Below are 111,097 nucleotides of genomic sequence, written 5' to 3'. Positions count from 1 at the left end.
GAAGAGCACCGACGACCAGACCCCCATCAGCCCGGCGCCGACCGAGGCCTCCAGCAGCCGGCCCGGCTCGCCGCCGGCCCGGAAGAGGTACACCGCCAGGGTCGCCTGCACCACCGGCACGATCAGCGCGGTGGCGATCTCGAACGGGGAGCGGCTGAGCTGCTTGGTGTGCAGCAGCGCCCCCACCCCGATCATGCGGAGCAGACTCACGCGGCCACCGCCTCGACCGGGCGGGCCGGGGTGTCGACCCGGTTGACGATCGCCACGTACGCGTCTTCGAGGGTGGGCTGGCGGGCGGCGACCCGCCCCAGCCGTACGCCGTCGAGTTCGCGCAGCACGTCGGCCTGCACGTCCACCCCCGCGTCGGACTGCACGGTCAGCACCTGCGCCGCGCCGGTGACCGTTACACTCGCCTCGCGTACCCCGGGCAGGGCGTGGATGGCGGCGAGCTGGGCGTCGGTCACCCCGTAGGCCTCGACCTCCAGCACCTGCCGGCCGTCGGCGTGCCGCCGCAGCTCGGCCGGTGTGCCGAGGGCCTGGATGGCGCCGTCGGCGATCACCGCGATCCGGTCGCACAGCTCGTCCGCCTCGGCCATGTAGTGCGTGGTCAGCAGCACGGTGGTGCCGGTGGCGGCCAGGTCGGCGACGGTCTGCCGCAGCTCCCGCGCGGCCACCGGGTCCACCCCGATGGACGGTTCGTCGAGGAAGAGCACCTTCGGCCGGTGCAGCAGGCCCCGGGCGATGTGCAGCCGCTGCCGCATGCCTCGGGAGTAGCCCTCCACCCGTTCGTGCTCCCGGCCGTCGAGGTGGACCAGCGCCAGCAGCTCGGCGATGCGGCGCTTCTGCTCCCGCCCCGGCACCCCGTACAGCTCGGCGAAGTAGCGCAGGTTGTCCAGGGCGGAGAGCCGGTCGTACAGGCCCCGGTCGCCGCCGAAGACGTACCCGATCCGCCGGCGTACCTCCCGGGTCTCGGTGACCACGTCGTGGCCGCAGACCCGGGCGGTGCCGGCGGTGGGGATGAGCAGCGTGTTCAGCAGCTTGATGGTCGTGGTCTTGCCGGCGCCGTTCGGTCCGAGCAGGCCGAACAGCTCCCCGTTGCCGACCGTCAGGTCGACGCCGCGGACCGCCTCCACCTCCCGGCGCTGGGGTCGGAACCATCCCGTTCGGCTGCGGTAGGTGCGGCGCAGCCCGGCCGCCTCGATCGCGTACTCGCTCATGGCGGTGAATCTAGGGACGGCGGGCGGTCCGGCGAAACGAATTCGGCAGCCGCCGAATCCTCAGGCGGACGCGGTGGCCGGGTCCGCGCCGATCAGGGTGACCAGGGCCAGGCCGGCCGGTTCCAGGCCGTACAGGACCCGGCGGCCCACCCGGCGGCGGTGCGCCACCCCGGCGGTGAGCAGTGCGGCGAGGTGCTCGGAGACGGTGCTCGGCGCCAGGCCGAGGGTGGCGGCCAGCCCGGCGGTGGTCGCCGGCCGGGTCAGCGCCCGCAGCACCTGGGCCCGGCCCCGGCCGACGAGCACCGCCAGCCGGTCGGGCCCCGGGGTCTCCGGCGCGGCGGCGCCGGCCGGCCGGTCCGCCAGCAGGACCGCGCCGCGGGCCTGGTAGGAGACCGCGATGATCTCGGGGTGGTCGGTGGAGTGGGTGAGCGCGCCCCGGGAGAAGATCAGCGGGATCAGCAGCAGCCGCTGGTCGACCGCCTTGAAGCTCCGTTCCGATGGCTTGACCAGGCTGAGCACCGGCCGTTCCCAGCGGACCCGCTCGTGCAGGTCGGCGAGGAGCGCGTCCGGGCCGTCGGCGGCGAGGGCCCGGGCGCGGTGCAGCACCTCCTCGTCGAGCGCCGCCCGCATCGCCGGCCACCAGGGCGCGATCGCCGCGTCCCAGTACGCCTGGATGCCCTCGGCCAACCGGTCCAGCGCGGCCTGCCGGTCGGTGACGAAGGGGCGCAGCCAGTCCGGCAGGTCGTCGGGGTCGTGGTAGCGGGGCACCTGCTCGGCGATCACCTCGGCCGGGGTGGCCCGTAGCGCGGCCAGCTCCTCCTCGATGGTCGGGCTGGCGCCGGGCGGCACCGGACCGAGGAAGTCGGGGTACCACGGGCCGGTGCGGGTGTAGAGCCGTGCCGGAGCCGTCGCGGGCTGCTCGGTGAGCACCCGCCAGGCGTGCCGGGCCCAGCCGGTGTATGGCCAGGGCGCCTCGTCCCGGTAGCGCTGCAGGAGGTAGAGGCTGCACTTGGCCTCCCAGAGCGGGCTGGTGGCGATCCGGGTACGGGTCAGCGTGGGCTCGTCCAACTCGATCCGGATCACCCGGGCAGCCTAGCCGCGCACCCGGGCCGCCCGGTCCGTGTGCCCGGGTCGACCCGGGCCGATACTCGGCGGCGGAGTGCCCGCCCGGTCGAGTACGCTTGACGGCACACAGGCGACGACCCGGCCATCACCGGCGAGCCTCCGGAAGAACAGCCGGGAGACCGGCCCAGTAGAACCGGACGGGACCGGCCCGTCACAGCCGGCCAACGAGCGGGCGGTCGCACCTCGGCCGCCAAGCGGGGTGGTACCGCGGGCCCGGCCCGGGGCGCCGGTCACGGCGTACCGGAAAAGGCTCGTCCTCGCAGACCCACACGACGTGAGCTGCTGAGGAGAGCGACCCCCGATGGCCTATCCGTTGCACGACCCGACCGCCGCCGGCGTCCCGGCGAGCCCGGACCTGCCCGCGGTCGAGCGCCGGGTCCTGGAGCACTGGACGGCCGACAAGACCTTCGAGGCGTCGGTCGAGGCCCGCCCCGCCGGTGAGGACGGGAAGAACGAGTTCGTCTTCTACGACGGCCCGCCCTTCGCCAACGGCCTGCCGCACTACGGCCACCTCTTGACCGGGTACGTCAAGGATCTGGTGCCGCGCTACCAGACCATGCGCGGCCGGCACGTCGAGCGCCGGTTCGGCTGGGACTGCCACGGCCTGCCGGCCGAGGTGGTGGCCGAGAAGCAGCTCGGCATCACCACCAAGGCGGAGATCCTCGACCTCGGCGTGGCCCGGTTCAACGAGGCCTGCCGCACCTCGGTGCTGGAGTTCACCCAGGACTGGGAGCGGTACGTCACCCGGCAGGCCCGCTGGGTCGACTTCGCCAACGACTACAAGACGCTCGACCTGGACTACATGGAGAGCGTCATGTGGGCCTTCCGGACCCTGCACGACAAGGGTCTGGTCTACGAGGGCTTCCGGGTGCTGGCGTACTGCTGGCGGTGCGAGACCCCGCTGTCGAACACCGAGACCCGGATGGACGACGTCTACAAGGACCGGCACGACCCGACGCTGACCGTCTGGTTCGAGCTGACCGCGGACGAGTCGGCTCCCGAGCCGGTGCGCGGCCCGGTGCGGCTCGGCGTCTGGACCACCACGCCGTGGACCCTGCCGTCGAACCTGGCGCTCGCCGTCGGCCCCGACATCGAGTACGCCGTGCTGGAGCGCGACGGGCAGCGGCACGTCGTCGGCGCGGCGCGGCTGGGCGCGTACGCCAAGGAGCTGGAGGGGTACGAGGAGGTCGGCACGGTCTACGGCCGGGACCTGGTCGGGCGCCGCTACACCCCGCTCTACGACTTCCTGGTCGACCAGGCCGGCGAGAACGCCTACCAGGTGCTCGGCGCGGAGTTCGTCACCACCGAGGACGGCACCGGGATCGTCCACCTGGCCCCGGCCTTCGGTGAGGACGACCAGAACACCTGCAACGCGGCCGGCATCCCGACCATCGTCACGGTCGACGACCATACCCGGTTCACCGGGCTGGTCCCGCCGTACCAGGGCGAGCAGGTCTTCGACGTGAACAAGCCGGTGATCCGCGAGCTGAAGGAGCGGGGGGTGGTGCTCCGGCAGGACACCTACACCCACTCCTACCCGCACTGCTGGCGCTGCGACACCCCGCTGGTCTACAAGGCGGTCTCCTCCTGGTTCGTCGCGGTCACCCGGTTCAAGGACCGGATGGTCGAGCTGAACCAGCAGATCAACTGGACACCGGGCCACATCAAGGACGGCTCGTTCGGCAAGTGGCTGGCCAACGCCCGGGACTGGTCGATCAGCCGGAACCGGTTCTGGGGCTCGCCGATCCCGGTGTGGAAGTCCGACGACCCGAACTACCCGCGGATGGACGTGTACGGCTCGCTGGCCGACCTGGAGCGCGACTTCGGCGTACGCCTGACCGACCTGCACCGGCCGGCGGTGGACGACCTGGTCCGCCCCAACCCGGACGACCCGACCGGGAAGTCGATGATGCGCCGGGTGCCGGAGGTGCTGGACTGCTGGTTCGAGTCCGGCTCGATGCCGTTCGCCCAGGTGCACTACCCGTTCGAGAACCGCGAGTGGTTCGAGCACCACTACCCGGGTGACTTCATCGTCGAGTACATCGGACAGACCCGCGGCTGGTTCTACACCATGCACGTGCTGGCCACCGCGCTGTTCGACCGGCCGGCGTTCCGCAACTGCCTCAGCCACGGCATCCTGCTCGGCTCCGACGGGCGCAAGATGTCCAAGAGCCTGCGCAACTACCCGGACGTCTACCACGTCTTCGATTCGTACGGGTCGGACGCGATGCGCTGGATGCTGATGTCCTCGCCGGTGCTGCGCGGCGGCGACATGGCGGTGACCGAGACGCTCATCCGGGACGCCGTGCGTCAGGTGCTGCTGCCGCTCTGGAACGTCTGGTACTTCTTCTCGCTGTACGCCAACGCCGACTCCTACACCGCGAAGCGGCGTACCGACTCGACGCACCTGCTCGACCGGTACGTGCTGGCGAAGACGAACGAGCTGGTGTCGACGGTCCAGGGGCAGCTCGACGCGTACGACATCTCGGGCGCCTGCGCCACCGTCCGGTCCTACCTGGACGCGCTGACCAACTGGTACGTGCGCCGCTCCCGGGACCGGTTCTGGGCGGGCGACGCGGACGCGTTCGACACGCTCTGGACGGTGCTGGAGACGCTCTGCCGGGTGGTGGCGCCGATGGCGCCGCTGACCGCCGAGGAGATCTGGCGCGGGCTCACCGGCGAGCGGTCGGTGCACCTGACCGACTGGCCGTCGGCCGAGGAGTTCCCGGTCGACCACGAGCTGGTGGCCGCCATGGACAACGTCCGGGCGGTCGCCTCGGCGGCGCTGTCGCTGCGCAAGGCCAAGGGGCTGCGGGTCCGGCTGCCGCTGTCGAAGCTGACCGTGGCCTCCCCGGTCGCGGCCCAGCTGCGGCCCTTCGCCGACCTGGTCGCCGACGAGGTCAACGTGAAGGCGGTGGAGTTCACCGGCGAGGTGTCCGCCTACTGCCAGCAGGTGCTGACCGTCGTGCCCCGGGCGCTCGGCCCGCGGGTGGGCAAGGCGGTCCAGCAGGTGATCAAGGCGGTCAAGGCGGGGGAGTGGGAGCTGGTCGACGGCGCCCCGGTCGCCGCCGGGATCACCCTGGCCGAGGGCGAGTACGAGCTGCGCCTGGTCGCGGCCGACGCCGAGCACTCCGCGCCGCTGCCCGGCGGCGAGGGCGTGGTCGTGCTGGACACCGAGGTCACCCCGGAGCTGGCCGCCGAGGGGCTGGCCCGCGACGTGGTCCGGGTGGTGCAGCAGGCCCGCCGCGACGCCGACCTGGACGTCTCGGACCGGATCGTGGTGGCCGTCTCCGCCTCGGAGGAGGTCCGCGCGGCGGTCGCCGCGTACACCGAGTTCGTGGCCCGGGAGGTGCTGGCCGACACGGTCGACTTCGCCGAGGGCGTCGACGGCTTCGCCGGCGAGGTCGGCGAGGGCGAGCGGGTGACGGTGGCCGTCCGGCGGGTATGAGTTCCTGACGGCGGGGTCCGGCGGCGTCCGCGCCGCCGGACCACCCGCAGACGGCTGACCACCCGATCCGCCGGATGCGGACCCGTCCGCTACCGTGACAGCGCCTGCTCACGTACGACCGCCGGAGGACCCGTGCCCCTGCTCTACACCATCGGCAAGCTCACCGTGGCGCCCACGCTCCGGTTGGCCTTCCGGCCGCACGTGGAGGGGTTGGAGCACATCCCGGCGACCGGCGGCGCGATCTTCGCGGGCAACCACCTCTCCGTGGCCGACGAGCTGCTGCTCGGCACGGTGGTGCCCCGGCATCTGGCCTTCTGGGCCAAGTCGGAGTACTTCAACGGCACCGGCGTGAAGGGCGTGTTCTCCAAGTTCGTGCTCACCGGGCTGGGCGCCATCCCCGTCGAACGGGCCGGCGGCCGGGCGGCGCTGTCCGCGTTCGACGCCGCCATCCCGGTGCTCAAGGCCGGCGACCTGGTGGCCATCTACCCGGAGGGGACCCGTTCCCCCGACGGGCGGCTCTACCGGGGGCGGACCGGCGCGGCCCGGCTGGCGGTCGCCGCCGGGGTGCCGATCATCCCGGTGGGCGTGACCGGCACCGACAAGGCGCAGCCCATCGGCACCCGGGTGCCCCGGCCGGGCCGGGCGGAGATCAGCATCCGGTTCGGCAAGCCGCTGGACTTCACCGGCCGGTCGGACGACCGGACGTCGCTGCGGGAGATGACCGACGAGATGATGGCCGAGATACAGAAGCTCACCGGCCAGGAGTACGTGCCGCGCTACGCGCCGAAGCGCGCCGAGCCCACCACCGACCCGGCCGCCTGAGGCGTCACGGCGGATCGCTGCCGCGCAGCTGCTCCTGGGCGACCACCGCGTCCAGGTCGCTGAGGCGGGTCAGCTGCTTCATGGTCCGCGCCATCCGCGCGTTCGCCGGGATCCGGCTGCGGTTGCGCGCCAGGAACGCCCAGTGCCCGGCGGTGAACGGGCAGGCGTCCGCGCCGAGCCGCTGACGCGGGTCGTATCGGCAGCCGCCGCAGTAGTCGCTCATCCGGTTGATGTACGTGCCCCCGGCGACGTACGGCCTGGTGGTCATCCGGCCCAGGTCGGCGTACTGGCTCATGCCGGCCACGTTGCCGGTCATCACCCACTCGTAGCCGTCCACGAACCGGGTGCGGTACCACTCGGCCAGCTCCGCCGGGCGCCAGCCGCGCTGGAGGGCGTAGTTGCCGAGCACCATGAGCCGCGGGACGTGGTGCACCCAGGCCCGGTCGCGGACCCCGGTGAGCACGTCGTTGAGGCAGCGTGCGTCGACCGCGTCCGCGTCCAGGTCACGCCACCAGTCCGGCAGGGAGCGGCGGGCGACCGGCTCGTTGCTGTCCCGCCAGCCCTGCTCGAAGTACCAGTAGGTGTGCCAGCTGTAGTCCCGCCAGCCCATCACCTGTCGGACGAAGCTCTCCACCGCGGGCAGCGGCGCGCCCTGCCGCCGGTACGCCTGCTCGGCGCCCCGGACCGCCTCCACCGGGTCCAGCAGGCCCAGGTTGAACGAGGACGACAGCACGCTGTGCGCCAGCCACGGGTCGGTGGAGAGCATGGCGTCCTCGTAGCGGCCGAACGCGGCGAGCCGGTGCCGGAGGAAGTGCCGCAGCCGGGCCGTGGCCTCCCCGTGGGTGGCCGGAAAGCGGCGCGGCCCGTCCCGTCCGGCGAACCGCATGCCCTCCCGCTCCCAGCGGTCCAGGTCGGCCCGGACCTCCGCGTCGATGTCGTCCTCCGTCGGCATCGCCGGGGCGGGCAGGTCGAGCCGGCCGGCCTTCGGCGGCGGCTCGCGGTACTCGGTGTCGAAGCTCCACCGGCCGCCGACCGGGTCGCGGCCGTCCAGCAGCACCCCGTGGTGCTCCCGGGCGAACCGGTAGAACGCCTCCATCCGCAGCGCGCCCCGCCGGCCGTCGGCCCAGTCGGCGAAGTCCGCCAGGCTGGTCACGTAGCCCCGGGCCGGCAGCACGGTGACCCGGTCCAGGTTCCGGACGAACGCCAGCGCCCGCCGCGAGGTGGGGTGGCAGACCTCCAGCGGCTCGCGGACCTGCTTCAGCGCCTGCCCGTACGTCTCGGCGCGCAGGAAGATCGCCTGGTCGCCCAGTTCGGCGGCGCGGTGCCGGAGCGCCGAGAGGATCAGGTGGGCCTTCTGCCGGTGGTAGACCCGGCGCCGGAAGACGGCCTTGGACTCGATGAGGAGAACCGGCTGCTTCCGCTCGTCGAGGAAGTGCGGCCCCAGCTGGTCAGCGAAGAGCCAACGCCGCGACATGTCCCGATTGTCACCCCTCGGACCGATCCGGCCCGGTAGGAAAACGGAACCTTTACGTGTTCGATACGTTGCGAACGGTGACCGACGACTCAGGACTGCTGGGGGGTGACCACCTTCTGCCGCAGGTCGTCCAGGAGCCGGCCACTGTCCTCGACGGACAGCCGGGTGAAGACGCCGGTGGCCAGGCTGCCGTGGTCGACCGAGGTGCACACCACCACCGTGTCGCCGTCGGCCCGGCCGACCGCGCAGCGCTCGTAGCGGCCCCGGACGCCCGTCTCCACCGGCACCGAGGGCTCGAGGGCGTACCGGTCGGTGAGACGCGCCAGCTCGGCCTGCGCGTCGGACTCGGGGCTCAGCCGGAACCCGGTGCCGCCGAAGAGGGTGACCCGCTTGCCGTCGGTCGTGGTGTAGATCCCGGCGAAGGTGTCCTCGGCGAGCAGGTGCGCCTGGCGTACCTGCGTCTTCAGTTCCTCGGCGGCGGCCCGGCTGCGCTGGTCCTGGCGCAGCCGCATCGAGCCGAGCTGGTCGGGCAGGCTCGCGCTCGCCGGGTACTGGGCGGAGAGCGGCTGGGCCCACCAGAGCGGCACGCCGCAGCAGCAGGCGACGCTGAGCAGCAGCACCCACGGCCAGCGGCGCCGGCGGCGGACCGGCACGGCCACGTACCCCTTGGGCGGCTGCCACCCCGGCGGCGCGGTCGCCGGCGGCGGGGTCTTCCCGCGGCGCTGCTTCGGCGGCGACACCGGCGGCGGCGACACCGGCCGGGGGACCACCGGCGGCGGGGCCGGGAGGACCGGTGGGCGGGCGACCGGCGGCGGGCTGAGCGGCGGCGCCGCGGCGACCGGCGGGGCGGGGTGCGCCGGCGGCGGGTGCGGCATGGGGTAGGGCGCCGTGTAGGGGAGCGTCGGCGGCAGCGCCGGGAAGTCGGCCGAGTGCAGGTCCCAACCGGTGGTGTCCACGCCCGCCCACGGGTCGACCGGGACCTGGTGCTCCGGCGAGTCCGCCGGCGGCACCGGCGTGGGCTCGACCGACTCGCCCCAGGCGCGCTTGCGCGGCGGCGGGGGCGGGACCGCGGCGGAGCCGCTCCAGCGGGGCGCGGGCGGCTCGGCCGGGGCCTCGACGCGGGTGGGATTCGGCTGGTTCTCGACCCGGGTGGGATTCGGCCGCTGCTCCACGCGGGTGGGGTCGGGGCGGGGCGCGACCGGCGCGGAGCCGGCGGCGCGGGCGGGACCGGGCACGGCGGCCGAACCGCGCGCGGGATGCGCCGGCGAGACCGGGGTGGGGTCGGAGTCGGTGGCGTCCGAGGGCTCGGGCCGCGCTGGGGCGGCCGCTTCGGCGTCCGGCTTCGCCTGGGCCTCCGGCTCCGCCTGCGGCGCGTGCTCGGCTTCGGTGGTCCGCGCCGCCTGGGCGTCGGGTTCGGCCGGCGGGGTGGGCTCGGGCTGTGTGTCAGGTTCTGCCGGCCGTTCGGGTTCGGCCTGGGCGGCAGGTTCCGGCCGCGCGGCGGGCTTGGCTTCGGCTTGCGCGCCGGGTTCGGCCTGCGCGGCAGGTGTCGGCCGGGCGTCGGACTCGGCCTGGGCGGCGTTTTCGGGCTGCGCGGCGGGCTCGCCCGGCGGGGCGGCCTCCGCCGCTGGGACGGGCTCGGCCGGTTCGGCCGGCGCGGCGGGCTGCGGGTCCGGTGCGGTGGGCCGGGTCTCGGCGTCCGGCGTCGCGGACTCCGGCGCGGACGACGCGTCCGTGCTGGTCGGGTGCGCGGAATCGGCCTGCGGCGGAACGTCGGCCGACGGCCCGGTGACCACCGGCTCCCCGTTCCGGCCGGTGGCCGGGGTGCCCCCGTCGGCCGGCCGGTCCGCCCCCGGCTGCGGCTGCGACATCGCGGCAATCTCCTCTCGCGCCCGTAGCGAGGTTAGTACCGCCCCGCCACCCCCGACGAATCCACGGCGCCGGGCCGCCCCGGCCCCGCCCGTGTCGATCAAGGAGTTTGCGTCGGGATCGTCGCGGATCTCGACGCAAACCTCTTGATCGACGCGCGAGGGAGGCTTCGGCGCTGGTCGGGGTGGGCGGGCGGGGGTAGCGGTGCGGCGTGGTAGGCGGGGGAGCACCGCGTACGCTTGGGCATCATGAGTGCCCCGTCGACGACGCCGCGCCCGGTCGCGGCCAATTCAGTCTGGCCCCGGCTGGAGCCGCTGCTGCCCCAGGTGACCAAGCCCATCCAGTACGTCGGTGGCGAGCTGGGCGCGGTGGTCAAGGACTGGGACACGGCGACCGTCCGGTGGGCGCTGATGTACCCCGACGCGTACGAGGTGGGCCTGCCCAACCAGGGCGTGCAGATCCTCTACGAGGTGCTCAACGAGCTGCCCGACGTGCTCGCCGAGCGGACGTACGCGGTCTGGCCGGACCTGGAGAAGCTGATGCGCGCCCACGGCGTGCCGCAGTTCACCGTCGACGCGCACCGGGCGGTGCGCGACTTCGACGTGTTCGGCGTCTCCTTCTCCACCGAGCTGGGCTACACCAACCTGCTCACCGCGATCGACCTGGCCGGCATCCCGCTGCTCGCCGCCGACCGCACCGAGGCCGACCCGGTGATCGTGGCCGGCGGGCACGCCGCGTTCAACCCGGAGCCGATCGCCGACTTCATCGACGCCGCCGTGCTCGGCGACGGCGAGGAGGCGGTGCTGGAAATCACCGCGATCGTCCGCGACTGGAAGGCCGAGGGCTGCCCGGGCGGCCGGGACGAGCTGCTGCTGCGGCTGGCCCGCACCGAGAGCATCTACGTGCCGCGGTTCTACGACGTGGACTACCTGCCGGACGGCCGGATCCAGCGGGTCGTGCCGAACCGCCCCGACGTGCCGTTCCGGGTGCACAAGCGCACGACCATGGACCTGGACGCGTGGCCGTACCCGAAGAAGCCCCTCGTGCCGCTGGCCGAGACGGTCCACGAGCGCTACGCGGTGGAGATCTTCCGCGGCTGCACCCGGGGCTGCCGATTCTGCCAGGCCGGCATGATCACCCGCCCGGTGCGGGAGCGCTCGATCACCACGGTCGGCCAGATGGTGCAGCAGGGGCTGGAGTTCTCCGGCTTCCACGAGGTGGGTTTGCTGTCGCTGTCGTCGGCCGACCACTCCGAGATCGGCGACATGTGCTCCGGCCTGGCCGAGCAGTACGAGGGCACCAACGTCTCGCTCTCGCTGCCGTCGACCCGGGTGGACGCCTTCAACATCGACCTGGCCCAGGAGCTGTCCCGCAACGGCCGGCGGACCGGCCTGACCTTCGCCCCCGAGGGCGGGTCGGAGCGGATCCGCAAGGTCATCAACAAGATGGTGTCGAAGGACGACCTGATCCGCACCGTGGTCACCGCGTACACCAACGGCTGGCGGCAGGTGAAGCTCTACTTCATGTGCGGCCTCCCCACCGAGACCGACGAGGACGTCCTCGAGATCGCCGACATGGCGCACGAGGTCATCCGGGCCGGCCGGGCGGCGACCGGGTCCAAGGACATCCGCTGCACCGTCTCGATCGGTGGCTTCGTGCCGAAGCCGCACACCCCGTTCCAGTGGGCCGCCATGGAACGGCCGGAGGTCATCGACGGGCGACTCCGGCTGCTCAAGCAGGCCATCAACAGCGACCGCTCGCTGGGCCGGGCGATCGGCTTCCGCTACCACGACGGCGAGCCGTCGCTGATCGAGGGCCTGCTGTCCCGGGGCGACCGCCGGGTCGGCGCGGTGATCCGCAAGGTGTGGGAGAACGGCGGCCGGTTCGACGGCTGGAGCGAGCACTTCTCCTACCGGCGCTGGGTGGACGCGGCGACCGAGGTGCTGCCGGAGTTCGGGGTGGACCTGGACTGGTTCACCACCCGGGAGCGCGACGAGCTGGAGGTTCTGCCCTGGGACCACCTCGACTCGGGCCTGGACAAGGACTGGCTCTGGCAGGACTGGCAGGACTCCCTCACCGAGTATGAGCAGGACGACTGCCGCTGGACGCCCTGCTTCGACTGCGGCGTCTGCCCGGCCATGGACACCGAGATCCAGATCGGACCGACCGGAAAGAAGCTGCTGCCGTTGACCCCGGTCAACGGGCTGAAGCTGCCGACCGGCGCCCAGCAGTAGCACCACTGACGCACACCGGAGCGCGGGATCCCCACGGGGTTCCCGCGCTCCGTCACATTCCGGGACTCCGCGCGTCGATGTCCCGTGACGCGGGGTGGGGGTGCCTCGACTGGCCGTCACTCGATACGCTGCGTCCGTATTGGACCGGCCGTGGGCCGGCAGCGGGGAGGGCAGCAGCATGGGTGACATCAGGCCGCCGGACACCGGCGATCTGCACGTCAGCGTCGAGGACCTGGACGCCGCGGCGGAGTACGTCGAGCGCCTCAAGCAGTACGTCGACGACACCATCGGCTACGAGATGGAACGCATCAAGGAGCGGATGAAGGGCGACAGCAACAACGCCCAGACCGTGCCCAACGGCACGCCGTTCGGCGCGTACGAGGACGCCCGCATGCAGTGGCAGGCGCTGACGAAGTCGACGGCGAACATGGAGGCCCACCTCAAGGCGCTCTCCACCAAGCTGGCCAGCCTGAAGCAGGGCACCGAGGACATCGCCAAGGCGTTCCGCGACACCGAGGCGCGCAACGCCGCCAACGGCAAGGAGATCGAGCGGATGCTGGAGTCCGCCGCCCCGCCGCCGGCCACGGGCCAGCAGCCCACCTACCCGTACACGGCCTGAGGGGGAGACGGTCATGGCTGGAGGAACCTGGGAGCGGTGCGTCCGCGAGGTGACGCTGTCGGCGGACCCGGAGACGGTCGGCTCGGTCGGCGTGGGGTGGAACAGCCTCTCCACCGGGCTGGGCTACCTGCGCGACGCGCTCGTCGGGCGGTCCTTCGTCGGCCCGATCGCGCCCGGCCAGGAGCGCCCGCACAGCGGCGGCCTGCCCGGCCTGCTCGCCGGCTGGAAGGGCAGCGGCGGCGACGCCTACCGCGAGCACCTGGGCGAGATCGGCAAGGAGATCGAGGATCTCATCACCCACGCCAGCAACGTCAGCGGGGCACTGTCGCGGATCGAGGGTGACATCCGCAAGTCGGTGGCCAGCATCCCGATCCCGCTGATGGACGACTTCGGCTGGAACGAGTGGAGCCTGCCCAACGGCACCGAGCTCGACGACGCCCGCGACGGCGAGAGCGCCTCGGGCTTCCTCGCCGCGCTGCGCAAGGACTACCAGAGCAACCCCGCCTCGTACGCCGACGGCGCGTTCCGCGACAAGGCCGACGACCTCGAGGCGACCATGAAGGTCGACGGCAAGGCCGCCGACCAGGAGCGCGGCGGCTGGTGGGACACCAAGTCGCACCTGGACAACTGGTACCGGGACAACCAGCAGGCGGCCAACTCGGCGATGTCGCCGCTGCCCGCCGCGGTGGAGACGGAGCGGCCCAAGCTGATCGTGCCGAACCCGAAGGGCGACGTCGACGACTACCGCCCCGACGACCGCAAGCCGCCGTCCCGCCTGCCCGGCGGCGGCGGCGGTGGCGGTGGCGCGGGTGGCGGCTTCGGTGGCGGCGCGCCCTCCCTCGGCAGCACCGGCGTCGGCGGCGGCGGGGGCTCCTTCGGTGGCGGCGGCGGATCCCTGACGCCCCCGCCCACCACCGGCGGCCCGGACTTCGGCAGCGGTGGCGGTGGCGGCACCTACACCCCGCCGTCCACCGGCGCCGGCTACCCGGGCACCGGGACCGGTGGCCACGACTACGGCAGCGGCCTCGCCGGCGCCGGCGGGCCCAGCACCATCGGCGGCGGCGCCGGCGGTCTCGGTGTCAACTCCGCAGGGCTCGGCGGCGCCGGCGGCGGCTTCGGCGGCGGCGGGGCCGGCCTCGGCTCGGCCGGCGGCATCGGCGGCGGCGGTCTCGGCGCGGCCGGCGGGGTCGGCATGGGCGGCATCCCCGGCATGGTCGGCGGCGGCAACGGCAAGGTGCCCCCGATGACCAGCGCGGCCAGCGCACTGCGCAACGCGACCGGCGCGGGCGCGGGTGGCCTGCGCGGCGGCGCCGGCATGATGGGCGGCGGGATGATGGGCGGCGGGCACGGCGGCGCCGGGCACGGCGGCAGCGGCACCGAGCACTCGTCGTGGTTGACTGAGGACGACGATCCGTGGGGCAGCGGTGACGCCGCGTCCCCGGGCATCCTGCGCTGAGGACGGACGGATGAGGTTGCACGTGGGCGCGCTCCGCCCGGTCGCGGCCGGCCTGGTGGCCGGGCTCATGGTGCTGGGGGTCGCCCAACCGGCGGCCGCCGCGCCGCGACGGGCCGAGCAGTGGTATCTGGACGAGCTGCGGATCGACCAGGTGCACCGGCTCTCCACCGGGCGCGGGGTGACCGTCGCCGTGGTGGACAGCGGTGTCGACGCCACCCACCCGGAGTTGGCCGGCCAGGTGCTCCCCGGCGGCCGCAGTTACGGCGCGCCCGGCGACGGACGCTCCGACTCCGATGGTCACGGCACCCACATGGCCGGCATCATCGCGGCGAAGAACGCAGGCCCGGACGGGGTGACCGGCATCGCGCCCGGCGTGCGGATCCTGCCGATCAAGACGAAGCCGGGCAAGGGGGAGATCAGCGAGGCGGCGTCGGCCCAGGGCATCCGGATGGCCGTCGACGGCGGCGCCAAGGTCGTCAACCTGTCCTACGGCGCCATGGGAGTGGCGTCTGACGACGAGGAGGCCGCGATCAGGTACGCCCTCGACCGGGACGTGGTCGTGGTCGCCGGGGCCGGCAACACCGCCAAGGGGCACAGCGAGGTGATCAATCCGGCGAACGTCCCCGGGGTCATCGCGGTGACCGGCACCACGAAGGGCGGGCGCTTCTGGTCCGGCTCCACCCAGGGGCCCGAGGCCGTGGTGGCCGCCCCCGCCGACGGCATCTACAACGCCGGCCCCGACCACGGCTACGGCTGGGGCGACGGCACCTCGGACGCCACCGCGATCGTCTCCGGCATCGCGGCGCTGATCCGATCGAAGTACCCGGACCTCTCCGCACCCAACGTGATCAACCGGATCATCCGCACCGCCCGGGACGCCGGCCCGCCCGGCCGCGACCCGCAGTACGGCTTCGGCCGCGTCGACCCGGTGGCGGCGCTGACCGCGACGGTGCCGTCGGTCTCGGCGAACCCGCTCCTCGCCCCCGCTGCGGCCAGCCCGGCCCCTCCGCAGGCCGCCGAGGACGACGACTTCGACGTCACCGAGTACGGCGACCGGGGCGGCCCCACCGACCAGCAGGTCATGGTCATCGGCATCGGCATCGCGGTGGTGCTGCTGGTGCTGGTGGCACTGGTGGTCTTCCTGATCTGGAACCGGCGCCGCTACCGCCGCGAGGCGGCCCGGGCGGCCGCGCTACAAAACGAACTGCTCGACCAGGGCGCCGGGGGCGGTTACGGCATCCCACCCGTCCCGGCCGGCTACCACGCCCCGCCGGGTGGCCCGGTCCCGCCGGGGGCCAACCCGTACGCTCCGCCGCCCGGTCACGTTCCGCCGCCGCCGGGGACGTACCCGCCGCAGGGCGGGAACCGGTCCTGAACCATCGGTGGCCGGCCGGGTGACCTGCGCGTCACCGGCCGGCCACGGTCGTCTCCGGCGGGGCGGGGATCCCTCGGCGACCGGTTCCGACCGGTTCGTCCGGCCGCTCGCGCGGCCCCGGCTGCGGGCCGTGCCGGCCGCTGCGCCAGGATGGGACGGACACGCAGGCACAGCCGAGGAGTTCACGATCGCCAGAAAGCCTCAACCCGAGGGCGGCCAGGCGCCGGTCGTCCAGCGGGTCCGGATCCGGTACGCCAAGCGTGGACCGCTGCGGTTCACCTCGCACCGGGACTTCGCCCGGGCCTTCGAGCGCGCGCTGCGCCGGGCCGGCGTACCGATCGCCTTCTCCCAGGGTTTCACCCCGCACCCGAAGATCTCCTACGCCTCCGCCGCGCCCACGGGCGTGGCCAGCGAGGCGGAGTACCTGGAGATCGGCCTGCGCGAGCCGGTCGACCCGGCGCAGCTGCGGGCGGCCCTGGACGCCGCCCTGTCGCCCGGGCTGGACGTGCTGGACGCCGTGGAGGCCACCAGCGGCAGCCTGGCCGACCGGATCGAGGCGTCCCGCTGGCGGATCGAGCTGCCCGAGGTCGACCCGGCCGTGCTGGAGCGGGCGGTGAGCGCGTTCACCGCGGCCGAGGAGATCCAGGTCGAGCGGATGACCAAGCAGGGGCGGCGCACCTTCGACGCCCGCGCCGCCGTCATCGCCATCGATACGCTGCCGCCGTCCGAGACGCCTTCCGGGGCGACGGCCGTACCGTGTGCGATACTCGAACTGGTCGTGCGGCAGGTCACCCCGTCCGTGCGACCCGATGACGTCCTTTCCGGCCTCCGCGTGGTGGCCGACCTGGAGCCGCCGGTCTCCCCGAAGGTGATTCGGCTGGCGCAGGGCACGCTGACCGCGCAGGGCGAGATCGTCGATCCGTTGGACGCGGATCGCGACGGGGCAGCCATCGGAGAACGCTGACCGTCGGTCAGTGTTCTGGCAGGCAGACTTCGGCGGGCGCGCACCTGCGCGCCCGGCGGAAACACCTTTTGCGGCGACCCTGCGTGGCAGCGCTCACCCGCGCCCGGGGCAGCCAGAACTGGAGAACGTCCATGCTCGAGAACGAGCCCGAGGGCGGCGAACGGACCGGCGCAGAGCCGGCCGAGGCAACCGCCACCAGCAGCACCGACAGCACCGCCGAGACCAAGCCGCCGGCCCGCAAGCGGGCCAGCCGGCGCAAGGCTGCGCCGCTGAACCAGCCGGAGCAGGCCGACGCGCCGGTCGAGGCGTCGACCGCGGCGACCGGCAGCGGCGAGTCGCAGCAGGCCGAGGTGTTCGCCCCGATCGCCGGGGAGCAGGAGTCCGCCCCGAAGACCCGGCGGCGGCGCAAGGCGACCCCCGCCAAGGCGGTCGAGGAGCCGGTGGCCGTGGCCGGGGTGGAGGCCGCCTCCGACGAGGTGGTGCCGCCGGTCAAGGTGACCCGTACCCGCCGCCGCAAGAGCACCGCGCCGCCGGCCGAGGCCGCCGCCGACCAGTCGCCGACCGAGGCGCCCGCCGAGGCCGCCGAGCCGCACGCGGTCGCCGCGCCGCAGGCCGACGCCGAGCCGCCCGCCGCCCCGGAGCCCGCCTCGCCCGCCGAGGGCGAGCCCGAGGACCAGGACCAGGACGCGGTCGGCGAGGACGCCGAGGACGAGCCGAGCCCGGATGACCGGCGCGCCGACCAGGCCGGCCTGGCCCGCGCCGGTGGTCCGGAGGACCGGACCGGTGAGGTCTCGCCGGGCGCGGCCGTGCCGGGCCCCGTCGAGGAGCCGGCCGAGGAGCCCGCACCGACCAGCCGCCGGCGCCGGGCCGCGCTCTCCGCGCCGACCGTCCTGTTCATGCCTCCCCAGCCCGAGGAGGCCCCGGTCGTCCGGGTCACCTACCCGGCCGCCGAGGAGCCGGTCGAGGAGCCGGCGGAGACCGGCCGGCGTCGCCGGCGCGGCCGCCGCGAGCTCGAGCCGGTGGAGGTCGAGGTCGAGGTCGAGGAGGAGCCGGCCGTCGAGGCCGACGAGATCGCCGAGGCGGAGGAGGACGAGGACGAGGCGGCCATGCGTCGCCGTCGTCGTCGCGGCCGCCGGGGCCGCGGCCGCGGTCGGGGCGCCGAGGAGGCCGAGGACGAGGAGGCCGAGGAGGCCGTCCGCGCCGAGGCCGCCGAAGCCGAGGCCGAGGAGACCGAGGACGAGGAGGAGGCCGAGGGCGAGGGGCTGACCCGTCGTCGCCGTCGGCGCCGCCGCCGGGGCGCGGGCGAGGCGGAAACCGCCGCCGAGGACGGCGTGCCCACCGTCGTCAAGATCCGCGAGCCGCGCAAGGCCGTCGACGAGGTGCAGGGCGTCTCCGGTTCGACCCGGCTGGAGGCCAAGCGGCAGCGCCGCCGGGACGGCCGCGAGCAGCGGCGTACCCGCCCGCCGATCCTCAGCGAGTCGGAGTTCCTGGCCCGCCGGGAGGCGGTCGACCGGGTGATGGCCGTGCGCCAGCGGGGCGACCGGACCCAGATCGCGGTCCTCGAGGACGGCGTGCTGGTCGAGCACTACGTGACCCGCAACTCGTCCGGCACCATGGCCGGCAACGTCTACCTGGGCAAGGTGCAGAACGTCCTGCCCAGCATGGAGGCGGCCTTCGTCGACATCGGGCGCGGCCGCAACGCCGTGCTCTACGCCGGCGAGGTCAACTGGGACACCACCGGCCTGGAGGGCCGGGCCCGCTCGATCGAGCAGGCGCTCCGGTCCGGCGACTCGGTGCTGGTGCAGGTCACCAAGGACCCGATCGGGCACAAGGGCGCCCGGCTGACCAGCCACATCGCGCTCTCCGGCCGGCACCTGGTCTACGTGCCGCACGGCAACGCCTCCGGCATCAGCCGGAAGCTGCCGGACACCGAGCGCAAGCGGCTGCGGGACATCCTCAAGAAGCTGGTGCCGGACGGCGCCGGCGTGATCGTCCGGACCGCCGCCGAGGGCGCCAGCGAGGACGAGCTGGCCCGGGACGTCAAGCGGCTCCAGGCGCAGTGGGAGGAGATCCAGGCCAAGTCGGCCGAGGGCGGCGCCCCGGTGCTGCTCTACGAGGAGCCCGACCTGGTCATCCGGGTGGTCCGGGACCTGTTCAACGAGGACTTCCGCGAGCTGGTCATCGAGGGCGAGCCGGCGTACGACCTGGTCGAGTCCTACCTGTCGCACGTCTCGCCGGACCTGGTGGCCCGGCTGCGCCGGCACGCCGGCACCACGGACGTCTTCGCCGAGTACCGGATCGACGAGCAGATCCTCAAGGGGCTGGACCGGAAGGTCTTCCTCCCCTCCGGCGGCTCGCTGGTGATCGACCGGACCGAGGCGATGACCGTCATCGACGTGAACACCGGCAAGTACACCGGCTCCGGGGGCAACCTGGAGGAGACGGTCACCCGGAACAACCTGGAGGCGGCCGAGGAGATCGTGCGCCAGCTCCGGCTGCGCGACCTCGGCGGCATCGTGGTGATCGACTTCATCGACATGGTGCTGGAGTCGAACCGGGAGCTGGTGCTGCGCCGGCTCACCGAGTGCCTCGGCCGGGACCGCACCAAGCACCAGGTCACCGAGATCACCTCGCTCGGCCTGGTGCAGATGACCCGCAAGCGGATCGGCGCGGGCCTGCTGGAGGCGTTCAGCGAGACCTGCGAGTGCTGCAAGGGCCGGGGCGTCATCATCCACACCGAGCCGGTGCCGGAGAAGCCGCGCGGCGGCGCGGGGGAGAAGGTCAAGGCGGTCGCCTCGGCCGTCACCGCCCCCGCCACCGAGGAGAAGGGCCGGCGCCGGGGCCGCAAGGCCGCCCCGGAGAAGCCCGCCGCGGAGGCCGCGGAGCAGCCGACCCCGGCCGCGCCGGAGAAGGTCGTCGCCGAGGTGGTCGACAGCGCGGAGGACGACTACTACGACACCCAGGGCTACGACCTGTCCCGGTTCGAGGCCCAGACGGCGGCCGCTCCGGCGGTCGTGGACAGCCAGGAGGGCGACTCGGCCCGGCTGGCCGCCGCGGACGACCCCGACGCCATCGGTGACGGGGAGGCCGAGGAGGGCGCCGAGACCGGCAGCTCCCGGCGGCGGTCCCGGCGCGGCGGCGCCCGGCGGCGTACCCGGCCGTGAGCCGCTGACCTGCACGGCGTTTGACAGGGCCCCTGCCCCGGCAACAGAGTCCGGGGCAGGGGCCCTGCCGTCTCCGTCGACCCCCGCTCGGGACGGCCGGCTCCGGAGGGAGGAGACATGCGTCGTGTGTTCGCGGTCACCGCGCTGACCGGGGTCCTGCTGGCCGGCGCGGGCTGCGCCGACCGGGGCGAGGACCCCTTCGCGGTGGGCTTCGCCTCACCGGCCCCACCGCCCACGGCCGCCACCCCCGCTCCGACGGCCACCGGCGACGCCGGCGTCTGCGCCCGCGCCAAGCAGGCCGGCTCCGCCGCTGTGCAGACGTACGTGTTCAAGCTGGCCGAGATGCTGCGCGCCACCGGGCGCGGCGACCGGAAGGCCGCGGACGCCGCCCGACACGACGCGGAGACCGCTCTCGCCGGCTGGCGGGACGCGCTGCGGGAGCAGTCCGGGCGGGCTGCCGACCCGCGCCTGCGTACGCTGTTGGCGGACCTGGCCACCGAGGTGGGCGGGCTCGGCACCGACGTGCAGGCGATCGACGAGTCGGAGTTCGACCGGCTCCAGCGGCGGCTCGACGAACTCTGTCCGGCCTGACCGGCGGCCCGGTTTGGGCGGCGGGCCGGGTATGGCGTACGCTTGCCTGCGGCGCACTTTGGTGTGCCGAGTTCCCGCGTGCCCGCGCTGCCGGTGTCACGGCTCCCGGCGAGACGCCGTGGGAACTACCGCCAGCAGCCTCAACGACAGGGAGTCCGCCTCCGATGTACGCGATCGTCAAGACCGGCGGCAAGCAGTACAAGGTCGCCGAGGGCGACGTGATCGAGGTCGAGAAGCTCGCCGGTGCCCCCGGCGACGCGGTGAAGCTCACCGCGGTGCTCCTCGTCGACGGTGACGACCTGGTGACCGACGCGACGAAGCTCGCCAAGGTCGCGGTGTCCGGCGAGATCGCCGCGCACACCAAGGGCCCGAAGATCCGGATCCACAAGTTCAAGAACAAGACCGGCTACCACAAGCGCCAGGGTCACCGCCAGCCGCTGACCCAGGTCAAGGTGACCGGCATCTCCAGCGGGAAGTAGGTCGTCCTCCAATGGCTCACAAAAAGGGTGCGTCCAGCTCGCGTAACGGTCGCGACTCCGCGGCCCAGCGGCTCGGCGTGAAGCGCTTCGGTGGTCAGGTCGTCAGCGCGGGTGAGATCCTCATCCGTCAGCGTGGCACCAAGTTCCACCCCGGTGACCTGGTCGGCCGTGGCGGCGACGACACGCTGTTCGCGCTGGCCGCCGGCTCGGTCCAGTTCGGCACCAAGCGCGGTCGCAAGACCGTCAGCATCGTGCCGCAGCAGTAGTTCTCAGGCGTTGCGGGCCGTGGACCTCGTGTCCCGGCCCGCTTCGCTTTTTCAGGTGCGGGGTGTGCCCCGCTGGAAGGATTGGCGTCGTGACGACGTTCGTTGACCGGGTCGTCCTGCACATGCAGGCCGGCGACGGCGGGCACGGCTGTGTCTCGATCCACCGGGAGAAGTTCAAGCCCTTCGGCGGCCCTGACGGCGGCAACGGCGGGCACGGCGGCAGCGTTTCGCTGGTGGTCGACCCGCAGGTGACCACGCTGCTCGACTTCCACTTCCGCCCGCACCTGAAGGCCGAGAACGGCAAGGGCGGTTCGGGCTCGAACCGGGACGGGGCCAACGGCCACGACCTGATCATCAAGGTGCCGAACGGCACCGTGGTGCAGACCCTCGACGGCGAGGTGCTGGCCGACCTGGTCGGCGTGGGCACCACCTTCGAGGCGGCCCGGGGCGGGCGCGGCGGCCGGGGCAACGCCTCGCTCGCGAACGCCCGGCGCAAGGCCCCCGGTTTCGCCGAGCTGGGCGAGCCCGGCGACAAGCTCGACGTGGTGCTGGAGCTGAAGAGCGTCGCCGACGTCGGCCTGGTGGGTTTCCCCTCCGCCGGCAAGTCCTCGCTGATCTCGGTGATCTCCGCCGCCAAGCCGAAGATCGCCGACTACCCGTTCACCACGCTGGTGCCCAACCTGGGCGTCGTCCGGGTGGACAACCACACCTTCACCGTCGCCGACGTGCCGGGGTTGATCCCGGGCGCGGCCACCGGCCGAGGGCTGGGCCTGGAGTTCCTCCGCCACGTCGAGCGCTGCGCCGTGCTGGTGCACGTGGTCGACACCGCGACGCTGGAGCCGGGCCGGGACCCGCTCGCCGACATCGACGCCATTGAGTCCGAGCTGACCCAGTACGGCGGCCTGGCCGACCGTCCCCGCCTGGTCGCGCTGAACAAGGTCGACGTGCCGGACGGGCGGGACCTCGCCGACATCGTCCGGCCCGACCTGGAGGCCCGTGGCTTCCGGGTGTTCGACGTCTCCACCGCCACCCGGGAGGGGCTGCGGGAGCTGACGTACGCGATGGCCGAGCTGGTCGACCAGGCCCGCCGGGCCGCGCCGCCGGCCGAGCCGACCCGGATCGTGATCCGCCCGAAGGCGGTCGACGACGCCGGCTTCACCATCGAGGCGGAGGAGGACGGCTCCTTCACCGTCCGGGGCAACCGTCCGGAGCGCTGGGTCAAGCAGACGAACTTCGACAACGACGAGGCCGTGGGCTTCCTGGCCGACCGGCTGGCCCGCCTCGGCGTGGAGGAGAAGCTGGCGAAGGCCGGCGCCCAGGCGGGCGACCTGGTCCGGATCGGCGACCGGGAGTTCGACTGGCAGCCCACCCTCTACGCCGGCGTCGACTTCGTCCCGGGCAACCGGGGCACCGACGTCCGGCTGGAGGACAAGGTGACCCGCGCCTCCGCCGCCGAGCGGCTGGCCGCCCGCAAGGCGCGCCGGGTGCGCCCGGAGGACGAGGTGGTGGCGGCGGCCCCGCAGGACGACGCCGACGACGAGGACTGGGATTAGTTCCGCTCTATCCGTGTTCGGGACGTTGGCCGGAAACCTCCGCGAAATCCGGTCGACCTACCGTGTCGGAATGCTGATCGAGTCCCGTCCCGCCACCGATCCCGAGATCGCCGCCCTGGTCGCCGCCCAGCAGCGCGAGCTGCGCGAGGCCGACGGCGGCCTGGACGGGCAGGCGACGATCACCCATGACGACATTCGCTACCTGGCGGTGGTCGACGGCGGGCGGGCGGTCGCCTGCGGCGGACTCCAGGCCCTCGACGCCGGCACCGGCGAGCTGAAGCGGATGTACGTCCGGCCGGCGTACCGGGGGCGGGGAATCGCCCGGCAGTTGCTGGCCGCCCTGGAGGAGTTGGCCTTCCGGCAGGGGCACAGCACCGTCTGCCTGGAGACCGGCACCTACCTCCCGGCCGCCATCGGCCTCTACCGGTCCTGCGGCTACCAGCCCATCCCGGTCTACGGCGAGTACGTCGACAACCCGTACAGCGTCTGCTTCGCCAAGCGCCTGCCGGTCGCCGCCTGAGCCACCCTCACGCGCCGGTCTCGGCGTGGGCCGCGGTGACCGGCTTGGACTCGGGGCTGGCGTGCTGGCGCAGCACGATGCTGAGCAGGATCAGCACGCCCACGGCGAGGAACTCGCTCTGCCAGTTCTGCATCGACTGGAACCAGAAGTCGCTGGTGCCGAGGAACTGCACGGCGCTGATCGGGGCGGCCCCGCTCTGCAGCGCCTGCTCCTCGTTGTAGGCGGCCACGCCGCCGAACAGGTGCCCGAGGAACGAGCCGCCGAAGATCATCAGCAGCGCGATGGAGAGGCTGTTGCGGTAGATCACCAGCGGCAGGCCGCCGGCGCGCACCGGCCAGGGGGAGTCCGGGGTCCCGTGCCGCGGGTCGTCCTCGGGCCGGTCCGTCTGGCCCTCCGGCTTCGACTCGGCCGAGCCCTTCTGCACCAGGTACGCGGTGAGCAGCACGTAGCCGCCCATCTGGAGGAACTCCGACTCCCAGTTCTCGAACACCGCCTCGGCGAAGTGCCCGGTGCCCAGGTACGCCCACCAACTCAGCGGCGCGGCGCCGTACTCGGCCAACTCCTCGTTGTGCACCTGCCAGCCGAACACGCTCTGCAACACCAGGAAGATCACGAAAGCGCCGAGCATGGCGACCGTGAGCGCGTTCTCCCGCAACCAGCGTGGCATCGCCGGACCTCCTCGTCCCGCCGGGGTCACTCCCCGTGGTGGTCCTGGTGCCCCCGGCGGTGATCTGGCAAACGCGGGCCCGGTGTGTCGCCGGCGACGCTCCCCGAACGGGTGACGGTGCTGGTCAGGGCCGGTCGAACGGGCTGTCCGGCCGCCCGCCGGTGCCCACCTTGTTGTTGAGCAGCAGGCCCAGGGCGAGCATGCCGAAGCCGAGGAACAGGTGCAGCCAGTTGTCGGCGTCGTTGAACGGCACGAAGTTGGCCGCGGTCTTCCGGTCGATGCCGAAGCCGTACAGCCAGAGGCCCAGGTAGGCCACGCCGCCGCCGGCCAGGAACAGCCGCGCGCCGGCGATCCGACGGGCCAGCACCAGGCCGGCCAGGCCGAAGAGCAGGTGCAGGACGTTGTGCAGGATCGACACCTGGAACAGGCCGATCAGCTTCGCCTCCGAGTGGTGGCCCGCGAACCGCAGGTCGCCGTAGTGGGTGGTGAAGCCGGGGACGAAGCCGAGCACGCCGATCAGCAGGAAGAGGGCGGCCACCGCGAGGGCGACCTTCTGGATCATCGACCGGTGTCGGGCCGCGGCGCGTCCGCGCGCGTCACGTGCCATCGGTGTCACCTCCGTGGAGTTCACCGCCGCCCGGGCGGGTCGACCCTCCATTGTGTGACCGCCGCGGTGCGCTTCCGCAGAGAAATGACGAATCAGGCATGGACCCGGCAACCGGGGGTAGGGAATTCGACACGCCGACAGCAACGTCGGCGTGATCCCCCGAGCACAACCGCTACGAATTCCGAGCGGAAGGAACATCATGACCTACGATCTCTCATCCACGTCCGGCACGTACGAGTCGACCAACGGCGGCGGGGTCCGTGACCAGGCCCGCCAGGTCGGCAACGAGGCCGCCAATGCGGGCGGCGCGGTCGCCCAGACCGCCAAGGAACAGGGCCAGGAGGTCGTCGGCGAGGCCAAGCGCCAGGCCCGCAACCTCTACGGCGAGGCCCGGAACCAGGTCACCGCCCAGACCAGCCAGCAGCAGCAGCGCGCGGCGAGCGGGCTGCGGTCGCTGGCCGAGGAGATGCGCTCGATGGCGCAGAACGGCGGCAGCGCCGGCCCGGTCACCGAGCTGGCCCACCAGGCCGCCGACCGGGTGCACGGCGTGGCCGGCTGGCTGGAGCAACGCGAGCCGGGCGACCTGCTCAACGAGGTGAAGACCTACGCCCGGCGCAACCCGGGCACCTTCCTGCTCGGCGCCGCCCTGCTCGGCGTGGTCGCCGGCCGGCTGACCCGTAACATCGCGGCGATCGGCGACGACGCCGACGGTGTCCGGCCGGCGTACGACCCGGACCGGACGGCGGTCATCCCGACCTCCCGGGCCGTGCCGGAGCAGGTGCCGCCGGGCGGCTACCTCGACCCGACCCCCGGCACGTACGCCGAGCCGGACCCGGGCTACTCCGCGCCGGGCGCGACCTACCCGGCCGGCGGCGCCCCGAACACCTGGGCCGACCCGGAGGGCGGCACCGGCCAGCCGCTGCCCCCGCCGAGCCGGACCGACCCCCTGCCGGGCGTGCCGTCCAGCGGCCTGAACCGTCCGTGACCGGCCGGACCGGCAGAAGGGAGGCGACGGCATGAGCATGCCGACGCAGGGGTCCGGACTGGACTCCGGCTATCAGGCGGCGGGCGCGCCGCACACCGCGGACGAGGTCCGCGGCAGCTCGATCGGTGAGCTGATGCGTCAGGTCACCACCGACCTCTCCACGCTGATGCGCCAGGAGGTCGAACTGGCCAAGGCCGAGATCCGCCAGGAGGGGAAGAAGGCGGGCAAGGCCGCCGGCCTCTTCGGCGGCGCCGGCTTCGGCGGCTACATGGTGGCGCTGTTCGTGTCCATCGCGCTGTGGCAGTTCCTGGATAACGTGATGGATTCGGGCCTGGCCGCGCTGATCGTGGCCGTGATCTGGGCCGTGATCGCCGGGGTCCTCTACTCGATGGCGAAGAAGAACGCCGAGCGGATCCGCGGCCTGAAGCAGACCAACGACAGCGTCCAGCGCATCCCCGACGCGCTCAAGCCGCACCCGGAGGGAGTCACCCGATGAGCACCGACCCCGACCAGATCCGCCGGGAGATCGAAGCCACTCGCACCAACCTGAGCTCGGACGTGGACGCCCTGGCGTACAAGGTCAGCCCGAGCCGCATCGTCGACGACCGCAAGCAGCGCGTCCGCAGCGCGCTGACCAACGTGAAGGACAAGGTGATGGGAACCGCATCGGACCTCGGCCACAGCACCGGCCACGCCGCCCACTCGGTGGGCGACCACGCCTCCTCGGCGGCGTCCACCGTCGGCGACAAGGCGCACTCCGCCGCCTCGACGGTCGGCGACGCCGCCCAGCGGGCGCCGCAGGTGCTGCGGGAGAAGTCCGAGGGCAACCCGGTCGCCGCCGGCGTGATCGCCTTCGGCGTCGGCATGCTGGTCTCCTCGCTGATCCCGGCCACCCGCCGCGAGCAGCAGGTCGCCGCGCAGGTCAAGGAGAAGGCGGCCGAGCACGGCGGCGTGGTCAAGGAGAAGCTGACCGAGGTCGCCGGCGAGCTGAAGGAGGAGCTGCGCGAGCCGGCGCAGCAGGCCACCGAGTCGGTGAAGGCCACCGCGCAGGACGCCGTGCACGCGGTCAAGGACGACACCAGGTCCGCCGCGCAGGACGTCAAGGACACCGCGCAGCAGTCCCGCGACCAGGCGCGGTACTGACCACGACACCCGTACGCCGCAGCTCGCGGCCACTCCCGGCAACACGCCGGGGAGTGGCCGCGAGCTGTCGCGTGCGGGGTCGCCGGCTCAACGCGCCAGCCGGTCCGCTCCGACCGGGCCCGGCGCAACGCCGGCCTCCACCCAGAGCACCAGGTCGTCGGGGCGGCGCTCGGCGAGCTGCCGGCGCAACGCCCGGGTGGAGTGCGCGGCCACCCGGACCCGGCCGTCCGCGCCGGGCATCCCGCCGCGCAGCAGCCGGCCCACGGCGAGCCAGGCGCAGACCCCGCGGTCCAGCAGCCAGAGCGGCGCCGCGAGCGCGGTGTGCGCCGGGAAGACCCGGGTGCCGCCGGCCCGTCGCCGGCCCAGCTCGGCCACGGCCACCGTCGCCACCCCGGCGCGCAGCAACAGCCCCGGCCGGCGGGCGGCGAGCGCGGCCGCCGCGGCCGGCAGCACCGCCAGCGCGGCCAGCAGCCATCCCGGCCGGGCCAGGTCGTCGTACGCCTGCCGGACCCGCTGCCTGCGGAACCGGGCGGCGGTCGGCGGTAGCCGGCGCACGTACAGCCAGGCGGGGGCGGCCGTGGCGCCGCCGTACGCGCGGACCGTCCGGATCAGCTCCAGGTTGCCGAAGAGCACGTCCGGGTCGTAGCCGCCCATGGCCAGGAAGGTGCTCCGGCGCACCGCCAGGGTGCCCGGCCGGTCCCCGCCGAGCGCCCGGTGGAGCAGCGTCCGGCCGGTGTCCCACCAGGCGGGCCAGGGCAGCGGGTCGAAATGGTGCTGCGGCCGGACCAGGTCCACCCGGTCGAGCAGCCCGTGCACGGCGCGCAGCCCGGCGAGGTCGTACCGGACGTCGTCGTCGGCGATCACCACGTGCTCGTGGCGGGCCAGCGCGACCCCGGTCAGCACGCCGAGTGCGGTGCCGTTGCAGCCGCGCAGCGCGGGATCGGGCGGGACGTGCCGGGCCAGGCCCCGCCAGGCGGCGGCGTGCCGGGCGAACAGGTCCGGCGGCGACCCGTCGACGACGATCACGTCCACCCACCGGCTCAGCTCGCGCAGGTATCCGGTCAGCTCGCTGAGGCCGGCGTCGTCGGCCGCGCGCAGCGGCAGAACGTACGCCAGCGGGAGCCGGTCCGGCGCGGACGCCGCGGCGGGGTCGAGGCGCGCGAAGGCCTCGTGGTCGCCGGCCGGAAGGTACCGGCCGGGTTCGGTCGGGTCAAAGTCCACCGCGTGCCCCTCTCCGGTCTGGCAGGGTGGCCGGCAGCGTGCCCGAAATTTCGGTGATCAAACCGTTTCGCCGTTTCGACGCCGCCCGGCCGGGTAGCGCTCCGGGACGCGGGCGGTCCGAGGCGCCCCGGTGGAGGAGACGTGATGAGCAGCAACGCGACGAGGTGGGCGCTGGCCGGCGCAGCCACGGTGACCGCGCTCGGGATCGGCCGGGTGGTGGCTCGGCGCCGGCGCCGGCATCAACCCGACCGGGCGGACGGCTGGTACGTCGTCCACCGGGGAATCACCGTGGACCGGCCCATGGAGGCGGTCATCGGGTTCTGGACCGACCGGGAACGGCTGGACCGGGGGCTCGCCGAGTGGGCGACCCTGGAACAGCTCGATGACAACCGGTGGCGCTGCGTGGCGAGAGACCCGGCCGGCGGCGGCACCGAGTGGCGGGCCGAGGTGACCGTCGACGGTCCGGGGCGGCTGAGCTGGCGGGTCACCGACGGGCCGGTGACCGAGCAGGGGCGGGTCGAGCTGGCGCCCGCGCCGCAGGACCGGGGCACCGAGATCCGCGCCGAGCTGCGCTGGCGGTCCGGCCCGATCCGCCGGGCGCTCGGCCTGGCCGGCGGCCACGATCCGGACGTCGCGCTGCGCAGCGCCCTGCGCCGGATCAAGTCGCTGATCGAGACCGGTCAGGTGCTGGACACCCGGCACGACCCGTCGGGGCGCAACCCGAAGCAGGAGCAGGCGACCGACCGGATCCGGGAGAAGCTGATGGCGGGAGGCCGGCCGTGAGGGCGCTGTGCTGGGAGGGCGTCGGCCGGCTGGCCGTACGCGACGTGCCGTTGCCGACCATCCGGTCGGGCGGGGACATCATCGTCAAGGTGCGGGCCAGCAGCGTCTGCGGCTCCGACCTGCACCTGATCAACGGCTACCTGCCGGCGATGCGCGAGGGGGACATCCTCGGCCACGAGTTCATGGGCGAGGTGGTGCAGACCGGCCCCGACGTGCGGCGGATCAAGGTCGGCGACCGGGTGGTCGTCGGCTCGGTGGTGGCCTGCGGCGGCTGCTGGTACTGCCGCACCGAGCAGTACTCGCTCTGCGACAACTCCAACCCGCAGCCGGTCTTCACCGAGAAGCTGTGGGGCCACTCGCCGGCCGGCATCCTCGGCTACTCGCACGCGGCCGGTGGCTACTCGGGCAGCCACGCCGAGTACATCCGGGTGCCGTTCGGCGACGTCGGCGCGTTCGCCGTGCCCGACGGGGTGCCGGACGACTCGGTGGTGTTCGCCTCCGACGCCATGCCGACCGGCTGGATGGCGGCCGACTTCTGCGGCCTCAAGGGCGGCGAGGTGGTCGCCGTCTGGGGCGCCGGCGGGGTGGGGCAGATGGCCGCCCGGTCCGCGCAGATCCTCGGCGCCGAGCGGGTCGTCGTCATCGACCGGCTGCCGGAGCGGCTGGCCGCCGCGACGCAGCGACTCGGCGTCGAGACGATCAACTACGCGGAGACCGACGTGCTGGAGGCGCTGCGCGAGCTGACCGCCGGGCGCGGGCCGGACGCCTGCATCGAGGCGGTCGGCATGGAGTCGCACGACGTCGGGCCGACCTACGCGTATGACAAGGCGAAGCAGAGCGCCCGGCTGCAGACCGACCGGCCCACCTCGGTCCGGCAGGCGATCATGGCGTGCCGCAAGGGCGGCACGGTGAGCATCGTCGGGGTGTACGGGGGCCTCGTGGACAAGTTCCCGCTCGGCGCGGCCATGAACAAGGCGCTGGTGCTGCGGATGGGGCAGATGCACGCCCAGCGCTACATCCCGATGCTGCTGGACCGGATCGCGATCGGCGAGATCGATCCGGGCTACCTGGCCACCCACCCGATGTCGCTGGAGGAAGGCGCCCGGGGCTACGAGATCTTCCACAAGAAGGAGGACGGCTGCCTCCGGACCGTGCTGCACCCACAGGCGGCCTGACCGGGCGCGGGAACGCCGGGCCGCGCGTCGATTCGAAATCGCGGGGCGGGGGTACAGCACCCACATGCCCGCCGAGATCGATGAGACGCCGGCCCGGCCGGCCGCCCGGGCCTTCGCCGGCAGCGCGGTCGCCGTGGTGGTGGCCGGCGCGGTCGCCCTGCTGACGCGGCAGCCGTGGCTGTTCCCCAGCCTCGGGCCGGCGATCATGCTGCACGTCGAGCAGCCCGGCCGGCCGGAGTCCTCGCCGCGCAGCACCGTCGTCGGGCACCTGGTGGCGCTGCTCGCCGGGTACGCGCTCCTGCTGGCCGCCGGCCTCACCGACCATCCGTCCGCGCTTCAGGAGGGGGTGTCCGGCGCGCGGATCGTGGCGGCCGCCGGCTCGCTCGCCGTGACCGCCGCGGTGCTGGTGCTGGTGAAGGCCGCGCACCCGCCGGCCGGCGCGACCACACTGATCGTGAGCCTCGGGCTGCTGCACACCCCGGGCCAACTCGTCGTCGCGTTCGCCGCGGTGCTGCTGGTCACCGTGGTGGACCTGCTGTTCAACCGGGCGACCGGCCGGCCGATGCCGCTCTGGGCGGCGCCGAAGGAGGGATGAGCGATGGTGGACCGGATCGCCGACCCGTGGGGGCCGCGCACGCCGTACGGGCCAGGGGAACGCTGGCCGGTGCGGGTGGACACCTTCCTGGCCGACGGGCACACCGAGGCCGACGTGCAGCGGTGGGTGCCGAGCGCCTCGATCCTGCACTCCAACGGCGACGCCATGGACATCGCCGTCATGGACGACCGGATCGTCGGTGTGCGCGGCCGCTCCGGCGACCGCATCAACCACGGCCGGGTCGACCCGAAGGACCTCTACGGCTGGCAGGCCAACCACAGCCCGGACCGGCTGCGCCGGCCGCTGGTCCGGGAGGGGGACCGGCTGGTCGAGACCGACTGGGACACCGCCATGGGCCGGATCGTGGCCCGGTCGAAGGAGCTGCTGGACGGCCCGGGCGGCTGGGGGCACTTCGGCTTCTACACCAGCGGGCAGCTCTTCCTGGAGGAGTACTACACGCTCGGCGTGATCGGGAAGGCCGGGCTGGGCACCCCGCACATGGACGGCAACACCCGGCTCTGCACCGCCACCGCGGCGGCGGCGCTCAAGGCGTCGTTCGGCACCGACGGGCAGCCCGGGTCGTACACCGACGTGGACCACTGCGACGCGATCGCGCTCTGGGGGCACAACGTCGCGGAGACCCAGACGGTGCTCTGGATGCGGATGCTGGACCGGCGGCGCGGGCCGAACCCGCCGGCCATGCTCGCCGTCGACCCGCGCGCCACCCCGGTGGCCCGGGAGGCCGACGTGCACCTGGCGCTGCGCAACGGCACCAACCTGGCGCTGCTCAACGGCCTGCTCCGGGAGCTGATCCACCGCGGCTGGTACGACGAGTCGTACGTCGAGGCGCACACCCTCGGCTTCGCGGAGCTGTGCCAGGTGGTGGAGGACTACCCGGTGGCGAAGGTGGCCGAGATCTGTGACCTGCGCGCCGCGGACATCGAGCGTGCCGCCGAGCTGCTGGGGCACTCGGAGCGGCTGCTCTCCACCGTGCTCCAGGGCTTCTACCAGTCCAACCAGGCCACCGCGGCCTCCTGTCAGGTGAACAACCTGCACCTGATCCGCGGCATGCTCGGGCGGCCCGGCGCCGGGCTCTACCAGATGAACGGGCAGCCCACCGCGCAGAACAACCGCGAGTGCGGCGCCGACGGCGACCTGCCCGGCCTGCGCAACTGGGCCAACGAGGAGCACATCGCCGACCTGGCCCGGCTGTGGAACGTCGAGGTCGACACCATCCCGCACTGGGCGCCGCCGACCCACGCCATGCAGATCTTCCGGTACGCCGAGCAGGGCTCGATCAAGCTGCTCTGGATCTCGGCCACCAACCCGGCGGTCTCCCTGCCCGACCTGGCCCGGATCCGCCGCATCCTGGCGAAGCCGGAGCTGTTCGTGGTGGTGCAGGACCTCTTCCTGACCGAGACCGCCGAGCTGGCCGACGTGGTGCTGCCGGCCGCCACGTGGGGCGAGAAGACCGGCACGTTCACCAGCGTGGACCGGACCGTGCACATCTCCGAGAAGGCGGTCGAGCCGCCCGGCGAGGCCCGCCCCGACCTCGACATCTTCCTCGACTACGCGCGCCGGATGGACTTCCGCAACAAGGACGGCGGGCCGCTGATCACCTGGACCGGGCCGGAGGAGGTGTTCGAGGCGTGGAAGGAGTGCTCGCGCGGCCGGCCCTGCGACTACACCGGGATCACCTACGAGAAGCTGCGGTCCGGCGGCATCCAGTGGCCGTGCACCGAGGAGCACCCGGACGGCACCGAGCGGCTCTACACCGACGGGGTGTTCAACACCGACCCGGACTACTGCGAGTCGTACGGGCACGACCTGGCCACTGGGGCCGAGATGCTGCCCGGGGAATACCGCGCCAAGCAACCCGGCGGTCGGGCGTTCCTGCTCGCCACGCCGTACCAGCCGTCGCCGGAGGTGGCGAGCGGGGAGTTCCCGCTGCTGCTCACCACCGGGCGGACCGTCTACCAGTTCCACACCCGGACCAAGACCGGCCGAGCCGCCCAGCTCGTGCACGCCGCCCCCGAGTCGTGGGTGGAGCTCAACCCGGCCGACGCCGAGGGGCTCGGCGTCGGCGAGGGGGACCTGGTGCGGATCGAGTCGCCGCGCGGCGTCGTCCGCGCCCGGGCCCGGATCTGCGGGGTACGCCCCGGCGTGGTCTTCCTCCCCTTCCACTACGGCTACTGGGACGCGGCCGACGGGGCCGAACCGGGCGCGGGGCGGCACGACCGGGCGGCCAACGAGCTGACCATCACGGCCTGGGACCCGGTCTCCAAGCAGCCGATCTTCAAGGTGGCGGCGGTGCGGGTGGTGAAGGAGGCCGACTCGGGCGGCCGGCCCTCGCCCGCGCCGACGGTGGGCGGCTCCGCCCCGCCCGAGGGCTCCGGAATCCCGGCCACGGTCGGCGGGCCGGCCGCCGAGGCGCCGTCGAGGGGAGAATGACATGCACCTGGCCCACTATCTCGGCCTGCTGCACAAGGCCCAGGAGCGCCTCGGCGACGCGTTCACCGAGGTGGGGAAGGCGCACGGGGACGAGCCGGACGTCTTCCACACCTGCGAGAAGCTGGCCAGCCAGTGCCGCGCACACGCGGAGAAGCTGGCCCCCTTCGCCCGCCGGTACGCCGAGGAGGCCCCGGCCGAGCCGGACCGGCTGCACTCCGAGCTGTTCGCCGGCACTCGGACCGGACCGATCGGGCTGCTCCGCGACCTCCAGGACCTCTACCTGATGGCCGCCGAGTGCGACATCTGCTGGACGGTGGTCGGGCAGGCCGCGTACGGGGCCCGGGACGAGGAGCTGCTCGGCGTGGTCAAGGCCTGCGAGCAGGAGACCGCGATGCAGCTCAAGTGGCTCCGCACCCGGATGAAGCAGGCCGCACCGCAGGCGCTCGTGGTCGCGGAGTGACCGCCTGTCACACCCCCGGGTGAGACTGGCGCCGGCCCCGCCCGTCAGGGGCGGGCGGCGCGAGGAGGCGCGATGGCGCGGATGATCTGGCACGTCACCATGTCGCTGGACGGGTTCATCGCCCCGCAGGACGACTCGGCGGAGTGGATGTTCGGTTACGGCTCCGCCGGTCCGCTCGGGGCGGAGACCATGCGCCGCACCGGCGCGATCCTCTCCGGCCGGCGCGGCTTGGAACTCGGCAACCGACCGGGCACGGGGGCCCGCGCGATCTACGGCGGCGCCTGGTCGGGGCCGGTCTTCGTGCTGACCCACCGGCCGGCCGAGCCCGTCGACGGGGTCACCTTTCTCTCCGGCGACGTCGGGAAGGCCGCCGACCTCGCCCGGGAAGCGGCCGGCGACCGGGACGTGGGCGTGTTCGGAGCGGATGTGGCGCGGCAGTGCATCCGGGCCGGGCTCCTCGACGAGCTGGTCGTGCACCTCGTGCCGGTGCTGCTCGGCGGCGGCGTACGCCTCTTCGACAGTCCCGACCTCGGTCCCGTGGCGCTCCGGAAGACCCGCTGTGCCGACTCGGGGCAGATCACCGACCTCGGGTTCGAGATGGTGCGGTGATCACGCGGTCCGGCGTACCCCGTCGACGACCAGACCGCTGGGCGGCAGGGCGGGCATCCGGCCGAGATCCACGGCCAGATCCTGCGGCGGCACCCGGTAGCTCATCGCCGCGGTGAGGTTGCCGACCGCCCGCTTCATCAGTTCGATCGCGATCCACTCACCCGGGCAGCGGTGGCCGGTGTAATGATCGCCGCCGCCCTGCGGGATCAGCCGGAACGGGTCACCCTGCCAGCCGTCGAACCGCTCCGGCCGGAACTGCTCCGGCTCCGGCCAGAGCTCCGGGTGGTGGTTGGTGCCGTAGAGGTCGAGCAGCACCCGCCGGCCCTGCGGGAAGGCGTACCCCTGCCACTCGAACGAGCGCCGGACCCGCGCCGCGGCGGCCGGGAAGAACGGGTAGTAGCGCCGTACCTCCTGCACGAAGCTCTCGGCGGCGTCGTCGTCGCCGCGCACCCGGTCCCGCCAGTGCGGGTGGTCGTGCAGCGCCAGCGCGGCGAAGACCACGAAGCGGTCCACGGCGACCGTCGGGCGGAGCACGTTCAGCAGTTCCACCGCGGCGATCCGGCGGGGCAGCAGGATGCCCTGTTCGTCCCGGTGCTCGGCGATGACCCGCAGCGCGCTGCCCTCGGGCGCGGGCAGCGCGCCGGAGCGCACCCGCTCGATCAGGTCGCCCGCCCACCGTTCGGCTCGGCGGCGGCCGAGCAGGCCCCGCCAGTGGCCGGGTCCGACCGCGGCCGGCGCCTCGATCATGGCGTGCATCTCGGCCGTCCGGCGGGGCACGTCGGCGTCGGCCAGCGGCACCCCGGCCCAGGCCCAGATCGCCCGGGTGAGCATCCGGGCCACCTCGTCGTAGAGCACCACCGGCCCGGACTCCGCCCAGGCCGGGATCCGGGCCCGCCACTCGTCGTCGAAGAGCTGCCCGAGGTGGCGGATCGCCACCGGCGTCATGATCGACATGAACATCGCCTTGCGGTGCCGGTGCGCCGCGCCGTCGAGGCCCTGGACGCCGCCGACCCCGGTCAGGGTGCGCTGTGCGCGCATCGGCATGGCGCCGCGCCGGACGAAGCGCTCGTTGTCGTAGAACAGCTCGGCGGCCGGGCGGCCGCGCAGGCAGATCGTCGATTCCAGCAGCAGCCGGGTCTGGAAGATGTCGGTGCCGAGGCGGTCGCACCGCGCGCCGAAGAACCGGTAGCCCTCGCGGAGGAACGCCAGCGTGCTCTCCGGACTGCGGTCGCTGGGGATGGTGCTCATCGGCTGCTCCTAGACGCGGCTCGGCGGCCCTGGACGGTCGCTGCGCTACCTACCCGGGCCGGCGCTGGCGAATCCTCGGCCCCCCGCCTCGGCGGTGACCCGGCCCCCGGCCTCGCGGCGCCGGGGCGCCGAGGGGAGGGGGCCGGCGTCGAGCGCGGAAGCTGGCCCCCTCCCAGGGCGCGGAAAAGCTGGTTGTCTTCGGGACGGGGCCGGTGGCGGCCGGTCCCGCCCCGCCGGCGCGATCCCGGCGGAGCCATCGGCGACGGGGAGGACGGATGCGCGACAACAGAGCGGCACACTGGCGGCACCCGCGGGCGGTGCCCGGGCTGCGGCGGAGCGACCGGCAGGAGCCCCTGATCGCGCCGCCCCGGCGCCCCGGGGCCCGGCCGGCCCGGCACTTCACCGTGCACCTCGGCTTCGAGGCGGCCGACCCGGCCACCGCGCGCGAGTTGGCCGTCGCGTACGCCGAGGCGCTCGGCCTGCTCCGCCCGGAGCTGGCACTGGGTGCGGCGGCGCTCTCCCCGGCCGACGCCTGGCACCGCGCGGAGCGGCTCTTCTGCGGGGCGGTCGGCCCCGACGGCGAGCGGTGCGCGGACGTGGCCGGCCATCCCGGCTTCCACCACGCGCCCGGGCCCGGCGGGCTCGGCTGGGGCGACGGTGACTGAGCGCCCGGGCTCAGTCCAGGTCGAACTCGCCGTCCTGCGCGCCCGCCACGAAGGCGTCCCACTCGTCCTGGGTGAAGACCAGCACCGGCCCGTCCGGCTCGGCCGAGTTGCGCATCCCGATCAGGTCGCCGACGAAGGCCACCTCGACCGCGCTGTCGGACGTGTCGCCCTCGGCCCGCTGCCAGACCGCCCGAGACAGGTCGAAATCGCCCTTGGGGTGCTGACCCATCGTTGTTCCTCCATCGCCACGCGTAACGGGGGGAGCCCGCTCGGACCCCATCGGGCAGGATAAGCGGATGCCGAGCCTGACCCGTGTAGAGGCGACCGCGCGTGGCGCGTTGATTACTGTCGAGTCCTACCAGGTGGACCTCGACCTGACCGGCGACGCCGAGCGATTCCGTTCCACCGTCACCATCCGGTTCCGGGCGACCCCCGGCGCCGACACCTTCACCGAGGTCAAACCCCTGCGACTCCTCGGGGCGCGCCTCAACGACCAGGACCTCGACCCGGCCCTGCTGACCGACAACCGCCTGCCGCTGACCGGGCTGGCCGCGACCAACACGCTGACCGTCAGCGCCGAGATGGCCTACTCCAACACCGGCGAAGGGGTGCACCGCTTCGTCGACCCGGCCGACGGAGAGACCTACCTCTACGCGATGTCCTTTCTCGACGACGTGCAGCGCATCTTCGCCGCGTTCGACCAGCCCGACCTCAAGGCCCCGGTGACCCTCTCGGTCACCGCCCCGCCGGAGTGGACGGTGGCCGCCAACGGCCAGGTCGCCGACCGGCCGGCGCCGGGGCGCTGGGAGTTCGCGCCCACCGCGCCGCTGGCGACCTACTTCGTCACGCTGATCGCCGGCCCCTGGCACGTCCGGCAGGACGAGCACGACGGGATCCCGCTCGCCCTCTACTGCCGGAAGTCCCTCGCGGCGCACCTGGACGCCGACGCCGACGAGATCTTCACCGTCACCAAGCAGTGCTTCGACCGGTTCCACCAGCTCTTCGCCGAGCGCTACCCGTTCGGCAAGTACGACCAGGCGTTCGTCCCCGAGTTCAACGCCGGCGCCATGGAGAACCCGGGCCTGGTGACCCTGCGCGACGACTACGTCTTCCGCTCCGCGGTCACCGACACCCAGCGGGAGCTGCGGGCCACCACGATCGCGCACGAGATGGCGCACATGTGGTTCGGCGACCTGGTCACCATGCGCTGGTGGGACGACCTCTGGCTCAACGAGTCCTTCGCGGAATACCTGGGCACCCGAGTCACCGCCGAGGCCACCCGCTTCACCCAGGCGTGGACCACCTTCGCCATGCGCCGCAAGGCCTGGGGCTACGCGGCCGACCAGCGCCCCTCCACCCACCCGGTGGCCCCCGAGGAGGTGGCCGACGCCGCCCGGGCGCTGCTCAACTTCGACGGCATCTCCTACGCCAAGGGCGCCAGCGTGCTGCGCCAGCTGGTCGCCTGGGTGGGCGACGAGCCCTTCCTGGCCGGCCTGAACGCGCACTTCGCCAAGCACCGGTTCGGCAATGCCACCCTCGCCGACCTGCTGGAGAGCCTCAGCGCCGCCAGCGGGCGGGACCTGGCCGACTGGGCCGAGCGCTGGCTGCGCCGCCCGCAGGTCAACACGCTGCGGATGGAGACCGCGGTGGACGCCGACGGCCGCTGGGCCGAGGCGGCGCTGGTGCAGACCGCGCCGGAGGCGTACCCGGTGCTGCGCCCGCACCGCGTCGGCGTGGCCCGCCACACGCCCGACGCCCCGGTGCACCGCTTCGAGGTCGACCTCGACCCGGCCGCCGACCAGGGCCGCACCGTGCTGGCCGAGCTGGTCGGGCAGCCGGCCACCGGCCTGCTGCTGCCCAACGCCGGTGACCTCACCTTCGCCAAGATCCGGCTCGACCCCGCCTCGGCGGACGCGGTGCCGATGGTGCTCCCGGGGCTGGCCGACCCGCTGGCCCGGGCGCTGCTCTGGGGCGAGGCGCTGGACGCCGCCACCGACGGCGAACGGCCGGTGACCTCGGTGGTCGCACTGATCGCGGCGGCGCTGCCGGCCGAGACCGAGGTGATCATCGCGGAGGACGTGCTCAGCCTCAGCCGCAACCTGGTCGACCGCTACCTGGACCCGCTGTCCCGAGACGCGGCCCTGCTCCGCGTCGCCGGGGCCTGCGCCACCCTGCTGGCCGGCGCCCCGGCCGGTGGCTCGCTGCAACTCGCCGCGGCCCGAGGGCTGATCAACGCCACCACCGACACCGGGCTGCTCGCCGGCTGGCTGGCCGGCCAGAGCGTGCCGGAGGGGCTGGCGGTCGACGCCGACCTGCGCTGGGCGCTGCTGCACCGGCTGGTGGTGCTCGGCGCGGCCGGGGAGCCCGAGATCGCCGCCGAGGCGGCGGCCGACCGCAGCGCCACCGGGGCGGAGCGGGCCGCGAGCTGCCGGGCCGCGCTGCCCGACGCCGACGCCAAGCGGGCCGCCTGGGAGATCGTCACCCGCAACACCCAGCTCTCCAACCGCCTCGTCGAGGCGACCGCGGAGGGCTTCTGGCAGCCCGAGCAGACCGAGCTGACCGCCGGCTACGTCGAGCGGTACTTCGCCGACATGCCGGCTGCCGCGCGGCTGCGTACCCCCTGGACGGCGGACCGGGTCGCCACCCTGGCCTTCCCCCGCTACGCCGTGGCCCAGCCCACCCGGGAACTGGCCGCCGCGCTGCTGGCCCGCGACGACCTCACGCCGGGGCTGCGCCGGCGGGTCGTCGACCTGGACGACGACCTGCGCCGCGCCCTGGTCGCCCGGACGGCGGTGGCCGCCGCGGGCGCCTGACGCGGGTGACCGCGCCGGGCGGGGCGTGCCCCCGCCCGGCGCGGTCCGTGGGACGGCCCGGCGGCCCCGGCGGACGCTCGCCGGGCCCCGGCCTACGATCGCGGGGTGGAGGAAGACATCCGGCGGATCGGCATCATGGGCGGCACCTTCGACCCGATCCACCACGGGCACCTCGTGGCGGCCAGCGAGGTGGCGGACCGGTTCGGCCTGGACGAGGTGGTCTTCGTCCCGACCGGGCAGCCGTGGCAGAAGGCGGACGAACCGGTCAGCTCGCCCGAGGACCGCTACCTCATGACGGTGATCGCGACCGCCTCCAACCCCCGCTTCCAGGTCAGCCGGGTCGACATCGACCGGGGTGGCCCGACCTACACCGTCGACACGCTGCGCGACCTGCACGCCGAGTACGGCCCGAAGGTGCAGCTCTTCTTCATCACCGGCGCGGACGCCCTGGAACGCATCCTGTCCTGGAAGGATCTGGACGAGGTTCTGGAGCTGGCCCACTTCATCGGGGTGACCCGTCCCGGCTTCGAACTCTCCGACAAGCACCTGCCCGCCGACTCGGTCAGCCTGGTGCAGGTGCCGGCCATGGCGATCTCCTCGACCGACTGCCGGGCCCGGGTGGCCCGGGGCGAGCCGGTCTGGTACCTGATCCCGGACGGTGTGGTGCAGTACATCGCCAAACGGCGGCTCTACCAGCGGTGATTCCACCCGGAAGGTGAGCCTTTGTCCGCGTAATCGACCAGAACTGACAAGTCGTCGCCCCGCCGGGTGTGAGAGGCTTGGAGGGTCGCACGGTTGATCGAAGGAGAACGGTGACAGTTTCCGAACGCGCGCACGAGCTGGCGATGGCCGCCGCCCAGGCCGCGGCCGACAAGAAGGCGCAGGACATCGTCATCATCGACGTGGGCGACCAGCTCGCGATCACCGACGCGTTCGTGCTGGCCGCGGCTCCGAACGAGCGTCAGGTGCTCGCCATCGTCGACGCCATCGAGGAGCGCCTGCTGGAGCTGCCGGAGAAGGCCAAGCCGATCCGCCGCGAGGGCGAGCGGGGCGGCCGCTGGGTGCTGCTCGACTACGTCGACATCGTGGTCCACGTGCAGCACACCGAGGAGCGCGAGTTCTACGCCCTCGACCGGCTCTGGAAGGACTGCCCGCAGATCCCGTTCGTGGACCGGGACCTCGCCGACTCGGCCGCCGGCAGCGCCACCGCCGAATGACCCGCCTGATCATCTGGCGGCACGGCAACACCGACTGGAACGCCGCCGGCCGGGTCCAGGGGCAGACCGACGTGCCGCTCAACGACCTCGGCCGGGAGCAGGCCCGGGTCGCCGCGCCGGTGCTGGCCGCGCTGCGTCCGGACGCCATCGTCGCCAGTGACCTGCGCCGGGCCGCCGACACCGCCTCCGCGCTCGCCGCGCTGACCGGGCTGCCGGTCCGCACCGACGCCCGGCTGCGCGAGCGGCACTTCGGCCAGTGGCAGGGCCTGGCCCTCACCGAGGTCGCCGAGCGCTTCCCCGACGAGTACGCCCGCTGGCGGGCCGGTGACCCCGATCCCGGCGCGGGCATCGAGACCCTCGACGACCTGGGCAAGCGGCTCGGCGCCGCGTTCCAGGAGGCGGCCGACCTCGCCGCCGGCGGCACCGTGGTGGTGACCACGCACGGCGGCGGCGCCCGGCAGGGCGTCGGCCACCTGCTCGGCTGGGACCACGCGGTGCTGCGCAGTGTCGGGTCGCTGGCCAACTGCCACTGGACCGAGCTGCGTCACGACGACGTCCGGGGCTGGCACCTGCGCGCGCACAACGTCGGACTGATCACCCAGCCCGCGCTCACCGACGCGGTCTGAGCCGTTCGGCCCCGGCGCGCCGCCGTGACATCGGCTAGCGTGCCGGGCATGCCCGTCGCGGTCGTCACCGACTCCACCGCCTACCTGCCGCCCGAACTGGTCCGCGCGCACCGGCTCACCGTCGTCCCGCTGACCGTCGTGCTCAACGGCGCGGAGGGGCTGGAAGGCGTCGAGACGTTCCCGGAGGACGCCACCCGCGTGCTCAGCGGCCGGCGCGTCACGGTGAGCACGTCCCGGCCGGCCCCGGAACAGTTCGCGCAGGTCTACCGGGAGCTGCTCGCCGCCGGCGCCGACGGGGTCGTCTCGGTGCACCTCTCCGCCGAACTCTCCGGCACGGTCGAGGCGGCCCGGCTGGCCGCCGCCGAGGTCGGCGAGCGGGTCACCGTGGTCGACAGCCGCTCCACCGGCATGGGCCTGGGCTTCCCGGTGCTCGCCGCCGCCGCGGCCGCCGCCGGGGGCGCGGACCTGACCGGGGTACGCCGAGCCGCGCTCGACGCCGTCGACCGGACCACCATCTTCTTCTACGTCGACACGCTGGAATTCCTGCGGCGGGGCGGCCGGATCAACGCGGCCGAGGCGCTGCTCGGCACCGCCCTCTCGGTCAAGCCGATCATGCACATGCCGGACGGCGCGATCGTGGTGCGGGACAAGGTCCGGACCGCCAGCCGGGGCGTGGCGCGCCTGGTCGACCTGGCGGTCGAGGCGGCCGGCGACACCGAGGTCGACCTCGCCGTGCACCACCTCGCCGCGCCGCAGCGCGCCGACCAGCTGGTGGCCGCGCTGACCGAGCGGCTGGGCGATCGGCTGCACGACACGTACGTCTCCGAGGCCGGCGCGGTGATCGCCGCGCACGCCGGCCCCGGCCTGGCCTGCGTCGTCCTCCACCGCCGCCCATGACGGCGTTCGCTGCGGTGGCCGCTGGCCTGGTCGGCGCGGTGGCTGCCGTGGCCGCCGCCCTGGTCGGCGTGGTCGGTGCCGCGGTCGTGGCCGGATGACCTCACGGTCCTACGTGGTCACCGGGGGCGGCCGGGGCGTCGGGCGGGCCATCGTCGAGAGGCTGGTCGCCGACGGTGGCAGCGTGGTCGTCGTCGAGCGGGACGAGGCCGCGCTCGACTGGCTGGCCGGGCACCGGGCCGCCGAGCGGCTGCGCTCCGTGGCCGGCGACGCCGCCGACGAGGACGTCACCGCGCGGGCCGCCGACCTCGCCGAGGCGGCCGCCCCGCTCGCCGGCTGGGTCAACAACGCCGCCGTGTTCCGGGACGCCGCCCTGCACCTCGCGCCAGCGGAGGAGGTGTTCGACCTGATCGCCGCCAACCTGCGCCCCGCCGTGGTCGGCGCCGGCACCGCCGTACGCCGGTTCCTCGCCGCCAGCACCGGCGGCGCGATCGTCAACGTCTCCTCCCACCAGGCCCGCCGGGCGGTGCCGGGCGCCCTGCCGTACGCCACCGCCAAGGCCGCCGTCGAGGGTCTGACCCGGGCCCTCGCTGTGGACTACGGCGGCCGGGGGATCCGCACCAACGCGGTCGCGCTCGGCTCGGTCCACACCGAACGGCACGCCGCCTTCCTGGCCGGCCTGGACCCGGTCGAGGCGGACCGGGTCGAGGCGGAACTGGCCCGGCTGCACCCGGTGGGCCGGATCGGGCGTACCGGGGAGGTCGCCGAGGTGGTCGCCTTCCTGCTGTCGGCGCGGGCGGCCTTCGTCAACGGGGTGACCCTACCGGTCGACGGGGGCCGTGCGGCGCTCGGTCTGGACCCGGAGGCGGACTGAGCGCTGCGGGTAATCCCGCCATCGTGCTGGTGCACGGCACCCGCTTCACCCGCGGCCAGTGGCAGCCGCAACTGGCCGCCCTCGCCGCCGAGTTCCCGGTCGCGGCCGTCGACCTGCCGGGGCGCGGCGGCCGCGCGGCCGAACCCTGGAGCCTCGACCGGGCCGCCGACGTCGTGGCCGAGGCCGGTCCCCACCTCGACGCCGGCCCGGCCCTGGTGGTGGGGCACTCCCTCCGCGGGTACGTCTCGCTGGGCACTTCGCCCGCCGGCACCCGGACTTCTGGCCGGGCTGGTGCTGACCGGCTCTCACCGGTTCGGTAGCACAGTCCGCGCATGATTGGGGCTTCGTCCACAGGGCGGTTATTCGTCCACAGGCGAGGCTTTCGGTCCGGCCTCGGTCCGGCGTCGCGCCGTAACTTGCTGAGCCGTGCCAGACGACGAGGAGACGAGGGTACGGCGGCGGCTGTCCTGGCTGTTCGAGCCGGTGATGCCAGCCGGCGCCGGCCTGACGGAGCCGCAGCGGCTCCCATCGTTCAGACCGGGGCGAGCAGGGCCAAGGGCTGATCCTGCCCCTTCAACTGCTCCGCGCTTACTCGGAGCGGTCCGGGCATCGGTTCCTGAGCGTGCGTCGGGCACGGCGTCCGACTCTCGGCCACTCGGAGCGGTCCGGGGGGCGGTCTCTGAGCGTGCGTCCGAGCCGGATCCGTTGGACCCGGACCCCGGAGCCGGCGAGAGGTGGCCGTTGGCGAGCCCGGCCGACGATGCCGATGGTCGGCGGTCTTCCCGGCTGCCCGCCCCGGGCGCATTCGACCCAGGCCGGCGGGGTGTGCGGGCCCTCGCGGTGGTGGCCGCCGTGGTGGTTCTGGTCGCCGGTGTCTGGGCCTGGCGATCCCGCCCACAGGCCGAGCCGGTCCGCCCGGTCGCGGAGGTCGCCGCACCGGAGACCTCCGTGCCCACGCCCGCCGGTTCGGCGGGCCAGGTGGTGGTCGCGCTGGCCGGCAAGGTCCGCCGTCCCGGCCTCGTCCGCCTCCCGGCCGGCGCGCGGGTCGCCGACGCCATCGAGGCGGCCGGCGGCGCGCTGCCCGGCGTCGATGTGGCCCTGCTCAACCCGGCCCGCAAGGTCACCGACGGCGAGCTGATCCTGGTCGGCGTCCCCGCCCCGCCCGGCCAGGCCGCTCCGCCCGGCCCGGCGGCCGGTGGCGGCGGGCCCGCGGCCGGCGGCGCGGCAGCGGGAAGCGGGCCGTTCAACCTGAACACCGCCACCCTGGCCCAGCTCGACGCGCTGCCCGGGGTGGGCCCGGTGCTCGCCCAACGGATCCTCGACCACCGGGAACAGCACGGCGGGTTCCGGTCGGTCTCCGACCTGCGCCAGGTCGACGGCATCGGCGACGCCCGCTACGAACAGCTCAAGGACCTGGTGACGGTGTGAGCATCCCCGAGCCGCCCGGCGGCGTGGGCGAGAGCGCGTCGGTCGGGGACGTGCCCGACCTGCGGCTGGCGGGGTTGGCCGTGGCCGCCTGGCTCGCCGCCCTGGCCGGCCTTGTCGCCACCGTGAGAGCGAGCGCCACGCTGGCCGCCGTCGCCGCCGGCCTGGCGCTCCTCACCGGCGCCCACCTGTGCGGCCTGCTCGGCCGGCCGGCCGCCCCGGTCCGCCGCTACGGCTGGATCGCGGTCGCCGTGCTGCTGGGGGTGGTCTGCGGCGCGACCGCCACCGCCGCCCGCCTCGCGGTCCGTGACGCCGGCCCCGTGCGGGCGCTCGTGGCCGGGCGAACCCTGGTCACCGCCGAGCTGGTGGTCCGGGACGACCCGCGCCCGATCCGGGGTGCCGCCGGCCGTCCGGCCCCCCTGCTGGTCCGCGCCGACCTGACCCGCCTCACCGACCCCGCCGGTCGGCAGGTCACCGGCACGGTGCGCGGCCTGGTGCTGGCGAACGACCCGGCCTGGCGCTCGCTGCTGCCGGGGCAGCGGGCGACCGCCCGGGGCCGGCTGTCGGCCCCACGCGGCGGGGACCTGACGGCGGCGGTGCTGTCCGCCACCGGGCCACCGACCCGGCACGGTGCGGCCCCGTGGGCGCAGCGGGCGGCCGGCGCGCTGCGGGCCGGGCTGCAACGGGCCTGCGCGCCGCTTTCCGACGCGCCGGGCGGGCTGCTGCCGGGCCTGGTGGTGGGGGACACCAGCCGGCTGCCGCCGGAGGTGGAGGAGGACTTCCGGGCCACCGGCATGACCCACCTCGCCGCGGTGTCGGGACCGAATGTCGGCTAGACAGAGTAAACTCAGGTGCATGAATCCCCCCACCACAAAGCCCGGTATGAGGGCAGCTTTGCGCGCGGTTATTTATGCGCGCGTCAGTGCTGATGACCAGCGGGAGCGTCGGTCAGTTGGTGAGCAGGAGCAAGAACAGCGTGACGTGTGTGCTAATGAGGGTTGGCATGTAGTCCGCGTGTTCGCTGATAATGACCGCTCCGCTAGTCGGTTCGCCAAGAAACAGCGTGAGCAGTACGCACAATTGCTGCGCTTCCTAGAAGACGGCAACGCTGACATCCTGGTGTTGTGGGAATCCTCGCGGGGAAGCCGGGAACTAGTCGAGTGGGCCGAACTACTGCGGTTGTGCCGTTCGCTTGAAGTCCTAATCCATGTCGTCACACATGGGCGAACCTATGATTTGGACAACCCACGAGACTGGCGCACGCTCGCGGAAGACGGCGTAGATTCCGCGTATGAGAGCGAGAAAACCCGCTACCGGGTAATGCGTGCCGTCCGCAATAACGCTGCGTCTGGTCGCCCACATGGGAAGCTGCTCTACGGTTATGAGCGCAAGTACGACGGTCGCGGGAAGTTCGTTGCCCAGGTCATCAGGGAAGACCAGGCCGCGATTATCAGGGAAGCCGCCGAGCGGGTTGTCATGGGGGAGCCCTGCAACGCGGTTGCCCAGGACTTCAACAACCGTACGCCGCGAGTGTTGACCCCTCGTGCTGCTGTACTCATCGAGCGCGCCGCCGCAGAGGATGACCCACAAGCCGCACATGCATTGCTTGATGAAGCTGAGCGGTATCGGTGGGACCTTACTCAGATTCGTCGGCTTGTGGTGAACCCGGGCTATGTCGGCAAGCGTGTCCACCAGGGCAAGACCGTGGGGGATGCCCTGTGGCCCGCCATCCTCGATGAAGAAACCTGGCAAGCGTGCGTTGACCGGCTTAGTGACCCCGCTCGTAAGAGCCAGCGAGACACCGCAGTGAAGCACTTGCTATCAGGTATCGCCACCTGTGGAGTCTGCAACGCTGTGATGCGGGTACAGAAGAACCGAGGATTCTTGGCCTACATTTGCGCCGAGAGCTTCTGTGTCTCGGTCAAGCAAGACCGGCTTGATGAGTACGTGAGCGCGGAAGTCAAGAAGCGGCTTGTGGAGATTACCGAAGCTGAACTTGATGACCCTGACCAGGAGGCGACAAGGCTTGCCCTGAAAGGCAGGGCTGAGGAACTGCAAGAGCAGCTTGAAGAAGCCCGGCAGCAGTACATTAGCCCCGCACCGGGTACGCCAAAACTTAGCGCTGCCATGCTGGCTCGTATTGAAAGCGACCTGCAACCGCAGATTGACGACCTACTGCGACGCTACCGGGCACCTAATACTCCAGCCGGGGTTGTTGACCTTGGCTGAGCTGCGGTTCGATGCGGTGCGGGAAGGAGGGCAGCCACCGTCGATCATGGACGGTTATGTGGACTGACCATGACGCAGCGGTGGCTGCCGAATACAGGGTAGACGCCCAGCGGTGGCGGGTGTTGTTCGACGACCTGATGTTGACGGTCGGGCATCGTTTCCGCAGGCCCGAGCCGCGTCGCCGGGTGCGTGACTTCGTCCGGGGCTTGCTGGCGCCCTTGCCGACGAAGAACTGCTGGACCATCGCGGAGCACGCCGGCGACGCCGGCCCGGACGGGATGCAGGACCTGCTGACCCGGGTGAAGTGGGACGACACCGCGGTTCGTGCCGACGTCCGCGCGTTCGTCGCCCAGCAACTCGGCGACGCCGAAGCCGTGCTGGTCATCGACGAGACGGGTGACCTGAAGAAAGGACGGCACACCGTCGGCGTTCAACGGCAGTACTCGGGCACAGCCGGCAAGATCGAGAACTGTCAGCTCGCCGTGCACCTCGTCTACGCCACCGAGGCTGCTCACGCGATGCTCGACACGACCCTCTACCTGCCGAAGTCCTGGTGCGACGACCCCGAGCGGCGCGCTGAGGCCGGTATCCCCGACTCCGTGCGGTTCGCGACCAAGCCGCAACTGGCGTGCCGCATGATCGAGGCCGCGGTCACCGCCGGGCTGCCGTGCCGGTGGGCGGCCGGTGACGAGGCCTACGGCAACGATCCGCGCCTGGCCGCACGACTACGTCAACTGCGACTGGGCTACGTCCTGGCCGTGGCCTGCTCGCATCAGGTGACCACCGGCATCGGCACCTACCGCGTCGACATGCTGGCCGCAGGGCTTCCCGCCACCGCGTGGCAGCGCGTGTCCGCCGGTCGAGGCGCTAAGGGACACCGCTACTACGACTGGTCCTTCACCGCCCTGCCACCCGCCGCCGACGAGCACGGCGGTCACCACTGGCTGTTGATCCGCCGCAACCGCCGCAGCGGCGAGCTGGCCTTCTACCGCTGCTGGTCACCCGAACCCGTCGCCTTGGGTGTCCTTGTCGCCGTCGCCGGCCGCCGCTGGAAGATCGAAGAATCGTTCCAAGCCGCGAAGACCGGACTCGGCCTGGACCAGCACCAACACCGCCGCTGGACCTCCTGGCACCGCTGGACCACCCTGGCGATCCTCGCCCACGCCTTCCTCGCCGCCGCGACCGCCGGCCACCGCCACCGCCACGACCCGGTCGGGCTGATCCCGCTGACCGTCAACGAGCTACGCCACCTGTTCAACGTCCTGATCATCGAACCCGCCCGCCGTCGCACCGATCCGCTGCTCTGGTCCATCCGTCGACGCCGTCACCAAGCCCGAGCCAAGACCAGCCACTACACCCGACAAGCCCTCATCGAACCATGATCGCAATCCCCGGCTGGAGTACTAAGGTTTCCAAGCTTGTCCGCGTACTAGTTGCGACACCTGAGAAGTGGGACAACGCGAGCATCATTGAGAAGCGGGAACTTCTCCGGTCGGGCAACGTGGTGGACGGAATCGACGTGCTGAAAATCGGGCGAGGCTTGAAGTCGTATGACATCGCGGACCGGACCGAGATTCATTGGGTAGAGACTCGCCTCACGAGGAATCCGCAAAACTGACCAAACGACAAAGCCGCCTAACTCCGCTGAGTGTTAGGCGGCTTTCTCATACCTTAAGGGAAGGCGAAACACCAGAAGGTCTAGAGAGGGCGTATCTGAAATGACCTTGATGGGTCCCGGAATAGCCGGTGTCGCCAACCAATTCCGGGACCCAATCGGACGCTAGCACCAATGCGCCGGGCGAGTCCAATAAGAAGGCACCCGATTCCACAGAGGCAGGGTCACCGACGATCAAGGCGACCAGGACGACACGCGTGCCCGGGATGCCGAGCAGGGGAGCGCCGTCCGGCCCGCTGAGAGCCACGCAGAGCCAAGCTCGCAGCCCGTGGGTAGACCTGGACACCCTCTGCCCCCGAGCGTGCTCAGCGGACAGCCGGAAGCCTAGGTTTAGTTGATCATGGTTAGTCGTTTCAAAAGTTGCTGAAGTGCGGGATTGCTTAGTTCGTCAACCATCAAAACTCAAATCGTCAACTTCTCGGACCGTCAAGCCGGTTAGACGCTCACTCATCCTTCCCCCATCCTTCCCTATATATTTTGAAAAGGAAGGTTGGTGAGAGAGGGAGAGAAAGAGCAGGTCAAAGCCAAGGTTCCCGGATCTTGGAGAGGGGAAGAATGGGGGGCATCCTTCCCTCCCGAGGATTCCCTATAGGGGGAACCTTCAAAACGGGCACGTGACCTGCGGAAATGCTGCCCGGAACGACCAGGATTCCCGAGAGGGAAAGGGGAGGGCTGCAAGTCGGACACTCGCGGACCGTAGCGGGAATGTCACGGAATTGAGCCTTCCCGAGAGCAGAATGCAGCACTAATGCAGCGCTCACAATCCGTGCAAGATCAACCGCGGTTGGTGCAGCAATTCGTATCTCCGGTCCGACTAGTCCCGTTGATCTTGGCTAGTGGATATCCCCGGCATACGCTGGAAATCAGCCGGGCTAAGGAGGTGGATAAATGCCAAGACGGCCAATGATCGGAGCAAGAGTAGACCCGGAGCTAAAGAAGCGAATCAAGCGACTTTCAGAGCGTGATTGCGTTCCCGAAGCTTCGGTAGTTACGGACATGCTCGAAATGGCGATAGCCAAGCGGGAAGAGTGGCAACGGCCGAAAGTCGAAGAACCTAAGCCGCCCACCCTCTAAACCCAAAGTCCTAATCAGCAAAGCCCAAACGAACGGGATTTAAACGATGACGACACGAAGCCCACCTGCCGACAAAAGACCGGACGCCACGCCACCCATGGGGGGAAGCGACGTGACGCCCGGCCGGTAACCCAAGGAGAGCCTACCCAATGGGCAGCCCTGACACCGGCTACGGCCAGGCCGCGAGGATGTACCTGGACGCCGGTTGGACATCGGTTATCCCGGTCGACATCGACGGCGAGATTGGCAAAGTCCCGAGAGGGCTAACAGGAGCATCCCGGATTGACCCCACACCTAATCAGGTGAGAGCCCTATCCGAGAGTTACCCGCTAGCTAATACTGGGCTGCCCCTGACTGCCGACTTCCTAGGTTTCGACGTAGACGACTACGGAGACAAGCGGGGTGCCGAAACCCTAGAAAAGCTAGAAGCTGAACTAGGACCATTGCCTGTGGGACCGATGTCCACAGCCCGTGGGTACGGCAAGTCCGGTATTCGCTTCTTCCGCATACCGGCCGACTTCTCTACTGTGAACCTGCCGAACATCGGGGAAGACGTTGACCTCATTAGGCACGGGTGGAGGTGGGCGCGTGTCTGGCCCTCCCACAACCCGAAGACAGGTAGCCAATACCAATGGTTCGGCGCAAGCGGCGCGATCCTGGCGACGCCACCGCGACCAACTGACTTCCCGATGTTGCCGGAAGCATGGTTAGCGTGGCTGGAAACCAAGAAAGTAGCCACAACCGCCGAAGCTACTGAGCTAGGCGAACCTGAGCCTTTCGACGTTCCTGCCCACCCATGGCTAGTGGAGCTGCTACATGCCGACTCCGACGCCACCGATGATGGGACCGGCCGACACAAGTTAGGTTCCCGCCTCGCTTATCTGGCAGCCGAAAACGGCCTCACACGGGCACAGACTCATTACGCGCTCACACTCCACGAGCCAACCATTTCCAAGCTCACCCAAGAACACGGCCACACAGACGGCAGTGCAGCACAGCGCTACTTAGAGCGGACCATCAACCGAGGATTTACCAAACACAACCACGAGGGTAAGAAATGCGAAGCCGCGGGATGCCCCGAAAAGCCAACTATAACGATGGTAAAAGCTGCGGCGCCGGGCGGCCGGCGACTCATTAGGAAAAAGGCATCTGAGTTTGTCATCCGGCCCGTTCACTGGTGCTGGGAATCTCGAATCCCTGTGGGTGAGATAACCCTAGTGCCCGGTCGCGAGGGTGCCGGTAAGTCAATCTTTTCTTGTTGGCTAGCTGCTCAACTTACTAACGGGACCCTGCCAGGTCGCTACTTCGGACAGAAGCGGATTGTTTGGTATGTCGCTAGCGAAGACTCATGGGAAGCCACTATTGCGCCCCGGCTACGTGCCGCAGGGGCAGACATGGAGTACGTCGAACATATCGCGGTTGCGGTGGGAGAAGACGACGAGGCGAACATTTCGATTCCGCGAGACTGTGCCCTGATAGGTGAGGAAGCTGCAAAAGCTGATGTTGCGCTGATTGTCTTTGACCCACTCTTGTCCGTGATCGATGAGAACATAAGCACGAACCAAACCCGAGAGCTACGGGCAGCGTTAGAGCCTCTCCGCAAGTATGCGGAAAAGGCGAGACTTAGCGTCTTGGCTCTCATGCACTTCAACAAGATGCAGACGGGTGACGTTCTCACGAAGATTGCAGGGGCGCGAGGGTTTGCCGAAGTCGCCAGAGCAGCACTTGTGATTGCGGTCGACCAGGAAGCCGAAGATTACACAGCCGTTGTGTCGCAAGCGAAAAACAACCTGGGACGGATGAACCTGCCCAACCTCGCTTACACCATTGAAGAAGTGGAGATTCCCACAGCCGAAGGTGTGGCACGGCCAGGCCGCTTGCGATGGGTTTCTGATGAGTACAGCGCTAGTGCAGAGTCCATCCTCAACAGAGAGGCTAAGACCAAAAGCGGAAAGCAGAACGCCCGGGATTGGCTCTACCAATACCTAGAGAGCCAGACAAAAGACCGGGAGCCCGTAGACCGCAATGAGGTACTAGCGGCAGCCGAAGAAGCGGGTTTCAGTCAGAAGACGATAAACAACGCCATGACCAAGCTCAAAGAGAGCTACGCCCACAGCGAGGAACGCGGTTTTGGCGCAGACAAACAAACCCTGTGGGGACTCAAGTCTTCGACTTGGACGAAGCTGATTTTGAGGATGGAGGCTCGATTATGAGAGGGAAGGAGCTAGCTAGACAAACACGTAATGACGAAATCGTCAGGCTGCGAGTAGTAGAGGGCAAGTCTTACCGGCAAATCGGCGAAATCATGGGCCTGTCTTACGAGGCGGTCCACAAAATCCTAAAGTCCTACAGATTGGCCGGGCCTGCACTAGAGGAAACGATCGCAGAGCGACGGTTCCACCTAGCAGATTTGTTAGAGGACACGGTACGGGTAGCGTCCCGAAAATACCTAGAGACACGGGCACCTGCCGACGGGCACTTTCTTATCAAAGCTGTGGAGTCGTATAAGAGCCTTCTCGGACTTAACGCCCCTACGACACATCAATTCGAGATTAACGACGGGCGTAGAGCGTGGGAAGCCGTTTATGAGGCGGTGCTTATCGAACAGGAGCAACCACGAATAGTCGAGCATGACGCAGGTGAGGAGTGATGAACAAGAAGGAGGAGCACCTTTACCTGACCGCCTGTAGCCGGAAGCGAAGATACACGTCATGGGAGGTTGCGGAAGAGGCTATCAGGGAATTGGAGTCTCGGCCCGAGCCTCCCGATAGACCCTTGAATGTGTATCATTGTCGATTCTGTTTCGGTCTGCACATAGGCAGGCAGAGTGGAAGAAGACCCAATGCGAGATAACGACTGGTCACCCATGCTCACCTGCCAGAAGCGGATTATCCGCGACCTGTTCGCTGAGATTGCAAAACTACAGGCGCAAAACGAAGCGCTAACAAAGCGGATTGCCTCAGTGGAGAAGGGTCAAGTGGTCGACCTAAAGCGTCTAGAGAAGGCTCTAGGCATCTCCGATGATGCTGGGGGAGAGGTGTAATGCGCTCCGACGATGAATTCATGAGGCGTGAATCGGAAGGCGTCGACTTTGACCCTGGGGCACACGACCGATTAGCAGCCCTATACCTAGAAGAAGAACTTCACCCGGGCGAAGAAGATATTGCACGGGCGAGGCGACTTTTGGCGGAAGCCGCCCCGGCCGTATATGACGAACTTTTGAACCTGGCTTTTAACGCCGAAAACCCGGACGTACGCCAGGACGCCCGGGTTTTCATCCGAGAGCTTCACAGGGCTCTTGGCAAACCGAACAGTGGGGAGAAGTGATTGTGTCCGTAGCCGACCGTCAGGGAGTTTGGCCGATGAACCACCGTAACCAAGTCTCCGTAATTGAGTCCATGCTAGCTGGAATGGCGACGATGCAAAAGCGGCTTGACGACCTGGGGAAGCTGGTTGCCCCCGATGTCGCCACCGACGACAGGAATGGAGACACGAAATGAGCAACTTGACCCCGGAGCAATCAGACCTGTTGCAAAGGTTCCTCGGCGAGAGGCTACAGGAAACCCAAGAAGCAAGCCGAGAAGTTGCGGAAGCTACCGAACGGCTACGGACCCACAATGCACGGGTGCAGGGTCAAGGCTTTCTAGAGCTGGTCGCCACCGAAGAGGAAAAGGGCACACCCTACATGGAGGCGGTTTACAAAGTCGCCTCAGAGCACCCGGACCTTTATCAGAAACACCGTGAAGGCTCTTACCACCGACGTTCCATCTAACAGGCAATAGGCGCCACCCATAATCATAGATAAGGCGAACAGGAGAAACGGGCATGAAGCGAGGAATGCAAGTTCCGCCGGACATGTTTGCGCTACGCGGCACAGTCGAAGACTTCGCAGCGGCGCAACGGGAGCTAGGACCACTTCCATTCCGTGGCCGACCCTTACGACTAGCAAACGACATTGTGCGGTTTTACCGAGTACCGGCACGAGGTGACAACTCATGGCCGACAACAGGCGACTTTCTCAGGTTCCACATTCAAGTTATAGCGTCGGGTGTCGCCATAGCGACTGAGGATGAACCCAACCAGGGGTAGACCCGCCTTGCCTTCATGGGAGATCATGGAGGGATGCCAGAAGTCCCTCGATGGTGGAAGCGGTTCAGCCCGTTTGCCGCTTGGCGTAGACGTCGAGTGGCAGAGGATCAGGGCTGGGAGAAGATTCCTAAGGTGATGAAGCCACGAACTTACCGGCCTATTCACCTAGCGACACTTATTGCTCTTACGGTTGCTGCTTTGACGCTCACCGGCTTAGCGGCCTCACTTATGTGGGATGCGGCGCAGGTTCCGGCGAATCTTCCGAATTCGCCGGACCTTGCCGTTCGTGCAGCTCAACTTCGCGTTGACGTTATCCGCAACATTCTTGCCGTAGGTGCTGGAACCGGTGGGTTGATAGCCTTGTTTCTGGCTCTGCGACGTCAGTACGTCAAGGAGCGGGTTGATTATGACGACCAGGCCCACAAAACGCGAAGTGCGGAAGACTCAAAGCATGATGCTACTGAGCGTCGTGTCACAGATCTTTACGTCAAGGCTGCTGAGCAGTTGGGCTCGGAGAATGCTGCGGTTCGGTTAGCTGCATTGTATTCGCTCGAAAGACTCGGGCAGGATAATCCGGAACATCGGCAAACGGTCGTGAACCTTATCTGTGCCTATCTGAGAATGCCCTTTGTTCCGCCGAAGCTTCGGCAAGAGCGAGTGTCGATTGGCGGCAGACGGTTGGTGGAAGCCCCAGACGGCATCATCCCAATACTCGATGACGAAGAGGTGGGACGGCATCACGAGCTTGAGGTCCGGGTCACTGCCCAACGGATCCTCAAGAAGCACCTAGAGTACGGCGAGCTCGCTGACGATGGGCCGGTGGGCGGTCAAGCCTTCTGGGATGGCGCGGACCTGGATCTCACAGGGGCAGTTCTTGTCGAGTTTGACATGTCCTACTGTTCCGTGGACAACCTTTCTATGTCAGGGGTGCATCTGCTCGGTAGTTCGGACTTTCATGCGGTCGTTGTAATCGGCTATGCGAACTTTAGTGATGCAGCCTTTCATGGTACGACAAGCTTTAGTTGGGCAAAGCTTATCCGTCCGAATTTTTCCGGTGCCGTGTTCCGCGGCCCGGCCTTCTTTGATAAGGCGCGCTTCTACCAAGAGGCGTCTTTCAATTACGCCCAATTCCACAGTGACGCGAGCTTCGGCAGCATAGAGGGGGCACTACCGTCCTTTAAAGGAGCGAAGGCGAAAATCAAGGTTGCTGTTGGGCACACTTGGCCGCAGGGCTACGACGTCATGCGGAACAGGCATGATGCCGAGATGGGCGATGTTAAGTTCAGGGGTATTAGCCCGGAGGAAGTCGACCCTGAGCAGCGGTCTAGCTGGAAATTCTATCCGACGGCGGCCGGCCCTAACCGGGCGGAGCACGAACCGAATCCCGTGCAACACGCGGATGATGACGACAAAGAAGACGGAGAGAGGGCTCAGTAGGTGGACGACTTCACGGAACATCTGCCGACGATGCTCGCAGCTCTGGGCCCGCTCGTCGGTGTGTACTTGGGCGCAACCCTTGGTCGCCGATCTTCCCGTGACTCGTTCTTACGAGAGCGAGTCTTTACGGAAATGAACCGTAGGCGTGAGGTTACTGCGACCTACAAGAAGGTCTTGTGGGCCTATGCGTCGAGAGTTCTCAAGATGTTGAACCTTGCCAAAGAGGCTGAGGAGCGTCGAGCCGCGACAGGCGAAAAGCTCAACATCAAGTTCGACATGGCGGAGACGCTAAAGCGGCAGGAAGCAGTTCGCGACACTTTCGCAGAACTTGAGTCCTTCGTCCCCCACGAAGTGCAGATTGCCGCACGCAACTGCATGGAATCGCTGAGCAGGTGCTTTAATAGCGCTGCCGCATTCGACGTTAAAGATGCCATGGCCGCGTTTGCCTTCTATGAGCAACAGTACCAAGTGTATGCACTTGAGCTGAACAAGGAAGCAGAGCAATTCAACGCGATCATATATTCCAGCTTCACGCCCGTTTGGCGGGCGATTCTCAGGAAGGTGAGGCGACAGCCGCCACCGTACCGAGAGTTCATGTCGACGCCTTCGCCCCTGCGCATTCCGCAGGAGCGGGTGATTACCGAAAGCGAAGCTGGCTCAGTAGTTCCTCAGCAACCCGCCGACCGCGATACCCCCTAGTTTCGCGGAGGCGCAATATGCGAATCGTCGGGTGTGGCTACTCAGCTTCCGCGACGTAGACGCCCTTCCCAGGGTGCCCCTCCACCAACTCACGATCTTTGAGAATCGACATGGTCCGGTGAATCGTGGAGATATGTACGCCGTACTCCTCGGCTAGCTCACGGGTGGAGGGCAGCTTAGTGCCGGGAGCAAGCTCCCCAGATTTGATCTTCTCCGTGATGTCGTTAGCTATGCGCCGGTAGTCGACTCTCTCCGTCGGCATGAGTTGATCTCCGTTGGTTCCCTGGCTTCGGCAAGGCCAATCTGATCACGACGGAACCTGTTCCAGCAAGTTTCATGATCTATAAGCATGTTGGGTTGACCTGCTCCAACAAGTTGGAATAGGTTCCTCCCTGGGTCGGTTCCCTGGTTTCGGCAAACTCCTGGGTTCCCGGCCGCATACCCACCTGGGGGAGCACGACGCATGGACTCTGCCCCCCAGGTGGGGTCTATTCGTGATCGCCGGGGAGGGTCGTTTCGCCATGCCTATCGATGAGCCTGTCTCCATAGCCCGGGAAGTCTTCGAGGCTAATCGCATCATCGATGTTCACTGGACTCGCTCACCTGACCGGCCATGGCAAGCAGGTGGGTGCCTACAGTGCCGAGACTGGTACTCCTGTGCTCAGCTTGATTGGGCTTTGGAGCGCTACGCCCACTATGCGTCGATCTTCTTGCAGCAGCGCTGACCTGCAACTTTACAAGATCAACTCAGTATGAGTCCTCCCATTGAGCGCGGGACCTGCCGCCGTCCCTCCAATGAGGACATGACCTTTAATATAGTTAAGTTGATCGATCACACTGCCTGCTTTGGTCGGTTCGCCACCCTCGCCGGTTGTGCCCTGCCGTGCCCTGTAAGCGAAGCTGCCTGGCGTTTGATCTTCCGGTGCCCTGCACCTGAGGTGCGCCGCAGTCATACGGCAGTGACCGGCCGTGCGCCGTCTTTCCAAGATCCTAAGTAGCACAGCCGAGGATCATGCAAAACCGCAGGTCAGGGGCTACTAATCATGATCAGCAAAGGTGACGGAAAGTAGTCATGGGTCGGACCGACGTTTGGGGGGTCCAACGTGGCCATCGTCGTCGGGGCGGTGCTGCTGCTCGCCCGCTGGGCGCGGGCCGGTCCGCGGACGGCCGCCGCGCTGTGCGTCCTGGCCCTGGTCGGGTTCGTGATCCTGGTCCGGCCCTCGCCGAGCGTGGTCCGCGCCGCGGCGATGGGGGCCATCGGGTTGGCCGCGCTCGCCGCCGGGCGGTCCCGAGCCGCGCTGCCCGCCCTGGCCGCCGCGGTCACCGTGCTGGTGCTGGTCGACCCGGAGCTGGTCGGGGACCCCGGGTTCGCCCTCTCGGTCTGCGCCACCGGCGGGTTGCTGCTGCTCGCCCCCGGCTGGCGAGACGCGCTGCGCCGGCGGGGCGTACCGCCCGGGTTGGCCGAGGCGCTGGCGGTGCCGGCCGCCGCGCAGCTCGCCTGCGGCCCGGTGATCGCCGGGATCTCCGGGACGGTGAGCCTGGTCGCGGTGCCGGCGAACCTGCTGGCCGTGCCGGTCGTCGCGCCCGCCACCGTGCTGGGCGTGCTCGCGGCGGTGCTGTCGCCGGTCTGGCCGGCCGGCGCCGAGTTCTCCGCCTGGTTGGCGAGCTGGCCAGCCCGCTGGCTGGTGACCGTGGCCGCGCAGGGGGCGCGGCTGCCCGCCGGAACGCTGCCCTGGCCGGGCGGCGTGACCGGTGCCCTCCTGCTGGCCGCTCTGGGCCTGACGCTGCTGGTCGCCGTCCGGCGGCCGGTCGTCCGGCGGCTGGTTGCGGTCGTCGTGGTCGCGGTGGTGCTCGGCACGCTGCCCGTCCGGTTGCTGGCGGCCGGCTGGCCACCGCCCGGCTGGGTGGTGGTCGCGTGCGCGGTGGGACAGGGCGACGCGGTGGTGCTCCCGGTCGCCGCCGGTCGGGCCGTGGTGGTCGACGCCGGCCCGGATCCGTCCGGGGTGGACGGGTGCCTGCGCCGGCTCGGCGTACGTGAGGTGTCGCTGCTGGTGATCAGCCACTTTCACGCCGACCATGTGGGCGGGGTCGCCGGAGTGTTCCGGCACCGGCGGGTGGCGGCGGTGGTGACCCCGCAGTGGTCCGAGCCGCCCTTCGGCGTCGCCCAGGTACGCGACGCGGCGCGCCGGGGCGGGAGCCCGCTGGCGCCGGTGCCGACGGGCTGGCGGTGGCGGGCCGGGGCGGTCGAGCTGGTCGCGATCGGGCCGCCGTACCCGCTGCGCGGCAGCCGGTCGGACCCGAACAACAACTCCCTGGTGCTGGCCGCCACCGTGCGCGGTGCGGATCCTGCTGCCCGGCGACGCGGAGACGGAGGAGTAGCGGGCGTTGCTGGAGACGGTGCCGGTCGGCGCGATCCGGGCCGACGTGCTGAAGGTGGCCCACCACGGGTCGGCGTACCAGGATCCGGAGTTTCTCGCCGCGGTTCGCCCGGCGGTCGCACTGGTCTGCGTGGGTGCCGACAACGACTACGGGCATCCCAATCCGGGCCTGCTGGACCGGCTGACCCGGGCGGGCGCGCGGGTGCTGCGTACCGACACTGACGGCGACGTGGCCGCGGTCCGCAGCGGCGCCGGGCTGGCGGTGGTGGCCCGGGGGGCCGGTCCGGGGCGGCGGAGGTGAGACAGGTTCGGGAGACACCCCGACGATCGAGGTGGCTTATTGGGATAGCTGGTAGATCGAATCAAATGTCTGGATTTGCGCTGAGTGCGGGCTGCGCCGTCACAGTCACCGATGAGCAGGCACGATCCGGTCGGAGGCCGTGCGAATATGGGCGACGTGACCCCCGCCAGCCTGCCCCCTATTCTGCTCGTTCTCGGCGACGAGGAACTGCTCGCCACGCGAGCCGTCTCCGAAGCCGTCGCCCGGGCCCGCAGCGTCGACCCCGACGTTGACGTCCGGGAATACCAGGCCGGTTCGCTGGCGGTGGGGGAGATCGCCGAGATGCTCAGCCCGTCGCTGTTCGGCGGGCGCCGGGTGCTCGTGCTCCGCTCCGGCCAGGACGCCCGCAAGGACCTGGTCACCGCGTTGCTGGGATACGCGAAGAACCCGGACCCGGAGGTGCAGCTCGTGGTGCTGCACCTGGGCGGGGCCAAGGGCAAGGCGTTCGCCGACGGGCTGCGGGCCGCGGGCGCGACCGTGGTGCCGGCGGCGAAGCTCAAGGGGGACCGGGAGCGGGCGGCCTTCGTCCGGGACGAGATCCGCCGCAACGGAGGGAAGTGCACCCCGGATGCGGCCGAGGCTCTGGTCGCCGCGGTCGGCAACGACATGCGGGAGCTGGCCGCCGCCTGCTCGCAGCTCCTCGCGGACACCGACGGACGGATCGGGGCGGACACGGTAGCCCGTTACTACCGGGGCCGGGCCGAGGTGACCGGCTTCACCGTGGCCGACGCGACCATGGTCGGCGACGTCCCCGGCGCCCTGGAGGCACTGCGCTGGGCCCTGCACGTCGGTGTCGACCCGGTGCCGATCGCCGACGCGCTGGCCGACGGGGTGCGGACCGTGGCCCGGGTCGCGTCGGCCGGGCGGGGCAGCCCTTACCAGCTGGCGAGCAGCCTGGGCATGCCGGCGTGGAAGATCGAGCGGGCCCAGCGGCAGAGCCGGGGCTGGACGCCCGAGGGCCTGGTGGAGGCCATGCGGGCGGCCGCCGAGTGCAACGCCGCGGTCAAGGGCGGCGCCGACGACCGGGCGTACGCGCTGGAGCGGGCGGTGTTCTCGGTGGCCGCGGCGCGGCAGGGTGGCGGCCGGTGACCCGAAGGTGGTCGACCGTCCCGACGGACGAGGATCGGTACCGGCCGCTCTACGCCCGGGTCCTCGGGCTGCGCTTCGTCAACCCGGGCGGGGTGCTCTGCTTTCTCTTCTTCGAGGGTGCGGTGGCGCTGGCCGTGCTGCTCGCCCTCGCCGAGCTGGTGACCTGGTGGGCGGTGCTGGTGCTGCCGGCGGCGGTGGCGTCCATGGTGAAGCTCAACGACATGGTCGCCGAGGTGGTGATCCGCAGCGCGGCGCAGGTGCCGGAGCAGGAGCGGGACCGCTTCCGCCGGCAGATGGAGCCGGTGGTCGGCCGGGCCAGCGTGCCGTCCACGGCCCGGGCGCTGCCGGGCGGGGTGGCCCTGGCCGGCGACCCGACGATCCCGGCCGCCCGTCCCACCGACCCGCCCGGCCATCCCGCCGAGGGTGCGCGCCGGCCGGACCGGCCGCGGCACGATCCCTTCGGCTGATCGGATCGAGCGACCGGCGGTCAGCCGCTGATCGGGTCGGGCGACCAGGCCGGGACCAGATGCTCGCCGAGTGACTGGACCGGGGACCAGTGGCGGGGCCTCAGCGCGATCCGAACGCCGCAGCGCTGCGCGGAAACGCAGACAGCCGGAAGCCCCAGGGCGGTACCCCGGGGCTTCCGGTAGGTCTGAGGGCGCTCGTCAGGCCGAGAACGAGGCGATGCGCTTGGCGATCGCCGACTTCCGGTTGGCCGCCTGGTTGGCGTGGATGACACCCTTGCTGGCAGCCTTGTCCAGCTTGCGGGTGGCCTCACGCATCAGGGTGGTGGCCTTCTCGGCGTCGCCCGCCTCGGCAGCCTCGTTGAACTTCCGGATGGCGGTCTTCAGCGACGACTTGACCGACTTGTTACGCAGCCGGCGCTTCTCGTTCTGCCGGTTGCGCTTGATCTGGGACTTGATGTTCGCCACGCGACAGCCTCGTCTTGATAGCTCGGGTTGGTCTGCTTTCGCGCACGACGGACATGCGTCATCGCCGCGCGAAAAGCCAGGTTACCAGGTCGCCCCGGGACGAGCCAAAACGCCTCAGCCGCCGACCCGCCAAGCGGTATGAGGCAGGCCCGGGAAGTAGGAGTGCGGCCGCAGGACGAGTTACGCCCAGCCCTGACGGGTGGCGAGCCAGGACAGGGCCTGCTCGCCGCTCCAGCGTTGGTGGGCGCGGATGTGCGGGGAGGCCGTCGACGGGCCGGCGGCGGCGCTGGTGAGGAAGTAACCGGAGAGTGCGGCGAGGGTCACGTCCAGCGCGTCGGCGGGGGCGTCGGCGGCGGCCGGGTGGCCGGCGAAGGCGGCGTCCGCGTCGAGGCCGCTGGCGTACCCGGTGATCAGCAGGGTGACCAGGTCGAACCAGGCCGGCCCGTGGCAGAGCCAGTTCCAGTCGCAGATCCAGGCCCGGCCGGCGGCGTCCAGCAGGAGGTTGTCCACCCGCAGGTCGCAGTGGGCCAGGCCGGGGGCGGCGTTGGCGTAGCCGGGCAGGCGGGACTCCAGCGCGGCCAGCTCGGGCAGCGGGGCCCAGGGTGGCAGCGCCGGCGCCGGTTCGCGGCCGGCGGCCACCTCGCCCCACCAGAGGATGTCGTCGCGGGCCAGGTCGGCCAGGCGCGGGAGCCCGAGCGCCCCGAGGTCCGCGGGCGGCGCGGCGAGCGCGGCGGCCACCTCGGCGTACGCGGTGAGGGCGGCGTCCAGCTCGGCCGGGTCCCAGGGCAGCCGGGGCGTGTGCCCGTCGACCGCGGTCAGGGCGAGCGCGTACCAGCCGGCCTCGGTGAGCGCCCAGCGCGGACGGGGTGCCGGCAGGCCGGCGGGGAGCCGGGCCAGGACGGCGGCCTCGTGGGCGTACCAGTCGACCAGGTGCCGCTGCTCCGCCAGCGCCGCCGCCTTGAGGAACACCGGCTCGCCGGTGGGGCCGGTGAGCACGGCGGCGAAGCCGCGGGTGAAGCCCGCCCCGGCCGGCCGGATCGCCACCGGGTGCCCGCCCAGCCGGGCGGCCAGCGCGTCGCGCAGCCCGGGCGGCAGCTCGGCCCAGTCGGGGCGGAGGGCCGTCGCGTCGTAGGGGACCGGGGGCAGCGAGATCGCGCGCACCGGCCCATGCTGCCCCACCGGGGCGGCCCGGCGGGACCGGGACGTCGGTGTGCTCTGCCAGACTGGCCGACCATGAGGACCGACGAGTTCTGGCAGTTGATCGACAGCGCCCGGGCCGGAGGCGGGGGAGAGCCCGCGGCGGTCGCGGCTCGTGCGATCGCCCTGCTCGCCGAACGGGACCCGGAGGAGATCGTCGGCTACGCCCGCCACCAGCAGCGGGTGCTCGCCGCGTCGTACAAGGTCGACCTCTGGGGCGCGGCCTACCTGATCAACGGGGGCGCCTCGGCCGACGGCTTCGAGCACTTCCGGGGCTGGCTGATGACCCAGGGCCGGGCGGTGTTCGCCCGGGCGGTCGCCGACCCGGACTCGCTGGCCGAGCTGCCGCAGGTCCGGGCCGCCGCGCTCAGCGGCGAGGAGTTCGCGTGCGAGGACATGCTGACGGTGCCCTGGGCGGCCTACCGGAAGGCCACCGCGGCGGAGTTGCCGGCCGACCGGGACCCGGTCCGGACGCCCGACCTGAACGACTTCTGGGACTTCGACGACGAGGACGAGGCGCGCCGGCACCTGCCGAAGCTCGCCGCCCTCTTCGTCGAGCCGCCCGAGGAGTGACGCCGGAGGAGTGACGGGGGAGCCCCGGCGCGCCCCGGGCGACGTGGGAGCATAGAGGGGGCCGGCGGCGCGCCGGCCCGCTCACGTCAGCCGACCAGAACGGACAGCTGTGCCACCGACGCTCGATCCCGGCGCGAACGCTCCTGGTGCCACCGACCCGGCGCGCATCAGGAACTTCTGCATCATCGCCCACATCGACCACGGGAAGTCGACCCTGGCCGACCGGATGCTGCAGCTCACCGGCGTGGTCGACCCCCGGCAGATGCGCGCCCAGTACCTCGACCGGATGGACATCGAGCGCGAGCGCGGCATCACGATCAAGAGCCAGGCCGTCCGGATGCCGTGGACCATCCGCGAGGGTGACCGGGCCGGCGAGACCGCCGTGCTCAACATGATCGACACCCCGGGGCACGTGGACTTCACCTACGAGGTCTCCCGCTCCCTGGCGGCCTGTGAGGGCGCCATCCTGCTGGTCGACGCCGCCCAGGGCATCGAGGCGCAGACCCTGGCCAACCTCTACCTGGCCCTCGAGAACGACCTGCACATCATCCCGGTGCTCAACAAGATCGACCTGCCGGCCGCCCAGCCCGAGAAGTACGCCGAGGAGCTGGCCCACCTGATCGGCGGCGACCCGGCGGACTGCATCCGGGTCTCCGGCAAGACCGGCGAGGGCGTGTCGCACCTGCTCGACGAGATCGTCCGGCAGTTCGTGCCGCCGGTCGGCCAGGCCGACGCCCCGGCCCGCGCCATGATCTTCGACTCGGTCTACGACGTCTACCGGGGCGTGGTCACCTACGTCCGGGTGATCGACGGGCTGATCAGCGCCCGGGACCGGATCAAGATGATGTCCACCGGCGCCGTCCACGAGCTGCTGGAGATCGGCGTCATCTCCCCAGAGATGGTAAAGGCCGACGCGCTCGGCGTCGGCGAGGTGGGCTACCTGATCACCGGCGTGAAGGACGTCCGCCAGTCCCGGGTGGGTGACACCGTCACCATCAACGCACGACCGGCGACCGAGGCGCTCGGCGGCTACAAGGACCCGAAGCCGATGGTCTACTCGGGCCTCTACCCGATCGACGGGTCCGACTACCCCAACCTCCGGGAGGCGCTGGACAAGCTCAAGCTCAACGACGCCGCCCTGGTCTACGAGCCGGAGACCTCGGGTGCGCTGGGCTTCGGCTTCCGCTGCGGCTTCCTCGGCCTGCTGCACCTGGAGATCATCCGGGAGCGGCTGGAGCGGGAGTTCAACCTCGACCTCATCTCCACCGCGCCGAACGTGGTCTACCGGGCCATGCAGGAGGACGGGCTGGAGATCGTGGTCACCAACCCGAGCGAGTACCCGACCGGCAAGATCGCCGAGGTGTACGAGCCGACGGTGCGGGCCACCGTGCTCACCCCGAACGACTACGTCGGCGCGGTGATGGAGCTGTGCCAGGGCCGCCGGGGGAGCCTGCTCGGCATGGACTACCTCTCCGCCGACCGGGTGGAGCTGCGCTACACCCTCCCGCTGGCCGAGATCATCTTCGACTTCTTCGACCAGCTCAAGAGCCGGACCAAGGGCTACGCCTCGCTGGACTACGAGCCCTCCGGCGAGCAGGCGTCCGACCTGGTCAAGGTCGACATCCTGCTGCACGGCGAGCCGGTGGACGCGTTCAGCGCGATCGTGCACAAGGACAAGGCGTACAACTACGGCACGACGATCGCGGCGAAGCTGCGCACGCTGATCCCGCGCCAGCAGTTCGAGGTGCCGATCCAGGCCGCCATCGGCAGCCGGGTGATCGCCCGGGAGACCATCCGCGCCATCCGCAAGGACGTGCTCGCCAAGTGCTACGGCGGTGACATCAGCCGTAAGCGCAAGCTGCTGGAGAAGCAGAAGGAGGGCAAGAAGCGGATGAAGATGGTGGGCCGGGTGGAGGTCCCCCAGGAGGCCTTCATCGCCGCGCTCTCCTCCGACTCCGGCGACGGCAAGCCCGCCGGCAAGAAGTAGCCCACCGCGCCCACGGCCGGCACCCGCGCCACCGCGGGGGCCGGCCGTTCTGGCGTACCCCGGAGATTTTTTTCCTCCCGGGCGGCACCGCCCCCAACCTGCGACTCCGGAACCGACGCGCGGGGTCCCGGCGGGCGGTGCGGGGAGTGAGTCGGTTTGGGTTTCGAGCGGGTCGGGAACTTACCGGTCACGACAGGAACCACACAGACCGTGTGAAACTTCTTAGAAGGAGCTGACCGTGACCGTCTGGGGCATCATCACCGCGCTCGTCGTTGGTCTGATCGTCGGCGCTCTGGGCCGCCTGATCGTTCCGGGCCGACAGAACATGCCGATGTGGCTGCACATGCTGATCGGCGTCGGCGCCGCGCTGCTGGGCACCGTCCTGGCCCGCGCGCTGGGCATCGCGACCGAGACCTCCGGCATCGACTGGATGGAGCTGCTCGTGCAGGTCGTGCTGGCCGCCATCGCCGTGGCCCTGGTGGCCGGCGTGGGTCGTCGGCGCAGCGTCTCGCGCTACTGACGCACTTCCCCCAAGCGCCTCAGCGGGCGCCCGACCGGCCGGTCGGGCGCCCGCTGGCGTACGCGCCGGCGAATGGGCATTGAACGCGGTCAGCCGGCAATGGCCGGTAGCCCGCCTTTCCCCGAGCCCGAATCTGACCCTGAAGTCCCAGGTCAGAGTCGTGCGGGGCAATTCGTCACCGGAGTCGGTTTGGATTTTCGGCGGGTCGGGAACTTACCGGCCACGACCGGAACACACGACAACGTGTGACTCATTCTGAAGAAGGAGGGCGACCGTGGAGCTCACCGTTTGGGGCATCATCACCGCGCTCATCGTTGGTCTGATCGTCGGCGCTCTGGGCCGCCTGATCGTCCCGGGCCGACAGAACATGCCGATGTGGCTGCACATGCTGATCGGCGTCGGCGCCGCGCTGCTGGGCACGATCGTCGCCCGGGCCTCGGGCTTCGCCGACACTGCCGGCATCGACTGGCGGGAGCTGCTGCTGCAGGTCCTGTTCGCCGCCATCGGCGTGGCCCTGGTGGCCGGCCTGGGTCGCCGCCGCGGCGTCTCGCGCTACTGACCCCCATCCCCTGAAGCGCTCCAGCGGGCGCCCGACCGACAGGTCGGGCGCCCGCTCTCGTCTCGCCCTGAGCTGCCCGGACGGCACCCCTGCCGCCCGGGCGTGCGGCTGCGATACCGTCGCCACGGCCACCCGCCGCGAGTACCCCCTGTTGTAAAGGAAATTTTCCTACTAAGGTGCGGCGGAGAAGGTTAGTGCCAAACGGCCCCGAGGGAGATATGGCGTGAACAGGTGGAAGCGGCTGGCCCCGGTCACCGCCATCGTGGCCTCGGCCGCGATGGTGCTCTCCGGGTGCGGTGGCTCCGGCGACGACGACAAGGCCGCGGACAACAGCAAGCTGACGGTCTGGATGATGGGTGAGGGCGGCGACGCCCAGACCAAGTTCCTCGACGGCGTCGAGGCGGAGTTCAAGAAGAAGCACCCCGAGACCGACGTCGTGGTGCAGTACATCCCCTGGCTCGAGGCGCCGAAGAAGTTCCAGGCCGCGCTCGCCGGCGGCGAGGGGCCGGACGTCACCGAGCTGGGCAACACCGAGACCCAGGGCTGGGCGGCGCAGGAGGCCCTCGCCGACGTCACGGAGAAGTTCAACGGCTGGTCCGAGGGGAAGGACATCCTCCCCGACCTGGTGAAGAACGCTCAGCTCGACGGCAAGCAGTACGGCGTCCCGTGGTACGCCGGCGTGCGGGCCATCTACTACCGGACCGACTGGTTCGCCGAGGCGGGCGTGAAGCCGCCGACGACCTGGGACGAGCTGGTCACCACCGCCAAGGCGGTCCAGGCCAAGAAGCCGGGCACCTACGGCATCGCCCTGCCCGGCAACTCCGAGCTGCCGTTCTACTCCTTCCTCTGGGCCGCCGGCGGAGAGATCGCCACCAAGGACGGCGACAGCTGGAAGTCCGGCTACAACACGCCGGAGGCGCAGCGGGCGGTCAAGTTCTGGACCGACCTGGTGACCGTGCACAAGGTGGCCCCGCCGGCCGCCGCCGCCTGGAACGAGGTCGACGCCCGTACCCAGTTCGCCACCGGCAAGGCCGCCATGGCGTTCGCCGGTAGCTGGCAGGGCGGCGCGATGAAGAAGGACAACCCGGACATCGAGAAGGTGTGGGGCACGTTCCCCATCCCCGGTCCGGACGGCAAGGCCGCCCCGGCCTTCGCCGGTGGTTCCGACATCGCCCTCTGGAAGGACAGCAAGCGGCAGGACCTGGCCTGGGACTACATGACCGTGCTGCTCAGCAAGCAGAAGGACCAGGAGTTCGCCAGCAGCCTCGGCTTCTTCCCGGTCTACAAGGACCTGGTCAGCGGCGGCAACTACGCCAACGACAAGGTGATGGCGTCGTTCGCCACCGCCATGCAGAACACCAAGCTGACCCCGCTCACCCCGAAGTGGGTCGAGGTCAGCCGGACCAAGACGGTGACCCAGGCCATGAACAGCTCGGTCATCAAGGGCCAGAAGACGGTCGAGAAGGCCACCGCCGACGCGGCCACCGAGATGGAAAGCATCCTCAACGCCAAGTGACCACGCTGACCGAGGCCACCGGCGAAGCCGCCGCGCGGGAGATCCCCGCGCGGCGGCGCCGCCGCGTGGACCGCCTCCCGTACCTGTTGCTCCTGCCCTGCCTGGCCATCATCGGAGTGCTGCTGCTCTGGCCGCTCGGCCAGGTCGTGATGATGTCCTTCTACAAGCTGGACAGCGTCCGGCAGCTACGGGGGGACCGCGAGTGGCCGTGGGTGGGCCTGGCCAACTACGCGCAGATCCTCGGTGACCCGTTCTTCCGTACGGTGCTGCGCAACACCGTGCTCTTCGCCGTGGCCAACGTGGTGCTCACCATGATCCTCGGCACCCTGGTCGGGCTGCTGCTCAACCGGCTCGGGAAGAAGATGGCCACCTTCGTGGCGAGCTGCGTGATGCTGGCCTGGGCCACTCCCGCGCTGACCGGCACCATCGTCTGGAAGTGGATCTTCGACGACACCAGCGGCCTGGTCACCTGGCTGTTCAACAAGCTCCCGGACGGGCTCTCCACGGCGCTGTTCGGGCGCAGTGACTGGAGCGGCTACGGGTGGTTCAACGACCCGCTGCTCTTCTTCGGCATCCTGACCCTGGTGGTGGTCTGGCACTCGTTCCCGTTCATCGCGGTCAGCGTGCTGGCCGGCCTCAAGAGCGTGCCGAGCGAGCTCCAGGAGGCCGCCCGGGTGGACGGGGCCGGGCCGTGGAAGGTCTTCTGGTCGGTCACCTTCCCGATGCTGCGGCCGGTCTTCGGCATCCTCGTGGTGCTCTCCACGATCTGGGACTTCAAGGTCTTCACCCAGCAGTTCGTGCTGGCCGGCGGCACCCAGGACCGGTCGACGTTCATGCTGTCGATCTACTCCTACGCGGAGGCGTTCTCACCGCCGCCCAAGTACGGCCTGGGCTCCGCCATCGCCGTCATTCTCACCCTGATCCTGCTGGTGGTGACCGGCGTGTACGTCCGTATGGTGCTCCGGCAGGAGGACGAGTCGTGAAGAAGATCGCCCTCAACGGCGCCGGCCTGCTGGTCGCGCTCTTCGCGGCCTTCCCGGTCTACTGGATGGTCGCCACCTCGCTGAAGCCCAACCGGGAGATCTTCTCGGCCACGCCGCGCCCGGTGCCGGCGGAGCCCACCCTGGAGCACTACCGGGAGATCCTCACGGGCAACCTGATCCCGGGCGTGACCTTCACGGACTTCTTCCTCAACAGCGCGCTGGTGGCGGTGGCCACCGTGGTGCTGAGCGGACTGGTCGCGCTGCTCGCGGCGACCGCGGTGGCCCGGTTCCGCTTCAAGCTGCGCACCACCTTCCTGATCCTGCTGCTGGTGGTGCAGATGATCCCGCTGGAGGCGCTGGTCATCCCGCTGTTCCTGATGATCCAGCGGCTCGGGCTCTACAACACCCTGCCCAGCCTGATCCTGACCTACCTCGGCTTCTCCCTGCCGTTCGCGGTCTGGATGCTGCGCGGCTTCGTGGCCGCGGTGCCCAAGGAGCTGGAGGAGGCGGCGGCGATCGACGGGGCCAGCCGGGCCCAGACCTTCCGGAAGGTCCTCTTCCCGCTGGTCGCCCCCGGCCTGGTGGCCACCAGCATCTTCTCCTTCATCACCGCCTGGAACGAGCTGATCTTCGCGTTGACGTTCGTCAACGACCAGCACAGGTACACGCTGCCGGTCGCCATGACGTTCTTCTTCGGACGGGACGACACCGCGTGGGGCTCGGTGATGGCCGCCTCGACGCTGTTCACCCTGCCGGTGATCGTCTTCTTCCTGCTGGTCCAGCGCCGGATGGTCTCCGGCCTGGTCTCGGGCGCGGTCAAGGGCTGAGCCGCGGCGGACGAACCCGTTTCCCGGCGTCCGGCGGCGCCCCCTAGACGAGTGATTCCGAATTGATCAGTGGTCGTACGCGATCAAGGAACGCTTGACGGGTGCGTTGGTCCGCCAGTTGTGCCAGATCGCTGCGGCCATCGCGAGGAGCCGCTGCGCGACGCGCGCGAACACTCCGGCCGGGGTGCGCCCACCGTGTCCTTCCAGGTTGAGCTGGCCTTTCAGGGTGTCGTTGACCGACTCGATCCACTGCCGGACACCGGCGAGGTTGCCGAAGCGGCGTTGCTCGTCCTTGCGGTCCGGGCGGGCCAGCAGCACCCCGACCTGCTCGGCGGCGTACCGATCGATCTGCTTGCCGGACAGGCCCTTGTCCGCCAACACCACCATGCCGCTGCACAGCGAGCCCAGTTCGCGGGCGTGAGCCAGCAACTCCTCGGCCACCTCCCGCTCTCCGATCTTGGGGTTGGCCAGGCACCACGCCACCGGCATTCCCTCGGCGGTGGTCATCAGGTACAGCTTCAACCCCCAGTACCAGCGCGAATGGGAGGCGCAGTAGCCGTACCCGGCGATCTCTGCCAACGCCGAACGCTGCACGGTGGGCCGAGACGTGCCGCACGGGACCGGGGTGGCATCCAGCAACCGCAGGTCGTCGCGCCACGACGGGCACAGCGTGGCCAGGTACAGCGTGGCCCGGCAGATCAGCGGCGCGGCGGCCTTGACCCGCTTGTGGTATCCGGGTTGTTTGGGCAGGTACGGGAACAGATGCCCGAGCCGGCCGTAGCACAGGCGCAGCCAATGGTGCTCCGAGCGGGCACCCAGCAGCACCTGGGCCACAGCCAGGCATACCAGCTCGGAGTCGGACAGCCGCTTGGGTCGGCCCGGCCCACGTCGATGCGGCGGGATGACGTGGTCGTCGATCAGGACGTACAGTGCGGTCAAGAGGGTGTCGAGGTCTGTCTTCACAAACAACCATCGATGCCCTCTCTTCTTGTGCTGGTCAACCCGCCACGCCGCCCAACCCAGAGTTGGGAATCACTCGTCTAGGCTGACCGCCATGACGGGCAGGCTGGCGGCGGTGAACCTCGGCGTGGTGACCGAGGCGGAGTGGGCGGGCGACAAGAGCGGTCGCAGCGGCATCGACAAGCGGCCCGTCGACGGTCGGGTGGCGATCCGGTTCGCCGGCGTCACCGGCGATTTCATCGGCGAGCGGGCCCACCACGGCGGCCCGGACCAGGCGGTCTACGCGTACGCCGAGGAGGACGCCGGCTGGTGGGCCGGCGAGCTGGGCCGGGAGCTGCGGCCGGGCGCCTTCGGCGAGAACCTCACCACCTGGGCGGTCGACGTCACCGGGGCGGTGATCGGCGAGCGCTGGGCGGTCGGTTCCGCCGTGCTGCAGGTGACCAAGCCGCGCACTCCGTGCGCCACCTTCGCCGGCTTCTGGGGCATGCCCGACCTGATCAAGCGGTTCACCGTCCGGGGCGTGCCCGGGGCGTACCTGCGGGTGCTGCGCGAGGGTGAGGTGGGCGCCGGCGACCCGGTCGAGGTGGTCGATCGCCCGGCGCACGGGGTGACCATCGGCGAGGTGTTCCGGGCGACCACCCTGGAGCCGGAGTTGCTGCCCCGCCTGCTCGACGTGCCGGAGCTGCCCGACTCCGTGCGGGAGAAGGTCCGCCGCCGGCTCGGCGCCGTCGCCGGCTGACGGTCGCGCCCGGACCGGGACCGGCCGGCTCAGGTCGCGGCGAAGACCTCGGCCAGCACCTGCGTCGCCGGGTCGCCCTTCACCCTGGCCCAGGTGCCCTGCTCGGCCGTCCACTCCAAGCCGCCGAAGCGGACCCGTTTCACCCCGTGGTCGTCGGCGTGCGAGACCAGCCAGTGGGCGTACCGCCAGCCGTTGCGGCTGTTGGCGGCCGGCACGGTCAGCCCGGTCAGGTCGGTGGCCGAGGCCAGCTCCGGCAGGCCCCAGTCCAGGGCCAGGCTCTGCATCAGGGCGGTGGCGGCGGCCGGGCCGCGCATCGTCGGCGTCGGACCGACCGTGCAGGCCACCGCTCCGGTCGCCTGCCCGAGCAGGGCGCGGGTGAGCACCTGCGACTCGTCCGCCCACTTCTCGTACGCCTCGGGGTAGGCCGACCGCTGCACCCGCTGGGCGGCCTCGGTGACCCGCAGCTTCTCCCAGCCCTTGACCTTCTTCAGCGCGGCGTAGAACTTCTTCGCCGCGTAGCGCGGGTCGCGGATCTCGTCCGGGGTGCCCCAGCCCTGGCTCGGGCGCTGCTGGAACAGGCCGAGCGAGTCCCGGTCGCCGTGCGCGATGTTGCGCAGGTGCGACTCCTGGTACGCCGTCGCCAGCGCCACCACCACGGCCCGCTCGGGCATCTGCCGCTGCACGCCGATCGCCGCGATGGTGGCCGCGTTAGCCATCTGGTCGGCGCTGAGCACGACCTCGCCGTCGGCCTTGACGGTGCAGGTCCGGCTGGCCATCGGCAGCTGCAGCTGGTGCCCGAACTGCTTCGCGACGAACCACACGCCGAGCAGGGCCAGGACCGCCACCACCACACCCGATGCCACGATCGCCGCTCGCGTTCGCACCCGCACCTCCTGTCCCGACAGCCCGCCCAGCGTACGTCGCTCACTGCGGTATCCGGGTCGGCCGACCGGTCGTCTCCCGCTGCGTGACCGACCCGGCACGCCCCGCGTCCGGGGCGTTCCCACGTCAGTCTCCGGCGGGCACCCAGGCCGCGGGCCGCTTCTCGCGGAACGCGAGGACGCCTTCCCGGCCCTCCTCGGACAGGAAGTAGCCGGTGGAGAGGGCGGCCAACTCGGCGATCTCGGCCCGCAGGTCGGTGGCGGCCGGGCGGCGCAGCAGGTCCTTGGTCCCGGCCAGGGCCTTCGGGGCGCCCTTCACCAGCGAGGCGCGGTAGCGGTCCACCGCGGCGTCCAGCGCGTCGGCCGGCACGGCGGCGGTGACCAGGCCGATCTCGGCGGCCCGCCGGCCGTCGAAGGTGTCGCCGGTCAGGTACAGCTCGGCGGCGGCCCGGGGGTGCAGCCGGGGCAGCACGGTCGCCGAGATCACCGCGGGGATCACCCCGAGCCGGACCTCGGTGAAGGCGAACGTGGCCGCCTCGGCGCAGACCGCCAGGTCCGCGGCAGCGATCAGGCCCAGCCCGCCGGCCCGCGCCGGCCCGGCCACCCTCGCCAGCACCGGCTTCGGGCACTCCCGGACCGCGACCAGCACGTCGCCCAGCATCCCGGCCGGCACCGTCCCGCTGGCGTACGCGGCGGCGGTCTCCTTCAGGTCCGCCCCGGAGCAGAACACCGGGCCGGTGTGGTCCAGCACGATCGCCCGGACCGCGTCGTCGGCGACCGCCGCGGCCAGCCCGGCCAGCAGCTGGGTCATCAGCGGGGTGGAGAGCGCGTTGCGGTTGTGCGGGCTGTCCAGGGTGAGGGTGGTCACCCCACGGGCCGTGGCGACCCGCACGAGAGCGTCCGGAGAGGTCATGCCGGGCACACTAGTGGCCATGCCCGGCGTCCTTCCAGAAGGCGAACCCGTCCCGCGCGACGGGGCGCTGCCCGCTGCCGCCCGCCGCGCCGTCGGCGCGCGTGGCTTCGGGGTGTACGTGCACGTCCCGTTCTGCGCCAGCCGGTGCGGCTACTGCGACTTCAACACCTACACCGCTGCCGAACTGGGCGGCGGGGCCGGCCGGGAGACGTACGCCGACACCGTGCTGGCCGAGCTGGCCCTCGCCGGCCGGGTGCTGGGCGACACCCCGCCGCCCCGGGTGGACACCGTCTTCGTCGGCGGCGGCACGCCCACCCTGCTCCCCGCCGACGACCTGGCCCGGATCCTCGACGGCATCGACCGCACCTGGGGGCTGGCCGCCGACGCCGAGGTGACCACCGAGGCCAATCCCGAGACGGTCACCCCGGAATCGCTCAAGACGCTGCGGGCCGCCGGCTACACCCGGATCTCGCTGGGCATGCAGTCCGCGGCCCCGGGGGTGCTGGCGATCCTCGACCGGCAGCACAGCGCCGGTCGGGCCACCGCCGCCGCGCTGGAGGCACGGGGCGCCGGGTTCGACCACGTGAACCTGGACCTGATCTACGGCACGCCGGGGGAGAGCGCCGAGGACTTCGCCGCCTCGCTGGACCAGGTGGTCGCGGCGGGGGTGGACCACGTCAGCGCGTACGCCCTGATCGTGGAGGACGGCACCCGGCTGGCCGCGCGGATGCGCCGCGGCGAGCTGCCGTACCCCAGCGACGACGTGGCGGCGGACCGCTACCTGGCCGCGGAGGCCGCCCTCACCGCGGCCGGCTTCTCCTGGTACGAGGTCTCCAACTGGGCCCGCTCGGCGGCGGCCCGGTGCCGGCACAACCTGCTCTACTGGACCGGCGCCGACTGGTGGGGCCTCGGCCCGGGGGCGCACAGCCACGTCGGCGGGGTGCGCTGGTGGAACGTCAAGCACCCGACGGCGTACGCGCAGCGGCTGGCCGCCGGGGAGTCACCCGGCCTGGCCCGGGAGCTGCTCACCGCCGACGAGGCGCACATGGAGGACGTGATGCTGCGGCTGCGGCTCTCCGCCGGGCTGCCCCTGTCCGGGCTGGACGAGGCGGGCCGGGCGGGCGCCGAGCGGGCGCGGGCCGACGGCCTGCTGGACGCCGGCGCGTACGCCGCCGGGCGGGCCGTGCTCACCCTGCGCGGCCGGCTGCTCGCCGACGCGGTCGTCCGCGACCTGCTGCCCTGACCGGGCCCGGCCGGCTCCCGGAGGGGGAGCCGGCCGGGACGGGGTCACTTGATCAGGCTGGCCGACATCGGGTAGCGGTAGAGCTGCCCCTCGTTGGCCTTCACCCCGGCCAGGATGCCGAAGATGATGCCGATGATCATCGCGCCGAATCCGATCACGAAGCCGATCAGGATGCAGGCGAGGATCCAGCCGACCAGCGCGATGATCGACCAGATGAGCTGGAAGTTGAGCGCGGCGATCGCGTGCGCGCGGACGGTCGGCGACTGGTTGCCGCGGGCGAGCAGGGCGATCAGCGGGGCCACCCAGCCCAGCACGCCGCCGCCGACGAACATCCCGGCCGCCCCGCCGAAGTGCGCGACCAGGGCCCAGGTCTTGTCGTCGTTGTTGGCGTAGCCGGCGGGCGCCCCGTACGCGCCGCCGCCCGGGTAGCCGGCGCCGGGCGGGGGGTAGCCGCCCGGCGGGTAGCCGCCCGGGGGTGGGTAACCGCCCGACGGCGGCTGGCCGCCGGCAGGCGGCGGATAGCCACCGGGCGGGGGATAGCCGCCCGGCGCCGGTGCCCCGGACAGTGGTGCGGTGGGAGGCTCGTCCGCCGACGACGAGCCGTACGGTGCCGACGGCGGGGTCGCCTCCGGCGGCGGGGCGCCGGAGTCCCCCGCTCCTGGAGGGCGAGGAGGTTCAGTCATGGACGTCACGGTAGGTCCCGCAGGCAAGGGCACACCAGAGCGGGATCGCCCGGGATGTCCGGCTGTTCGACCCTGGCGGGTCGGATGTGCGGCGAGCCGCACCGGAGGTGCGTCGCTGATCATCGCGTCGGCGGGCACGCCGACGTAGACTGGCACTCGCTACAGTCGAGTGCCAGATGCCCGGCGGACGCCGCCCGCCGGTGCGGACGACGTGCGTCAGGAGGTGGGGAGATGGGTCTCGACGACCGTAAGCTCGCCGTGCTGCGCGCGATCGTCGAGGACTACGTCGCCACGCAGGAGCCGGTCGGCAGCAAGGCCCTGGTCGAGCGCCACCAGCTGGGCGTCTCCCCGGCGACCGTCCGCAACGACATGGCGGTGCTGGAGGAGGAGGGCTACATCCGGCAGCCGCACACCAGCGCCGGCCGGGTGCCCACCGACCGCGGCTATCGGCTCTTCGTCGACCGGCTCTCCCGGGTCAAGCCGCTCAGCCCGGCCGAGCGCCGGGCCATCGAGCGTTTCCTGGTCGGCGCGGTCGACCTGGACGACGTGGTGCACCGCACCGTCCGGCTGCTGGCCCAGCTCACCCGGCAGGTCGCCGTGGTGCAGTACCCCAGCCTGGCCCGCTCCAAGGTGCGCCACCTGGAGCTGGTGCCGATCTCCACCACCCGGCTGATGGTCGTCATGATCGCCGACACCGGCCGGGTCGAGCAGCGGCTGGTCGAGCTGCCCGGGCCGGTCGCCGTCGAGGACGTGACCGACCTGCGCCGGCTGGTCAACGAGAAGCTGGTCGGCAGTCGGCTCTCCGACACCCCGCCGCTGGTGCAGGCCCTGGTCGACGAGTCCACCCCGCAGCTGCGCCCGGCCATGGCCACGCTCTCCAGCGTGCTGCTGGAGACGCTGGTCGAGCGGCACGAGGAGCGCATCGCGCTGGCCGGCACGGCCAACCTCACCCGCGGCGGCCTGCTCGACTTCCAGGGTTCGCTGCGCCCGATCCTCGAGGCGCTCGAGGAGGAGGTCGTGCTGCTCAAGCTGATCGGGGAGGCCGAGCCGAGCACCACCCGAGTGCTCATCGGCGACGAGAACGAGATCGACAACCTGCGCGCGGCCTCGATCGTCAGCACCGGCTACGGCCCGGGCAGCACGATCGTGGGTGGTCTCGGCGTGCTCGGCCCGACCCGGATGGACTACCCCGGCACCATCGCCACGGTGAGGGCCGTGGCACGCTACGTGGGCGAACTGCTGGCCCAGAACTGACCAGTCAGGGCCGTCGGCCGGCTCCGGCCGACGACCGGCGCAAACGCGAGACGAACATGAGGACACCGAACGCAGTGGCCAGGGACTACTACGGCATTCTCGGCGTGAGCCGGGACGCCTCCGACGACGAGATCAAGCGCGCCTACCGCAAGCTGGCGCGGCAGTTCCACCCGGACGTGAATCCGGACCCGGAGGCACAGGAGAAGTTCAAGGACATCAACGCCGCGTACGAGGTCCTCTCGGACGATCGGAAACGGCAGATCGTCGACCTGGGCGGCGACCCGCTCGCCCCGGGCGGCGGGGGCGCGGGAGGCCCGGGTGGTCCGGGCGGCACCGGCCCGTTCGTCGGCTTCCAGGACATCATGGACGCGTTCTTCGGCGGCGCCGCGGGCGGCAGCCGGGGCCCGCGGCCGCGTACCCGGCCGGGCGCCGACGCGATCCTGCGGCTGGAGCTGGACCTGAACGAGACGGCGTTCGGCGTCGAGGCGCCGATCACCGTCGACACCGCCGTGCTCTGCACCACCTGCTCCGGCGCCGGCACCGCGGCCGGCACCCACCTGGCCACCTGCGAGGCGTGCGGCGGCCGGGGCGAGGTGCAGTCGGTGCAGCGGACCTTCCTCGGCCAGGTGGTCTCCGCCCGGCCGTGCACGGTCTGCCAGGGCTACGGCACCACCATCCCGCACCCCTGCCCGACCTGCGCGGGCGACGGCCGGGTGCGCACCCGCCGCTCGCTCACCGTCAAGATCCCGGCGGGCGTCGAGGACGGCATGCGGATCCGGCTGGCCCAGCAGGGCGAGGTGGGTCCGGGCGGCGGCACCGCCGGCGACCTCTACGTGGAGATCCACGAGCGGCCGCACGACGTCTACTCGCGCAAGGGCGACGACCTGCACTGCCGGGTCACCGTGCCGATGACCGCCGCCGCGCTCGGCACCCGGCTGACCATCAAGACCCTCGACAGCGAGGAGACGGTCGACGTCAAGTCGGGCACCCAGCCGGGCAGCACGCTGCGGCTGCGCGCCCGGGGCGTGCCGCACCTGCGCGGCACCGGCCGCGGCGACCTCTACGTGCACCTCGACGTGCGGACCCCGACCAAGCTCGACGCCGACCAGGAGCGGATGCTGCGCGACTTCGCCAAGACCCGCGGCGAGGAGGTCGCCGAGCTGAGCAAGCAGGGCGGCTTCTTCTCCCGGATGCGCGACGCCTTCAACGGGCACGCCTGAGGTGTCCGCGCCGCTGTTCCTGGTCGAGGCGCTGCCGGCCGGTGACACGCTGACGCTGGACGGCCCGGAGGGGCACCACGCGGCCACCGTGCAGCGGCTGCGCGTCGGCGAGGAACTGCTGCTCGCCGACGGGCGGGGCGGCACGGCCGCCGCGGTGGTCAGCGCCGTCGGCAGGGGCACCCTCGACCTCCGGGTCACCTCCCGGGGGTACGTGGACGCGTCCGTCCCCCGGCTGGTCGTGGTGCAGGGCATCGCCAAGGGCGACCGGGGCGAGCTGGCCGTGCAGGCGATGACCGAGGTCGGGGTGGACGAGATCGTCCCCTGGGCGGCGTCCCGCTCGGTGAGCCAGTGGCGCGGGGAGCGGGGCGTACGGGCCCGGGAGAAGTGGGCGGCGACCGCCCGGGAGGCCGCCAAGCAGGCCCGCCGCCCGTGGCTGCCGGTGGTGGCAGGCTCGCCCGACGAGTCCACCACCACGGTGACCCGGCGGATCGCCGGCGTGGCCGCCGCGTTCGTCCTGCACGAGGAGGCCGAGGAGCGGCTGACCACCGCCGCCCTGCCCGACGCCGGCGAGATCGTCCTGGTGGTCGGTCCGGAGGGCGGCATCGCACCCACCGAGCTGGCCGCCTTCACCGAGGCCGGCGCCCGTACGGTGCGGCTCGGCCCCGCGGTGCTGCGCACGTCGACGGCCGGGGTGGCCGCGCTCAGCGTGTTGTCCGCCCGCCTGCGTCGCTGGTAGACCGGCCGGTCCTCCGCCGCCGCGCGGGTCGCGGCACCCCGGGCACCTCCCGCATCCGCCTCTGCTCTGCAGCCACGGACGCAACACACGGCAACCGGTCGGTGCCGCGTGGGCGGCTGCAGAGCAGAGCGGGCGCGACGGGTGCCCGGTGCTCCCTCAGGCGGCCGTCAGGTGCGCAGGTAGGAGGCGCCGTTGAGGTCGATGATGGTGCCGGAGGCCCATTCGGCCTCGGGGCTGGCCAGCCAGTGCACCGCGGCGGCGATCTCCTCGGGGCGGGCCACCCGCTGGAACGGGGACTGGGCGCGGACCGCGTCGCCCCGCGTGCTCTTCAGGTGCTCGTTGGTCATGTCGGTCTCGACGAAGCCGGGGGCCACGCTCGCCACCGCGATGCCGTAGGGCGCCAGCGCCACCGCGAGGGACTGGGCCATCGCGTTCATCCCCGCCTTGCTGGCTCCGTACGCCGGGTTGGCCGGCTCGCCCCGGAACGCGCCCCGGGAGGAGACGTTGATGATCCGCCCGCCCCGCTCGCGCATGTGCTGGGCGGCGCACCAGGCGGCGTTCGCCGCGCCGAACAGGTTGGTGTCCAGCACCTCGCGCCAGCGCTGCCGCCACTGCTCGTAGCTGCTCTCGAAGACCGGGTGCGGCGGATCGGCCGGGCCGAACACCCCGGCGTTGTTGACCAGGACGTCGAGGCCGCCCAGCCGCTGCGCCGCCTCGTCCACCACGGCCCGGACCGCGTCCGGGTCGGCCAGGTCGGCGCGGACCACCACGTGCCCGTCGCCGGGCAGGTCCGCCCGCAGCGCCTCGGCCAGCTCGGCGGAGTCCCGGTGGTGGATCGCCACCCGGTCCCCGCCCGCCGCGAACGCCCGCGCCACCGCGCGGCCGATGCCGCGCGAGGCCCCCGTCACCAGTACCGCCCGAGAAGTCACGCGGCACATCATGCCTGAGCCGGTGCGGGACGACTTACCATGCCCCGATGGGAACCGACTGCCTGTTCTGCCGGATCGTCGCCGGGGAGATCCCGGCCACCATCGTCCGCGAGACCGCCACCACCCTGGCCTTCCGGGACATCGACCCGAAGGCGCCCACCCACGTGCTGGTGATCACGAAGGAGCACTACGCGGACGTGGCCACCCTGGCCCAGGGCGACCCGGGGCTGGCCGGTGAGCTGCTGGGCACCGCCGCCGTGGTGGCCGAGGAGGAGGGGCTGACCGTGGACGGCTTCCGGCTGATGTTCAACACCGGCCCGTACGGCGGCCAGGAGGTCTTCCACGTGCACGCGCACCTGCTCGGCGGCGCACCGCTCGGCCCGATGCTCTGCCGCTGAGCCGCTGCCTAGACTGCCCTCATGATCACGGTGCATGACCGGCTCGGCCGGATGGTGCGGCAGGCGCAGGTTGACGGGCGGATCCCGGCGGTCTCGGTGGCCCTGCACCGGGCCGACCGGCCGCTCTGGACCTGCGCGGTCGGCGGGACCGGCAACGACACCCCGCTCGGGCCGGAGACGGTCTTCCGGATCGGCTCGGTCACCAAGACCTTCACCGCGGTGCTGGTGATGCAGTGCCGGGACGAGGGGCTGCTGGACCTGGACGACCCGATCGGGCGGCACCTCGACCTGCCGGCGCACGGCGAGCTGACCGTACGCCGGCTGCTGTCGCACACCGCGGGCCTGCAGCGCGAGCCGCACGGCGACGTCTGGGACAGCCTGCGCGCGCCCGACGTCACCGAGCTGCTCGCCGACCTGGCCCGGGTGGAGCGGGTGCTGCCCACCGGGCGGCGCTACCACTACTCCAACCTCGGCATGGCCCTGCTCGGCGAGGTGGTCGCCCGGCTGCGCGGCGGCACCTGGGCCGAGGTGCTGGCCGAGCGGGTGCTCGCCCCGCTCGGGCTGACCGGCACCGGGCCGATGCCGGGCGACCGGGCGGCGACCGGGTTCCTGGTCGACGCGTACTCCGACGAGGCCCGGCCGGAGCCGAACACGGACTTCGGCGCGGTGGCCCCGGCCGCGCAGCTGTGGAGCACGGCGCCGGACATGGCGCGCTGGGCGGCCTTCCTGGCCGACCCGGCCGCGCTGGACCCGGCCGGCGCGGTGCTCGCGCCGGCCACCCTCGACGAGATGCGCTGGCCGCTGACGACCACCGACGAGACGCTCTGGGCCGGCGGCTTCGGCCTCGGGCTGATCCTGGTGCCGCAACCGGGGCGGGTGATGCACGTGGGGCACGACGGGGCCATGCCCGGTTTCCTGGCCGCCGTCTACGGCCGGCGCGGCGGGGACGGCACCGCCGGCGCCATGGGCTGCGCGGTGCTCGGCTCCTCCGGCACCGGCGTGCCGGTCTTCGAGCTGCCGCACCGGCTGCTGGCCGCGGCCGCCGAGCACGACCCGGCCGACATCGAGCCGTGGCGGCCCGGCGCGCCCGCCCCGGAGCACCTGCGCGGCGTGCTGGGCCGCTGGTGGGGCGAGGGTTTCGAGTACGTCTTCTCCTGGCACGACGGGACGCTGCGGGCTCGGGGCGCGGACGATCCGGCCGGCCGGCCGCCCGCGGTGTTCGCCCCGCTGCCGGACCGTCCGGACGTGTTCCGCACGGTTTCCGGCCGGGAGGTCGGTGAGCTGCTCCGGCTCACGCGGGACGAGCGCGGCGCGGTGGTCCGGATGCACTGGGCCACCTACCGCTTCACCCGGCACCAGGAGACGTTCGAGGGGTACGACTTCCGCGCCGGCAATTGATCTCCCGCCAGCGACGACAGGTCATTTCCGCCGGGCTGAGCCCGGCGGAAATGGGCACGGTGCCGCGGGTGTTGACCCGATACGATGGGAGTCACGACCGCCGCGCCAGCAGGGCCCGGCGCCGAGTTCGAGAGCAGGTGGCGTAGGGCCCGACGGCCCGACCTATGACCGGCACCCCACCTCCCGACCCGCCCCGGGTGCAGACCAGGATCACGGTCCCCGACCAGAAGATCATGGTGAATCTGCTCGGCGCGGGCGACGAGATCCTGCGGCTCGTCGAACGCTCGGTCAACAGTGACGTCCACGTGCGGGGCAACGAGATCACCATCACCGGCGCGCCCGCCGACAACGCCCTCGCCGAGCGTCTCTTCAGCGAGCTGCTCGAACTGATCGAGAAAGGCGAGACCCTGACCACTGACGCCGTCCGGCGTACCGTCGGCATGCTCGAGCAGGGCAGCGCCGAGCGGCCCGCCGAGGTCCTGACGCTCAACATCCTCTCCCGGCGCGGCCGCACCATCCGTCCCAAGACCCTGGGGCAGAAGCGCTACGTCGACGCGATCGACGCGCACACCATCGTCTTCGGCATCGGCCCGGCCGGCACGGGCAAGACCTACCTGGCCATGGCGAAGGCCGTCCAGGCGCTCCAGGCCAAGCAGGTCAACCGGATCATCCTGACCCGGCCGGCGGTCGAGGCGGGGGAGCGGCTGGGCTTCCTGCCCGGCACCCTGAACGAGAAGATCGACCCCTACCTGCGCCCGCTCTACGACGCGCTGCACGACATGCTCGACCCGGAGTCCATCCCCAAGCTGATGGCCGCCGGCACGATCGAGGTGGCGCCGCTGGCGTACATGCGGGGCCGGACCCTCAACGACGCGTTCATCATCCTCGACGAGGCGCAGAACACCACGCCCGAGCAGATGAAGATGTTCCTCACCCGGCTCGGCTTCGGCTCCAAGATCGTGGTCACCGGTGACGTCACGCAGGTCGACCTGCCCGGCGGGACGACCAGCGGCCTGCGGGTGGTCCGCGACATCCTGAGCAATGTCCAGGACGTGCACTTCGCCCAGCTCTCCAGCTCCGACGTGGTCCGCCACAAGCTGGTGGGCGACATCGTCGACGCGTACGCCCGCTGGGACGCCGAGCGGGAGAACCAGCAGGCGCAGAGCGTGCACGCCGTGCCCGGGCGGACCGCCCAGGGCGGCCGGGCCGGCCGGCGCCGCTAACCCACCAGAGGAAGACAGTTGTCCATCGAGATCGCCAACGAGTCCGGTGTCGACGTCGACACCGACGCCGTGCTCGCCGTCGCCCGGCACGCCCTCGACGAGATGGGGGTCAACCCCCTCGCCGAGCTCTCCGTGCTGCTGGTCGACATCGAATACATGTCGGAGCTGAACCACCGCTGGATGGGTGGCGACGGCCCGACCGACGTGCTCGCCTTCCCCATGGACGAGGGCAGCGTCGACCACGGCCCGGGGGAGAGCGCCCCGGCCGGCGGCGAACCGGCCCTGCTCGGCGACATCGTGCTCTGCCCGGAGGTGGCGGCCAAGCAGGCGGCCACCGCCGGGCACTCCACCGCCGACGAGCTGCACCTGCTCACCGTGCACGGCGTGCTGCACCTGCTCGGCTACGACCACGCCGAGCCGGAGGAGGAGCGGGAGATGTTCGGTCTCCAGGCCCGACTGCTGGCCAGCTGGCGGTCGACCCGATCACAGTGACAGCCACCCTGGCGGCCGGCGGCGCGCCCGCCGGTCTGCCCGATCTCCCACTCCTCGCCGTCGCGGCGGGGCTGGTGGTGCTCGCCGGCCTGATCGCGATGACCGAGGCGGCGCTGGCCGCCGTCTCCCCGGCCCGGGCCGCCGAGCTGGCCCGGGACGGCGCGCGCGGCGCGCGTACCCTCCAGGCGGTCGCCGGCGACGTGGTCCGCCACCTCAACCTGCTGCTCCTGCTCCGGCTGCTGGCCGAGCTGACCGCCACCACGCTGGTCGCGCTGGTGGCGGTGGACACCTTCGGCGCCGGCTGGCGGGCCGCCCTGGTCACCGCCGGCGCGATGACCGTGGTCAGCTTCGTGGTGGTCGGCGTCGCGCCGCGCACCCTCGGCCGGCAGCACGCCTACGCGGTGGGCCGCGCGGTCGCGCCGCTGGTGCGCTGGCTGGGCCGGGCGCTCAACCCGCTGGCCTCGCTGCTGATCCTGATCGGCAACGCGGTCACCCCGGGGCGCGGCTTCCGGGAGGGCCCGTTCGCCACCCAGGTCGAGCTGCGTGAGCTGGTCGACCTGGCCGAGCAGCGCGGCGTGGTCGAGCACGGCGAGCGGCAGATGATCCACTCCGTCTTCGCGCTCGGCGACACCATCGCCCGCGAGGTCATGGTGCCCCGGACCGAGATGGTGTGGATAGAGGATCGCAAGACCCTCGCCCAGGCGCTGGCGCTCTTCCTGCGGTCCGGCTTCTCCCGGATCCCGGTGATCGGCGAGAACGTCGACGACGTGCTCGGCGTGCTCTATCTCAAGGACCTGATCCGGCGGATCCAGGGCGCCCCGGAGGCCCGGCAGATGCCGGTGGCCGAGCTGATGCGCCCGGCGACCTTCGTGCCCGAGTCCAAGCCGGTCGACGACCTGCTCTCCGAGATGCAGGCGGCCCGCAACCACCTGGTCATCGTCGTCGACGAGTACGGCGGCACCGGTGGGCTGGTCACCATCGAGGACATCCTGGAGGAGATCGTCGGCGAGATCACCGACGAGTACGATGTCGAGCGCCCGCCGGTCGAGCGCCTGGCGGACGGGGCCGTGCGGGTGACCGCCCGGCTGCCGGTGGAGAATCTGGGCGAGCTGTTCGACACCGAACTGCCCACCGACGAGGTGGAGACGGTCGGTGGCCTGCTCGCCCAGGCGCTCGGCCGGGTGCCGCTCCCGGGCGCCGAGGCCGCGGTGGCCGGGCTCCGGCTGATCGCCGAGGGCACCACCGGGCGGCGCAACCGGATCGACACCGTGCTGGTCAGCCGGGCCGAGCCGGGCGACGCGCCGGACAGCGCGGGGCGCGGCGAGCAGGCCGATCCCCGTGGCAACCACAACCGTTCCGAGGAGAGGCAACCCGCCGATGCCTGAGTCACCCGCCGTGCCGGCCGCCCGGCCCACCCCGTCCGACCCGGCCGAGCTGAGCGCCGAGGACGGCAAGCTGGTCGTCCTGGCCCGGGGGGCGCGGGGCCGTGTCGGCGCCGTGGAGGGCGCGGCGGTCCGCGACCAGGACGGCCGGACGTACGCGGCGGCCAGCGTGGCGCTGCCGTCGCTGACCCTGACCGCGCTTCAGCTCGCGGTCGCCTCGGCGGTTGCCGCCGGCGCGAGCCGGCTGGAGGCGGCCGTGGTGGTGACCGAGGCCTCGACGCTGGACGGCGCGGGGCACGCCGCGGTCCGCGACCTCTCCGCCGACGCGCCGATCCACGTGGCCGCGCCGGACGGCACCGTCCTCGGCACGGTGGTCGAGTGACCGAGGTCCAGCAGCGTCCCTACCGGGCCGGTTTTGGCTGCTTCGTCGGGCGGCCGAACGCCGGCAAGTCGACGCTCACCAACGCGATCGTCGGCACCAAGATCGCAATCACCTCGAACAAGCCGCAGACCACCCGGCACATCATCCGGGCCGTGCTGCACCGCCCGGAGTCGCAGCTCGTGCTTGTCGACACCCCGGGCCTACACCGCCCCCGCACACTGCTCGGCGAGCGGCTGAACGACCTGGTCCGGGAGACCTGGAGCGAGGTCGACGTGATCGGCCTCTGCATCCCGGCGAACGAGCCGATCGGGCGGGGCGACCTGTTCATCACCGGCGAGCTGGCCAGCCTGCGGGCCACCGTGCTGGCCGTGGTCACCAAGACCGACCTGGTGGACAAGAAGCGGCTGGCCGAGCAGCTGCTCGCGGTGAGCGAGATGGGCGAGTTCTCCGACGTGGTGCCGGTGAGCGCGGTCTCCGGGCATCAGGTGGACACCCTGGTCGACGTGATGACCGGCTACCTGCCCGAGTCGCCGCAGCTCTACCCGGACGACATGCTCACCGACGACCCCGAGCAGGTGCTCGTCGCCGAGCTGGTCCGCGAGGCCGCCCTGGAGGGGGTCCGCGACGAGCTGCCGCACTCCATCGCCGTGGTGGTCGAGGAGATGATCCCCGAGGGCAACGTCACCAAGATCTACGCGGACGTGTACGTGGAGCGACCGAGCCAGAAGGCGATCGTGATCGGTCACCGGGGCAGCCGGCTTAAGCAGGTCGGCATCAACGCCCGCCGGCAGATCGAGGAGTTGCTCGGCACCCGGGTCTACCTGGACCTGCACGTCCGGGTCGCCAAGGACTGGCAGCGCGACCCGAAGCAGCTGCGCAAGCTCGGGTTCTGACCCCGTACGCCCGACCGCCGGTTCCGGACTCCCGGGGCCGGCGGTCCGCGTTGCGGCCGTTGCCGGACCGGTCCGGATCGGTCGGCTTTATGGGATGTTTCACTTTGACCCCGGCCCGCGCGCCGTTTGCCGCGGTCGCGTCGGAGGGTAGGGGGGCGTTGCCTCCTGCCCCCGACGCCCCCGCGAGCTGATGCGAAACCGATACCTCGACCTGCTCCGCTTCCTGGCCATCGTGCGCGTCGTCGTCTATCACGTCACCGGATGGGCGACCCTGACCCTGATCTTCCCGGCGATGTCGGTGATGTTCGCGCTCGCCGGCTCGCTGATGGCCGCGTCGCTGGACCGGAGCGGCGTACCGGCCGTGGGGCGCCGACTGCGCCGGCTGCTGCCGTCGCTCTGGGTGCTCGCCGCCGTCTTCGTGCCGGCCATGCTGCTCACCGGGCTGCCGCTCACCCCGAAGGTGCTGGTCTGGCTCTTCCCGGTCAGCGACCCGCCGGCCAACCACTGGGGCGCCCTCGCGCTGAGCCCGATCTGGTACCTGCGGGACTACCTCTGGTTCGTGCTCGCCTCGCCGGTGGCCCTGTGGCTGTTCCGCCGGGCCCCGCTGCCCACCCTGCTGGCCCCGTACGCGCTGCTCGCGGCGATCGAGTTCGGCGTGCTGGCGAACCCGCCGGTCGTGCTGCGCGAGTTCGGCCTCTACTTCGGTGCCTGGCTACTCGGCTTCGCCCACCACGACGGCCTGCTGCGCCGCACGGCCAACCGGGCGCTCGTCCCGGTCGCGGTGGCCCTCGGCGCGGCCGGGCTGGGCTGGATCTTCACCCACCCCGGCCCGCGCGGCCACGACCTGAACGACATCCACCTGGGCAACGCGCTCTGGTCGGCGGCGTTCATCCTGGTGGCGATCGGCCGCGCGCCTGCCGCGGCGCCCTGGGTCGACCGCCACCCGGCGCTGGGCGGGCTGGTCACCCTGCTGAACCGCCGTGCGCTGACCGTCTACCTCTGGCACATGCCTTTCGTGGTGGCGCTCACCCCGCTGGTGGACGTGGTCGGCTGGTCGCACCAGGACCCGCTCGGGCTGGCGATCCGGGTGGCGCTGGTGTTCGCGCTGGTCGGCGTGGTCGCCCTGCTCGTCGGCTGGGTCGAGGACCTGGCCGCCCGGCGTACCCCGGAACTGGTGCCCGGCCGACCCCGGCGGACCGCGGCCGAGCGGGCGGCGGCCGCACCGGCCAGCCCGGCGCCCGCCGGCGCGGGGACCGAACTGGCGACCGTCGGCGCCCGGGTCCCGGCCCCGCGCCGCACGCCCGAGCGGTCCGACCTCACCCCGCGCTGACCGGCCTCAGCGGCTGTTGACCGTCACGTTGCCGCTGCTGGCGGAGACGTCGAGCAGCATGGACGCGCCGGGGTCGTTCGGCACGGCGAGGTCGGTGTCGCCGGACTTGGCGTCCGCCCGCACCCGGTACCGGCCCTCGGGCACGGTCAGGTCGACGTCGCCGCTCGTCGCGTGCAGGCGGGCCGCGGCCGGCTGGTCCAGCTCGACGACGAGGTTGCCCGAAGTGGCCTCCGCATCCACCCCGGCGGCGAGCCGCCGCGCGGTGATGTCGCCGGAGGAGGCGCGCAGCCGGACCGGGCCGGTGGCGTCGACCACCTCGATGTTGCCCGAGGTGGTGGTGGCGCGAACCTCGCCCCGGGCCTCGGTCACGTTGATGTCGCCGGAGCGCAGGGTGAAGTCCACCGGGCCGACCCGGTGCAGGGTGACGTTCCCGGAGCTGGCCTCGCCGCGCACCGTCACCCCCTCCGGGGCGGTCACCTCCCAGGACACCGTGCACCGGGGGCCGCAGTCGCTCGGCAGCACCAGCTCGTCGCCCTTGATCTCGTACCGGGTGTCCGGCTCCCCGCCCTCGTAGCGGACGACTCGCTTGATCCGCACCTGGTCCGCCGAACCGGTGGCCCGGATCGTCACGTCGCCCGCGCCGCCGGCCGGCACGGTGATCCGGGTGATCTTCACGCGCTCGGTCTGGTCGTAGTCGAGGCGGCGGAACGACAGGGTGTCGCACCCGGCGAGGACGATCAGGGTGGCGGCCGCGGCGGCGGCGACGGCGGTCCGGTGCAGAGCCATGGCCAGGACGCTACGGCCGACCCTGCGGGCGGCACATCCGGGTTCGACCGCGGATCCACCCCGAGGAGACCCTGAGATCGCACCCCGAGGGAGAATGGCCCGATGGCCGGATACCGCCGACAGCTCTACCGCGACGACGCGGTGGTGCTGCGCGTGCAGAAGCTGGGGGAGTCCGACCGGATCATCACCCTGCTCACCCGCCGGCACGGCCGGCTGCGGGCGGTCGCCCGGGGCGTACGGCGGACCACCAGCAAGTTCGGCGCCCGGCTGGAGCCGTTCGGGCACGTCGACCTCCAGCTCGCCGGCGACCCCAAGGGCAACCACGGCAGCTCGCTGCACACCGTCAGCCAGGTCGAGGGGATCGACCTCTACGGCAAGCGGTTCCTCGGCGACTACCCCCGCTACACGGCGGCCAGCGCGATCGCCGAGACCGCCGAGCGGCTCACCCCGATCGAGCGGGAGCCCTCGCTGCGGCTGTTCCAGCTCACCCTCGGCGCGCTGCGCTCGCTGGCCGTCGGCGAGCACGCCACCACCCTGGTGCTCGACGCCTACCTGCTGCGCGGCATGGCCTTCGCCGGGTGGGCGCCGGCGCTGATCGCCTGCGCGGTCTGCGGCACCCCGGGGCGGCACCGGGCCTTCTCGGTGCCGGCCGGGGGCGCGGTCTGCCCGGACTGCCGGCCCCCGGGCGCCGCCCACCCCGCCCCGGCCACCATCGAGCTGATGTCCGCGCTGACCACCGGCGACTGGGCGTACGCCGACGCCACCGAGACCGGTGTGCGCCGCGAGTGCAGCGGCCTGGTCGCGGCGCACCTCCAGTGGCACCTGGAACGCGCGCTACGCTCGCTGCCGCTGGTCGACCGGGGTGCCCCGGCGTCCGGCGCGGTCCCGCCGCCCGGCGGCGCGGGGCCGGGTGTGGTCCCGCCGCGCACCGGCGACGGGCCCGCCGCCGTTGGTGTGAACAGGGAGATTACCGAGTGATCCGATCGATGAGGGCCGGCCGGCGTGAGCCGGTGCCACCGACTCCGCACCCCTCCGGCGCCCGGCCGCCGGCGCTGCCGGCCGACGCGCTGCCGAAGCACGTCGCCGTGGTGATGGACGGCAACGGCCGCTGGGCCAAGGAGCGCGGGCTGCCCCGGACCAAGGGTCACGAGCAGGGCGAGCACAGCCTCTTCGACACCATCGAGGGCGCGATCGAGCTGGGCGTCCCCTACCTGTCGGCGTACGCCTTCTCCACCGAGAACTGGCGGCGCTCGCCGGAGGAGGTCCGCTTCCTGATGGGCTTCAACCGGGACGTCATCCGGCGCCGCCGCGACCAGCTCGTCGACCTGGGCGTCCGGGTGGTCTGGTCCGGCCGGGCCGGGCGGCTCTGGAAGAGCGTCATCTCCGAGCTGCAGACCGCCGAGGAGATGTCCCGGGGCAACTCGAAACTGACCCTCCAGTTCTGCGTCAACTACGGCGGTCAGGCGGAGATCGCCGACGCCGCCGCCGCGATCGCCCGCGACGCGGCCGCCGGCCGGATCGACCCGGGCAAGGTCAGCGAGAAGACCATCGCGAAGTACCTCTACCACCCGGAGGTCCCCGAGGTGGACCTCTTCCTCCGCCCGTCCGGGGAGCAGCGCACCTCCAACTTCCTGCTCTGGCAGAGCGCCTACGCGGAGCTGGTCTTCCTCGACACCCTCTGGCCGGACTTCGACCGCCGGCACCTCTGGTACGCCTGCGAGCTCTACGCCCGGCGGGACCGCCGCTTCGGCGGCGCGCTGCCCAACCCGGTGGCCCCCGGCGCCTGAGGTCGCGCTTACCGACGCCGTCTGCTGGGTATCAATCCGGACAGCAGGCAGATTGCGGAGGTGAACCCACATGATTCAGAAGCGGATTGCCCAGTGGGCGGTCATGGCGGTCGCCGTGCCGCTGGCGGCAGCCGGCGCGCGCCGGCTCAGCCACTCCCTGGAGGCCCGTCGTGGCCCGACCGGGGTGAGCCGACTGCTCACCAAGGGCGCCGACATGCTGCGGCCGCAGAAGGCCAAGCGCCGTCGGTTCTGGTGATCTCGACGGTCCGCCGCAGCGTCGCGGCGGACCGGGCCGCGGGCGCCCCGCATCCGGCTTTCCGGCCGGGAGCGGGGCGCCCGCGCGTACGATCGGCGCGAGGGCGCGCCGCCGGGACGCGCCCGCCACGGGGGTGGACGATGCACGATCTCCGGTTCAAAATGATCATGGCGTTGAACGCGGCGGACCTGGGCAGCCCGATCTGCGAGCAGGTCGCCGACATCTGCGCGGAGATCGCCGAGCAGCACTGCGCCGAACTCGGCCACACACCCGCCGTACGCGCCGGGGAGATCGGCGAGCTGAGCACCGGCGAACCGGCGCTCACCTGGGCGCCGGCCGACACCGGGCAGCGTGCCTGGTGACGGCGACGACGCCCGCTCCGGCGGTGGACGTCCGCCGGGCCGGGGACCGCTTCTTCACCCGGTTGTCGTGGCTCGACTCCAAGCACTCCTTCTCGTTCTCCCGGCACTACGACCCGGCCAACACCCATCACGGGCTGCTGCTGGTCAACAACGACGACGTGGTGCGCCCGGGCAGCGGCTTCGAGACCCATCCGCACCAGGACATGGAGATCGTCACCTGGGTGCTGCGCGGCTCGCTGGTCCACCAGGACTCCACCGGCCACTCCGGCGTCATCTATCCCGGCCTGGCCCAGCGGATGAGCGCCGGCACCGGCATCCTGCACTCGGAGAAGAACGACTCCTGGCGGCTCGAGGGCACCGCCCCGCACCGCGACCCGGTCCACTTCGTGCAGATGTGGGTGCTCCCCGACGAGGAGGGGATCGATCCGGGCTACGAGCAGCTCGAGATCGGCGACGAGCTGCTACGGGGCGGCCTGGTGCCGGTCGCCTCCGGGATGGACCGGTACGACGGCGCCTCCGCCATCAGGATCCGCAACCGGTACGCCACCCTGCACGCCGCCCGGCTCGGTCCCGGCGACTCGGTGAACCTGCCCGACGCGCCCTTCCTGCACCTCTACGTGCCCAGCGGCGCCGTGACCCTGGAAGCGGCCGGACAGCTCGACGAGGGCGACGCCGCCCGGATCACCATGGCCGGAGGCCAACGGGTGACCGCCGCCCAGCCGGCGGAGATCCTGGTCTGGGAGATGCACGCCACGCTCGCCTGAGCGCGCTCACGCCTCCACTTCGGAGCGGTCGCCCGCCCAGAGCGTGTGGAACGACCCCTCCCGGTCCACCCGGTGGTAGGTGTGCGCGCCGAAGTTGTCCCGCAGCCCCTGGATCAGCGCGGCCGGCAGCCGCTCGGCGCGCAGCGCGTCGAAGTAGGCCAGCGACGACGAGAAGGCCGGGGTGGGCACGCCCGCCCGGGCCGCGTCGGCCACCACCCGCCGCCACGCCGGGACCCCGGCGCCGACCTGCTCGGCGAACCAGGGGGCGACCAGCAGCGTGGGCAGTTCCCGCTGGGTGTCGTACGCCTCCCGGATCCGGTCCAGGAAGCGGGCCCGGATGATGCAGCCGCCCCGCCAGATGGTGGCGGTGCCGCCCAGGTCGATGTCCCAGTCGTACTCCCGGCTGCCCGCGCGGATGTGGTCGAAGCCCTGCGCGTACGCGACGATCTTGCTGGCCAGCAGCGCGCGCCGGACGTCCTCGACGAAGGTGTCCCGGTCGTCCACCTGCCACTTCCCGCCCGCGTCGGCGAACGCGCGGCGGGCGGCGGCGCGCTGGTCGGCGTGCCCGGACAGCGACCGGGCGAAGGTGGCCTCGGCGATGCCGGTGATCGGGATGCCGAGGTCCAGCGCACTCTGCACGGTCCACCGGCCGGTGCCCTTCTGCTCGGCCTGGTCGAGCACCACGTCGACGAAGGGCCGGCCGGTCGCCGCGTCGGTGTGCCCGAGCACGTCGGCGGTGATCTCGATGAGGAAGGACTCCAGCTCGCCGCCGTTCCACTCCCGGAAGATTTCCGCGATCTCCGCCGGGCTCGCCGACAGGCCGGCCCGCAGCAGGTCGTACGCCTCAGCGATGAGCTGCATGTCCGCGTACTCGATGCCGTTGTGGACCATCTTCACGAAGTGGCCGGCGCCGTCCGGCCCGATGTGCCGGCAGCACGGGACGCCGTCCACCTGGGCGGCGATCCGTTCGAAGATCGGGCCGAGCTTGCGGTAGGACTCGTCCGAGCCGCCCGGCATGATGCTGGGCCCGCGCAGCGCGCCCTCCTCGCCGCCGGAGACGCCGGTGCCGACGAAGTGCAGCCCGTGCCCGCGCAGCGCCTCCTCCCGGCGGCGGGAGTCGGCGAAGTGCGCGTTGCCGCAGTCGACGACGATGTCCCCCTCCTCCAGCAGCGGGACCAGCTCGTCGATCACCGCGTCGGTGGGGGCGCCGGCCTTCACCATGACGATCACCGCGCGGGGGCGCTCCAGCGAGGCGACGAAATCGGCCATCGACTCCGAGGGCACGAACCTGCCCTCGCCGCCGTGCTCGGCGATCAGGCTGCGGGTGCGCTCGGGCGAGCGGTTGTGCACGGCCACGGTGAAACCGTTCCGGGCCAGGTTCCGGGCCAGGTTGCGGCCCATCACCGCCAGGCCGGTGACCCCGATCTGCGCCGTCGCCTGCTGTGCCATGCGTACCGCCACCCTTCGTCTCTGCCCGTGCTGCGACCGTATCGCGGTGGCCGCGGGGGCGGGCCGGGACGTCGACGCCGGGTGAGGACGCGGTGGCACTCAGTCCTCCGCGAGGCGGGCCTCGACGTGGGCCACCTTGGCGGTCATCGCGTCGGTGACCCCCGGCCGCAGGTCGGCCTTGAGCACCAGGCTGACCCGGGGCGCCTGCGCGGCGACGGTGTCGACGGCCCGCTTCACCACCGCCATCACCTCGTCCCACTCGCCCTCGACGGTGGTGAACATGGCGTCGGTCCGGTTGGGCAGCCCGGACTCGCGGACCACCCGGACGGCGTCGGCCACCAGGTCGCCCACGGACTCACCCACGCCGAGCGGGGTGATGGAGAACGCGATCAGCATGTCGCCGATGGTGCCAGGAAATCGGCTGCGGTCCCCGCAGCGTTCGGTTAGGCTGCCGACATGCGTAACTGACGCCCTCATTCCGAGCCCCGGCCCGCCGCCTTCGCCGCGGACCTGTCCGCTCCGGGCGTCCGCATCCTCCGCCGCCGTCATCGCGGTGTCTTCTGGTCGGACCCGCCGGAGCCTCGCCCGCTCGCCCGCGCCCCGTGCGCCGCGCCCCGACAGTCAGGAGGCAGCGTATGCCCGCCAAACGCAGTCCGAAGAAGTCCCGCAAGCCCTCGTCCAAGCCGTCCCTGATGGACGTGACCCCGCCGGACGTCGATGCCCTCACGGTGGCTCCGGCCGTGCCGGTCGACGTACCGGTGCTGCCCGCGGCCGACACGCCGTCGCCGCCGAAGGCCGGCCCGCCGCCCGGCCGCGACCCGCGACTCGCCGGCCGCTCCCAGCGTGCCGGCCAGACCCGCCGGTACGCCTTCCGCCGCAGCTGAGGAGATTCGGGTGCGGTTGCGGTCGCCCCGGCGACCACAACCGCACCCGAATCGGGCTGCGAGCCGTCCGCCTGGTCAGGCGTGGGCGGTGGCCGGCGTCGCGGGCTCGGCCGCCGCGTCGACCGGCCGCGACCGCTCGACGCCGAGGGCCAGGCCGGCGAAGCCGGCCACCATCAGCACGCTCACCGCGACCTTGACCGGAACGCCCTCGGTGAGCAGGTCCAGCACCTGCCCGGCGGTGAGGACCAGCGGCACCCAGAGCGCCACCAGCCGGGCCCGCCAGGCGCCGAAGGCGAGTACGAGGAGGCCGACCAGCCAGCCGAGCAGCCACACGGCGAACGAGGCCATCACGAACGGATCCCCGTCGATGGCGTTGGTCACCGGCCGGGCGGCGTCGGCGTCCACGCCGCCGCCGGCCAGCGCCCCGAACAACGCGTTGTACTGCCACAGGTGGACGGTGGAGAAGTAGAGCCCGAGCAGGGCGGTGGCGCCGCCGACCGCGGCCGCCACCGGCTTGCGCCCGCCCAGGGTGGCGGCCAGCCCGAGCGTCGCCGGCACCAGCAGCAGATGGGCCAGGGCGAACAGGACGGTCTCCACCCGCCACGCGCCCAGATTTCCCGCGGCCACCGTCACGTTGCCGGCGCTCTCCGACACGTCGTCCGGGAACATCACCCAGTAGAAGGCGTTCGCGACGCCGTAGAGCACGCCGCCCGCGAGCAGGGCACCCGCCGTGAGACGCCGGCCCGTCCGCCGTCCGGTCCTGTCATCCATCAGAATCTCCCTTTCCTCAGCCGTAGGAGGGACGCTAGGAGCCGGACCCGGCCAGATCGTCGGCCGCGAAGTGGATTCGCGGGTGGAGCGTCGGCCGCCGCCGCTACACCCCTGGGTGGACGCGGAACTCCGCTCGCCGTCGATACCCTTCCCGCATGTCAGCCGCCCTCAACGTCCGCGCCCGGTGGCGGGAGTTGACGACCACTCTCGCCGGTGTCGCGCTGTTCGCATTCGGCCTGGCCGAGCTCTACGTTCCGCTGGCCGGCTACGTCGAGGGCGCGGGGCCGGACCTGGCGGCGCTTCCCGACGGCTGGCTCGCCGTGCTCACCGTGCTGCTGGTGGGCTACGGCCTGTCGGTGGCCGGTTGTACGGCGTATCCCAGGGCGGCCGCCGTCCTCGCCGGCGCCTGCTTCGCCGCGCAGAGTTTCACGCCCGTGCTGCCGGAGTGGCCGGTCGTGCCGCTGCTGGCGCTGCTTGCCGCGTGCTTCGGCTGCGTCGCCGTGGGCGGCCGCGCCGCCCCGGCGGTCGCCGCGCTCAGCTACATCGTTTCACTGGGGATCGAGAACGCGATGGCCGGCGACTCCGACTGGGTGTTCATCCTGTTCGTCGGGCTCGCCGTGTTCGGTCCCGGGTACGCGGTGCGGATGCGGCGGGCACAGGCGGCCCGGCTCGTCGCGCTGGCCGCCGAGCGGGAGGCCGCCGCCCGGACCGATGAGCGGCTGCGGGTGGCCCGGGAGTTGCACGACATCGTGTCGCACGGTGTCTCGGTGATGGTGCTGCAGGCCGGAGCGGCGCAGGCCGTGCTCGACGGGGACCCGGATCAGGCCCGCGCGTCCCTCGACGTGGTCCAGGACGTCGGACGCGAGGTGGTCACCGAGCTGCGCCGGCTGCTCGTGATCCTCCGCGGCGCGGAGGCGGTCCCGGAAGGGTTGCCGTCGCTGCGGCGGATCGATCCGTTGACCGCCGGGGTGCGCCTTGCCGGCGGGCAGGTCGACGTGGCCGTCACGGGTGACCTCGGCACGATTCCCGCAGCTGCCGATGTGAGCGGGTACCGGATTCTCCAGGAGGCGCTGACCAACGCCGCCCGGCACGCCCCGGGCTCGACGGTCCGCGTCTCGATCGAGGTGGCCGGCGATACCCTCCGGCTGGATGTCGTCGACGACGGGGCAGGCCCGGCCCGGCGGAGCGCCGGCACCGGGCACGGCCTGACCGGCATCCGGGAACGGGTGGAGCTGTTCGGCGGAACGTTCAGCGCTGTTCCGCGCGCGCAGGGCGGCTTCGAGGTGCGGGTGGAGCTGCCCTTCGACGCCGAGGCGTCTGCCGCCGTGCTACCCCCGGCGGGGATCACCGGATGACCCGGGTCCTCATCGCCGACGACGAGGCGCTGGTCCGCGGCGGCCTCCGCATGATTCTCACGGCGCAGTCCGACCTCGAGGTCGTCGCAGACGCCGCCGACGGCGAGGAAGCAGTGCAGCTGGCGATCCGGCACGAGCCCGACGTGGTGCTCATGGACATCCACATGGCACCCACGGACGGGATCGCCGCGACCGAGCGGATCCTGGCCGCCCGGAGTGAGACCCGCGTCATCATGCTGACCACCTTCGACCTCGACGAGTACGTCTACCGGGCGCTGCGGGCCGGCGCCTCCGGGTTCATGCTCAAGACCACCCCGCCGAGGGAGCTGGCCGAGGCGGTGCGGACCGTGTCCCGGGGTGACGCCCTGCTCTCCCCGTCGATCACCCGTCGCCTGATCGACCACTACACCGCGACGGCGTCGGTGGTCGGCCACCCCGGCCTGGCGGAGCTGACCGCGCGGGAGACCGAGGTGTTGCGGATGATGGCGCTCGGCCTGTCCAACCGTGAGATCGCCGGCCAGCTCTTCGTGAGCGAGGCGACCGTGAAGACGCACGTGAACCGCATCTTCGCCAAGCTCGGGGTACGGGACCGGGTGCAGGCGGTCGTACTGGCGTATCGGAGCGGGCTGGCTCAGCCGCGGGGTTGACGGGGCGCCGCATCAGCCGATCAGCGGGCGGAAGGTGCCGAGCGCGATGCTGACCGCCAGCGCCGCCCCGGCCACCGCCGCCGCGACGGCGACCAGCAGGGCGTCGGCCCGGGTGAAGCGCTGCCGCCGGGCGACCGTACGCGGGGTGCCGGCGTCGAAGCCGCGGGCGTCCATCGCCACGGCCAGCCGGGTGCCGCGCCGGATCGCCCCGACCAGCAGCGCGAACGCCGTCGACGCGAACAGCCGCAGCCTGGCCACCGGGTTGCGGCCGGCGTCCACGCCCCGGGCCCGCCGAGCCATGCTGATCATCCGCCACTCCTCCTCGAGGAGCGGCACCAGCCGGAACGCGGCCAGCGCCCCGATGGCGAACCGGGCGGGCGCCTTCGCGTTCTGGATCAGCGCGTCGGCCAGGTCGGTGGGGTCCGTGGTGGCGAACACGATGATCCCCGGCAGCGCCACCGCGAGCATGCGCAGCACCAGGCCCAGCGCGGTGACCAGCACGCCCTCGGTGACCGTGACCGGGCCGGCCTCGACCAGCACCGGGCCGGAGCGATCGGCGGCGAAGAGCACCAGGGTGACCAGGATGCCGCCGGCGCCGGCGAGCAGCGGCCAGGCCCGCCGGGCCAGCAGCCGGTAGCGGATGCCGAACAGCGGTAGCACGGCCAACTCGACCGCGATGGCGATCGCCGGGGCGACCGGGTCCAGGGTGGCGATCAGGATGACCGAGAAGAGCAACGCGGCGGCCAGCTTCGCCACCGGGTTGCGCCGGGCCAGCGGCGCGCCGGCCGCCGCGACGGGTTCGACGCCGATCACGGCCGACCTCCGGGCGTCCGCCGCTCCAGGGTGACGGTCCGGTCTGCGAGCGCGGCCACGAAGTCGGGATCGTGGGTGACCGCGACGACGCCGTGGCCGGCGTCGCGCAGCTCGGCGAAGAGGTCGATCAGCTCCCGCCAGGTCCGCCGGTCCTGGCCGAAGGTGGGCTCGTCGCAGATCAGCAGGCGGGGCGCGGTGGCCAGGGCGGTCGCCACGCTCAGCCGCCGCGCCTCGCCGCCGGAGAGGGTGTACGGGTTGGCCCCGGCCAGTCGGTCCAGTCGCAGCCGCGCCAGCAGGGCGTCCACGGTCGCCGTCACGGCCGGCTCGGGCTGGCCGGTGCGGCGGGGGCCGAGCGCCAGCTCGTCGCGGACGGTGCCGGTGACGAACTGGTGCTCCGGGTCCTGGAAGACCGAGCCGATCCGCCGGGCCAGGGCGGGCGCCCGCCAGCGGTGCGGGGGAGTGCGGGCGTCCCCACCGGCCAGCGCCTCGGTGGCGGTGGCCGTACCGGTGCCGGGGCGGAGCAGCCCGCCGAGCAGCAGGGCCAGGGTGGACTTCCCGGCGCCGTTGGGGCCGAGGACGGCGAGGGCTTCGCCGGCGCGTACCCGAAGGTCGGTGGGGGCCAGCCGGGGCGGCAGGCCGAGCCGGTCGGCGGCGAGCAGCACCTCGCCGGGCGGCGTGCTGGCATGCCGCGGGGGCACGGTGTGGCCGGGCACCCAGACCCCGGCGTCGGCCAGCGCGTCGCCGTGCGCGGCGAAGACCGCGTCGGGCCGCCCGTCGGCCCGCACGCCGCCGCCGGGCTCCAGCACGACCACCCGGTCGATCAGCGGCAGCGCCTCGGCGACCCGGTGCTCGACCAGGATCAGCGTGGTGTCGGCGTCGACGGCGTCCGCGACGGCCCGCCGGACCAGAGTGGCGCCGGCCGGGTCGAGGTTGGCGGTGGGCTCGTCGAGCAGCAGCAGCCCCGGCCGCAGGGCGAGCGCCCCGGCCAGGGCGAGCCGCTGCTGTTCACCCCCGGAGAGCGCGGCCGTGGGCCGGTCCCGGTGGTACGGAAAGCCGACGCGTCGCAGTGCCTCGTCCACCCGGGGCCAGATCTCGTCGGCCGGCACCCCCCGGTTCTCCAACCCGAACGCCACGTCGTCGCCGCAGCGGGCCATCACCAGCTGGCTCTCCGGGTCCTGGAAGACGACGCCGACCCGTTCCCGGGCCTTGCGCGGGTCGAGCCCGTCGATCTCGACGATGCCCTCCTGCTCGCCCGAGTCCTCCGGCAGCAGACCGGCCAGCGCGGCGAGCAACGTGCTCTTGCCCGCCCCCGACGCCCCGAGCAGCAGCACCCGCTCGCCAACCTCGATGCGCAGGTCCACCCCGCGCACGGCCCAGCCCTTGCGCCCGGCGTGCCGCCACCCGAACCCCCGCAGGCTCACGGCCCCCACCACACCACCTCCCTCCGGCCCTCCGGCCCCAGCTTGGTTGATCAAGAAGTTTGCGTCTGGAGAACCGCCTCGGCCGACGCAAACTCCTTGATCAACGCGGTCGACGGGGGGCGGTCAGACGGCGGCGCGTTCGCGGCCGGCGGGGAAGCGGTCGAGGACGCCCGTGTTGGCCAGGGATCGGGTGAGGGCGACGCTGCCCAGGCCGGCCACCACCAGCGAGCTGGCGGCGGTCAGCAGGATGTAGGGGAGGCGGAAGCTGCCCCACGCGGTGCCCGGGTACCAGACGAAGACGTCGTAGATCGCCGCCGCGAGACCGGCCAGCGTCGCGGCGAGCAGCGCCACGGGCAGCCGGTAGTTGCGGTACGCGAAGAGCGCGAAAGCCAGCTCGGCGGCGGCCGCCTCCAGCGGGCCCTGCACGACGATCGTCCAGCCCCAGCTCGTGCCCAGCGCCACCGAGACCAGTGCGGCCAGGGTGAGGGTGAAGAGCGCCGCGCCCGGCTTCCGGACGACCAGGGCGCCCAGCACGGCCGGCACCAGCCAGACGCCGTACAGGACGGCGCGGCCGGGCAGCGGGATGGCGTCGGCCGGCCCGTTCCAGAGCAGGCCCCAGGCCCAGAAGATGATGCCGAAGGCCACCGCGAGCACGGAGGCCACGACGATGTCGATGGTGCGCCACCGGTTGGTGCTGTCCATGGTTGCTCCCAGTTCTGTGAGGCGAACCAGGAGAAGACGCACGCCGCGCCCGGTGGTCACCGGACGGCGGCGCGGCTGGAGGTCGACCGAACTCCCTGCGCTGGCATTACCCAGATCAGGTTCGAGGGTCTGCGGGCACCGGCCCGCACTCTCAGCGCTGTGCGCTCCCCTGTCGGATGTGAAGTTGTCTCGTCGCAGACGCTAGCACCGACCCCGGCCCCGGGCCCAGCAGGGCGATCGCCCGTTAGGGTGGCGATCATGCGGGTCGAGGCGCGAGGTCTGACGTTCGAGGTACGCACCGGCGGCCCCGAGGGCGGCAAACCCGTCCTGCTGCTGCACGGCTTCCCGCAGCACGCCGGCGAGTGGGACGAGGTGATCCCCGCGCTGCACGACGCCGGGCTGCGCACGTACGCGCTCGACCAGCGCGGCTACTCGCCCGGCGCGCGGCCGGCGGACGTCGGGGCGTACCGGATCCCGGAGCTGGTGGCCGACGCGGCCGGCGTGCTCGACGCGCTCGGGGTGACCACCGCCCACGTGGTCGGCCACGACTGGGGCGCGATCGTGGCGTGGGGCCTCGCGGCGGCGCACCCGGAGCGGGTCCGCACGCTGACCGCCGTCTCGGTGCCGCACCCGGCGGCCATGGGGCACGCCCTCGCCACCGATCCGCGCCAGAAGGCCCGCTCCTCCTACATCGCCCTGTTCCGCAAGCCCGGCAAGGCGGAGAAGGTGCTGCTGGCGTTCCGCGCCGCGACCCTGCGCCGCATGCTCGCCGGGGTGGGCGACGCCGCCCGCGTGGCCCGCTACGCCGACCCGATGCGCGAGCCGGGCGCGCTGACCGCGGCCCTGAACTGGTACCGGGCGATGACCGGAACGGACATGAAGGCCGTCGGGCCGGTGGGCGTGCCGACCACGTTCGTCTGGAGCGACAAGGACGTGGCGATCGGGCGGACCGCCGCCGACGCGTGCGCCGCCCACGTCACCGGCGACTACCGTTTCGTGGTGCTGCCCGACGTCACCCACTGGATCCCGGACGAGGCGCCCGGCCCGCTGGCCGCGGCGATCCTCGCCCGCGTCGGCCGATGACCCCCACCCCGGCCAGGCCGCACACCCGCGCGTCACTCGCCGCCCAGCTCCGCGACCTCGGGGTACGCCCCGGCGGCACCGTGCTGGTGCACACCTCCCTGCGCCCGCTGGGCTTCCTCTGCGGCGGCCCCGAGGCGATGCTGCTCGCCCTGCGCGACGCGCTCGGCCCGGACGGCACGGTGGTGGTGCCCACCCACACGCCGGACAACAGCGACCCGGCGGAGTGGAACAACCCGCCCGTGCCGCCGGACTGGTGGCCGGTGATCCGCGACGAGCTGCCCGGCTTCGACCCGGCGGTCACCCCGAGCCGGTTCATGGGCGCGCTGGCCGAGCTGGTGCGCACCTGGCCGGGGGCGCTCCGCAGCGACCACCCGTACGTCTCGTTCGCCGCCCTCGGGCCAGCCGCCGCGCGGATCGTCGCCGGCCACGCGCGGGCCGACATGCTGGGCGAGGGTTCGCCGCTGGCCCGCCTCTACGAGTGCGACGCCGACGTGCTGCTGCTCGGCGTCGACCACGGCAGCAACACCTCGCTGCACCTGGCCGAGTACCGGCAGCCCGCGCCGCCCCGGCAGCGCTGCGGCGCGGCGGTGCTGACCGCCGACGGCGGCCGGGAGTGGGTGTGGTGGGACGACGTGCGCCTGGACGAGGAGTGTTTCGCCCGCCTCGGCGCCGACCTGGAGGCCACGGGCGCGGTGCGGCTCGGGCCGGTCGGCGACGGGACGGGCCGGTTGATGAGGCAGCGGGCGGCGGTCGACTTCGCGGTCGAGTGGCTGGCCCGACCCCGACGGACGGAGGAAGCATGACGGTGAGCGCCGAGGCGTACCTGGCGGTGGTGACCGAGACGATCGGCCGGGTCGCGGCCGACCAGCGGGAGAACGTGGGCCGGGCGGCGGACCTGATCGCCACGTCGCTGCGCGCCGACGGGGTGGTGCACGCGTTCGGCACCGGCCACTCGGAGGCGCTCGCCATGGAGATCGCCGGCCGGGCCGGCGGGCTGGTCCCGACCAACCGGATCGCTCTGCGCGACCTCGTCCTGCACGGCGGCGAGCCGGCCGACGTGCTCGGCCCGAAGCTGGAACGGGAGCCGGCCGTGGCGCACCGCCTCTACGAGCTGGCCCCGGTCCGGCCGCAGGACGTCTTCGTGCTCGCCTCCAACTCCGGGGTGAACGGGGCGATGGTCGAGTTCGCCGCCGTCGTCAAGGAGCGCGGGCACGGGCTGGTGGCGATCACCTCGGCGCAGCACTCGGCCCGGATGACCTCGCGCCACCCGTCCGGCCGCAAGCTCGCCGACTTCGCCGACGTGGTGCTCGACAACGGCGCCCCGTACGGCGACGCCACCCTGCCCCTGCCCGGCGGCGGCGGGGTCGGCGCGGTCTCCTCGATCACCGCCGCGCTGCTGGCCCAGCAGATCGTCGCCGAGGTGGTCGCCCGGCTGCTGGCGGCGGGGGAGCGGCCCCCGGTCTACCTGTCCGCCAACATCACCGGCGGCGACGAGCACAACGCCGAGCTGGAGGCCCGGTACGCCGGCCGCATCCGCCGTGGCGCGTGAGCGCGAGGAGTGAGCCGGGTCTGCGAGCCCCGCAGTCGCGAACGGAGGGCAGCACAGTGAACCGGTTTCACGCTCGCGTGGGCGGGGCACAGGCTGTGCTGCCGCTGGGAGGCCCCCACCGGCAGTACCGTCTTCCCTGGAGGTAGCGCGTGTCCAAGGAAACCGAGAAGCAGCGCTGGCAGCGCAACTTCGCCGACCTGCTCCAGGAGCTGCGGGTCGCGCAGACCGGGGTGCAGATCCTCTTCGCCTTCCTGCTCACGCTGCCGTTCAGCAACGGTTTCACCCGGACCACCGGCTTCCAGAAGGATGTCTACATCGTCGCGCTGCTCTCCGCCGCGGCCGCCACCGCGATGATCATCTCGCCGGTCGCCTTCCACCGGGCGCTGTTCCGCCAGGGCCGCAAGCCGGAGCTGGTCCGCTTCGCGCACCGGATGGCCACCGGCGGCCTCGGCTTCATGCTGATCTCGATGGTCAGCGCGGTCCTGCTGATCACCGACTTCGTGCTGAGCCGCCCGATCGCCTTCCTGCTCAGCGCGCTCACCGGGGTCTGGTTCCTGGTCTTCTGGGTGATCCTGCCGTTCGCCCGGCGCAACTGGGGCGACGACGACATCGACGACGAGGACGACGATCCACGGACGCCGGCCGGCGACTGACCGCTCGGGTCCCGCCAAATCGGACGTGCGCGCGAGGCTACCCCTGGGTAACACCCGGGGGTAGCGTCGTTTTCGTCGCACGTCGACGCAGCCGGACCGAGGTCTCCAGGAGGCAGCCGTGACCACGACACAGAACAGCCGACCCGACCCCGCCGGCCACGGCGGCCCGACCGGGCGGGTGGCGCCGATCGACGACCCCAGGCCGCCGGCCGGCACGCCCGCCGCGGTCGACACCGCCGGCGGCGCCGGGCCGCTGCCCAGCGAGGCCGGCCAGGTCTCCGAGAAGGAGGCCCGGCAGGTCGCCGAGGCGGCCCGCGAGTCGGCCTGGGACAGGCCCAGCTTCGGCAAGGAACTCTTCCTCGGCCGCTTCCAGCTCGACCTGATCAACCCCTGGCCGCGCACCGACCCGGCGGAGGTGGCCCGGGCCGAGGAGTTCCTCGGCGCGTTCGGGGCGTACCTGGACTCCGAGGTGGACGGTGCGGCCATCGAGCGCGACGCGCGCATCCCCGACGAGGTGTTCCAGGGGCTGGCCCGGCTCGGCGCCTTCGGCATGAAGATCGACCGGAAGTACGGCGGCCTCGGGCTGAGCAACCTGCACTACTGCCGGGCGCTGATGCGGGCCGGCTCGGTGAACCCGTCGATCGGCGCGCTGCTCTCGGCGCACCAGTCGATCGGCGTGCCGCAGCCGCTCAAGATATTCGGCACGCCCGAGCAGAAGCAGCGCTTCCTGCCCCGGCTGGCCGCCGGCGAGGTCTCCGCCTTCCTGCTCACCGAGCCGGACGTCGGTTCCGACCCGGCCCGGCTGGCCACCACCGCCGAGCCGACCGAGGACGGCACCGGCTACCGCCTCAACGGCGTGAAGCTCTGGGCCACCAACGGCACGGTCGCCACCCTGCTGGTGGTGATGGCCCGGGTACCGGCCGCGGAGGGGCGGCGCGGCGGCATCACCGCCTTCGTGGTGGAGGGCGACAGCGAGGGCATCACCGTCGAGCGGCGCAACGCCTTCATCGGGCTGCGCGGCCTGGAGAACAGCGTCACCCGCTTCCACGACGTCTTCGTGCCGAAGGAGAACGTGATCGGCGGCGAGGGCAAGGGCCTGAAGATCGCACTGACCACGTTGAACACCGGCCGCCTCTCGCTGCCGGCCATGTGCGTGGGCGCCGGCAAGTGGGCGTTGAACGTGGCCCGGGAGTGGGCCGCCGACCGGGTCCAGTGGGGCCGGCCGGTCGGCGAGCACGAGGCGGTCGCCAAGAAGCTGGCCTTCATCGCCGCCACCACGTACGGCATGGAGTCGATGCTCGACCTCTGCTGCCTGCTCGCCGACGACGACCGCAACGACATCCGGATCGAGGCCGCGCTGGTGAAGCTCTACGCCAGCGAGATGGCCTGGAAGATCGCCGACGAGCTGATCCAGATCCGGGGCGGACGCGGCTACGAGACGGCCGATTCCCTGGCCGCCCGGGGCGAGCGCCCGGCCGCGGTCGAGCAACTCCTGCGCGACCTGCGGATCAACCGGATCTTCGAGGGCTCCACCGAGATCATGCACCTGCTGATCGCCCGCGAGGCGGTCGACGCGCACCTCTCCGTGGCCGGCGACATCATCGACCCGGACGCCGGGCTGGGCCGCAAGGCGAAGGCCGGCGCGCGGGCCGGCGTCTTCTACGCCAAGTGGCTGCCCACCCTCGCGGTAGGCAAGGGTCAGGCGCCGGGGGCCTACCACGAGTTCGGCCCGCTCGCCGGCCACCTGCGGCACGTCGAGCGGACTTCCCGCAAGCTGGCCCGGTCCACCTTCTACGCGATGTCCCGCTGGCAGGGGAAGATGGAGCGCAAGCAGGCGTTCCTCGGCCGGGTCGTGGACATCGGCGCGGAGCTGTTCGCGATGTCGGCGGTCTGCGTCCGGGCGGTCGCCGAGCGCGCCGAGCACCCGGAGAACCTGGAGCTGGCCGACCTGTTCTGCCGGCAGGCCCGGCTGCGCGTCGATGAGCTGTTCACCGGGCTGTGGTCCAACACCGACGCGCTGGACGTGGCCGCCGCCAAGCGGATCATCGCCGGCCGGTACGCGTCCGTGGAGGAGGGGGTGGTCACCCCGCCCGCCGACCAACCCTGGGTGGCTCGCTGGCAGCCGGGTCCGTCCACGGCGCAGGACGTCCGCCGCCGCATCCCGCCCGCCGAGTGACGGTTCGGGGCCCCCGCCGAACGGGCGGGGGCCCGCCGGTCAGCGGGCGACCGCCCAGGCGATCACCCCGGCCAGGATGAGCCCGTTCAGCCCGGCCAGCACCAGGTACGCGGCCGGCGGGATCCGGCGGCCCTTGCGGACGTAGCTCACCAGCACGCCCGCGTAGATCAGCAGCAGGACCGCGACGACGATCAGGAAGTACAGCACCGGCACACCCTACCGGCCGGTGCGCAGCCCGAGTCCGCGCAGCTCCAGTGCGGCGAGCGCGTCGACCGTCGCGTCGTCGCCGCGGCGCCACGCCTCGGCGACGTCCGGTGCGATCCGGTTCAACTTCGCCAGGGGCTGTCCGGCGAGCGCGCGCAGCGCCAGCAGGTCCCGCCCGGCCGGGGCGCTCGCGAGGGCCTTCGCGGCGCCGGCCCGGCGCATCCAGCGCACCCGCAGCGGCAGCCAGCCGAACAGCACCAGCCCGAGGGGGAAGACCAGCACCGCGATGGTCAGCGCCAGGGCCAGCTGGCCGACCAGTTCCTGCTGGTCGCGGCCGGCCTCGGCGACCGCGCGGGCGGCTTCGGCGGCCTTGGTGAAGGGGGCGGTCAGCTCGTCGCCGACGATCGGCACCCGGCCGACCTTGCCGCCGGCGTCGGCCAGGTTGTCGGCGAGCCCGCCGCCGGCCCCCTCCAGCTTCCGTCCGGGTACGGCGAGCTTCTCGACGAGGTCGTGCAGCCAGAGCGCGAAGCGGATCGCCGCGTACACCCAGACGACCACGAGCAGATCGGTGAGGAGCTGGCGGAGGGCGGTCGGAAAACGGTCGGCGTAGATCTTCACGCCGGACAGCGTGCCACGGCCCGGCCGCGCGGGCACGGGTCGGTTTTCTCAGCCGGCGCAGGCCGGGCAGGTGCCGAAGATCTCCAGGGTGTGGCTGACCTCGGCGTAACCGTGTTCGGCGGCGACCCGCTCGGCCCAGCTCTCCACCGCCGGGCCGGCCACCTCCACGGTCCGGCCGCAGGCCCGGCAGACCAGGTGGTGGTGGTGGCCCTCGCTGCACCGCCGGTAGAGGTGCTCGCCGCCGGGCGGGCGCATCACGTCGATCTCGCCCGCGTCGGCGAGGTTCTGGAGGGTCCGGTAGACGGTGGTCAGGCCGACCCGCTCGCCGCGCTGGCGCAGCATGGCGTGCAGCTCCTGGGCGCTGTGGAAGCCCTCGACCTGGGCCAGCAGGGCGCTCACCGCGCTCCGCTGCCGGGTGTTGCGCAGTGCCCCCTCTGTCACGACGGGCCCTCCCCGGCGTGGCTGACCGCGTCCGCCACGATGTGCGCGACGTGCTCGTCCACCAGGGCGTACGCGATCTCCCGGCCGCGCCGCGAGCCGCGCACCACGCCGGCGCCGCGCAGCACCCGCAGGTGCTGAGAGACCAGCGGCTGTGGGGCGCCGAGCTTCTCCACCAGCTCGTGCACGCAGCGCTCACCCTGGGCCAGCTCGCTCACGATCGCCAGCCGGATCGGCGCCGACAGCGCGCGCAGCAGGTCACCCGCGCCCTCGAAGGCGTCGTACCCGTTCGTGACCGTCACCCCGTAACGGTAACCAATGCCAGCAGCGCCGGCCGGGACGGCCTCACCGCAGGACCACCTCGTGCTCCGTCGGCTCGGCCACCGGCACGGCGGCCGGGCGGGTCCGCCGGCGCAGCGCCCGGCGGCCGGCCGCCAGCAGCGCCACCACCAGGAACGAGCCGATCGCCAGCAGCACCACCGAGGCGCCGGGCGCGGTGTCGGCGGTGGCGGCCACCCAGACCCCGGCGCCGGCCGCGAACAGCCCCAGCGCCATGGCCGCCGCCATGGTGCTCCGGAAGCCCCGGGTCACCTGCTGGGCGGTGGCCACCGGCACCACCATCAGCGCGCTGATCAGCAGCACCCCGACCGCCCGCATGGCGATGGTCACGGTGACCGCGGTGCCGACCGCGAGCAGCATGTTGAGCGCCCGTACCGGCAGGCCGGAGACCCGGGCGTACTCCTCGTCGTGGCAGACCGCGAAGAGCGCCGGGCGCAGCACCAGCATGGTCACCAGGATCGCCACGCCGAGCACCCCGATGGTGACCAGGTCGGTCGGCGACGTCGTGGTCAGCGACCCGAAGAGGTACGCGTTGAGCGACCCGCTGCTGGCGTCGGAGAGCCCGACCAGCATCACGCCGCCGGCGATGCCGCCGTAGAACAGCAGCGCCAGGGCCAGGTCCCCGGAGGTGCGTCCCCGGGAGCGGACCAGTTCGATGACGATCGCGCCCAGCGTGGCCGCGACGACCGCGACCAGCACGGGGGAGCGGTTGAGCAGCAGCCCGGCGCCGACGCCGGTGAGCGCCACGTGGCCGATGCCGTCGCCGATGAGGGCCAGCCGGCGCTGCACCAGGTAGATGCCGAGCGCCGGGGCGGCCAGCCCGATGACCAGCGCGCCGACCAGGGCGCGCAGCATGAAGTCGTACTGGAAGAGGTCCATCACATGCTCCACAGCCCGGCGGGCTCTTCGTCGCAGTGCGGGTGCACGTGGTCGTGGCCCGGCTCGGCGTGGTGCCCGGCCGGTTCCGGGACCGCGCCGTCGTGGCAGATGCCGCCCTGGTGGACGACGACGGCCCGGCGGATGAGCGGGCGCAGCGGCCCCAGCTCGTGGGCGACCAGCAGCACGGTGCCGCCGCCGTCCCGGAAGTCGCGCAGCGCCGTGGCGAACGCCTCCTGGCTGGCCGCGTCCACCCCGGCGGTCGGCTCGTCGAGCACCAGCAGCTCCGGCCGGCCAGCCAGCGCCCGGGCGATCAGGGTGCGCTGCTGCTGACCGCCGGAGAGGGTGGCGACCGGGTCGCCGGCCCGGTCGGCGAGCCCGACCGCGCGCAGCGCCGCGGCGACCGCCTCCCGGTCGGCCCGCCCGGGCAGACGCAGCACGCCCCGGCGGGCCAGCCGCCCGGACGCCACCACCTCGCCCACCGTGGCGGGTACGCCGCTGCCCGCGCCGAGCCGCTGCGGGACGTACCCGATGCGGTGCCACTGCCGGAAGCGGCGCTGCGGCGTGCCGAAGAGGGTGACCGACCCGGCGCCCAGCGGCACCAGGCCGAGCACGGCGCGGATCAGCGTCGACTTGCCGGAGCCGTTGGCGCCGAGCACGGCGACCACCTCTCCGGCGGTGACGGTCAGCGAGACGTCCCGCAGCACCGCCCGGCCGTCGTAGCCGACGGCGGCGTGCGCGACCTGGATCACGGGTTCGGTCATGAGCAGTCCAAGGCGGTCCGCAGGGTCTGGAGGTTGGCGCGCATCGCCGACAGGTAGTCGCCGTCGGCGGGTGGGCCCTCGATCGGGTCGAGCATCGCAGTCCGCGCCCCGACCTCCCGGGCCACGGTCTCGGCAACCTTCGGGCTGACCAGCGTCTCGAAGAAGATGGTGGTGGCCCCGTGCTCCCGGGCCTCCTTCGCCACCTCGGCGAGGCGCTGCGGGGAGGGCTCGGCGTCCGGGCTGAGCCCGGTGATGCCGACCTGTTCGAGCCGGTAGTGCTCGGCCAGGTAGCCGAAGGCGGTGTGGCTGGTCACGATCTCCCGGCGCTGGCAGGTGGCCAGGCCCCGGGTGTAGTCGGCGTCCAGCCCGGTCAGCTCGGCGCGCAGCGCCGCCGCCCGGGCGGTGAAGTCGGCGGCCCGGCCCGGGTCGACCTTGCCGAGCCGCTCGGCGAGCCGGTCGCCGACGGTGGCCAGCCGGGTCGGGTCCAGCCAGAGGTGCGGGTCCTTGCCGCCGCTCTCCTCCTCGTGGCCGGCCTCACCCTCGTGCTCGTGGCCGCCGGCGGTGGCGTCGAGCAGCGGCTGCACGCCGGCGACGTCGAACGCCCGGTCGCCGCCGTTCTGCTCGACCGCCTCGTCCACGGCCGGCTGGAAGCCGGCGAGGTAGACGATCAGCTCGGCGTCGGCCACCTGGCCCACCTGCCGGGGGTTGAGCTCCAGGTCGTGCGGCTCGGCGCCGGGCTTGGCCAGGTTGGTGACGGCGACCGCGTCGCCGCCGATCTTCTCGGCGAGGAACTGGAGGGGGTAGAAGGCGGCCACCACGTCGACCCGGTCCGGGTCGCTCCCGCCGCCCCCACCGTCCGAGCAGGCGGCGATGCCGCCCAGGGTGAGCAGGGCGGCGGTGGCGACGGCGAGGGCACGCGGAGCTGAGCGGACGGTCATGTCTCCAACTGTCCGCGATAACGAAATTGATTGTCAAAAACGCATGATTGCATGTCTGCGCAGGTCAACGGTCAGAGCAGCTTCGCCAGCGCGACCGCGATCAGCAGCGTCAGCAGCAGCAGCCGCAGCACCCGGGTCGCCGGCGCCTGCACCGGCCAGGTGACCGTCATCAGCCACACCAGCCCCGCGGCCAGCGCCAGCAGCACGACGCCGCCCACCGCGCCGGGCGCGAAGAGCCCGACCAGCACCAGTACCAGCGCGGCCAGGAACACCGTCGTCGGGTTGAGCCGGACCAACCGGGCCAGCACGGGACTCTGCGTACGCTGCATGCCACAGACTCTACGAGGAGGAACCCGGTGCTGGTCACCAACCGGTTCGTGGTGGACGCCGACATGGCGGACGAGTTCACCCGGGAGGCACACGCCGCCCTCGCCGCGCTCGCCGCCCGCCCGGGCTACCTGCGGGGCGAACTGCTCCGGGCGCTCGACGACCCCGCCCACTGGTGCCTGCTCACCGAGTGGGAGTCGGTCGGGGCGTACCGCCGGGCGCTCGGCGGCTTCGACGTCAAGGTCACCGCGGTGCCGCTGCTCGCCCGGTCGGCGGACGAGCCCTCGGCGTACGAGACACTGGCCAGTGCCGCGCCGGACGGCGAGATCGTCGTGGTGGCCAGTGATCGGGCCGCAGGCCCTTACCGCTGAGGCCGGGGGCACTACCCTGGCGCGTATGACCGCTCCCGGGCCGGCCGCCCCACCACCCCCGCCCGTGCCGTCCGGCGTGCCGTCGGTGCCGGGGCCGCCGTCCGAGCCGGGCATCCCCGCGTCGCCGCCCGGCGTGCCGCCGGTGTCGCCGGGCGAGCCGGGCGTCCCCGCGCCGCCGCCCGGTCCCGGCGTCGCTCCGCCGTTCGCCGCCCCGCCCACCGAGGGCGGCCGGGCCCGGCTCTGGCTCGGCCTCGGTGTCGGCGGGCTCGCCCTGCTGCTCTGCTGCGGCGGGGGCGGCGCGGCCGTGGTCGGGCTGGCGGTGAGCAACGTGCAGGCCGTCGAGGAGCAGGGCCGGGCGGTCACCGACGACTACTACCAGGCGCTCGTCGCCAAGGACTGGTCCAAGGCGTACGACCAGCTCTGCGACGACCTCCGGCGGCGCGAGTCCCGGTCCGAGTTCGAGCAGCGGGTCGCCACCGAGCCGCGGGTCTCCGGCTACCGAGTGGGCGAGGTCGACACCGCCACGCTGACCGTGCCGGTGGACGTGACCCTGGCCGGCGGTAAGCGGGAGGCGCAGACCGTCACGCTCGCGCCGGACCAGCAGACCGGCGGCATGGAGGTGTGCGGGGTGAGCTGACGGGGCCCCGGTATTCTGCTGGGCTCGGGACCGCGGTGGTCGTACCGTTGTCCCGAACCGTCCGGTTCCACTCACATCGCCCCCGCCGACCGCCAGCCGGCGTAGGAGGAAAAACATGCCAGCCGACCGTATCGACGCCGTCGTCAGCCTCGCCAAGCGCCGAGGCTTCGTCTTCCCCTCCAGCGAGATCTACGGGGGCACCCGGTCGGCCTGGGACTACGGTCCGCTCGGCGTCGAGCTCAAGGAGAACGTCCGCCGGCAGTGGTGGAAGACCATGGTCCAGCAGCGCGACGACGTCGTCGGCCTGGACTCCGCGGTCATCCTGGCCCGCAAGGTCTGGGAGGCCAGCGGCCACATCGCCGAGTTCGTCGACCCGCTCACCGAGTGCCAGTTCTGCCACAAGCGGTTCCGCGCCGACCACCTGGAAGAGGCGTACGCCGAGAAGCACGGCAAGCCGCTGACCTCCCTGCAGGAGCTGAACTGCCCGAACTGCGGCAACAAGGGCACCTTCACCGAGCCGAAGATGTTCAACGGCCTGATGAAGACCTACCTGGGCCCGGTGGAGAGCGACGAGGGCCTGCACTACCTGCGACCGGAGACCGCCCAGGGCATCTTCGTCAACTACAAGAACGTGGAGACGGTCGCCCGCAAGAAGCCGCCGTTCGGCATAGCGCAGACCGGCAAGTCGTTCCGCAATGAGATCACCCCGGGCAACTTCATCTTCCGCACCCGCGAGTTCGAGCAGATGGAGATGGAGTTCTTCGTCGAGCCGGGCACCGACGAGAAGTGGCACGAGTACTGGCTCTCCGAGCGCTGGAACTGGTACCTCGACCTGGGCCTCTCCGAGGACAACCTGCGCTTCTACGAGCACCCCAAGGAGAAGCTCTCCCACTACTCGAAGCGCACCGTCGACATCGAGTACCGGTTCCAGTTCGGCGGCACCGAGTTCGCCGAGCTGGAGGGCATCGCCAACCGGACCGACTTCGACCTGTCCACGCACAGCAAGCACTCCGGCGTCGACCTGTCGTACTTCGACCAGACCAAGGGCGAGCGCTGGATGCCGTACGTGATCGAGCCGGCCGCCGGCCTCACCCGCGCGGTGCTGGCCTTCCTGCTCGAGGCGTACGACGAGGACGAGGCCCCGAACACCAAGGGCGGCGTGGACAAGCGCACCGTCATGCGCTTCGACCCGCGGCTGGCCCCGGTCAAGGTGGCGGTGCTCCCGCTGTCCCGCAACGAGGCGCTCTCGCCGAAGGCCAAGCAGCTCGCCGCCGACCTGCGTAAGCGCTGGGTGGTCGAGTTCGACGACTCGCAGGCCATCGGCCGCCGCTACCGGCGGCAGGACGAGATCGGCACCCCGTTCTGCGTCACCGTCGACTTCGACACCCTCGACGACAACGCGGTGACCGTGCGGAACCGGGACACCATGACCCAGGAGCGCATCTCCCTGGACCAGGTGGAGCGCTACCTGATCGAGCGCCTGCCCGGCTGCTGACGCTGGTCAGGGGGCCCCGACCGGTCGGTCGGGGCCCCGTACACTTGTCCGGTGACCGCCCCGACCCTGCCCGCGCTGCGCCCGCTGACCCTCGGCCCGCACGAGGTGTGGCCGCCGGTGGTGCTCGCGCCGATGGCCGGGATCACCAACGTCGGCTTCCGCCGGCTCTGCCGCGAGCAGGGCGGCGGCATCTACGTCTGCGAGATGATCACCACCCGGGCGCTGGTCGAGCGGAACCCGAAGACGCTGCGCATGATCGCCTTCGGCGCGGACGAGCAGCCGCGCAGCCTCCAGCTCTACGGCACCGACCCGGAGATCACCGCCGCCGCCGTGCGGATCGTGGTCGAGAAGAACCTCGCCGACCATATCGACCTCAACTTCGGCTGCCCGGTCCCCAAGGTCACCCGGCGCGGCGGCGGGTCGGCCCTGCCGTGGCGGCGCCGGCTCTTCGCCCGGCTGGTCCGGGCCGCGGTGGACGCCGCGTCCCCCGCCGGGGTGCCGGTCACCGTCAAGATGCGCAAGGGCATCGACGACGACCACCTGACGTACGTCGAGGCCGGGCTCGCCGCCCAGGATGCCGGCGTCGCCGCGGTCGCCCTGCACGGGCGTACGGCCGCGCAGCGCTATTCGGGCACTGCCGACTGGGACGCCATCGCCACCCTCAAGCAGGCGCTCGACGTGCCGGTGCTCGGCAACGGCGACATCTGGGAGGCCGACGACGCGCTGCGGATGGTCGCCCACACCGGCGTCGACGGCGTGGTGGTCGGCCGGGGCTGCCTGGGCCGGCCGTGGCTCTTCGCCGACCTGGAGGCCGCCTTCAACGGCCGTGACGAGCGGCGGTTGCCGAACCTCGGCGAGGTGGCGGCGACCATGCGGCGGCACGCAGAGCTGCTGGTCGACCAGTTCGTGGCCGGCGCCCGCAACCCGGCCCGGGGCGAGCGCGATGGCTGCACCGACTTCCGCAAGCACGTCGCCTGGTACCTCAAGGGCTTCCCGATCGGCAGCGAACTGCGCCGCTCGCTCGCGATGATCGACAGCCTGGCCCAGCTCGACGACCTGCTCGGCAAGCTCGACCCGGCCGTGCCGTTCCCGGTGGAGACCTTGGGCCAGCCGCGCGGCCGGACCAACTCCCCGGGCAAGGTCTTCCTGCCCGACGGCTGGCTGGCCAGCCGGGACGACGACACCCCACCGGACGGCGCCGAGCTGGACGACTCCGGCGGCTGACGCGCGAGAAGGGCCCGACCCCTGGTGGGGTCGGGCCCTTTCGTGTTGCTTGTTGTGCTGGTTCGTCAGGAGGTGCTGTAGCCGCGGGTGGCGATCCAGTCGGCGAGGTTGTCCACGCTCATCCGGTAGGAGGCCATGTTCGGGTCGGCGGAGTCCGCGATGGTCACGGTGTGGCCGTTGTCGCGGTAGCCGATGACGCTGATGTAGTGGCCGCCTTCGAAGGAGTGGGTGTTGCCGTCGGTGTCGGTGGCGGTGCCGGCGATGTTGGCGACGATCGCGCGGCCGTCGTCGACGGTGCGGACGATGTCGGTGCGCAGGGTGTCGGTCTGCTTGTCGTCGGCCTTGCCGTCCCGGATTTCGACGGACCGGTAGTGCTTGCCGGTCTCCTTGTTCAGGACGGGGGTGATGTCGTTGATGCTGTTGGTGCCCGCCTCGGTGGTGCCCATTTCCTTGGCCATGGCGTCGACGTCGATGTTCTTGCCGAGCACGCTGATGGCGTTGCGGGCGGCGGCGGGGCCGCAGTAGTAGAAGTTCGGCTGGGCCTCGTAGCGGACGTCCAGCTCCCGCTCGCCGTGACCCTTACGGTCGGTGCTGACCTGGGCGGCCTTCTCGGCGGG

Annotated in this window: 114 protein-coding genes, 2 pseudogenes and 1 riboswitch (2 of these 117 cut by a window edge); of the genes and pseudogenes, 82 read left to right on the top strand and 34 right to left on the bottom strand. The window is 72.1% G+C overall.

Going from position 1 to position 111,097, the window contains the following annotated elements; all coding sequences use genetic code 11:
- The 3 genes in view from AC0OLQ_RS29410 to AC0OLQ_RS29400 are tightly spaced (at most 60 nt apart) and all read right to left on the bottom strand, a layout consistent with a single transcriptional unit that may run on beyond the window.
- Positions 1-210, bottom strand: the start of a protein-coding gene (locus tag AC0OLQ_RS29410; protein ID WP_484528937.1) for an ABC transporter permease. 561 nt of this gene lie to the left of the window's left edge; the window shows 210 of its 771 coding nt (coding positions 1-210); the start codon lies at positions 208-210; its stop codon lies off the left edge, out of view.
- The gene (locus AC0OLQ_RS29405) at positions 207-1,217 is read right to left on the bottom strand and encodes an ABC transporter ATP-binding protein (RefSeq protein ID WP_484528936.1); all 1,011 of its coding nucleotides are present in this window, start codon (positions 1,215-1,217) and stop codon (positions 207-209) included. Before AC0OLQ_RS29405 ends, AC0OLQ_RS29410 begins: the two co-directional genes overlap by 4 nt.
- 60 nt (positions 1,218-1,277) lie before the next feature.
- The gene (locus AC0OLQ_RS29400) at positions 1,278-2,300 is read right to left on the bottom strand and encodes an ArsR family transcriptional regulator (RefSeq protein ID WP_484528935.1); all 1,023 of its coding nucleotides are present in this window, start codon (positions 2,298-2,300) and stop codon (positions 1,278-1,280) included.
- A gap of 343 nt (positions 2,301-2,643) precedes the next feature.
- On the opposite strand from AC0OLQ_RS29400, the gene ileS reads away from it, so the two are divergent.
- Together ileS and AC0OLQ_RS29390 are read left to right on the top strand one after the other, a co-directional pair.
- Positions 2,644-5,790 (top strand): isoleucine--tRNA ligase, encoded by a 3,147-nt coding sequence (gene ileS / locus AC0OLQ_RS29395; RefSeq protein WP_484528934.1) that lies wholly within the window; start codon positions 2,644-2,646, stop codon positions 5,788-5,790.
- Between the two features lie 132 nt (positions 5,791-5,922).
- A complete protein-coding gene (locus AC0OLQ_RS29390) occupies positions 5,923-6,612 on the top strand; it encodes a lysophospholipid acyltransferase family protein (RefSeq protein ID WP_484528933.1) in 690 nt (229 codons plus the stop codon).
- 4 nt (positions 6,613-6,616) lie between these two features.
- Here AC0OLQ_RS29390 and AC0OLQ_RS29385 read toward each other — a convergent pair whose 3' ends face one another.
- Positions 6,617-8,086, bottom strand: coding sequence for a cryptochrome/photolyase family protein (locus tag AC0OLQ_RS29385; protein ID WP_484528932.1), 1,470 nt, complete (start codon positions 8,084-8,086; stop codon positions 6,617-6,619).
- An 89-nt stretch (positions 8,087-8,175) separates the two neighbouring features.
- Positions 8,176-9,954, bottom strand: coding sequence for a hypothetical protein (locus AC0OLQ_RS29380; RefSeq protein WP_484528931.1), 1,779 nt, complete (start codon positions 9,952-9,954; stop codon positions 8,176-8,178).
- Between the two features lie 246 nt (positions 9,955-10,200).
- Here AC0OLQ_RS29380 and AC0OLQ_RS29375 point away from each other — a divergent pair, with 246 nt between their 5' ends.
- From AC0OLQ_RS29375 to AC0OLQ_RS29325, 11 genes are all read left to right on the top strand, one after another.
- The gene (locus AC0OLQ_RS29375) at positions 10,201-12,186 is read left to right on the top strand and encodes a TIGR03960 family B12-binding radical SAM protein (RefSeq protein WP_484528930.1); all 1,986 of its coding nucleotides are present in this window, start codon (positions 10,201-10,203) and stop codon (positions 12,184-12,186) included.
- Positions 12,187-12,364: 178 nt separating this feature from the next.
- Complete coding sequence (locus AC0OLQ_RS29370; protein WP_484528929.1) at positions 12,365-12,805, top strand: hypothetical protein; 441 nt, start codon at positions 12,365-12,367, stop codon at positions 12,803-12,805.
- 13 nt (positions 12,806-12,818) lie between these two features.
- Positions 12,819-14,261, top strand: coding sequence for a hypothetical protein (locus tag AC0OLQ_RS29365; RefSeq protein WP_484528928.1), 1,443 nt, complete (start codon positions 12,819-12,821; stop codon positions 14,259-14,261).
- A gap of 10 nt (positions 14,262-14,271) precedes the next feature.
- Positions 14,272-15,636 carry a type VII secretion-associated serine protease mycosin gene (mycP, locus tag AC0OLQ_RS29360; protein WP_484528927.1) on the top strand — a complete coding sequence of 455 codons (1,365 nt, stop codon included), beginning with the start codon at positions 14,272-14,274 and terminating at the stop codon, positions 15,634-15,636.
- Between the two features lie 244 nt (positions 15,637-15,880).
- Positions 15,881-16,600 carry a TIGR03936 family radical SAM-associated protein gene (locus tag AC0OLQ_RS29355; protein WP_357341553.1) on the top strand — a complete coding sequence of 240 codons (720 nt, stop codon included), beginning with the start codon at positions 15,881-15,883 and terminating at the stop codon, positions 16,598-16,600.
- Positions 16,601-16,731: 131 nt separating this feature from the next.
- On the top strand, positions 16,732-19,764 hold the full coding sequence (locus tag AC0OLQ_RS29350) for an Rne/Rng family ribonuclease (protein ID WP_484528926.1): 3,033 nt from the start codon (positions 16,732-16,734) through the stop codon (positions 19,762-19,764).
- 117 nt (positions 19,765-19,881) lie between these two features.
- The gene (locus AC0OLQ_RS29345; protein WP_484528925.1) at positions 19,882-20,355 is read left to right on the top strand and encodes a hypothetical protein; all 474 of its coding nucleotides are present in this window, start codon (positions 19,882-19,884) and stop codon (positions 20,353-20,355) included.
- Positions 20,356-20,519: 164 nt separating this feature from the next.
- On the top strand, positions 20,520-20,834 hold the full coding sequence (gene rplU / locus AC0OLQ_RS29340; protein ID WP_151462559.1) for a 50S ribosomal protein L21: 315 nt from the start codon (positions 20,520-20,522) through the stop codon (positions 20,832-20,834).
- Between the two features lie 11 nt (positions 20,835-20,845).
- The gene (gene rpmA / locus AC0OLQ_RS29335; protein WP_013288010.1) at positions 20,846-21,100 is read left to right on the top strand and encodes a 50S ribosomal protein L27; all 255 of its coding nucleotides are present in this window, start codon (positions 20,846-20,848) and stop codon (positions 21,098-21,100) included.
- Positions 21,101-21,189: 89 nt separating this feature from the next.
- Positions 21,190-22,653, top strand: a complete 1,464-nt coding sequence (gene obgE / locus AC0OLQ_RS29330) for a GTPase ObgE (RefSeq protein ID WP_484528924.1) — start codon at positions 21,190-21,192, stop codon at positions 22,651-22,653.
- 70 nt (positions 22,654-22,723) lie between these two features.
- Positions 22,724-23,173: a GNAT family N-acetyltransferase gene (locus AC0OLQ_RS29325; protein ID WP_484528923.1), complete on the top strand. Its 450-nt coding sequence runs from the start codon at positions 22,724-22,726 to the stop codon at positions 23,171-23,173.
- 7 nt (positions 23,174-23,180) lie between these two features.
- Here AC0OLQ_RS29325 and AC0OLQ_RS29320 read toward each other — a convergent pair whose 3' ends face one another.
- On the bottom strand, positions 23,181-23,840 hold the full coding sequence (locus AC0OLQ_RS29320) for a DUF6766 family protein (RefSeq protein ID WP_357341523.1): 660 nt from the start codon (positions 23,838-23,840) through the stop codon (positions 23,181-23,183).
- 124 nt (positions 23,841-23,964) lie between these two features.
- On the bottom strand, positions 23,965-24,447 hold the full coding sequence (locus AC0OLQ_RS29315) for a DUF4383 domain-containing protein (RefSeq protein WP_357341522.1): 483 nt from the start codon (positions 24,445-24,447) through the stop codon (positions 23,965-23,967).
- A gap of 199 nt (positions 24,448-24,646) precedes the next feature.
- Here AC0OLQ_RS29315 and AC0OLQ_RS29310 point away from each other — a divergent pair, with 199 nt between their 5' ends.
- The 3 genes from AC0OLQ_RS29310 to AC0OLQ_RS29300 are packed head-to-tail and all read left to right on the top strand — an operon-like array spanning position 24,647 to position 26,575.
- A complete protein-coding gene (locus tag AC0OLQ_RS29310; RefSeq protein ID WP_357341521.1) occupies positions 24,647-25,432 on the top strand; it encodes a hypothetical protein in 786 nt (261 codons plus the stop codon).
- Between the two features lie 31 nt (positions 25,433-25,463).
- Entirely contained in the window at positions 25,464-25,928 is a 465-nt protein-coding gene (locus AC0OLQ_RS29305; protein ID WP_484528922.1) for a phage holin family protein, read from the top strand.
- A complete protein-coding gene (locus tag AC0OLQ_RS29300; protein ID WP_484528921.1) occupies positions 25,925-26,575 on the top strand; it encodes a DUF3618 domain-containing protein in 651 nt (216 codons plus the stop codon). Before AC0OLQ_RS29305 ends, AC0OLQ_RS29300 begins: the two co-directional genes overlap by 4 nt.
- A gap of 87 nt (positions 26,576-26,662) precedes the next feature.
- On the opposite strand, the gene AC0OLQ_RS29295 is transcribed toward AC0OLQ_RS29300, so the two are convergent.
- Positions 26,663-27,796: a glycosyltransferase family 2 protein gene (locus AC0OLQ_RS29295; protein ID WP_484528920.1), complete on the bottom strand. Its 1,134-nt coding sequence runs from the start codon at positions 27,794-27,796 to the stop codon at positions 26,663-26,665.
- Positions 27,797-27,940: 144 nt separating this feature from the next.
- On the opposite strand from AC0OLQ_RS29295, the gene AC0OLQ_RS29290 reads away from it, so the two are divergent.
- The 6 genes from AC0OLQ_RS29290 (at position 27,941) to AC0OLQ_RS29265 (ending at position 33,869) form a co-directional block, all read left to right on the top strand.
- The gene (locus AC0OLQ_RS29290; protein WP_357341517.1) at positions 27,941-28,579 is read left to right on the top strand and encodes an SRPBCC family protein; all 639 of its coding nucleotides are present in this window, start codon (positions 27,941-27,943) and stop codon (positions 28,577-28,579) included.
- On the top strand, positions 28,576-29,754 hold the full coding sequence (locus tag AC0OLQ_RS29285) for a zinc-dependent alcohol dehydrogenase (protein WP_484528919.1): 1,179 nt from the start codon (positions 28,576-28,578) through the stop codon (positions 29,752-29,754). Before AC0OLQ_RS29290 ends, AC0OLQ_RS29285 begins: the two co-directional genes overlap by 4 nt.
- Positions 29,755-29,818: 64 nt before the next feature.
- Positions 29,819-30,349, top strand: a complete 531-nt coding sequence (locus tag AC0OLQ_RS29280; RefSeq protein WP_484528918.1) for an HPP family protein — start codon at positions 29,819-29,821, stop codon at positions 30,347-30,349.
- A 3-nt stretch (positions 30,350-30,352) separates the two neighbouring features.
- Positions 30,353-32,800, top strand: coding sequence for a molybdopterin oxidoreductase family protein (locus AC0OLQ_RS29275; protein WP_484528917.1), 2,448 nt, complete (start codon positions 30,353-30,355; stop codon positions 32,798-32,800).
- A 1-nt stretch (position 32,801) separates the two neighbouring features.
- The gene (locus AC0OLQ_RS29270; RefSeq protein WP_484528916.1) at positions 32,802-33,260 is read left to right on the top strand and encodes a hypothetical protein; all 459 of its coding nucleotides are present in this window, start codon (positions 32,802-32,804) and stop codon (positions 33,258-33,260) included.
- A gap of 72 nt (positions 33,261-33,332) precedes the next feature.
- Positions 33,333-33,869: a dihydrofolate reductase family protein gene (locus AC0OLQ_RS29265; protein WP_484528915.1), complete on the top strand. Its 537-nt coding sequence runs from the start codon at positions 33,333-33,335 to the stop codon at positions 33,867-33,869.
- Here AC0OLQ_RS29265 and AC0OLQ_RS29260 read toward each other — a convergent pair whose 3' ends face one another.
- On the bottom strand, positions 33,870-35,117 hold the full coding sequence (locus tag AC0OLQ_RS29260; RefSeq protein ID WP_484528914.1) for a cytochrome P450: 1,248 nt from the start codon (positions 35,115-35,117) through the stop codon (positions 33,870-33,872).
- A gap of 275 nt (positions 35,118-35,392) precedes the next feature.
- On the opposite strand from AC0OLQ_RS29260, the gene AC0OLQ_RS29255 reads away from it, so the two are divergent.
- Complete coding sequence (locus tag AC0OLQ_RS29255; RefSeq protein WP_484528913.1) at positions 35,393-35,782, top strand: hypothetical protein; 390 nt, start codon at positions 35,393-35,395, stop codon at positions 35,780-35,782.
- A 10-nt stretch (positions 35,783-35,792) separates the two neighbouring features.
- Here AC0OLQ_RS29255 and AC0OLQ_RS29250 read toward each other — a convergent pair whose 3' ends face one another.
- On the bottom strand, positions 35,793-36,011 hold the full coding sequence (locus AC0OLQ_RS29250) for a DUF397 domain-containing protein (protein WP_091269900.1): 219 nt from the start codon (positions 36,009-36,011) through the stop codon (positions 35,793-35,795).
- Between the two features lie 67 nt (positions 36,012-36,078).
- On the opposite strand from AC0OLQ_RS29250, the gene pepN reads away from it, so the two are divergent.
- From pepN to AC0OLQ_RS29155, 19 genes and pseudogenes are all read left to right on the top strand, one after another.
- A complete protein-coding gene (gene pepN / locus AC0OLQ_RS29245; RefSeq protein ID WP_484528912.1) occupies positions 36,079-38,595 on the top strand; it encodes an aminopeptidase N in 2,517 nt (838 codons plus the stop codon).
- A 105-nt stretch (positions 38,596-38,700) separates the two neighbouring features.
- Entirely contained in the window at positions 38,701-39,297 is a 597-nt protein-coding gene (gene nadD / locus AC0OLQ_RS29240) for a nicotinate-nucleotide adenylyltransferase (RefSeq protein ID WP_484528911.1), read from the top strand.
- 110 nt (positions 39,298-39,407) lie between these two features.
- Positions 39,408-39,812, top strand: coding sequence for a ribosome silencing factor (gene rsfS, locus AC0OLQ_RS29235; protein ID WP_357341507.1), 405 nt, complete (start codon positions 39,408-39,410; stop codon positions 39,810-39,812).
- Positions 39,809-40,438, top strand: a complete 630-nt coding sequence (locus AC0OLQ_RS29230; protein ID WP_484528910.1) for a histidine phosphatase family protein — start codon at positions 39,809-39,811, stop codon at positions 40,436-40,438. The genes rsfS and AC0OLQ_RS29230 overlap by 4 nt, the downstream gene beginning before the upstream one ends.
- A gap of 48 nt (positions 40,439-40,486) precedes the next feature.
- Positions 40,487-41,335, top strand: a complete 849-nt coding sequence (locus tag AC0OLQ_RS29225) for a DegV family protein (RefSeq protein ID WP_484528909.1) — start codon at positions 40,487-40,489, stop codon at positions 41,333-41,335.
- 94 nt (positions 41,336-41,429) lie between these two features.
- Entirely contained in the window at positions 41,430-42,206 is a 777-nt protein-coding gene (locus tag AC0OLQ_RS29220; protein WP_484528908.1) for an SDR family NAD(P)-dependent oxidoreductase, read from the top strand.
- A 23-nt stretch (positions 42,207-42,229) separates the two neighbouring features.
- Complete coding sequence (locus tag AC0OLQ_RS29215) at positions 42,230-42,526, top strand: alpha/beta fold hydrolase (RefSeq protein ID WP_484528907.1); 297 nt, start codon at positions 42,230-42,232, stop codon at positions 42,524-42,526.
- Positions 42,527-42,632: 106 nt separating this feature from the next.
- Positions 42,633-43,634, top strand: coding sequence for a ComEA family DNA-binding protein (locus tag AC0OLQ_RS29210; RefSeq protein WP_484528906.1), 1,002 nt, complete (start codon positions 42,633-42,635; stop codon positions 43,632-43,634).
- Positions 43,631-44,461 (top strand): annotated as a pseudogene (locus AC0OLQ_RS29205) (ComEC/Rec2 family competence protein); the annotation flags it as partial. The gene AC0OLQ_RS29210 and the pseudogene AC0OLQ_RS29205, both read left to right, overlap by 4 nt.
- A 25-nt stretch (positions 44,462-44,486) precedes the next feature.
- Complete coding sequence (locus AC0OLQ_RS29200; protein ID WP_484528905.1) at positions 44,487-45,860, top strand: recombinase family protein; 1,374 nt, start codon at positions 44,487-44,489, stop codon at positions 45,858-45,860.
- A gap of 137 nt (positions 45,861-45,997) precedes the next feature.
- Positions 45,998-47,242, top strand: a complete 1,245-nt coding sequence (locus AC0OLQ_RS29195) for an IS701 family transposase (RefSeq protein ID WP_484532457.1) — start codon at positions 45,998-46,000, stop codon at positions 47,240-47,242.
- Positions 47,239-47,478: a hypothetical protein gene (locus tag AC0OLQ_RS29190; RefSeq protein ID WP_484528904.1), complete on the top strand. Its 240-nt coding sequence runs from the start codon at positions 47,239-47,241 to the stop codon at positions 47,476-47,478. Before AC0OLQ_RS29195 ends, AC0OLQ_RS29190 begins: the two co-directional genes overlap by 4 nt.
- A 1,280-nt stretch (positions 47,479-48,758) precedes the next feature.
- Positions 48,759-50,822: an AAA family ATPase gene (locus AC0OLQ_RS29185; RefSeq protein WP_484528903.1), complete on the top strand. Its 2,064-nt coding sequence runs from the start codon at positions 48,759-48,761 to the stop codon at positions 50,820-50,822.
- Positions 50,819-51,259 (top strand): sigma factor-like helix-turn-helix DNA-binding protein, encoded by a 441-nt coding sequence (locus tag AC0OLQ_RS29180; protein WP_484528902.1) that lies wholly within the window; start codon positions 50,819-50,821, stop codon positions 51,257-51,259. The genes AC0OLQ_RS29185 and AC0OLQ_RS29180 overlap by 4 nt, the downstream gene beginning before the upstream one ends.
- A 192-nt stretch (positions 51,260-51,451) precedes the next feature.
- Positions 51,452-51,652: a hypothetical protein gene (locus AC0OLQ_RS29175; protein ID WP_484528901.1), complete on the top strand. Its 201-nt coding sequence runs from the start codon at positions 51,452-51,454 to the stop codon at positions 51,650-51,652.
- Positions 51,652-51,936 carry a hypothetical protein gene (locus tag AC0OLQ_RS29170; protein WP_484528900.1) on the top strand — a complete coding sequence of 95 codons (285 nt, stop codon included), beginning with the start codon at positions 51,652-51,654 and terminating at the stop codon, positions 51,934-51,936. The genes AC0OLQ_RS29175 and AC0OLQ_RS29170 overlap by 1 nt, the downstream gene beginning before the upstream one ends.
- Positions 51,937-52,105: 169 nt before the next feature.
- Positions 52,106-52,381 carry a hypothetical protein gene (locus AC0OLQ_RS29165; protein WP_484528899.1) on the top strand — a complete coding sequence of 92 codons (276 nt, stop codon included), beginning with the start codon at positions 52,106-52,108 and terminating at the stop codon, positions 52,379-52,381.
- A gap of 515 nt (positions 52,382-52,896) precedes the next feature.
- Complete coding sequence (locus tag AC0OLQ_RS29160; RefSeq protein ID WP_484528898.1) at positions 52,897-54,135, top strand: pentapeptide repeat-containing protein; 1,239 nt, start codon at positions 52,897-52,899, stop codon at positions 54,133-54,135.
- Positions 54,136-54,834: a hypothetical protein gene (locus AC0OLQ_RS29155; RefSeq protein ID WP_484528897.1), complete on the top strand. Its 699-nt coding sequence runs from the start codon at positions 54,136-54,138 to the stop codon at positions 54,832-54,834. It begins immediately after the preceding gene.
- Between the two features lie 37 nt (positions 54,835-54,871).
- On the opposite strand, the gene AC0OLQ_RS29150 is transcribed toward AC0OLQ_RS29155, so the two are convergent.
- The gene (locus AC0OLQ_RS29150) at positions 54,872-55,096 is read right to left on the bottom strand and encodes a winged helix-turn-helix domain-containing protein (RefSeq protein WP_484528896.1); all 225 of its coding nucleotides are present in this window, start codon (positions 55,094-55,096) and stop codon (positions 54,872-54,874) included.
- Positions 55,097-55,928: 832 nt separating this feature from the next.
- Here AC0OLQ_RS29150 and AC0OLQ_RS29145 point away from each other — a divergent pair.
- The 3 genes and pseudogenes from AC0OLQ_RS29145 to AC0OLQ_RS29135 form a co-directional block, all read left to right on the top strand.
- Positions 55,929-57,513: pseudogene (locus tag AC0OLQ_RS29145) on the top strand (ComEC/Rec2 family competence protein); the annotation flags it as partial.
- Positions 57,514-57,660: 147 nt separating this feature from the next.
- The gene (gene holA / locus AC0OLQ_RS29140; RefSeq protein ID WP_484528895.1) at positions 57,661-58,641 is read left to right on the top strand and encodes a DNA polymerase III subunit delta; all 981 of its coding nucleotides are present in this window, start codon (positions 57,661-57,663) and stop codon (positions 58,639-58,641) included.
- Positions 58,638-59,108: a hypothetical protein gene (locus tag AC0OLQ_RS29135; protein WP_484528894.1), complete on the top strand. Its 471-nt coding sequence runs from the start codon at positions 58,638-58,640 to the stop codon at positions 59,106-59,108. The genes holA and AC0OLQ_RS29135 overlap by 4 nt, the downstream gene beginning before the upstream one ends.
- 198 nt (positions 59,109-59,306) lie before the next feature.
- On the opposite strand, the gene rpsT is transcribed toward AC0OLQ_RS29135, so the two are convergent.
- Complete coding sequence (rpsT, locus tag AC0OLQ_RS29130) at positions 59,307-59,573, bottom strand: 30S ribosomal protein S20 (RefSeq protein ID WP_357341495.1); 267 nt, start codon at positions 59,571-59,573, stop codon at positions 59,307-59,309.
- A 180-nt stretch (positions 59,574-59,753) separates the two neighbouring features.
- Positions 59,754-60,734 (bottom strand): phosphotransferase, encoded by a 981-nt coding sequence (locus AC0OLQ_RS29125; RefSeq protein ID WP_484528893.1) that lies wholly within the window; start codon positions 60,732-60,734, stop codon positions 59,754-59,756.
- A gap of 72 nt (positions 60,735-60,806) precedes the next feature.
- Here AC0OLQ_RS29125 and AC0OLQ_RS29120 point away from each other — a divergent pair, with 72 nt between their 5' ends.
- The 7 genes from AC0OLQ_RS29120 (at position 60,807) to AC0OLQ_RS29090 (ending at position 67,735) form a co-directional block, all read left to right on the top strand.
- The gene (locus AC0OLQ_RS29120) at positions 60,807-61,343 is read left to right on the top strand and encodes a DUF4240 domain-containing protein (protein ID WP_484528892.1); all 537 of its coding nucleotides are present in this window, start codon (positions 60,807-60,809) and stop codon (positions 61,341-61,343) included.
- Positions 61,344-61,452: 109 nt separating this feature from the next.
- Positions 61,453-63,330, top strand: coding sequence for a translation elongation factor 4 (gene lepA, locus AC0OLQ_RS29115; RefSeq protein ID WP_357341492.1), 1,878 nt, complete (start codon positions 61,453-61,455; stop codon positions 63,328-63,330).
- Between the two features lie 232 nt (positions 63,331-63,562).
- Positions 63,563-63,850 (top strand): GlsB/YeaQ/YmgE family stress response membrane protein, encoded by a 288-nt coding sequence (locus AC0OLQ_RS29110; protein ID WP_357341551.1) that lies wholly within the window; start codon positions 63,563-63,565, stop codon positions 63,848-63,850.
- Between the two features lie 274 nt (positions 63,851-64,124).
- A complete protein-coding gene (locus tag AC0OLQ_RS29105; protein ID WP_357341491.1) occupies positions 64,125-64,409 on the top strand; it encodes a GlsB/YeaQ/YmgE family stress response membrane protein in 285 nt (94 codons plus the stop codon).
- 223 nt (positions 64,410-64,632) lie between these two features.
- A complete protein-coding gene (locus AC0OLQ_RS29100; RefSeq protein WP_484528891.1) occupies positions 64,633-65,925 on the top strand; it encodes a sugar ABC transporter substrate-binding protein in 1,293 nt (430 codons plus the stop codon).
- Positions 65,922-66,908 (top strand): carbohydrate ABC transporter permease, encoded by a 987-nt coding sequence (locus AC0OLQ_RS29095; RefSeq protein WP_357341489.1) that lies wholly within the window; start codon positions 65,922-65,924, stop codon positions 66,906-66,908. Before AC0OLQ_RS29100 ends, AC0OLQ_RS29095 begins: the two co-directional genes overlap by 4 nt.
- Positions 66,905-67,735: a carbohydrate ABC transporter permease gene (locus AC0OLQ_RS29090; protein ID WP_357341488.1), complete on the top strand. Its 831-nt coding sequence runs from the start codon at positions 66,905-66,907 to the stop codon at positions 67,733-67,735. The genes AC0OLQ_RS29095 and AC0OLQ_RS29090 overlap by 4 nt, the downstream gene beginning before the upstream one ends.
- Before the next feature lie 66 nt (positions 67,736-67,801).
- Here AC0OLQ_RS29090 and AC0OLQ_RS29085 read toward each other — a convergent pair whose 3' ends face one another.
- A complete protein-coding gene (locus AC0OLQ_RS29085) occupies positions 67,802-68,698 on the bottom strand; it encodes an IS982 family transposase (RefSeq protein WP_484532264.1) in 897 nt (298 codons plus the stop codon).
- Positions 68,699-68,789: 91 nt separating this feature from the next.
- Between AC0OLQ_RS29085 and AC0OLQ_RS29080 the strand changes: the two genes are divergently transcribed.
- Positions 68,790-69,434: an MOSC domain-containing protein gene (locus AC0OLQ_RS29080; RefSeq protein WP_484528890.1), complete on the top strand. Its 645-nt coding sequence runs from the start codon at positions 68,790-68,792 to the stop codon at positions 69,432-69,434.
- Between the two features lie 29 nt (positions 69,435-69,463).
- On the opposite strand, the gene AC0OLQ_RS29075 is transcribed toward AC0OLQ_RS29080, so the two are convergent.
- Together AC0OLQ_RS29075 and AC0OLQ_RS29070 are read right to left on the bottom strand one after the other, a co-directional pair.
- Positions 69,464-70,324 (bottom strand): hypothetical protein, encoded by an 861-nt coding sequence (locus AC0OLQ_RS29075; RefSeq protein ID WP_357341486.1) that lies wholly within the window; start codon positions 70,322-70,324, stop codon positions 69,464-69,466.
- Positions 70,325-70,442: 118 nt separating this feature from the next.
- Positions 70,443-71,228, bottom strand: a complete 786-nt coding sequence (locus AC0OLQ_RS29070) for an enoyl-CoA hydratase-related protein (protein ID WP_484528889.1) — start codon at positions 71,226-71,228, stop codon at positions 70,443-70,445.
- 19 nt (positions 71,229-71,247) lie between these two features.
- Between AC0OLQ_RS29070 and hemW the strand changes: the two genes are divergently transcribed.
- Positions 71,248-72,471: a radical SAM family heme chaperone HemW gene (hemW, locus tag AC0OLQ_RS29065; RefSeq protein WP_484528888.1), complete on the top strand. Its 1,224-nt coding sequence runs from the start codon at positions 71,248-71,250 to the stop codon at positions 72,469-72,471.
- 44 nt (positions 72,472-72,515) lie between these two features.
- On the opposite strand, the gene AC0OLQ_RS29060 is transcribed toward hemW, so the two are convergent.
- Entirely contained in the window at positions 72,516-73,154 is a 639-nt protein-coding gene (locus AC0OLQ_RS29060; RefSeq protein ID WP_484528887.1) for a DUF4870 domain-containing protein, read from the bottom strand.
- A 231-nt stretch (positions 73,155-73,385) separates the two neighbouring features.
- Here AC0OLQ_RS29060 and hrcA point away from each other — a divergent pair, with 231 nt between their 5' ends.
- The 3 genes from hrcA (at position 73,386) to AC0OLQ_RS29045 (ending at position 76,364) form a co-directional block, all read left to right on the top strand.
- Entirely contained in the window at positions 73,386-74,408 is a 1,023-nt protein-coding gene (hrcA, locus tag AC0OLQ_RS29055; RefSeq protein WP_357341482.1) for a heat-inducible transcriptional repressor HrcA, read from the top strand.
- Positions 74,409-74,482: 74 nt separating this feature from the next.
- Positions 74,483-75,628, top strand: coding sequence for a molecular chaperone DnaJ (gene dnaJ, locus AC0OLQ_RS29050; protein WP_357341550.1), 1,146 nt, complete (start codon positions 74,483-74,485; stop codon positions 75,626-75,628).
- 1 nt (position 75,629) lies between these two features.
- Positions 75,630-76,364, top strand: coding sequence for a 16S rRNA (uracil(1498)-N(3))-methyltransferase (locus AC0OLQ_RS29045; protein ID WP_484528886.1), 735 nt, complete (start codon positions 75,630-75,632; stop codon positions 76,362-76,364).
- A 167-nt stretch (positions 76,365-76,531) separates the two neighbouring features.
- Here AC0OLQ_RS29045 and AC0OLQ_RS29040 read toward each other — a convergent pair whose 3' ends face one another.
- Positions 76,532-77,293, bottom strand: coding sequence for an SDR family NAD(P)-dependent oxidoreductase (locus AC0OLQ_RS29040; protein ID WP_357341480.1), 762 nt, complete (start codon positions 77,291-77,293; stop codon positions 76,532-76,534).
- A 47-nt stretch (positions 77,294-77,340) separates the two neighbouring features.
- Here AC0OLQ_RS29040 and AC0OLQ_RS29035 point away from each other — a divergent pair, with 47 nt between their 5' ends.
- The 8 genes from AC0OLQ_RS29035 (at position 77,341) to AC0OLQ_RS29000 (ending at position 84,791) form a co-directional block, all read left to right on the top strand.
- On the top strand, positions 77,341-77,691 hold the full coding sequence (locus AC0OLQ_RS29035) for a histidine triad nucleotide-binding protein (RefSeq protein WP_091269925.1): 351 nt from the start codon (positions 77,341-77,343) through the stop codon (positions 77,689-77,691).
- 21 nt (positions 77,692-77,712) lie between these two features.
- Complete coding sequence (locus AC0OLQ_RS29030; protein WP_484528885.1) at positions 77,713-79,089, top strand: serine hydrolase domain-containing protein; 1,377 nt, start codon at positions 77,713-77,715, stop codon at positions 79,087-79,089.
- A gap of 164 nt (positions 79,090-79,253) precedes the next feature.
- Complete coding sequence (locus AC0OLQ_RS29025; RefSeq protein WP_484528884.1) at positions 79,254-80,312, top strand: PhoH family protein; 1,059 nt, start codon at positions 79,254-79,256, stop codon at positions 80,310-80,312.
- 18 nt (positions 80,313-80,330) lie between these two features.
- On the top strand, positions 80,331-80,804 hold the full coding sequence (gene ybeY / locus AC0OLQ_RS29020) for an rRNA maturation RNase YbeY (protein WP_148431472.1): 474 nt from the start codon (positions 80,331-80,333) through the stop codon (positions 80,802-80,804).
- On the top strand, positions 80,780-82,189 hold the full coding sequence (locus AC0OLQ_RS29015; RefSeq protein ID WP_357341549.1) for a hemolysin family protein: 1,410 nt from the start codon (positions 80,780-80,782) through the stop codon (positions 82,187-82,189). Before ybeY ends, AC0OLQ_RS29015 begins: the two co-directional genes overlap by 25 nt.
- Complete coding sequence (locus tag AC0OLQ_RS29010) at positions 82,182-82,568, top strand: cytidine deaminase (RefSeq protein ID WP_091319278.1); 387 nt, start codon at positions 82,182-82,184, stop codon at positions 82,566-82,568. Before AC0OLQ_RS29015 ends, AC0OLQ_RS29010 begins: the two co-directional genes overlap by 8 nt.
- The gene (gene era / locus AC0OLQ_RS29005; protein ID WP_484528883.1) at positions 82,565-83,461 is read left to right on the top strand and encodes a GTPase Era; all 897 of its coding nucleotides are present in this window, start codon (positions 82,565-82,567) and stop codon (positions 83,459-83,461) included. The genes AC0OLQ_RS29010 and era overlap by 4 nt, the downstream gene beginning before the upstream one ends.
- A gap of 190 nt (positions 83,462-83,651) precedes the next feature.
- Positions 83,652-84,791: an acyltransferase family protein gene (locus tag AC0OLQ_RS29000; RefSeq protein ID WP_484528882.1), complete on the top strand. Its 1,140-nt coding sequence runs from the start codon at positions 83,652-83,654 to the stop codon at positions 84,789-84,791.
- Positions 84,792-84,797: 6 nt separating this feature from the next.
- Here AC0OLQ_RS29000 and AC0OLQ_RS28995 read toward each other — a convergent pair whose 3' ends face one another.
- The gene (locus AC0OLQ_RS28995; RefSeq protein ID WP_357341473.1) at positions 84,798-85,577 is read right to left on the bottom strand and encodes a DUF4097 family beta strand repeat-containing protein; all 780 of its coding nucleotides are present in this window, start codon (positions 85,575-85,577) and stop codon (positions 84,798-84,800) included.
- Between the two features lie 102 nt (positions 85,578-85,679).
- Here AC0OLQ_RS28995 and recO point away from each other — a divergent pair, with 102 nt between their 5' ends.
- The 5 genes from recO (at position 85,680) to AC0OLQ_RS28970 (ending at position 88,746) form a co-directional block, all read left to right on the top strand.
- A complete protein-coding gene (gene recO, locus AC0OLQ_RS28990) occupies positions 85,680-86,555 on the top strand; it encodes a DNA repair protein RecO (RefSeq protein ID WP_484528881.1) in 876 nt (291 codons plus the stop codon).
- An 8-nt stretch (positions 86,556-86,563) separates the two neighbouring features.
- Positions 86,564-87,364, top strand: a complete 801-nt coding sequence (locus tag AC0OLQ_RS28985; protein WP_357341548.1) for an isoprenyl transferase — start codon at positions 86,564-86,566, stop codon at positions 87,362-87,364.
- Between the two features lie 70 nt (positions 87,365-87,434).
- Positions 87,435-87,620, top strand: coding sequence for a hypothetical protein (locus AC0OLQ_RS28980; RefSeq protein WP_254337650.1), 186 nt, complete (start codon positions 87,435-87,437; stop codon positions 87,618-87,620).
- 140 nt (positions 87,621-87,760) lie between these two features.
- Positions 87,761-87,982 carry a thioredoxin reductase gene (locus AC0OLQ_RS28975; RefSeq protein ID WP_357341471.1) on the top strand — a complete coding sequence of 74 codons (222 nt, stop codon included), beginning with the start codon at positions 87,761-87,763 and terminating at the stop codon, positions 87,980-87,982.
- Positions 87,979-88,746: a pirin family protein gene (locus AC0OLQ_RS28970; RefSeq protein WP_484528880.1), complete on the top strand. Its 768-nt coding sequence runs from the start codon at positions 87,979-87,981 to the stop codon at positions 88,744-88,746. The genes AC0OLQ_RS28975 and AC0OLQ_RS28970 overlap by 4 nt, the downstream gene beginning before the upstream one ends.
- A 6-nt stretch (positions 88,747-88,752) precedes the next feature.
- Here AC0OLQ_RS28970 and gndA read toward each other — a convergent pair whose 3' ends face one another.
- Positions 88,753-90,195, bottom strand: coding sequence for an NADP-dependent phosphogluconate dehydrogenase (gndA, locus tag AC0OLQ_RS28965; protein ID WP_484528879.1), 1,443 nt, complete (start codon positions 90,193-90,195; stop codon positions 88,753-88,755).
- A gap of 99 nt (positions 90,196-90,294) precedes the next feature.
- Positions 90,295-90,591 carry an MTH1187 family thiamine-binding protein gene (locus tag AC0OLQ_RS28960; RefSeq protein ID WP_484528878.1) on the bottom strand — a complete coding sequence of 99 codons (297 nt, stop codon included), beginning with the start codon at positions 90,589-90,591 and terminating at the stop codon, positions 90,295-90,297.
- Positions 90,592-90,830: 239 nt separating this feature from the next.
- On the opposite strand from AC0OLQ_RS28960, the gene AC0OLQ_RS28955 reads away from it, so the two are divergent.
- Complete coding sequence (locus AC0OLQ_RS28955; RefSeq protein ID WP_357341467.1) at positions 90,831-91,079, top strand: hypothetical protein; 249 nt, start codon at positions 90,831-90,833, stop codon at positions 91,077-91,079.
- 75 nt (positions 91,080-91,154) lie between these two features.
- On the opposite strand, the gene AC0OLQ_RS28950 is transcribed toward AC0OLQ_RS28955, so the two are convergent.
- Positions 91,155-91,850, bottom strand: coding sequence for a hypothetical protein (locus AC0OLQ_RS28950; RefSeq protein ID WP_357341466.1), 696 nt, complete (start codon positions 91,848-91,850; stop codon positions 91,155-91,157).
- A gap of 155 nt (positions 91,851-92,005) precedes the next feature.
- Between AC0OLQ_RS28950 and AC0OLQ_RS28945 the strand changes: the two genes are divergently transcribed.
- Together AC0OLQ_RS28945 and AC0OLQ_RS28940 are read left to right on the top strand one after the other, a co-directional pair.
- Positions 92,006-93,205 (top strand): sensor histidine kinase, encoded by a 1,200-nt coding sequence (locus AC0OLQ_RS28945; RefSeq protein WP_484528877.1) that lies wholly within the window; start codon positions 92,006-92,008, stop codon positions 93,203-93,205.
- Complete coding sequence (locus AC0OLQ_RS28940) at positions 93,202-93,852, top strand: response regulator (protein WP_357341464.1); 651 nt, start codon at positions 93,202-93,204, stop codon at positions 93,850-93,852. The genes AC0OLQ_RS28945 and AC0OLQ_RS28940 overlap by 4 nt, the downstream gene beginning before the upstream one ends.
- Before the next feature lie 12 nt (positions 93,853-93,864).
- Here AC0OLQ_RS28940 and AC0OLQ_RS28935 read toward each other — a convergent pair whose 3' ends face one another.
- The 3 genes from AC0OLQ_RS28935 to AC0OLQ_RS28925 form a co-directional block, all read right to left on the bottom strand.
- Positions 93,865-94,665, bottom strand: a complete 801-nt coding sequence (locus tag AC0OLQ_RS28935) for an energy-coupling factor transporter transmembrane component T family protein (RefSeq protein WP_484528876.1) — start codon at positions 94,663-94,665, stop codon at positions 93,865-93,867.
- Entirely contained in the window at positions 94,662-96,095 is a 1,434-nt protein-coding gene (locus AC0OLQ_RS28930) for an ABC transporter ATP-binding protein (RefSeq protein WP_484528875.1), read from the bottom strand. Before AC0OLQ_RS28930 ends, AC0OLQ_RS28935 begins: the two co-directional genes overlap by 4 nt.
- Positions 96,096-96,209: 114 nt before the next feature.
- Positions 96,210-96,788: an ECF transporter S component gene (locus AC0OLQ_RS28925; RefSeq protein WP_357341461.1), complete on the bottom strand. Its 579-nt coding sequence runs from the start codon at positions 96,786-96,788 to the stop codon at positions 96,210-96,212.
- A gap of 74 nt (positions 96,789-96,862) precedes the next feature.
- Positions 96,863-96,969: riboswitch (TPP riboswitch) on the bottom strand.
- A gap of 77 nt (positions 96,970-97,046) precedes the next feature.
- On the opposite strand from AC0OLQ_RS28925, the gene AC0OLQ_RS28920 reads away from it, so the two are divergent.
- The 5 genes from AC0OLQ_RS28920 (at position 97,047) to AC0OLQ_RS28900 (ending at position 102,249) form a co-directional block, all read left to right on the top strand.
- On the top strand, positions 97,047-97,871 hold the full coding sequence (locus AC0OLQ_RS28920) for an alpha/beta fold hydrolase (RefSeq protein WP_484528874.1): 825 nt from the start codon (positions 97,047-97,049) through the stop codon (positions 97,869-97,871).
- A complete protein-coding gene (locus AC0OLQ_RS28915) occupies positions 97,868-98,674 on the top strand; it encodes an AAC(3) family N-acetyltransferase (protein WP_484528873.1) in 807 nt (268 codons plus the stop codon). Before AC0OLQ_RS28920 ends, AC0OLQ_RS28915 begins: the two co-directional genes overlap by 4 nt.
- A complete protein-coding gene (locus AC0OLQ_RS28910; protein WP_484528872.1) occupies positions 98,671-99,420 on the top strand; it encodes a sugar isomerase domain-containing protein in 750 nt (249 codons plus the stop codon). Before AC0OLQ_RS28915 ends, AC0OLQ_RS28910 begins: the two co-directional genes overlap by 4 nt.
- A 149-nt stretch (positions 99,421-99,569) precedes the next feature.
- Positions 99,570-100,073: a DUF6328 family protein gene (locus AC0OLQ_RS28905; protein WP_484528871.1), complete on the top strand. Its 504-nt coding sequence runs from the start codon at positions 99,570-99,572 to the stop codon at positions 100,071-100,073.
- Positions 100,074-100,191: 118 nt separating this feature from the next.
- A complete protein-coding gene (locus AC0OLQ_RS28900) occupies positions 100,192-102,249 on the top strand; it encodes an acyl-CoA dehydrogenase family protein (RefSeq protein ID WP_484528870.1) in 2,058 nt (685 codons plus the stop codon).
- 39 nt (positions 102,250-102,288) lie between these two features.
- Here the strand turns inward: AC0OLQ_RS28900 and AC0OLQ_RS28895 are convergent, their stop codons facing one another.
- From AC0OLQ_RS28895 to AC0OLQ_RS28860, 8 genes are all read right to left on the bottom strand, one after another.
- A complete protein-coding gene (locus AC0OLQ_RS28895) occupies positions 102,289-102,456 on the bottom strand; it encodes a hypothetical protein (RefSeq protein WP_357341456.1) in 168 nt (55 codons plus the stop codon).
- 9 nt (positions 102,457-102,465) lie between these two features.
- Positions 102,466-103,071 (bottom strand): hypothetical protein, encoded by a 606-nt coding sequence (locus AC0OLQ_RS28890; protein ID WP_484528869.1) that lies wholly within the window; start codon positions 103,069-103,071, stop codon positions 102,466-102,468.
- A 48-nt stretch (positions 103,072-103,119) separates the two neighbouring features.
- Positions 103,120-103,512: a Fur family transcriptional regulator gene (locus tag AC0OLQ_RS28885; protein WP_357341454.1), complete on the bottom strand. Its 393-nt coding sequence runs from the start codon at positions 103,510-103,512 to the stop codon at positions 103,120-103,122.
- Positions 103,509-103,811, bottom strand: coding sequence for an ArsR/SmtB family transcription factor (locus AC0OLQ_RS28880; RefSeq protein ID WP_091319318.1), 303 nt, complete (start codon positions 103,809-103,811; stop codon positions 103,509-103,511). The genes AC0OLQ_RS28885 and AC0OLQ_RS28880 overlap by 4 nt, the downstream gene beginning before the upstream one ends.
- A 43-nt stretch (positions 103,812-103,854) precedes the next feature.
- Positions 103,855-104,727, bottom strand: coding sequence for a metal ABC transporter permease (locus AC0OLQ_RS28875; RefSeq protein ID WP_484528868.1), 873 nt, complete (start codon positions 104,725-104,727; stop codon positions 103,855-103,857).
- The gene (locus AC0OLQ_RS28870; protein ID WP_357341451.1) at positions 104,727-105,488 is read right to left on the bottom strand and encodes a metal ABC transporter ATP-binding protein; all 762 of its coding nucleotides are present in this window, start codon (positions 105,486-105,488) and stop codon (positions 104,727-104,729) included. The genes AC0OLQ_RS28875 and AC0OLQ_RS28870 overlap by 1 nt, the downstream gene beginning before the upstream one ends.
- Entirely contained in the window at positions 105,485-106,426 is a 942-nt protein-coding gene (locus tag AC0OLQ_RS28865; RefSeq protein WP_484528867.1) for a metal ABC transporter substrate-binding protein, read from the bottom strand. The genes AC0OLQ_RS28870 and AC0OLQ_RS28865 overlap by 4 nt, the downstream gene beginning before the upstream one ends.
- 71 nt (positions 106,427-106,497) lie before the next feature.
- Entirely contained in the window at positions 106,498-106,755 is a 258-nt protein-coding gene (locus AC0OLQ_RS28860; protein ID WP_484528866.1) for a DUF6703 family protein, read from the bottom strand.
- A 27-nt stretch (positions 106,756-106,782) separates the two neighbouring features.
- Between AC0OLQ_RS28860 and AC0OLQ_RS28855 the strand changes: the two genes are divergently transcribed.
- The 4 genes from AC0OLQ_RS28855 to dusB all read left to right on the top strand — a co-directional run bounded on the left by AC0OLQ_RS28855 (position 106,783) and on the right by dusB (position 110,480).
- Positions 106,783-107,124: an antibiotic biosynthesis monooxygenase family protein gene (locus AC0OLQ_RS28855; RefSeq protein ID WP_484528865.1), complete on the top strand. Its 342-nt coding sequence runs from the start codon at positions 106,783-106,785 to the stop codon at positions 107,122-107,124.
- Between the two features lie 142 nt (positions 107,125-107,266).
- Complete coding sequence (locus AC0OLQ_RS28850) at positions 107,267-107,761, top strand: Rv0361 family membrane protein (protein WP_357341546.1); 495 nt, start codon at positions 107,267-107,269, stop codon at positions 107,759-107,761.
- 115 nt (positions 107,762-107,876) lie between these two features.
- A complete protein-coding gene (locus AC0OLQ_RS28845) occupies positions 107,877-109,256 on the top strand; it encodes a glycine--tRNA ligase (RefSeq protein WP_357341447.1) in 1,380 nt (459 codons plus the stop codon).
- Positions 109,257-109,307: 51 nt separating this feature from the next.
- Positions 109,308-110,480: a tRNA dihydrouridine synthase DusB gene (gene dusB, locus AC0OLQ_RS28840; protein WP_484528864.1), complete on the top strand. Its 1,173-nt coding sequence runs from the start codon at positions 109,308-109,310 to the stop codon at positions 110,478-110,480.
- A gap of 65 nt (positions 110,481-110,545) precedes the next feature.
- Here dusB and AC0OLQ_RS28835 read toward each other — a convergent pair whose 3' ends face one another.
- On the bottom strand, positions 110,546-111,097 hold the 3' portion of the coding sequence (locus AC0OLQ_RS28835) for a C39 family peptidase (RefSeq protein WP_484528863.1). 99 nt of this gene lie beyond the right edge of the window; only the last 552 of its 651 coding nucleotides appear in the window; its start codon lies off the right edge, out of view — the gene reads right to left on this strand; the stop codon is at positions 110,546-110,548.

The organism is Micromonospora sp. Utrum1 (assembly GCF_057197805.1).
The sequence above is the reverse complement of the archived record's forward strand: the minus strand, read 5'-3'. Positions and strand labels throughout refer to the sequence as shown.

What these genes read in the sequence shown, in the direction of transcription:
- AC0OLQ_RS29405 (WP_484528936.1), bottom strand. Translation starts at nt 1,217, where the DNA reads ATGAGCGAGTACGCGATCGAGGCGGCCGGGCTGCGCCGCACCTACCGC.
- AC0OLQ_RS28985 (WP_357341548.1), top strand. Translation starts at nt 86,564, where the DNA reads ATGAGGGCCGGCCGGCGTGAGCCGGTGCCACCGACTCCGCACCCCTCC.
- AC0OLQ_RS29120 (WP_484528892.1), top strand. Translation starts at nt 60,807, where the DNA reads ATGAGGACCGACGAGTTCTGGCAGTTGATCGACAGCGCCCGGGCCGGA.
- AC0OLQ_RS28960 (WP_484528878.1), bottom strand. Translation starts at nt 90,591, where the DNA reads ATGCTGATCGCGTTCTCCATCACCCCGCTCGGCGTGGGTGAGTCCGTG.
- AC0OLQ_RS29080 (WP_484528890.1), top strand. Translation starts at nt 68,790, where the DNA reads ATGACGGGCAGGCTGGCGGCGGTGAACCTCGGCGTGGTGACCGAGGCG.
- AC0OLQ_RS28860 (WP_484528866.1), bottom strand. Translation starts at nt 106,755, where the DNA reads ATGCAGCGTACGCAGAGTCCCGTGCTGGCCCGGTTGGTCCGGCTCAAC.
- rplU (WP_151462559.1), top strand. Translation starts at nt 20,520, where the DNA reads ATGTACGCGATCGTCAAGACCGGCGGCAAGCAGTACAAGGTCGCCGAG.
- recO (WP_484528881.1), top strand. Translation starts at nt 85,680, where the DNA reads ATGGCCGGATACCGCCGACAGCTCTACCGCGACGACGCGGTGGTGCTG.
- AC0OLQ_RS28870 (WP_357341451.1), bottom strand. Translation starts at nt 105,488, where the DNA reads ATGACCGAACCCGTGATCCAGGTCGCGCACGCCGCCGTCGGCTACGAC.
- AC0OLQ_RS29230 (WP_484528910.1), top strand. Translation starts at nt 39,809, where the DNA reads ATGACCCGCCTGATCATCTGGCGGCACGGCAACACCGACTGGAACGCC.
- AC0OLQ_RS28910 (WP_484528872.1), top strand. Translation starts at nt 98,671, where the DNA reads ATGACGGTGAGCGCCGAGGCGTACCTGGCGGTGGTGACCGAGACGATC.
- AC0OLQ_RS28940 (WP_357341464.1), top strand. Translation starts at nt 93,202, where the DNA reads ATGACCCGGGTCCTCATCGCCGACGACGAGGCGCTGGTCCGCGGCGGC.
- AC0OLQ_RS29035 (WP_091269925.1), top strand. Translation starts at nt 77,341, where the DNA reads ATGGGAACCGACTGCCTGTTCTGCCGGATCGTCGCCGGGGAGATCCCG.
- AC0OLQ_RS29010 (WP_091319278.1), top strand. Translation starts at nt 82,182, where the DNA reads ATGCCTGAGTCACCCGCCGTGCCGGCCGCCCGGCCCACCCCGTCCGAC.
- AC0OLQ_RS29195 (WP_484532457.1), top strand. Translation starts at nt 45,998, where the DNA reads ATGTTGACGGTCGGGCATCGTTTCCGCAGGCCCGAGCCGCGTCGCCGG.
- ileS (WP_484528934.1), top strand. Translation starts at nt 2,644, where the DNA reads ATGGCCTATCCGTTGCACGACCCGACCGCCGCCGGCGTCCCGGCGAGC.
- AC0OLQ_RS29310 (WP_357341521.1), top strand. Translation starts at nt 24,647, where the DNA reads ATGACCTACGATCTCTCATCCACGTCCGGCACGTACGAGTCGACCAAC.
- AC0OLQ_RS29385 (WP_484528932.1), bottom strand. Translation starts at nt 8,086, where the DNA reads ATGTCGCGGCGTTGGCTCTTCGCTGACCAGCTGGGGCCGCACTTCCTC.
- pepN (WP_484528912.1), top strand. Translation starts at nt 36,079, where the DNA reads ATGCCGAGCCTGACCCGTGTAGAGGCGACCGCGCGTGGCGCGTTGATT.
- AC0OLQ_RS29185 (WP_484528903.1), top strand. Translation starts at nt 48,759, where the DNA reads ATGGGCAGCCCTGACACCGGCTACGGCCAGGCCGCGAGGATGTACCTG.
- AC0OLQ_RS29060 (WP_484528887.1), bottom strand. Translation starts at nt 73,154, where the DNA reads ATGACTGAACCTCCTCGCCCTCCAGGAGCGGGGGACTCCGGCGCCCCG.
- AC0OLQ_RS29325 (WP_484528923.1), top strand. Translation starts at nt 22,724, where the DNA reads ATGCTGATCGAGTCCCGTCCCGCCACCGATCCCGAGATCGCCGCCCTG.
- holA (WP_484528895.1), top strand. Translation starts at nt 57,661, where the DNA reads ATGGGCGACGTGACCCCCGCCAGCCTGCCCCCTATTCTGCTCGTTCTC.
- AC0OLQ_RS29250 (WP_091269900.1), bottom strand. Translation starts at nt 36,011, where the DNA reads ATGGGTCAGCACCCCAAGGGCGATTTCGACCTGTCTCGGGCGGTCTGG.
- AC0OLQ_RS29345 (WP_484528925.1), top strand. Translation starts at nt 19,882, where the DNA reads ATGCGTCGTGTGTTCGCGGTCACCGCGCTGACCGGGGTCCTGCTGGCC.
- AC0OLQ_RS29365 (WP_484528928.1), top strand. Translation starts at nt 12,819, where the DNA reads ATGGCTGGAGGAACCTGGGAGCGGTGCGTCCGCGAGGTGACGCTGTCG.
- AC0OLQ_RS29225 (WP_484528909.1), top strand. Translation starts at nt 40,487, where the DNA reads ATGCCCGTCGCGGTCGTCACCGACTCCACCGCCTACCTGCCGCCCGAA.
- AC0OLQ_RS28865 (WP_484528867.1), bottom strand. Translation starts at nt 106,426, where the DNA reads ATGACCGTCCGCTCAGCTCCGCGTGCCCTCGCCGTCGCCACCGCCGCC.
- AC0OLQ_RS28875 (WP_484528868.1), bottom strand. Translation starts at nt 104,727, where the DNA reads ATGGACCTCTTCCAGTACGACTTCATGCTGCGCGCCCTGGTCGGCGCG.
- AC0OLQ_RS29275 (WP_484528917.1), top strand. Translation starts at nt 30,353, where the DNA reads ATGGTGGACCGGATCGCCGACCCGTGGGGGCCGCGCACGCCGTACGGG.
- AC0OLQ_RS29200 (WP_484528905.1), top strand. Translation starts at nt 44,487, where the DNA reads ATGAATCCCCCCACCACAAAGCCCGGTATGAGGGCAGCTTTGCGCGCG.
- AC0OLQ_RS29270 (WP_484528916.1), top strand. Translation starts at nt 32,802, where the DNA reads ATGCACCTGGCCCACTATCTCGGCCTGCTGCACAAGGCCCAGGAGCGC.
- AC0OLQ_RS29030 (WP_484528885.1), top strand. Translation starts at nt 77,713, where the DNA reads ATGATCACGGTGCATGACCGGCTCGGCCGGATGGTGCGGCAGGCGCAG.
- AC0OLQ_RS29165 (WP_484528899.1), top strand. Translation starts at nt 52,106, where the DNA reads ATGAGCAACTTGACCCCGGAGCAATCAGACCTGTTGCAAAGGTTCCTC.
- AC0OLQ_RS29320 (WP_357341523.1), bottom strand. Translation starts at nt 23,840, where the DNA reads ATGCCACGCTGGTTGCGGGAGAACGCGCTCACGGTCGCCATGCTCGGC.
- AC0OLQ_RS28845 (WP_357341447.1), top strand. Translation starts at nt 107,877, where the DNA reads ATGCCAGCCGACCGTATCGACGCCGTCGTCAGCCTCGCCAAGCGCCGA.
- AC0OLQ_RS28920 (WP_484528874.1), top strand. Translation starts at nt 97,047, where the DNA reads ATGCGGGTCGAGGCGCGAGGTCTGACGTTCGAGGTACGCACCGGCGGC.
- AC0OLQ_RS28975 (WP_357341471.1), top strand. Translation starts at nt 87,761, where the DNA reads ATGCACGATCTCCGGTTCAAAATGATCATGGCGTTGAACGCGGCGGAC.
- AC0OLQ_RS29255 (WP_484528913.1), top strand. Translation starts at nt 35,393, where the DNA reads ATGCGCGACAACAGAGCGGCACACTGGCGGCACCCGCGGGCGGTGCCC.
- AC0OLQ_RS29150 (WP_484528896.1), bottom strand. Translation starts at nt 55,096, where the DNA reads ATGCCGACGGAGAGAGTCGACTACCGGCGCATAGCTAACGACATCACG.
- AC0OLQ_RS29190 (WP_484528904.1), top strand. Translation starts at nt 47,239, where the DNA reads ATGATCGCAATCCCCGGCTGGAGTACTAAGGTTTCCAAGCTTGTCCGC.
- AC0OLQ_RS28915 (WP_484528873.1), top strand. Translation starts at nt 97,868, where the DNA reads ATGACCCCCACCCCGGCCAGGCCGCACACCCGCGCGTCACTCGCCGCC.
- AC0OLQ_RS29260 (WP_484528914.1), bottom strand. Translation starts at nt 35,117, where the DNA reads ATGAGCACCATCCCCAGCGACCGCAGTCCGGAGAGCACGCTGGCGTTC.
- AC0OLQ_RS29380 (WP_484528931.1), bottom strand. Translation starts at nt 9,954, where the DNA reads ATGTCGCAGCCGCAGCCGGGGGCGGACCGGCCGGCCGACGGGGGCACC.
- AC0OLQ_RS29350 (WP_484528926.1), top strand. Translation starts at nt 16,732, where the DNA reads ATGCTCGAGAACGAGCCCGAGGGCGGCGAACGGACCGGCGCAGAGCCG.
- mycP (WP_484528927.1), top strand. Translation starts at nt 14,272, where the DNA reads ATGAGGTTGCACGTGGGCGCGCTCCGCCCGGTCGCGGCCGGCCTGGTG.
- AC0OLQ_RS28925 (WP_357341461.1), bottom strand. Translation starts at nt 96,788, where the DNA reads ATGGACAGCACCAACCGGTGGCGCACCATCGACATCGTCGTGGCCTCC.
- AC0OLQ_RS28955 (WP_357341467.1), top strand. Translation starts at nt 90,831, where the DNA reads ATGCCCGCCAAACGCAGTCCGAAGAAGTCCCGCAAGCCCTCGTCCAAG.
- AC0OLQ_RS29070 (WP_484528889.1), bottom strand. Translation starts at nt 71,228, where the DNA reads ATGACCTCTCCGGACGCTCTCGTGCGGGTCGCCACGGCCCGTGGGGTG.
- AC0OLQ_RS29175 (WP_484528901.1), top strand. Translation starts at nt 51,452, where the DNA reads ATGCGAGATAACGACTGGTCACCCATGCTCACCTGCCAGAAGCGGATT.
- AC0OLQ_RS28950 (WP_357341466.1), bottom strand. Translation starts at nt 91,850, where the DNA reads ATGGATGACAGGACCGGACGGCGGACGGGCCGGCGTCTCACGGCGGGT.
- AC0OLQ_RS28945 (WP_484528877.1), top strand. Translation starts at nt 92,006, where the DNA reads ATGTCAGCCGCCCTCAACGTCCGCGCCCGGTGGCGGGAGTTGACGACC.
- hrcA (WP_357341482.1), top strand. Translation starts at nt 73,386, where the DNA reads ATGGGTCTCGACGACCGTAAGCTCGCCGTGCTGCGCGCGATCGTCGAG.
- AC0OLQ_RS28980 (WP_254337650.1), top strand. Translation starts at nt 87,435, where the DNA reads ATGATTCAGAAGCGGATTGCCCAGTGGGCGGTCATGGCGGTCGCCGTG.
- AC0OLQ_RS29025 (WP_484528884.1), top strand. Translation starts at nt 79,254, where the DNA reads ATGACCGGCACCCCACCTCCCGACCCGCCCCGGGTGCAGACCAGGATC.
- AC0OLQ_RS29000 (WP_484528882.1), top strand. Translation starts at nt 83,652, where the DNA reads ATGCGAAACCGATACCTCGACCTGCTCCGCTTCCTGGCCATCGTGCGC.
- gndA (WP_484528879.1), bottom strand. Translation starts at nt 90,195, where the DNA reads ATGGCACAGCAGGCGACGGCGCAGATCGGGGTCACCGGCCTGGCGGTG.
- AC0OLQ_RS29290 (WP_357341517.1), top strand. Translation starts at nt 27,941, where the DNA reads ATGAGCAGCAACGCGACGAGGTGGGCGCTGGCCGGCGCAGCCACGGTG.
- AC0OLQ_RS29300 (WP_484528921.1), top strand. Translation starts at nt 25,925, where the DNA reads ATGAGCACCGACCCCGACCAGATCCGCCGGGAGATCGAAGCCACTCGC.
- AC0OLQ_RS29265 (WP_484528915.1), top strand. Translation starts at nt 33,333, where the DNA reads ATGGCGCGGATGATCTGGCACGTCACCATGTCGCTGGACGGGTTCATC.
- AC0OLQ_RS29220 (WP_484528908.1), top strand. Translation starts at nt 41,430, where the DNA reads ATGACCTCACGGTCCTACGTGGTCACCGGGGGCGGCCGGGGCGTCGGG.
- AC0OLQ_RS29315 (WP_357341522.1), bottom strand. Translation starts at nt 24,447, where the DNA reads ATGGCACGTGACGCGCGCGGACGCGCCGCGGCCCGACACCGGTCGATG.
- rpmA (WP_013288010.1), top strand. Translation starts at nt 20,846, where the DNA reads ATGGCTCACAAAAAGGGTGCGTCCAGCTCGCGTAACGGTCGCGACTCC.
- AC0OLQ_RS29170 (WP_484528900.1), top strand. Translation starts at nt 51,652, where the DNA reads ATGCGCTCCGACGATGAATTCATGAGGCGTGAATCGGAAGGCGTCGAC.
- AC0OLQ_RS29305 (WP_484528922.1), top strand. Translation starts at nt 25,464, where the DNA reads ATGAGCATGCCGACGCAGGGGTCCGGACTGGACTCCGGCTATCAGGCG.
- AC0OLQ_RS29280 (WP_484528918.1), top strand. Translation starts at nt 29,819, where the DNA reads ATGCCCGCCGAGATCGATGAGACGCCGGCCCGGCCGGCCGCCCGGGCC.
- AC0OLQ_RS28995 (WP_357341473.1), bottom strand. Translation starts at nt 85,577, where the DNA reads ATGGCTCTGCACCGGACCGCCGTCGCCGCCGCCGCGGCCGCCACCCTG.
- hemW (WP_484528888.1), top strand. Translation starts at nt 71,248, where the DNA reads ATGCCCGGCGTCCTTCCAGAAGGCGAACCCGTCCCGCGCGACGGGGCG.
- AC0OLQ_RS29375 (WP_484528930.1), top strand. Translation starts at nt 10,201, where the DNA reads ATGAGTGCCCCGTCGACGACGCCGCGCCCGGTCGCGGCCAATTCAGTC.
- AC0OLQ_RS29370 (WP_484528929.1), top strand. Translation starts at nt 12,365, where the DNA reads ATGGGTGACATCAGGCCGCCGGACACCGGCGATCTGCACGTCAGCGTC.
- AC0OLQ_RS29180 (WP_484528902.1), top strand. Translation starts at nt 50,819, where the DNA reads ATGAGAGGGAAGGAGCTAGCTAGACAAACACGTAATGACGAAATCGTC.